A 113,524-nucleotide genomic window follows, 5' to 3' on the forward strand; every position below is an offset into this window, starting at 1 on the left:
GTTTCGGGGGGCCGCCCGCCGGTCCCGCGTCCGCTCAGTTCAGCCCGTTGAGCTTGGCGATCCGGTTCTCGTACATCTTGATCACATCGGGGCGGGCGGCGTGCTTGCGCTCGTACTCGCGCAGCAGCTTCACCTGGTCCGCGGACAGGCCGCGCAGCCGGGCCCGCAGCTGCGGCAGCGTGGCCTCGTCGTAGTTCGGCACCGGCAGGCCCTCCGCGGCCCGCGCGGCCTCCGCCGGAGCGGCGGGCCTGAGCTCGGGCTTCGGCTCGAACGGGCCCTCCTCCGCCGCGGCCTTCCCCGGCTCGCGCCCGGCCTTCGGCGCGGGCGCCGGGTCGGCCTCCGGGACGGGGTTCGGAGCCGGCTTCGCCTGCGCCTCCGGCTCCGGACGCGGCTCGGCGGGCTTCGGCTCCGGCGCGGGCTTCGCCACCGGGGCGTCGTCCCGGACCGGATCCGGAGCGGGCTTCGCGGCCGGCTTGCCGATGGAGATCTCCCCGTCGGCCGCCCGGCGCTGCGCCGTCCGGACCGTCCCGCGCTCCGCCGCCGGCCTGGCCGGCCGGGTGCGCGGCCGGGGCTTCGGCTCCGGCTCGGGCTCCTCGCCGCCGCGGACCGTCTCCACGACCTTCCCGACGACCTTCTCCGCCGTGTGCCGGACGTCGTGGCGCAGCCGCCCGATCACCGGGCCCACGCCGTCGCCCTCGGTGATCTCCTTGTAGTCGCGGCTGACCCGGTCGCCGAGCAGCAGCGCCCGGCCCACGCCGAACATCGCCAGCCGGACGGCGTGCAGCGGGAGATCGCGGACCTGCTCGCCCACCGCGTCCTGGACCTGCTGCTTGAGGCGGCGCGGCGATCTCGTCATGGTCATTCCTCTTCCTGCCGTCCTGATCAGGGTCATGCGGCAATCGTCTGCTCGTGTCTCACTCTGCCCCATGGGTGCGAGCACGGTCACCCCGGGTTAATGGATTTCTGTCCAAAAGCCGCGTGGAGTGGGTCACACAGCGGGCTCCACCAGAGCTTTCCCCCTTTCCGCAACGGCTTCACGCCGTGCGGCGCGCCGTGGGACGGGCGGCGCGGGACGCGCGGGGCGACTCGTACGATGGAGGCATGACCGCCAACAGCCAGCGTCGTGTCCTGCTCGCCAAGCCGCGCGGTTACTGCGCGGGCGTCGACCGGGCCGTCCAGACGGTCGAGATCGCCCTGGAGAAGTACGGGGCGCCGATCTACGTCCGCAAGCAGATCGTGCACAACGTCCACGTCGTCAGGACGCTGGAGGAGCGCGGCGCGATCTTCGTGGACGAGACCGAGGAGGTCCCCGAGGGCGCCATCGTGGTGTTCTCCGCGCACGGCGTCGCCCCCGCCGTCCACGAGGAGGCCAAGAGCCTGGACCTGCGGACCATCGACGCCACGTGCCCGCTGGTGACCAAGGTCCACAAGGAGGCCGTCCGGTTCGCCGCCCAGGACTACGACATCCTGCTCATCGGGCACGAGGGGCACGAGGAGGTCATCGGCACCACCGGCGAGGCGCCCGACCACATCCACCTCGTCGACGGCCCCGGCGACGTCGCGAACATCACCGTCCGCGACCCCGAGAAGGTCGCCTGGCTGTCGCAGACCACCCTGTCGGTGGACGAGACGATCGCCACCGTCGACAAGCTCCGCGAGCGGTTCCCCAAGCTGATGGACCCGCCGTCCGACGACATCTGCTACGCCACCCAGAACCGGCAGACCGCCGTCAAGGAGATGGCCGCGCAGTCCCAGCTCGTCATCGTGGTCGGCTCCACGAACTCCTCCAACTCCGTCCGGCTGGTCGAGGTCGCCAAGGAGCACGGCGCCGACGACGCCCACCTCGTCGACTACGCCGAGCAGATCGACCCGGCCTGGCTGGAGGGCGTCGACGTCGTCGGCGTCACCAGCGGCGCGTCCGTCCCGGACGAACTGGTCCAGGGCGTCCTGGCGTGGCTGGCCGAGCGCGGCTTCGGCGAGGCGGAGGAGATCGAGTCCGTGCAGGAGCGGATGCGCTTCTCGCTGCCGAAGGAGCTCCGCAAGGACCTGCGCATCACGCCCGTCTAGTCGACGTCGCCGTGGTGCAGGCGGCGCTCGGCGGTCGTGGTGGGCGACTCGTCCCAGCGGACGGGGTTCTCGTTGTCCTCCTTCTCGAACAACCGGACCCCGACCAGCTTGCCGCGCAGCTCCCGGACGTTCGCCGGCAGCCCGCGGACCATCGTGATCACCAGCACCAGCAGCGTGCCGAAGAACAGCCACGGCGCCGTCGACGCCAGCGACGTCAGCAGCCCGACCGTGAGGGCGCGCAGCAGCGAGCCGTGGCCGAGCGCGGCCGCGATCTCGGCGATGACGGTCGCGAAGAAGAACACCAGCGGCGGGCTCACCGCGACCGTCAGCAGGTCGGCCGGGCGGGTGGCGAACGCGGCGAGCGCGCAGCCGATCGCGAAGCCCGCGCCGGCCAGCAGCGGCACGCCGAGCCACCGCGACAGCAGCGCGCACACCAGGCCCGCGCCGAACATCACCACGACGCCGCCGCGGCCGGTGAGGGTGACGGGCCCCGTCCCGGCGGCCGAGTGCGACCGCGGCGAGGAGCCGGCGCGCTGACGTCCCACGGGACCCCCTGAGGCCGGCGAGGCGCCGCCCGGCGCGTCGCGTGCCGTCGATGAGCTCATGGCCACCTCTCTCGACGATCACTCTGGTCGGGGATGGCCCGTCCGCCGAAACCTACCGCTTCCGAGGCTGGGCCATGCGGCGGCCGCTCATCGTCGTCCGGGGCACCGCGGCCCGGGGCGCCCTGTCCGTTGGGACGGTCCTCGTGGGCGGTGAGTTCGGCGGCGGAGGGCGCGCGCGGGCTCTCCTCCACCGGATGGGGGCCGTCGAGTTGCTCGTCCACGACGCCCAGTTCGTTCAGCTTCCGCGCGCTGACCAGCACGCGCGTCTCCAGCGACCCGACCGTCCGGTTGTAGGACTTGATGGCGCCGGTGAGGGCGCGGCCCAGCTCGTCCACGTGCCGGCCCATGGTGCCGAGCCGCTCGTACAGCTCCTTGCCCAGCTCGAACACGGCGCGGGCGTTGCGCGACAGCGCGGCCTGCTGCCAGGCGTACGACGCCGTCCGCAGCATGGTGATGAGGGTGGTGGGAGTGGCGATGTGCACCCGGCGCCGCATCGCGTACTCCAGCAGGGCGGGGTCGCGGTCGAGGGCGGGCGCGAGGAACGCCTCGCCGGGGATGAACAGCACGACGAACTCCGGCGCCGGGCTGAACGCCTGCCAGTACGCCTTGGCGGCGAGCCGGTCGACGTGGTCGCGCAGATGGCGGGCGTGCGCGTCCAGACGCACGGGATCGCCGGTCTCGGCCGCCTGCAGGTACGCGGCCAGCGACACTTTGGAGTCGACCACGATGCTCTTGCCGCCGACCAGCCGCACCACCATGTCCGGACGGACCGTTCCGTTCACGGTCACCGCGCTGGCCTGCTCGTCGAAGTCGCAGTGGTGCGTCATGCCCGCCAGCTCCACGACGCGCCGCAGCTGCAGCTCGCCCCACCGGCCGCGCGCTTCGGGCCGTTGCAGGGCCCGGACGAGGCCCTGCGTCTCCCGGCGCAACTGGTCGGAGCTCTGCCGGACGAAGTCGACCTGCTTGGCGAGCATCGCGTGCGACTCGCGGCGGCCCGTCTCGACCTCGCGGAGCTGCTCCTCCACCTTCGCGAGGGTCTCCTTCAGCGGCGCGACCAGATGCTCGACGGCCTGCTCGCGGCGCTGCAGCTCGCCCGCCGCCTCGACGCCCGCCGCCTTCAGCCGGGCGTCCGCCAGCTCCAGGAACCGCTGGTTGCTGGCGTCCAGCGCCTTGGCCGACAGGTTCTCGAAGTGCTCGGCCATCCGCTCCTCGGCGTAGGCGAGCTTCTCCTCCGCGGCCTTCGCCCGCGCGATGAGCGACCCTTGCCGGCCCGTCGCCAGCGCGTACCCGGCGACGGCGCCGAAGACGGCGCCGACGAGCAGTCCGGCGAACAGCGCGAGGTCCATTACTTCATCGTGACAGCGGACTCGCGAAGCGCGACCGCGACGCGCCGGAATGCCCGCCGGAACGGACAATCGTCCCACTGTTCGCCAACGGCCCCGGGACGCGCGTCCCGCCGGGCAGCCCGGCGGGTCCGCCGGGTCCGTAAACTTGACCGCCGTGAGCCTCTCCATCGGAATCGTCGGGCTGCCCAACGTCGGCAAGTCCACCCTCTTCAACGCGCTGACCAAGAACGACGCGCTGGCCGCCAACTACCCGTTCGCGACCATCGAGCCCAACGTCGGCGTCGTCGGGGTGCCCGACCCGCGGCTCGGCGTGCTGGCCGGGATGTTCGAATCGCAGAAGGTCGTCCCGGCGACGATGGAGTTCCTCGACATCGCGGGCATCGTCAAGGGCGCGTCCGAGGGGCAGGGCCTCGGCAACAAGTTCCTCGCCAACATCCGCGAGACCAACGCGATCTGCCAGGTCATCCGCGCCTTCGAGGACCCCGACGTCACCCATGTGGACGGCGACGTCGCGCCGTCCCGCGACATCGAGACGATCAACACCGAGCTGATCCTGGCCGACCTGCAGACGATCGAGCGGGCGCTGCCGCGGCTCGACAAGGAGGCCCGGACCAAGAAGGACAAGGACAAGCTCGCCGTCCTCGACGCCGTCAACGCCGCGCAGAAGCTGCTGGACGAGGGCGTCACGCTGTTCGCGGGCGCCGAGAAGGCCGGCATCGACCTGGCGCTGCTGCGCGAGCTGCACCTGCTCACCGCCAAGCCGTTCCTCTACGTGTTCAACCTCGACGAGGGCGAGCTGACCGACGAGGCGCTGCGCGCCCGGCTGCGCGACCTGGTCGCGCCCGCCGAGGCGATCTTCCTGGACGCCAAGATCGAGGCGGAGCTGATCGAGCTGCCCGACGACGAGGCGCTCGAACTGCTGCAGGGGATGGGGCAGGAGGAGTCCGGGCTTTCGCAGCTCGTCCGGATCGGGTTCGCGACGCTCGGCCTGCAGACCTACCTGACGGCGGGCCCCAAGGAGTCGCGGGCCTGGACGATCCGCAAGGGCGCCACCGCGCCCGAGGCCGCCGGCGTCATCCACACCGACTTCCAGCGCGGCTTCATCAAGGCCGAGATCGTCTCCTACGACGACCTAACCGAGGCCGGCTCGATGGCCGCGGCCCGCACCGCCGGCAAGGTCCGCATGGAGGGCAAGGACTACGTCATGCAGGACGGCGACGTCGTCGAGTTCCGCTTCAACGTCTGAGACGGCTCGCGCAGGCAGGCCCCACCGGTCCGGTGGGGCCTGCCTTGTCTCGTGAGCCTTGTGTGATTTGCGATACAGGTGTTGCATGTGGTGCCACGCCCCGCCCCTCTCGCGTGTTCTGTGGCGATATGTCCCAAAGTCGACACTTTGCCGGATTCTCTCGGGAACAGATTGCGGTCGGAACGGTCACCCGGTAACCAAGCAACAGCCGAGTCGTGCCGCTTGCCGGAAACCTGGTCAGGCGCGCCGTTCGTAGCCTTGGATAGGGGATCGTCACCGTTTGGCAATCTTCCCCGTTCCTGTTGAGCTGGATTGCATTATCCGCAACCGCGTGCCGGGGGTGTGCTTCGCCGCGATGCGCTGGAACAATTGACGCTCGTGGTTACGCTGGGCCCGGGGTGGGGTTCAGAAAGGGCCACCCGCACAGGACCCAGGCAACAGACCGCGCCGACCGGGGGCGAGGCGCGAGCGGAGGCAGGATGGCTCGCAGGTCGGCCGTAGGACGCGGCCGTGACACGGCCGTGACACGGCCGTGGTCGAGGAGACGGCGGCGCCCGCGGCGCTCGCCGCGTCCGCCGACCCGTGGGACGCGCCCGCGCCCGAACGGCGCCGCGGCCGCTCCGGCGGCTCCGGCGGCGGCGCGCGCGGCGGCGGCCGCTGGGGCGGCTCCGGCGGCCGCTGGTGGGTGTGGGTCGGGCGCGCCGTGCTCTGGGCCCTCATCCTCGTCATCCTCGTCAACGGGATCCGCGCGCCGTTCGAGCGGTTCACCGCCAAGGACGGCGGCTCCGCCGACAACAGCGGCACCGCCAAACCCGGAAAGGGCACCGGTTTCCCGAGCAGCGCCGCCGGCGCGTTCGCGCTGCAGTTCGCCAACGTCTACCTCAACTACGACCAGAAGAACGCCGCCGCGCGCGAAGCCCAATTGCGCACCTTCCTGCCCGACGGCGCCGACGCCCAATTCGGCTGGAACGGCGTCGGCACATTGCAGGTCCAGTCCGTCCAGGTGGCCGGAGTCGACGCCCGCGACGCGAACGACGGCACCGTCACGGTGCTCGCCCGCAGCGCCGACAAATGGCTCCGGCTGTCCGTCCCGGTCTACGCCGCCGACGGCGGCGCCCTCGTCATCTCCGGCCGCCCCGCACTGCTCCCGCCGCCCACCAAGGCCGCGCTCCCGCAGGGCGGCGTCCAGGACCGCGACACCGCCCTGGAGAGCACGCTCCAGGGCGTCCTCGGTACGTTCTTCCAGGCGTACGGCTCCGGCGACCAGGCCACGCTCTCGCGCTTCTCGGACGGGACGCCGATCGCGGGCCTGGCCGGCTCCGTCAGCTTCGTGCAGGTCAAGGAGGTCGTCGCGGCCAGGGGCGCCGCCGACGAGCGCACCGTCACCGCGACGGTCGGCTGGCAGCTGCCCGGCGGCGCCGGTGCCGGCGGGGGCGGCGAGCTCGACCAGGCCTACCGGCTCACCGTGGTGAAGAAGGGGACGAACTGGTACGTCAGAGACATCCGTGGCACCACGGAGCCGAACGCATCATGACCTCCATCCCCATGACAACCGCCGTCCCAGAGAGGTGATCAGTCGATGCTGCACCACATCATGGCGTCGATTCCGCACGAGGTCTGGGCGGAACCGCAGAAGAACGACGAACTCAACACCGGCAATCTCGCCGACTGGCTGCGCAACATCTTCGGCCCGCTCTTCCTCGTCATCGTCTCCATTGTGGCGATCTTCTTTCTGTTCACCCGGGAGATCACGCGCTTCGTCCAGTTCATCGTGCTGGCGATAGGAATCGGAGTGGTCTTCTACGTGCCGAACATCATCGAGACGACGGCCAAGGCGATCGCCAAGGCCCTCGGAGTGGACGTCACCTGACCCACGCGGAGGTCGGCAGGCGGCACTGTGCTCGCGCAGTTAGGGGAGTAGGGGCGTGGATCTACCCACGTACACGAACATATGGCGCATCGAGAAGCGGCTGTACAAGCTGTACGACCTGCGGCTGCCGATGCCGCTGCCGCTGGTCCAGATCGGTGTCTTCCTCGGCGTGTTCGTGCCCTGGATCCTGCTGCTGCGGTTCGCCGGGATCCCGTTCAAGTCCCCCTGGCACGTCCTGTACGTCGTCCCGCCGGGCGTGCTGACCTGGCTGGCGACCCGGCCCGTCATCGAGGGCAAGCGGCTCACCGAACTGCTGCTCTCGCAGAGCCGCTACCTCGCCGAACCGCGCACCTGGTGCCGCCTCACCCCGATCCGCGAACCCCGCGAGGTCGTCGTCGTCGCCCGCGTCTGGCGCCGCGCCGAGGCCCCCGCCCCGGTCGCCGCCCCCGAACGCGCCGCGGTCAAGTCCCGCCGCAAGGCCCGCAAGGCCGCCGCCGCACCCGCCGCGGCCCCCGCCCCCGCCGCGCAGCCCGCCGCCGCGTCCATGCTCCCCGGCCCCGCCATCGCGGAGACGCCCGTCCCGCTGGCCGACTACGCCGCCCAGTACGACGTCCCCGCCCCGGCCGCCGAGGTCCCCGCCCCGAAGCCGTGGCGGCGCACCGTCCGCGACATCTCCCACGAGGACGACGTCCAGCTCGAACCGCACCCCGGCGAGATCGAACGCCCCCCGGCGACCCCCCGGCTGGAGGTCCCCCCGGCCCCGGCCGGCTCGGGCAAGCGCGGCCTCGCCTCCGGCGTCCGCCGCCCCGGCGCGGCCGCCGAGATCTGGCCCGCCGTCCCGCCGGTCACCCGCCCCGACATCCCCCAGCAGACTCCCGCCCCCGCCTCCTTCGGCAAGCCCGCCCCCTTCACCAGGCCCGAGACCGCGCCCACCGCCCCGGACCAGACCCCCGAGCGGGCACCCGCCCCGCGACCCGCGCCGGCGAGCACCGGCCCGGCACAACAGAGCGGCGACCAGCCACCGGAGCAGGCGCCTGGCCTGCGCCTGATGTCGGACGGCGTGCCGGCGGCGCCTGCCGGTTCGACCGAGCGCTCCAGTGAGCCCCCCGTTGCCCCCGCCGAAGTGACGCGCGAGCCGGTTGCGCCCGCCTCGACCGAACGCAACACCGCCCCCGACGAAAACGCGCCCACCGCACCGGAGCAGGTCGCCGAGCAGGCGCCTGGTCTGCGCCTGAGGTCGGACGGCGTGCCAGCGGTGCGTGCCGGTTCTCCCGTTCCCCCTGGGCCGTCCGCCGAAGTGGTGCGCGAGCCGGTTGCGCCCCCTTCGGTGGAACGCGACGCCGTTCCCAGCGAGGACACGCCCGCTCCGGCGCGCCAGGACGGCGAGCAGGCAGCCCCCGAAGGTGCGCCGACGCGTGCCGGTTCTGGTGAGCGTGTTAGTGAGACTGCTGGTCGCGACGCTGGTGAGAGCACGGCTGCCGCAGAGGAGCAGGGCGCTCGGCAGGACGTGCCTGCGGCGCGGGATGGTTCTGGCGAGGACGTGCCTGCCGCGGAGAAGCAGGTCGCCGGTCGGCAGGTGGCGTCGGACGGTGCCGTGGGCGCTCAGGTGCGTGCGGTGTCCGGGACGCCGGGCGCGAGCGCGGCGGATGACGAAGCCCGGCGGTCCCAGACCGGGGAGGGTGCTCCGGCTCCCGGGGTGTCGCGGGCGAAGAGGCGCGAGCAGTTCGGCGGCGAGCCCGGTGACAAGAAGGTCGCCGGGTGGAGGACGGCGGCGCCGCGTAGGGCGTCCGCCGGGCCGCCGCCCCAGCAGCAGGTGCCTCAGCAGCCGCAGCCTCAGCAGCAGGTGCCTCAGCGGCCCGCGGCGCAGGGGCCTGCGCGGCAGGTTCCGCAGCCGCCCGCGGTGCGGCCGCCGGCGCCGACCCGGCCGGACATTCCGGTGCAGGGGCGTCCGGCGCCGGCCGCGCCCGCGGCGTTCGGCGGCCCGCAGGCCGGGCAGCCGGGCGAGGAGAACGAGTGGCGGCCCGCCAAGCAGGAGCGGGACCCCGGGACGCCGCGTCTGGAAGCGCCGCGGCCGTGGTCGAAGGGGCTGTCGAAGCCGCTGCGTCCGGCGTCCACCGACAACATGCTGTGGCCGCCCGTCCCCGAGCCGGGGAAGGCGCCGGAGGCGTACGCGGACGTGCCGCCGCAGGGCGTGCCGATCCCGGAGCAGCCGCAGCAGCCCGTGCCGCAGCAGCCGGTCGAGGAGCAGGCGCCGCCGCGGGAGGTGCGGTCGCAGCCGCAGTCGCCCGTCCGGCCGAGGCCGCTGCCGCCGCCCCCGGCGCCGCCCGCGTCCGGGCCCGCGATCACGCCGCCGGGGCCGGAGCACGAGGTCACGACCGGCGGACTGCGGCGGCTGATCCAGGCCGTCGGCGGCGGGCACGGCGAGGTCGACGCCGAGTACGAGCAGCGGTTGCAGCAGCCGTTCCACGGCACGCGCCACGTGGTGGTGCTCGGGTGCACGGGCGGCGCGGGGCAGACCGTCACCTCGCTGATGCTCGGGCACACGTTCGCGCAGCACAACGGGGAGCCGGTCGTCGCGATCGACGTGAACCCGGGCCCCGGCGCGCTGGCGCGGCGCACGCGCAGCGAGACCAACGAGACGCTGACCTCGCTGATCACGCGCGCCGACCAGGTCGGCAGCCTCACCGCGATGCGCCGCTACACCTCGCAGGCCAAGTCGGGCCTCGACGTCATCGCGGCCGGGAAGAACCCGCTGCAGGCGCTGGACGACCGCGACTACGCGCTCGCGATCCGCACCATCGACAAGTTCTACTCGGTGACGCTGCTGGACACCGCGGCGGCGATCGTCGCGCGGGTCCTGCCGTACGCGGACCAGATCGTGCTCGTCGCGCCGGCCAGCGCGGACGCGCCGCGCGCGGTGGCGATGACGTTCGAGTGGCTGGACGGGCACGGCTACGAGGAGCTGCGGTCCCGCGCCGTCACGGTCATCAACGGGGTGAGCCGCCGCAGCATGGACGACGTCGAGCAGGCGGAGGCCGTCGCCCGGGGGCGTTGCCGTGCCCTCGTGCGGATCCCGTGGGACGATCACCTCAGCATGGACCGCGCGCCGCGCAACGAGCTGAAATCGTTGCGCGCGCCGACGCGCCGTGCCTATCTTGCCCTCGCCGGTGTGGTCGCCGGCGGGTTCACCGTCGTGCCCGAGCGTTACCAGGAGCTTCAGCAGGAGCAGGAGGCCACCCGATGAGCGCCCCTCGCGGGCACCGAGCCGGCCGGACGGGCGCGAGCGTGGCGGGCGCGCCTGTCGATGATGTCCGCCCGGACGGTGAACACTCTCCCCGCCAGTCCTTCGCAGCCGCATGCCGATCGGGAGAATCATTGGTCAGGACCAGGGTCGGGAGGACGGCATGAGCAAGGCCAGCCGGCTGGCCGTGCGGTACTTCGACGACCGCGTGCTGCTCACCGACAACGCGGCCTGGGCGTACTTCCGGCTGCCCACGGTGTCCTACGAGTTCACCACGGGGGAGGAGCGGGAGGCGCTCGCCACCAACGTCACCATCGCCCTCGCCGGCATCCGGATGCAGGACGCCGAGGTGCACCTGCGGATCGCGCACCGGACGTATCCGGCGGCGGAGTGGGCGCTCGCGCTGGACCGGACGTCCGACGGCGGCGCCGGGTGGCGGGAGTACCTCGAGGAGACCTACGCGCACGTGTGGGCGAAGGACTTCTGGACCAAGGAGGTCTACCTCGGGGTGCGGCTCGGCCCGCGCGGGATGGGCGCGCACCTGTCCGGCGGGGTGGTGTCGCAGCTCCTCGGGTTCTACAAGCGCAGCGAGAAGGCCCTCGGCGTCAACGACGACGCGATCGACAAGCGGGAGATCGGCCGCTGGACCGACCAGGCCGAGCGGATCGGCCGGGCGCTCGGCGGGTCCGCCCTGTACGCCCGGCACGCCACCTCGACGGAGGTGGCGTGGCTGTTCCAGCACGCGGTGACGGGGTCGCTGGCCGATCCGCCGCCGTCGGCGGTGCCGCGCCGGGCGTGGGGGAAGGGCGAGATCGAGTCGCTGGTCGAGGGCGCCATCCACAACGGCCGCTCGTACCTGCGGATCGAGCAGCCGAACTTCACCGGTGCGGGCGGCGGCGCGACGGCCGCGTCGTACGTCGCGTACCTGTCGTTCGCCCGGTTCCCGGACATGATGCCGTTCCCGGACGGCGAGCCGTGGTTCCACTACGCGGACGCGCTGCCGTTCCCGGTCGAGATCAGCGCGCGGATGAAGCTGATCCCGCCGGCGAAGGCGTCCAAGGACGTCTCGCGGAAGCTCGCACATGCCCGGGACATGGACCAGCACATCCGGGAGGCGGGCGCGGAGGCGCCGATCGCGCTCGCGGAGCAGATCGACGCGGCGCGGATGCTGGAGCACGGCATCACCAAGGAGCGCCTCCCGTTCGTGTACGGGTGGCACCGGCTGATCGTGTCGGCGCCGACGGAGGACCTGCTCGCGCAGCGGGTCGACGCGGTCGTCGAGCACTACCGCGACATCGGCATCGACGTCGTCAACTCCACCGGCGACCAGTTCTCGCTGTTCCTGGAGTCGCTGCCCGGCGACCAGATCCGGCTGAACGCCTACGCGCAGCGGCAGCCGCTGCGCACCATCGCGGGCGGCATGCCCGTCGCGACCGTCGACCTCGGCGACCGGACGGACGAGAACGACGAGGGCTGGATCGGCCCCTACATCGGCGAGACGCTCGGCCGGGCCCGGTCGATCGTCCACTTCGACCCGCTCGTCGCCGCGGCCCGCAACCGCCCGACCGCCGTCGCGATCACCGGCGAGCCCGGCGGCGGCAAGACCACGCTCGCGCTGCTGCTGATCTACCAGATGGCGCTGCGCGGGGTCACGATCGCGGCGATCGACCCGAAGGGCGACGCCGAGTCGCTGGTGGAACTGCTGAAGTCGCGCGGACGCAAGGCGCGGATCCTGCCGCTCGGGTCCGCGGCGCCCGGCCTGCTCGACCCGTTCTCGTTCGGCGACGACCTCGCCACCAAGAAGACGATGGCGACCGAGACGCTGCGGCTGCTGCTGCCCCGGATGTCGGAGGAGCGCGAGTCCGCGATGATCCAGGCGGTCGGCGCCGTCGCCAACGCCGACCGGCCCTCCCTCGGCCGCGTGGTCGACCACCTGGAGGCCGCCGCCGACCCCGCGTCCAAGAACCTCGGCGCGGTGCTGCGGTCGATGTCGGAGATGCACCTCGCGCGGCTGTGCTTCGACCCGTCCGGCGGCGAGCGCATCGACACCGCCGGCTGGACGACCGTGTTCACCCTCGGCGGCCTCACCCTCCCCGACGTCACGATCTCGCGCGAGGACTACTCCTACGAGCAGCGGCTGTCGGTCGCGCTGATGTACCTGGTGTCGCAGTTCGCGCGGCGGCTGATGCACGGCCTCGACCGGCGGCTGCCCAAGGCGATCTTCCTGGACGAGGCGTGGGCGATCACCTCGACGCCCGAGGGCGCCAAGCTCGTGCCGGAGGTGTCCCGGATGGGGCGGTCCCGCAACACCGCGCTGATCCTGGTCTCGCAGAACGCCGGGGACCTGCTGAACGAGCAGGTCACCAACTGCCTGTCGTCGGTCTTCTCCTTCCGCTCCACCGAACGGGTCGAGGTCGGCAACGTGATGTCGCTGCTGGGGGTCGAGTCGTCCGACGAGCACAAGGCCGTGCTGCGCAACCTCGGCAACGGCGAGTGCGTCTTCCGCGACCTGGACGGCCGCGCCGGCCGGATCGGCGTCGACCTCATCTCCGAGGAGCTCCGGCACTGGCTGGACACCAACCCGACCCGGTCCCATCCCGGGCGATCCGAACTCACCGCAGCGGGGGCCGAGGTCGAGGAGGTCAGCCGATGAAAAGGCCCCGCGTCCGGACCGAGCGCCTGCAGCGCTCGCCCGGCGAACGCCTCGACCTGCGCCGCACCCGCACCCGGCGGCGCCGCCCGCGCAGCAGGCGCTCCGCCGTACTGCTGATCATGATGGCGCTGTTCATGATCAGCCCCGTGTCTCCCGCGTCCGCGTCCATTCCGCTGCCGAGCCCGAACGACTCGTGCCGTCCGGCGGACAATCCGTCGCCGGAGGCGTACGGGTCCGGGACGGACGGGATGATCAAGCCGCCCGGCTACCCGGACGGGAAGCTGCAGAAGACGCCGACCGAGCAGCTGACCTACTACGACCGGTACGGCACGGCCGGGCAGACCTGGTACGCGGTCGACATGGGCTGCTCGGACGCGATGGCGATGATGGGCAACGCCGTCGCCAACACGACGTTCACGCTGGTCCGGGCGATCGACCGGACGACGATCAGCATCTACCAGGCCGCCGCGTCGGAGTCGCTGCTCGGCTGGCTGAAGACCACGGTCGACGGGGTCATCAGCGGGATCGGCAAGACCTTCAACGCACGCTACTGGTCGTGGGTGGTCATCCTCGGCGCGATGTGGCTGGCCTGGTGGGGGCTGGTCCGCCGGCGGGCGAGCAAGGTGACCGAGGGCGTGATCTGGATGGTCGCCGCGATGGTGGCGCTGATCTGGCTGATCGCGCGGCCCGCGGACTTCACCACGCTCGGCACGAAGGTGTCGTCGGCGACGAGCGCGGCGTTCAACGCGGCGCTGCCGCAGAGCGACACCAAGGGCGGCAGATGCATCCCGCCGCCGGACGGCAAGCCGGACCCGATGGCGTCGGCGAACCTGGACGCCACCACCCGCAACGCGAACGGGCTGTGGGTGGCGCTGGTCTGCAAGCCGTGGCTGCAGGGCGAGTTCGGCACCACCGACCCGAACGCGAAGATCGTCAAGCAGAACGCGGACAAACTGCTGTCGTCGCAGGCGGTGGACCTGTCGGAGACGTACGGCGGCCAGAAGGTCGATCTCGGGAAGAAGGCCGACGACTACAAGAGCGTCGCCAAGACCGTGAAGGACGACTATCCCGGGACATATGCGCTGTTCCAGGGCAAGAGCTGGCAGAACCGGCTGGCGGTGGCGTTCGGCGGGCTGTTCGCGGCACTGGTCGCCGGCCTGCTGATCATGGTGATCGCGGTCGCGCTGATCGTGGTGAAGATCGCGTTCCTGCTGCTGCTGGTGGCCGGGCCGATCTTCCTCGGCATCGGCATCCATCCGGGCATAGGCCGGGTGATCGCGGTCCGCTGGCTGGAGCTGCTGCTGTCGATGCTGCTGAAACAGGCGGCGCTGATCGGCGTGCTGGCGCTGCTGCTGTGGGCGTACGGGCTGATCCTCGGCGAGACGCTGCCGTGGGGCCTGCAGATCCTGCTGATCGCGCTGGTGACGTTCGCGGCGTTCATCTACCGCAAGCCGTTCCAGCACCTGTTCTCGGCGGTCGGCTACTCGGCGGTCGGGTCGCGGGAGAAGAGCGAGGCCCATCTGGACAAGTCGGTCGCGGAGGCCCGCAAGAACACGGCGGCCGTCGCGGGCGCCGTGGTGCCGGGCGCGGCCGGGTACCGGCTGGGCCGCTGGGCCGGCAAGCGGGACGTGGCGGCGGAGGCGGCCGGTGCGGGCGGCCTGGCGGACGCGGCGGCCGGTGCCGGTGCGGCGGCCGACCGGCGGACGGGCGTCACCGCGGCCGGGACCGGTGGCGGACCGTCGCCCGAGGAGGCTCCGGTGCTCGCCGCGAAACCGCGGACCGGCGGCGTCACCACCGGGCCCGGACGGTCCCGGCGCGGGGCGCCGCCGCTGAACCTGCCGTCGCGGACCGCCAAGGCCGGTGACGCGCAGGCGGCCAGAGGCGGGGCCGGCGGCGGCGCGGGCGTGGGCGCGGTCGTCGCGCGGCCCGGCGGGGTCTCGGGGGCGCGTGCGGGCGGCGGCTCGGCGTCCGGCGGGGGCTCGGCGTCCGGCGGCGGCAAGCCGTCCGGCGGTGCGGGCTCCGGGACCGGGACGCCGCGTCCGACGTCCTGGTCGGGACGCGGCGGAGGCGGCGGAGGCGGCGGCGTCACCGGCGGAGGCGGCAGCGGCGGTTCGGGCGGGTCCGGCGGATCGTCCGGCGGCGGCTCTGGCGGCTCCGGCGGCGGCTCCGGAAGCTCCGGCGGTGGTTCCGGGAACGGGTCCGGCGGCGGGCGCGGCGGCTGGTTCTCCGGCGGCGGACGCTCGTCCGGCTCCGTCGAGCGGGCTCGCGGCCGTGCGGGCGGCTCCAGCGGCGGCTCCGGCGGCGGTTCGGGTGGTTCCGGCGGGTCGGGTGGTTCCGGCGGCGGCGGCGCGCCCGCGCGCGGGTCCGGCGGCTCGGGCGGTCCCGCGTCGAACGTCCCCCGGCCGCGTGCCGGTGCGGGCGGCGGCGAGGCCGCGCCGTCGAACGGCGGCCCGGGCGGGCGGCAGGCGCCGCCTCCGCTGTGGGGCCAGCGCGGCTCCGAGGAGGGGCCGCCGATCCCGTTCTGGCTGCGTCCCGTCGAGCCCGGCCCGGGCGAGTCCGACCGGGGCGAGTGATGAACCTGAACGACCGCCAGCGCAAGTTCCTGTTCGCGGGGCTCGTGGTGGTGCTGGCCGCCGTCGGCGTCTACCTGACGCTGGCGGCGCCCGACCGCGGCCACCACGAGGCGGACACGCGCCCGAAGGTGACGGTGACGCCCGGCCCGAGCGGCCCGGCGTCGCCGCCGCCGGGGATCCACAGCACCGTCGACCCGAAGCGCTTCGACATCTACCGGCTGCTGCCGTTCTCCCAGCAGGACTTCGCGACCGCCGCCGACCTGGCGCAGCGGTTCGTCGCCGCGTACGGGACGTACCGCTACGACGAGGACCCGACCGCCTACGTCGGCCGCTTCGCGGGGCTGGTCACCGACGACCTGCGCGGCCAGTTGCAGGCGGACGCGTCGGCGCCCGGCATCCAGGACCAGCGCCGCAAGGAGCAGGTCGTCGCGCAGGGCAGCGCGTCGCTGGACCAGGTCCGCACCATTGAGAACAACTCGGTCATCTTCCTGGTGACGGGGCGGCAGCAGATCACCAGGAACGGGACGGCGAGCAGCGACGGCAAGCAGTACGCGGTGACCGTGGCGCGCGACGGCGGCTCGCTGAAGGTGTACGCGTTCGAGCCGGCGGACGCGGGGCAGGCGGGTGACACCGGATGACCCCGAAACGCGTGCTGGCGGCGTGCGCGCTCGCCGCCGCCGCGGCGCTGTTCGTCGCGCTGATCTTCGTGCCGATCCTGTTCGGCGCGAGCCAGTTCATGTTCGGCGGCACCGTGAACGGCGGCTGCGTCGACACGGCGGGCGCCGGCGCGCAGCCGGCGGAGGCGGGCGACGCGAAGGCGATCCCGGCGGACTACCTCGACCTCTACAAGAAGGCCGGCAAGGACTACGGCATCCCGTGGAACGTCCTGGCGGGCATCGGCGAGGTCGAGACCGAGCACGGGACGTCGAACGCGGCGGGCGTGCACAGCGGCGAGAACTACGCGGGCGCGGGCGGGCCGATGCAGTTCCTCGCCCCGACGTTCACGTCGTTCGCGGTGGACGGGAACAAGGACGGCAAGAAGAACCGCTACGACCCGGCCGATGCGATCCCGACCGCCGCCGCCTACCTCAAGCACAACGGCGCCCCGCAGCGGATGAAGACCGCGATCTTCCAGTACAACCACTCGTGGGACTACGTGAACCTGGTCCTGACCTGGGCGAAGCGCTACGCCAACGGCGACTTCGAGGCCGTCCAGTCCAACGGGGTCAACTGCGAGGACAACGACCTGCCGGCGAACGCCAGCGAGCTCGTCCAGAAGATCATCGCGTTCGCGCTGGCGCAGCGCGGCAAGCCGTACGTCTTCGGCGCGACCGGTCCGGACGCGTGGGACTGCTCCAGCCTCGTCCAGGCCGCCTACCGGGCGGCGGGGCTGCCGATCCCGCGGACCACGTTCGACCAGTGGCCGTTCGGGCTGAAGGTGGAAAAGGGCAAGGAGCAGCCCGGCGACCTGGTGTTCTTCAACTCCGGTCCGGGCACGTCGGCGAACAATCCCGGCCACGTCGGGATGGTGATCGGCAAGGGCAAGATGATCGTGGCGAGCTGCTCGTCGTGCGTGCCCGCGATCGGCGTGAAGACCTACAAGCGCCCCGACTGGGTGGGCGTGACGCGCCCGCTGGCCAGCCCGCAGCTCAAGGGCAAGGTCACGCAGCTGGCCGCGCAGCAGCCCGGCGGCTGACCCGGCCGGCGGCGCACGTCGCCGGGGCCGCCGGCCGGGGACGCTCAGCAGCCGAAGTCGACGTCGTAGAACGTGCTGTAGTGGTCGGGCGTCCAGTACATCCCGTCATGGCCGAGATGGTCGGACGTGATGATGCGGCGGGCGCCCCGCGTGGAACTGCCCGGCGTCTTCACCGTGTACTCGTGGTAGTAGCCCTGCGGCTCCTTCGGCAGCAGCCCTTCCCGGTTCTGGAAGACGACGCCGTCCTGCGGATACGGGAACGGTCCACCCCGGTCGATCAGTGCGATCGTGTCGTCGGCCTGCGACGGGAGCGTCGACTCGCAGACGGGGGAGACGGAGGTCGTGGACGGGGCGGTGGCGGTGGCGGCGTGCGCCGCGGGGGCGGTGAGCCCCGCGATGAGCAGAGCGGCCGGCAGGAGCGCCCGGCGGAACCTGTGGCGGGGGGTGTTCATAGGGCGAGTGTCGCCCCGCACCGCCTCCCGCGTCACCGCCGATCCCGGCAGTTCAGTCGAAGTTGCCGAGTGCGTCACCGGTGATTCGGCACGCATCGGGCGGTTGCTCAACGGAACCGCCGCTTGCCGATCACCAGCAGGACGTCGCGCAGCGCGTCCGCCGCGTCGCGGACGGCCTCCTCGGGCACCCCGGCCATGGCCTCCCTATGCGCGCGCGCCGAGGCGTCCAGCGCCAGGGCGGTGACGCGCAGCCCCTCGGGGGTGAGCTGGACGAAGCGGCTGCGGGCGTCGCCGGTGTTGGCCTCCCGCTCGATGTAACCGGCCTTCTGTAGCCGCTGAAGCACGTTGCTGGTGCCGCCGGAGGTGAGGAACGCCGACCGGGTCAGCTCGCTCGGCCGCAGCCGGTACGGCTCGCCGGCCCTGGTCAGCGCGGTCAGCACCTCGAACTCGGCGTAGGTGAGGCCGAGGTCGGCCAGCTCCCCGCGCAGCGCCTGCTGGACGAGCGCCCCGATGCGCGCGGCGCGCTTGCTGACCTCCAGCATCGCGATGACGTCCTCGCCGAGGCCGTCCCGCCGCCAGGCCGCGGCCAGCTCGTCCACCTCGTCGCGGGGCCCGCCGTCGTCATCGCGCACATCCCGAGGATACTCGTCCACTCCATTGCTTTTTAAAAAGCTTTTCTTTAAGCTTCGAGCCATGACAACCTCCCTGCTTCTCCGCAACGGCACGGTCATCGACACCGCTCCCGCACCCAGCGTCCTGGGACGCGCGGACGTGCTCGTCGAGGACGGGCGGATCGCCGCCGTCGGCCCCGGGCTGGCCGCGCCGCCCGGCGCCGAGGTGCTGGACGCGACCGGCCGCATCGTGATGCCGGGCTTCGTCGACACCCACCGGCACACCTGGCAGACCGCGATCCGCGCGATCCTCCCCGACAGCACGCTGCCCGCCTACCTGCGGCGCGTCCTCGGCGAACTGGCACCGCGCTACCGTCCCGACGACGTCTACACCGGGACCCTCGCCGGGGCGCTGGAGTGCCTCGACTCCGGCATCACGACCGTCGTCGACTGGTCGCACATCATGTTCAGCCCCGACCACACCGGCGCCGACATCGCCGCGCTCCGCGCGTCCGGCGTCCGCGCCGTGTTCGGCTACTGCTACGGCGGCAATGGCGACCTCGACGCGCTCGCCGCCGAGACGGCCCGCGTCCGCCGCGAGTACTTCGACGCCCCGGCCGGGACCGTGTCGATGTGGCTGGCCGCGCTCGGCCCGGAGATCGCCGGCGAGGAACGCGCGCTCGCCGAATGGCGGCTGGCCCGTGACCTGGACCTGCCGGTCACCGTCCACATGGGAGGCCACGGGGCCGAGAGCGCCGCGCGGGGGCTGGCGTTCCTGGAGGACAACGGCCTGCTCGGCCACCCCGCCATGTACGTGCACGCCAACTTCTACACCGAGGACGCGTTCAAGAAGATCGCCGCCAATGGCGGCACCGTCTCCGCCACGCCCGGCGTCGAGGCGGCCCTCTGCATCGGCGACCCGGCCACCGGACGCGCGCACGCCGCCGGCGTCCCGACCGGCCTCGGCGCCGACACCGTCGCCAGCGGCCCCGGCGACATGTTCGGCGTCATGCGGGCGGCCTACTTCCTGGAGCGCGCCCGCCCGGGCGGCGCCGGCACCTGGTTCACCACCGCGCAGGCCCTCCGCGCCGCGACCCTCGGCGGCGCCGAGACGGCCGGGCTCGCCGGCGTCACCGGGTCCCTGACGCCCGGCAAGCAGGCGGACCTGATCGTCCTGCGCACCGACAGCCTCGGGATGGCGGCGGCGCACGACCCGATCGCGGCCGTCGTCCTGTCCGCCGAGACGCGCCATGTCGACACGGTCATCGTCGGCGGCCGGGTCGTGAAGCGGGCCGGAGTGCTGCAAGGCCACGACGTTCCGTCCCTGCTGAGCGCGCTGGAGTCGGCGGCGGGCCGCCTCGCCGCCGCCTGACGCCGCCGGAAAATCCGGCGAGGACCGTCGGCGCCGCGTGGCATGCTGGCGGCGTGGAGTCCGAGATACGCGTCCGCATCGCCGACGACCTGCTGATGTTCCTGCCCGCCGCCCGCCGCGAACCGCTGCGCCGGGTGCCGTGGGACGGGACGTCGACGCTCGGGCACGTCGTGGAGTCGCTCGGAGTCCCGCTCCCCGAGGTCGGCCGGCTGACCGTCGGCGGCGAGCCCGCCGAGGCGTCCGCCCGCCCGTCCGCCGGCGACGAGGTCCGCGTGGACGCCGTGCCCCGCCCCCAGCCGGTCCCGCTGGAGCCCGGCCAGGAGGCGCCCCGCTTCCTGCTCGACGTCCACCTGGGCACGCTGGCGCGCCGGATGCGGCTCCTCGGCCTCGACACCGCCTACCACAACGACATGGACGACCCGGCGCTCGTCGTCCAGGCGAACGCGGAGCGCCGCGTCCTGCTCACCCAGGACCGCGGCCTCCTGCGCCGCCGCGCGCTCTGGTTCGGCGCCTACGTCCGCGGCTCCCGCCCCGACGACCAGCTCCGCGACCTCCTGGACCGCTTCGCGCCCGTCCTCAGCCCCTGGACGCGCTGCACCGCCTGCAACGGCGTCCTGCTCCCCGTCGACAAGCAGGAGGTCGAGCGGGACCTCGAAGCGGGCACCCGCCGCAGCTACGACGTCTACGGCCGCTGCGCCGACTGCGGCCAGGTGTACTGGCGCGGCGCCCACGGCGACCGCCTTGAGAAGATCGTCGAAGCGGCGACCCGTCAGGTCGAGGCGGCCCGCACCGGAACCGTCCGGGCGGAACCCGCCGTCTCAGAATGACCGGGCGGAACGGGAGGGGCTGGTCACCATCGGCGATCTGGTAGTCGTGGGCGCGGCGATCATCCGGGACGGGCGGCTGCTCGCCGCCCAGCGGGCCGAACCGCCGCACATGGCCGGCGGCTGGGAGCTGCCGGGCGGCAAGGTGGACCCGGGCGAGTCCGACGAGGACGCCGTGGTCCGCGAGTGCCACGAGGAGCTCGCGATCAAGATCCGCCCGCTCCGCCGCGTCGGCGGCGACTGGCGGCTGAGCGAGCGCGCCCTGCTGCGCGTCTGGACCGCCGAGATCGTCGAGGGCGAGCCGCAGGCCCTGGAGCATCTGGCCCTGCGCTGGCTCGCCCGCGACGATCTGTACGACGTGGCCTGGCTCCCCGGCGACCGCCCCGTCATCGCCGAACTGGAACCCGACCTGCGCTGAGGCGGCGGCTCCCTAGGAGATCCGGTTCGCGCCCGCGTAGTCGGACCGGGTGGACAGTTTGGAGATCTTCACCACATCGCCGGTCTGCGGGGCCTGCAGGAACTTGCCGTCGCCGACGTAGATGCCCATGTGGTGCAGGTTGCTGCCGAAGTACACCAGGTCGCCGGCGCGCAGCGAGCCGCGGGAGACCTTGCTGCCGAGCTGGTACAGGTCGCCGGTGTAGTGCGGCAGGCCCGACTTGCCGACCTGGGCGTAGGCCCAGACGACGAGGCCGGAGCAGTCGAAGGAGCTCGGGCCGGCGGCGCCCCAGACGTAGGGGCTGCCGAGCTTGGTGAGGGCCTTGCGGGCCATCTTCGCGGGCAGGTCCGAGCCCTTGATCGTGGCGGTGAGGCCGGACTTGGGGTCGGTGGTGTGGGTGGTGGTCAGCTTGTCGAGGCGCTTCACGACCTCGTCCACCTTGGCCTTGGCGGCCTTGCGCGCCGTCTGCACCTTGGCCTGGGCCTGCTTGACCTGCTCGGTGCGGTCCTGCGCGGCGCGCTGGGCGGCCTCGGCCTGGTCGACCTGCTTCTGCAGGGCGAGGACGGTGGTGGCCTGGTTCTGCTGGAGGTAGGCGGAGTCGGACAGGCTGTCGGCGCTGCCGCCGGAGCTGAAGATCGCGTCGGGCCCGCCGCTCATGTAGTTGGCGGCGGCCAGCTGGGCGAGCCGCTGCCGGGCGGGCGCGGTCTGCTTGACCAGCTGCTGCGCGTACTTGGCGGCGGCCTGCTCGGCCTTGACGGCGTGGCCGAGGTCGACGCGCGTCTTGTTGTACTGCTCGGTGAGCGTCTCCGCCTCGTCGTTCAGCTCTTTCAGGCTCTGCTTCAGGCCCTTCTCCGTGGTGGGGAGGGGACTGGGCGTGCCGGTGGCCGACGGTGCGGCGGCGGGGCCGAAGGGGGTCGCGGCGTGCGCGGCGACGGGCGCGGTGGCGCCGAGGCCGGCGACCAGCAGCACGCCGGCTGCCGCGGCGGGCGCGATGCGCCGCCGGGAACGGGGGTCCGGTGCCAAGCCGGTGTTCTCCTCTCCTTGCTCGCCTACCGGGTTAGCTGACGGGTTCGGGCCAGGAGTCGCCCTACGACGTGCGTCGATTCACCCCAGGGGGATGGGTCCCCGGTTCGTCCGCGGGTGGGTGCCGCGGTGGATTCGGCGGTCCGGCCGCAGCCCCGGGGGGTGGGGCTCCGGACGACCGGATCTCGGGAAGATTACAAAGGATGGGCAAAGATGGCCAATCGGGGCCGCTGGGAGCGACGGGACGGGCGGCTCGGAGCGGGTTGCGCCGTGCGGCAAGTAGAATGAAGGCAGCCGCGCGTCTGCGGCGACTCCCGAACTCTCACGCAAGGCGAGCCCGCATGCCCATCTCCACGCGCGACGACCTCCGGAACGTCGCGATCGTCGCCCATGTCGACCACGGCAAGACGACGCTGGTCGACGCCATGCTCTGGCAGTCAGGTGCCTTCCGCGAGAACCAGGACGTCGACGACCGCGTCATGGACTCCAACGACCTGGAGCGCGAGAAGGGCATCACCATTCTCGCCAAGAACACCGCCGTCCGGCACAACGGCATGACCATCAACATCATCGACACGCCCGGCCACGCCGACTTCGGCGGCGAGGTCGAGCGCGGCCTGTCCATGGTGGACGGCGTCGTCCTGCTGGTGGACGCCAGCGAGGGCCCGCTGCCGCAGACCCGGTTCGTGCTGCGCAAGGCCCTGGAGGCCAAGCTGCCGGTGATCCTGGTGGTGAACAAGACCGACCGTCCCGACGCCCGCATCGACGAGGTCGTGGACGAGACGTACGAGCTGTTCATGGACCTCGACGCCACCGAGGAGCAGATCGACTTCCCGATCGTGTACGCCTCGGGCCGGGCCGGGCGCGCGTCGCTGGCCAAGCCCGCCGACGGCGGCATGCCCGACAGCGAGGACCTGGAGCCGCTGTTCTCGGTGATCACCGAGACGATCCCGGCGCCGTCCTACGACCCGGACGCGCCGCTGCAGGCGCACGTGACGAACCTGGACGCCTCCAGCTACCTCGGCCGGATCGCGCTGTGCCGGGTGCACGCCGGGACGATCAAGAAGGGCCAGCAGGTCGCCTGGTGCCGGCACGACGGCAGCATCGAGAAGGTGCGGATCACCGAGCTGCTGATGACGGAGGCGCTGGCCCGCAAGCCCGCCGACGAGGCGGGGCCGGGCGACATCATCGCGATCGCCGGCATCCCGGAGATCATGATCGGCGACACCATCGCCGACGCGGAGGACCCGCGCCCGCTGCCGCTGATCACGGTGGACGAGCCGGCGATCTCCATGACGATCGGCACCAACACCGGCCCGCTGGCGGGCCGCGAGAAGGGCACCAAGGTCACCGCCCGGATGGTGAAGGACCGGCTCGACCGGGAGCTGGTCGGCAACGTGTCGATCAAGGTGCTGCCGACCGAGCGCCCGGACACCTGGGAGGTGCAGGGCCGCGGTGAGCTGGCCCTCGCGATCCTGGTGGAGAACATGCGCCGGGAGGGCTACGAGCTGACCGTCGGCAAGCCGCAGGTGGTCGCCAAGGAGATCGGCGGGAAGAAGCACGAGCCGGTCGAGCGGCTCACCGTCGACATCCCCGAGGAGCACCTCGGCGCGGTGACGCAGCTCATGGCGGTCCGCAAGGGCCGCATGGAGCACATGACCAACCACGGCACCGGCTGGATCCGGATGGAGTTCCTGGTCCCGGCGCGCGGCCTGATCGGGTTCCGCACCGAGTTCATGACCGAGACGCGCGGCACCGGCATGGCGCACCACGTGTTCGAGTCCTACGAGCCGTGGTTCGGCGAGCTGCGCACCCGGCCGTCCGGCTCGCTGGTCGCCGACCGGTCCGGCGCCGCGACCGCGTACGCGATCACGAACCTGCAGGAGCGCGGCACGTTCTTCGTCGGGCCGACCACCGAGGTGTACGAGGGCATGATCGTCGGGGAGAACTCGCGCTCCGACGACATGGACGTCAACATCACCAAGGAGAAGGCCAAGACCAACATCCGGTCCTCGACGTCCGACATCGCCGAGACGGTGACGCCGGCGCGCCTGCTGACGCTGGAGCAGTCGCTGGAGTTCTGCCGCGAGGACGAGTGCGTCGAGGTGACCCCCGCGGCCGTCCGGATCCGCAAGGTGGTGCTCGACGCCAAGGAGCGCGAGCGGACGCGCGCCCGCACCAAGCGCGCGGGCTGACGCCAGGAGCGCGAAAAGAGGCGGCCCCCCGGTTCCAGGAACCGGGGGGCCGCCGCTTTCGGTCGTGCTAGGCGAGCTGGACGGTGCCGGTCACGTCGGCGGCCAGGCGGAGCTGGTCGCCGTCGCGCAGCGGGGCCTCCACGCCGCGCGGGAGGCGCTCGCCGTTGACGAACGTCCCGTTGGTGGAGCCCTCGTCGCGGACCCACGCCGTCCCGGACGGGTCGAGCCAGACCGTGGAGTGGCGCCGCGACACGTTGTCGTACTGCGTGAACGTGGCGGCCACCGGCGACTGGCCGGCGTCGCGGCCGAGCACCAGGTGCTGCCCGACGGAGACCTTCAGCTCCCCGGTCGGGAACTGCATCCGCAGGACGGGCGTGCCCTTCTGCGGCAGCGGGCGCAGGCACGAGTCGCACTGCGCGGCGCCCGGGTTGCTGAGCACCGCCTCGCAGTACGGGCACATGAACGCCGTGCTGTCGGGCTGCTGCGGGTGCTGGTGGCCTCGCTGCTGGTCCGGCGGCAGCAGCGTCGCCTCCCGCCCGTGCGGCGGCGGCATCGGCGGCTGCTGTGGCGGCGGGCCGTACTGGTGGTCGCCCGGCCCGGGCTGCGGCATGTACTGGTCCGCCGGCGGGTACGGCTGCTGCTCGGGCTGCCGGTACTGGTCGGGCGGCGGCTGGTGCTGCGGCGGCGCGCCCCACTGGTCCGGCTGCTGCTGCTGCTGCGGTTGCTGCTGCTGCGGCGGCGGCATCGACCAGGGGTCCTGCTGCTGCGGCGGCTGCCCGTGCTGCGGGGCGCCGTGCTGCGGCTGCGGAGGCTGCTGCTGCGGCGTGGGCGGCGGGCTCCACTGGTCCGGTTGCTGCTGCTGCGGCGGGCCCCACGCGTCCGGCTGCTGCGGCGGCGGGCCCCACTGGTCCTGCGGCGGCGCGCCGTGCTGCGGCGGGGGACCGCCGTGCTGGGGAGCGCCGTGCTGAGGGGCACCGTGCTGGGGCGCCCCGTGCTGGGGAGCGCCGTACTGCGGAGCGTCGTGCTGCGGTGGCTGCTGGTAGTCGTGCTGGGGCGGCTGCTGGTACGGCTGGCCGTGCTGCGGCGGGGGGCCACCGTGCTGAGGAGCGCCGTGCTGAGGGGCACCGTGCTGGGGCGGGCCCTGGTCGTAGCCGCCGGGACCGGCCCGGTGGCCGCCCCCCGGGCGCGCCAGATTGGCGCCGCAGCTCAGGCAGAGCAGATCGCCCTGCTGGTACGGCTCGTCACAGACAGGACAGTTCAAGGTCGCCATGACACATCCCCCGAGCGCACCCCGGCGCGTTCGAGCCTCGACGTGAGGTGCTCCATGTCACCCCTTCGCGGGATCCCGATGTAGTACACCCGCCTTCCCTCCGGCCCTTCGTCCACGGACACCTGTACTCGGGGCCCTGCGTGTTCCCTAGTCTTACCGATGCCGGCCGGTGCCCCGTACCGCTCCCGCCCCAGAGGGGAGAGCGGGACGACGCGCTGGTTCGCCGACCCCCTCCAGAGTAGAGAGCCGTCTTCCGGGTGTCGCCCCCTCGGGTTGAGGCGGTCGACGTACGGCCCCGCCATCACGGCATCGCAGAGGCCGAGGATCTCGCGCGACCCCCGGACCCGCGAAAGCCGTGAGTAGACATATCCGCTGTACACCAATATGTCCAATGGCATCGTCTCACGCCGGGAGTCGCGCCATGCGCCGATCCCCCGCAGCAGGGCGGCGAGGGCGGCGGGCTGCTGGAACGGCTCCCCGCCGGAGATCGTCACCCCGTGCAGCGGTCCCGGAAGCGACTCCAGCCAGCCGAGAACGGCCTCGACCGGCACGGCCCTGGCCGGGTCCGCGTCCCAGGTGTCGCGCGAGAGGCAGCCGTTGCAGTGCAGTGTGCAGCCCTGCGTCCAGATGCCCGCGCGGGTGCCGGGGCCGAGTGTGGTCACCGGATAGTGCGCCTTGGCGAGCAGCAGCGCGGGAGCCCCCTCGGGGGGCGGGGCGGGGGCGTCGGCGGTCACTGGATGTCCAGATGGACGATGCCGCCCTCGCGCCGGATCCCCCACACGGTGATCCGTTCGTCGGGGATCAGCTCCCGGTCGAACAGCGCGCGCGCCAGCGGGTTGACGAAGTGCGACTCCAGCGCCATGCCGATGCCGCGGCCGCCCTTGTCCAGCTCGGCGGTGCACCACTCGCGCAGCGTCAGCAGCGCGTCGTCCTTCACCGTCAGCATGAGCCGGTGCTCGTCGGCGACCCGCTTGCAGATGTTCGCGAACTGCAGGTCGAAGATCTTGTGCGCGGCGTCGCCGGAGATGAAGTCGAACACCACGATGTTGTCGCCGAACCGGTTGAGCAGCTCCGGCCGGTTCAGCACCTCGGTGAAGTGCGCGGCGACCGCGTCCTTGATCCGCTGCTCGACCTCGAAGTAGGACATCCCGGGTGTGATGTTGCGCACCCGGTCCCCGGCGAGGACCGGGACGGCCTCCAGCATGCCCGGCTCCCGGCCCGGCACGAACATCCCGAGGTTCGAGGTGAAGATCAGGATCGACTCGGAGAAGTGCACCGTGTTGCCGCGCCCGTCGGTGAGCCGGCCGTCCTCCAGGATCTGCAGGAACTTGTCCAGGATCCGCGGGTGCGCCTTCTCGATCTCGTCGAACAGGATCACCCGGAACGGGTCCTCCCGGACGGCGTTGGTCAGCTCGCCGCCCGCCTCGTGCCCCACGTACCCGGGCGGCGACCCGATCAGCCGGTCGCCGGAGCCCTCGCCGGAGAACTCGCTCATGTCGAAGCGCAGGTAGGCCGACTCGTCCCCGAACACCAGCTCGGTGATCGCCTTGGCCAGCTCGGTCTTGCCGGTGCCGGTCGGGCCGGCGAAGAACAGCACGCCGCGCGGCCGGCTCCCGGACCGGGTCGCCTGCGCGCCGGACAGCCCGAGCACGGCGCGCTTGAGGATGTCGAGCGTCTTGGTGACGGCCTGCGGCTGCCCGATCACCCGCTCCGGGACGCGCTTCTCGCCCTCCAGCACGCGGCGCCGCAGGTGCCCGCGGCTCCACGGGTTGTCCAGCACGCCGAGCTTGTAGGTGCGCACGGCGTCCGGCAGGTCGGCGAGGTCGACGTTGCGCTCCTTCGCCAGCCGGGTCACCTCGATCATCGACTGGAGCGTCAGCCCGTCGGCCTGCTCGGCGAACGAGTCGCACGCCGCCGCGGCCGTCTCGTCCGAGCCGACGTCGCTGACGCCGAACGCGCGGGCCAGCAGCCGCGCGGTCTCCTGCCGGTCGCCGAGGTGCGGGCGCGGGATGGTGATCTCGCGGACCGCCTCGTTGTCGGCGGTCAGCCAGGACGGCAGGTCGCCGGGCCGCTCCACCAGCCACACGACCGGGTTGTAGAGCGGCTTCGGCCGCGCCGCGCCGCCCCGGACGGGCCGCGCGGTGCGCGACAGCTTCGCGCAGAACCGGAAGAAGTCCCGCTCGGCGGGCTCCATCTCGGTCGGGGTGCGGGCGATCCGGGACGCCGAGTCGATCACGAACGCGGCGCGCACGTTCTCCTGCGGCCGGGCCACCGCGGCCAGGTGCCGGGTCAGCGCCTCCAGCGACGGCCGCTCGTCCTTGATCTTGCCGAGCACCCGCTCGGCGGCGCGCTCGGCCTCGTCGCCGGCCTCGTCGCCCGGCGGCGGGACGATCTCGAGGCCGTCCACCGGGTCGTACACCACCATGAAGGACGCGCCGCTGGCGTGCAGCGTCTCCCACAGCAGCGAGCGCAGCGGCAGCAGCCGCGCCGGCGCGCCGCTCGCCGTCGGCGGCGCGAGGAAGCTGTCGTACAGGTTCCCCGACAGGACGTACTGGGAGTGCACCGACAGCGTCGCGTCGAGTTCGCGGATGAACGGCGGCCAGCCCTGCAGCCGGCCGCCGAGGGTCGGCGAATCAATGCTCATCTGGCTCGCTCCACTCCGCTCTGCCCGAAAGGGGACGGCCCCCGACACGCCCGGAGCCGGCATCCGCGCTCACGGGCCCCTGGAAAGGACACGTCAACTGGGACGCTCGCGGCGGCGTTCGCGTTGGCCTGCACGCCCCCCAGTCTGCCGTGACGCGGCGCTCACCGGCAGTTCCCGCACGCCGGGCTCCAGCCGCCAGGACACCTCGGAGCGGATCCCGCCTGCCGCCAGCCGGGCCCGCGCGGCCTCGAACGCCTCGCACCACTCCCGCTCCCGCTCGACGTCGACGCGCCGGTCGTCCTCGCTCGCGGCGGGACGGTCCCGCATCATCGACGCCCGGACGTGCGCGGCGTCGTCGACCCGCATCCGCACGCTGTGGTCGGGCCAGGCGCCCTTGGTCAGCACCACCGAGCCGTCCCCGGCCGTCAGCGTCTCGAAACCCTGCTGGACCTCGTAGCCCAGGTCCTCGAACGCGGCCGTGATCGAGTCGAGGACGTACCGGCGCTCCGCCTCGGCCTGCTCGGCGGCCTCCCGCTCGGCCGCGCGGCGGCGCGCTTCCTCCCGGAGCTCCTCGGTGCGCCGGTTGGCGTCCCGGATCCGCAGCCGGACCTCGTGCAGGACGCCCTCCGCCTCCTCGGCGGTGCCCGCGGCGGCCAGCAGCCGGGCCGCCTCGGCGACCGCGCGGCGCTCGTCCTCGGCGGCGTCCGGCAGCAGCCTCGCCATGATCCTTTCCAGGGTCCGCTGCGCCTCGGCGTCGCCGTCGGCGTCGCGCCGCGGCGGCGGTGCGCCGGTGTCGGCGCGGAGCCCTTCCGCCGGGGCGGCGAAGACCTGCGCCGTGACCTGCGCGGCGAGATGCTCCGACAGGCGCCGCTCCGCCTCGTCCAGCAGCGGGTCGGTCGCGGCGCACCAGGCGGCCAGCTCCTCGGCGGACTCCTCGCCGGGTACCAGCCGCGGCGGCAGCGCCGCGTCCGCGCCGATCTTCGCGCGGGTCTCGGCGAGCGCCGCGATGCGCGCGTTGCGCTCCACGACCTCCCGCAGCGCCCGCTCCTGCGTCCGGACCTCGGCGAGCGCGGCCTCCCGCGCCTCCGCTCGCCCGGCGGCGAGCGCCGCCAGCGCCTGCGCGCCGCGTCCCGCCGCGTCGCCGCCGCGCCCGAGGACCCGGCTCATGCCCAGGGTCAGCACGACCGCCGCGTCCAGCACGATGTCGGCCTCGACGCCGCTGCTCATGTGGGGGTCCCTCCCGGGTGGATCGTGCGGTCCCGCTGCCAGCGCTGCAGCCGGACCCCGGCCGCCACCGCGTGCGCGACCGCTCCGGCGACCATCACCAGCACCCACAGCACGCTCGCGATCGACGTCAGCGCCGCCGCCAGCAGGAGCAGGAGCAGCAACGGCACCGTCGCGGCGAGGAGCAGGAACCCGCAGCCGCGCCGGTCGTTGCGCCGCGCGGCGCCCGACATCGTCCGCGACGCCTTGGACAGCCCCCGGCCGCCCGCGCCAAGCACCTTCGATATCAGCGACCACGGCCCGTAGGAGAGGTAGTCGCCGCCCTGCGCGCGCGCCAGCATCACCTCGGCGCCGCATTGCACGCCCCACGCGATGAACGACAGCACGGCCAGCGCGGCGAAGGGGACGCCGCCTGACGAGGCGTGGAGCCCGACCGACGTCGTCCCGTTCTCCTTGCCCCCGCCGCCGAACAGGCTGCCGACGACCCAGCTGACCGCCAGCCAGATCGCCAGGATCGGCAGCGTCCACACGACCGCCCGCGCCATCGCCGCGTTGCGTCCCGCGAGGCGTTGCCGCTCGCGCTCGGCCCACTGCGTCCGCAGGGCCTCGGAGCGCTGCGCCGCCGCGTGCCGGTCGCGCGCCCGCGCCTCCGCCTCCACGACCGCCTCCGGCAGCGCGCGGGTGACGGCGAGCAGCCGCAGCGGATCGTCGCCGGCCCCGTCCGCCATCCACGTGAACCACGGCACCGGCTCCGGGACGGCCCGCCGGGCCCGCACCGCCCCCTCGGCGAGCGACCGGTGCGTCTCCGCCGGGCGCGCCGCGAGCGCGAGCAGCGCCAGCAGCACGGCCGGCGGGTTCTCGGCCTCCGCGTCCGGCAGCCGCGCCGCCAGCCCGGCCGGCGTCGCGTCCTGCCCGCGCAGCCACCGCGCCAGGTCGTTCCACGCCGCCACGTGCGCGCGCCACTGGGCGTCGGCCCCGGCCAGGCCCTCGCCGCCCGCGAACCCTGCGAGCACGCGCAGCAGCCCGTGCTCCCACAGGTCCCGGCCGATCCGGCAGGCCACCGGATGATCGGGATGCCGGGGATCGGCGGCGAGCGCGGCCAGCGCGGGCAGGTCCTCGGCGGACGTCCTGCGGCCGAGATAGTGCGGAGGCAGCGCCGGATCCAGCCACAGGACGAGATGCAGCAGCTTCACGTCCGGTGCCAGGGCCGTCGCGAGGTGGCCGTCGACGAGGTCGATGCGGCTGTCGTCGGGCACGTCCGCGAGCCAGTCCCGCAGGCTCCGCCACGCCTCACCGGACTCCCCGCGCCCGAAGAAGTACTGCGCGGCGTGATCCCAGTTCTCCACCAGCGCGCGCGCCAGCGCGTCGCGCCTGGTGTAGCGGTCACCGCGGAACGGGAGACCGGCGCCGGTCGGCGGCGCCTCCTCCGCGACCTCCGGGGACCCGCCGTCCAGCCACGCGGAGACCTGCTCGCCGGTCCACCTGCGCCGCGGATCGCGGGTCAGCAGGCCCTGGCACAGCAGGCGCAGCCGCGTGTCCGGCACGTCGTCCGCGCTCACCGGACGCGTCGCCAGGTGATCGACCACCACGGTCTCGCTCAGCCCCTGGAACGGCGCCCGGCCCGTCGCGCACTCCCGGACGATCATTCCGAGCGACCACCAGTCGCGGGCCGGCGACACCTGCCCCGACAGCGACTCCGGCGCCGCGTAGGCCAGCGTTCGCGACGACGAGGCGAACACCACGCTCGCGTCGAGCACCCTGCTCAGCCCGAAGTCCGCGATCGCCAGCCGCAGCGGCTCCCGGTCCAGGACCAGCACGTTCTCCGGCTTCAGGTCCCGGTGCACGATGCCGGCCCGGTGCAGCGCGGCCAGCCCGTCCGCCAGCTGCGCCGCTACCGCCGTCACGGTCTCCTCCGGCAGCGGGCCGTCGATCAGCGCGCGCAGGTTCCCGTCGGGGGCGTACGCCGCGACCTCGTAGTCACGGCCGTCCGCATGGCCCGTCTCCAGGATGCGGAGCACGTGCGGCGAATCCAGCGCGGGCAGCTTCTCCCACACGTCCCGGTCGGCGTGGTAGCCGCGGCGGAACACCTTCACCACGAACCGCTCGCCCTGCTCGTCCCGCACCAGGAGCAGATCCGACTCCGCCCCCTGCACGGGCAGCTCCGCGACCGCCCGGTACCGCTCCGCCAGCGCCGCCGGCAGCCGCATCAGCGGATCGCCGGGCGCCGCCTCCGCGTCGCGCCGCGTCGCCCCGGGGCCGGACCCCGCCGGCGGCCGCGGACCGGGCACCCGCGGATCCCGCCGGGTCGCCCCCGCGTCGCGCCGCGTGTCGCGGGGACCGTCGCCGGCGGATCCGGTCGCGTCGAACTCGCCCACCGCAGCCCCGTCTAGTCCTTGTCCTTGATGGCCCGCAGATACTCGACCTCTTTGAAGCGGACGACCATCGCCTCCATGAAGATGCGGGCCAGCATCGCCTGGAAGAACCAGACCACGGGCGATGCGCAGATGATGATGAGGCCGAGCAGCCAGCCATTGCGCAGCCCCATGACCCATATGCCGATCACCACGACGATCAGGGCGGACAGGCTGACCAGCAGCAGCGACAGGATGTAGAAGACCTTGATGAGCTTCGGTGTGACCAGATTGTTGAAGTTCGTGTCGAACAGGGCGCCGAGCAGGCCTTTCTCGCGCGGGTCGCGCGGCGGCGGCTGCCAGCTCTGCGGCTGCTCGTAGGGGCCGGTGCCGTAACCGGGACGGGGGCCGGGGACGGGCCCGGGCTGCTGCGGCGGCGGGCCGTAGGGTCCGGCGGCCGGGCCGGGCTGGCCGGGCGCCGGTGGGCGCGGTGAGTGGCCGGGGTCCGATGGGTGCGTCATCGCCGTCGTCTCCAGTCTGGGGCCGCCTATGGGAAGACTCTAGAGCCTGATCGGGGCGTCCGGCCGGAACGGGAGGCGCGGCTCACCGGGCGTACCGCGGTTCTCGCGGGAGCGCCCGCCGGGCACGCTGCGGAATAACGGCGGCACGGGTCGTGACGGGAATGCCTCGAAACGGGTCGGCATCGAGCGGGCCAGTGTATTCGAGTCCATTCGGCGAGAGCATGGGTCCGTGGGCCTATGTCGACGTTCGACTTTTGGGGCCAGGGGCTTATGGGGCCCGGTCTACCTGCGGATTTCCCTTGTATTTGATCATTGTGCGAGAAAAGTTCACCTGGCCTGCGACCGTTCTCGGGATCTCTTCGGGTGGGTGTCGGGTAACTTCTCGCGAGTTCGTCTGATTGGCTGTACCAATTCTTGATCGAGATGGATTTCGAGGGTTATCGTGGCCCGCGGGCGCCGCAAATCCGTCCGTGGCGCGGCGCGGCGCGGTGCCGGGCCGTCCGGGCGGTCCGGTGGAGGGTGTGGTGAGGCACGTGACCGACCGGGACCCCGCGTGACGCTGGTCATGCTTGTCGACGACGTTCCCAGCCTGGGCGTCATCCGCGGCGCCGTGGCGGAGCGGTCGCCGGCCGGGTTCGCGCCGCTGACGGACGAGGGGCTGGAGTTCACCGGCCGCATCGAGAGCGCGCTGGCCGCGAGTCCGGCGGTGCTCGCCCTCTACCCGTCGTGGCGGCCGGACGCGGCGGGCCGGCTGCTGCGGTTCGCGCGCGCGTCGCTGGGCACCCGCCGCCTGGCGATCGTCCCGCTCGACCTTCCGCCGCTGGCACTGTCGCTGGTGGCGGACCAGCTGGCGTTCCTGGCCCCGTACGTCGAGCCGGGGACGCTGGCCACCGTCGCGCCGCGGCTCGCCGGCCTGATGGTCGCCGGGGCCCGGGTGAACAGCGTCACCCGGCTGGAGCACGTCCGGACGGGTTTCGGCGACCACCTCGCCTCGTACCTGCCGGGCAGTGAATTCCTGGTCACCGCCGCCCCGCACCAGGCGGTGCACCGGGTGGCGGGGGACGCCGCGCCGCCGGCCGGGTACGCGCCGAGCCCGCCGGTGGTCGTGCTGGCGGCGGAGCACGGCGGGGACGGCGCCTGGGTCCGCGACCGGCTGGGGCCGGCGCTCGGCGCGGTGTCGGTGGCGGCGGTCGGCGACCAGCCGCTCGGCGCCGAGTACTGGCGCGCGAAGCGGTACGTCGAGTTCGTCGCGTTCAGCGGGGACAGCGGCGTCCTGCAGTCGGTGGTGCGGGCGGCGGAGTGCGAGCCGTGCCCCTGGTGCGGGACGCCGGTCGGGTCGCCGGTCTGCCCGTTCTGCGCGATGGTCCAGCCCGTCCGGACGCCGCCGCCCGCCGCCGCGCCGCCTGCCCCCGGCGAGGCGGGGCCGGGGCCGGGGCGGGCGCCGGCGTCTCCACGGGCGGACGCGAGTGCGTCCGCGCCGCCGGCGCGGCTGGTCACCGCGCCGCCGTGACCGGGGGCTCCGCCGTGCCCCTCTGACCGCCGTGCCCCCGAACCCCCGTCCCCGTCGCGATCGAACGGAGTCCCATGAACCCCCGACAGCGCCGCGGCGTGCTGCTCATGATCCTCGCGGCGGTGGGCGCCGTGGCGGTGTTCGTGTCGGTCCTCGGCTATGTCGGCTCGGTGCGGGCCGAGGTCGGCGAGAAGCGGCAGGTGCTGCGGCTGAAGGTCGCCGTCCCGGCGTACGGGCGGCTGGACCCGGGCATGGTCGAGCGCGTCGAGATGCCGGTGAAGTGGTCGCCGGACACGATGCTCACCGACCCGGCGTCCGTGGCGGGCAAGGTCGCGCCGGCCGCGCTGGTCGCGGGCGCGTACCTGCAGCGGGGCATGCTGATCGACGCGCCGCTGCTGCAGCCGGGGCAGCGCGAGATCGCCATCATGATCGACGCGGAGACCGGTGTCGCGGGCAAGGTGAAACCCGGGATGGTCGTCGACATCTACGCGACGTTCCAGCAGCAGTCGCAGCGCGACCAGAAGTCCTGCGCGTCCCGGATCATCCGCCGCGCGCAGGTGATCCAGGTCGGCCGGACGACCCGGCAGCGGTCGGCCGCGAACGCCCAGGACGTGAACACGGTCGTCCCGATCACGTTCGCGCTGGCGGCGGACGACAGCGTGAAGCTGACCTATGCCGAGGCCTTCGCGAGCCACGTGCGGCTCGCGCTGATCGGCGGCGACCAGTCCGACGCGGCGAGCGACCCGGTGCGCAAGCTCGGCGCCATCTGCGACATGCCGGCCGCCCGGTGAACGGCCCCGTGGACGGCCGGCCCGTCAAGGTGCTGCTGGCCACCGCCGACCGGGACCTGGCGGACCTGCTGAACGCGCAGTTCCGGGAGCTCGGCGCGGTGGAGGTCGCCGGGGTGGAGACCGGCGCCGCGGACGTGGTGGGCGCGGCGGCGGGCGTCCCCGGCCTGGACGTGGTGCTGCTGCACCAGGCGCTCGGGCCGCTGCCGGCGCTCGACCTGATCCGCGAGCTGGGCGTCCGGCATCCGCACCTGCCGGTGGTGCTGATCGCGGAGGAGGCGACGGCGGAGACGTTCGGCGCGGCGATGGCGGCGGGCGCGCGCGGCGTGATCTCCACCGAGCCGACGCTGTCGGAGCTGCAGAGCCGGGTGGAGGCGGCGGCGGAGTGGGCGCGGACGATGCGCCGGCACTTCGACTCGTCCGAGCAGGGCCCGCTGCCGGGCCGCGTCGGGACGGTGCTGGCGGTCTGCGGCGCCAAGGGCGGGACGGGTGCGACGACCGTCGCGGTGCATCTGGCCGTGGCGGCGGCGACGGCGGGGCGCGGCGTGTGCCTGGTGGACCTGGACCTGCAGAAGGGCGACGCCGCCGGCTACCTGGACGTCGTGCACCGGCGCAGCATCGCCGACCTGGTCGGGGCGGCCGACGACCTGGACGGCCCGACCCTCGCCGAGGCGCTGTTCGTGCACCGCCTCGGCGTGCACCTGCTGCCCGCGCCGGCGGAGGGGGAGCGGGCCGAGGACGTCCCGGCCCGCGCCGCCCGGCAGATCCTCACCGCGTTGCGGGCCCGCTACCAGGTGGTGATCGTCGACTGCGGCGCCCAGCTGTCGGAGGCGAGCGCGATGGCGGTGGAGCTGGCCGACCGGGTGGTGGTCGCGGCGACCCCGGACCTGCCCGCGCTGCGCGGCGCGAAGCGGCTGGTGCGGATGTGGGGGCGGCTGCGGATCCGCAAGGAGGAGGACGTCGCCGTCCTGCTGAACCGGCACGACCGCCGCAACGAGGTCCAGCCGGACCTGGCCGCGAAGATCGTCGGGGTGGAGCTGCTCCGGACGACGGTCCCGGCGGCGTACCGGGCGCTGGAGGACGCCTCGAACACCGGCGCGCCGGAGGCCGTGCGGAGCTCGGACTTCCGCAAGGCGATCAGCGGGCTGGTGCGGGAGACGGGCCTGCTGGACGAGCCGGCGGAGCCGGCGGGCGGGCGCGACCGGGGCGCGGCGTCGGTGGACTTCGCGGCGACCGTCCCGCTGGTCGGGCTGGTGCTGCTGCTCTGCTGGCAGGCGGTGCTGACCGGGCTGACCTCGATGTACGCGAGCCACGCGGCGGACGAGGCGGCGCGGGCGGTGGCCGTCGTCGGCTACGGCACGCCGGAGGCGAGGCAGGAGGTGCGGCGCCGGGCCGTGGCGCGGGTGTCGGGCCCGTGGGGCGGCGAGGACGTGCTGCACCTCGGTGTCGAAGACGGGTACGCGAAGGTGACGATCGACGTCCCGGCCGTCCTGCCGGGCTGGTCGTCGACGTTCGGCCTGACCACCCGCGCCCGCATCGTGCACGAGGACGCGGAGGGCGGGTGAGGACATGGCCGACGCCGCAGCCCCCGCCGCCCGTCCCGCCGCCGGCCCCGGCGCCGACCGCGGGACCGCCTCCGTCGAGTTCGCCACGCTGCTGCCGATCGTGCTGGCGGTCGTGCTGGTCTGCTTCGAGGCGCTGATGGCGTCCGTGACGGTCGAGCGCGTGGAGAACGCGGCGCGGACCGGCGCCCGGGTGGCGGCCATGAGCCAGGACGCGTCGGCGTGCGTACCGGCGGCGGGCGCGGCGCTGCCGGGCTGGCTGAACGACCGGACGCTGCGCGGCGCGGACGCGGGCGACGACGGGGTCTCGTGCACCGTCCGGGCGAGGGTGCCGCTGCTGTGGCGCGGCGTCCCGCTGGACTACACCGTGACCCGCACCGTGACGATGCCGACCGGATGAGCGAGGGGCCGAACGGGTGAGCCGATGGGACTGAGGGACCGCCTGGAGGACGGGCGGCTGAACGGCACCGCCGCCGGCCGCTTCGGGGTGTCGCACTGGCGCCGCCGGCTGCTGGAGGAGGTGAACCTCGACGAGCTGGCGCTGCTCGGGCTGGCGCAGCGGCGCGCCCGGCTGGAGAAGGTGACCGGGCACATCGTCGGCCGCGAGGGGCCGGTGCTGTCGCCGGGGGAGCGGGCCGCGCTGATCCGCCGGGTGGTGGACGAGGCGCTCGGGCTCGGCGTGCTGGAGCCGCTGCTGGCCGACGAGACCGTCACCGAGATCATGGTGAACGGCCCCGACCACGTGTTCGTGGAGCGGGAGGGCCGGGTGGAGCGCGTCGACACCGCGTTCGCCAGCGAGGACCAGCTCTACCAGACGATCGACCGGATCGTCGCGCAGGTGAACCGCCGGGTGGACGAGTCGAGCCCGATGGTGGACGCGCGGCTGCCCGGCGGCGAGCGGGTCAACGTGATCATCCCGCCGCTGTCGCTGGTGGGGCCGGTGCTGACGATCCGCCGGTTCCCCCGCTCGTACACGATCGAGGAGCTGGCGGGCCGGGGCAGCCTGGACGCCCCGACCGGGCTGCTGCTGGCGGCGTTCGTCCGGGCCCGGCTGAACCTGGTCATCTCGGGCGGCACCGGGACGGGCAAGACGACGATGCTGAACGCGCTGTCGGCGTTCATCCCCGACGGCGAGCGGATCGTCACCATCGAGGACTCGGCGGAGCTGCGGCTGCGGCAGGAGCACGTGGTGCCGCTGGAGTCGCGCCCGCCGAACATCGAGGACAAGGGCCGGATCACGATCCGCGACCTGGTCCGCAACGCGCTGCGGATGCGCCCGGACCGGATCATCGTCGGCGAGGTCCGCGGCGGCGAGACCCTCGACATGCTCCAGGCGATGAACACCGGCCACGAGGGGTCGATGGTGACGGTGCACGCCAACTCCACCGAGGACGCGGTGCACCGGCTGCAGACGCTGGCGAGCATGAGCGACGTCCGGCTGCCGTTCGACACGATCCGCGACCAGATCGACAGTGCCGTCGACGTGATCGTGCACCTCGGCCGGGGCCCGGACGGCTCGCGCCGCATCGTGGCGGTCGCGGCGGTGGCGACGCGGCGCGGGGAGCGGCTCCGGCTGAAGCCGATCATGACGTTCGACGCGCTGCCGATCGGGCCGGACCGGGCGGTGCGCGGCGAGTTCCGGCACCGCCCGCTGCCCGGCGTGCTGGCCACCCGGCTCTTCCACGCCGGCGAGGGCGTCCCGCCGGCGTTCGGCGTGGAGACCGCGGAGGTCGCGGAGGGGGAGGGCCGATGAGCCTGCCGGTCATCCTGCTGCTGATGGCGGTCACGGCGGTCCTGGCCGTGTGGGGCGTCGGGGAGCTGGCGGCGGGCCGCGAGACGCGCCGCGGCATCGCGGCCCGGTCCCGGCTGGACGGGGAGCCGCCGCCCGGCGGGCCGCTCGTCCGGCTGGACCGGCGGCTGCGCGGCACCGAGCTCGGCCGGCTGCTGGCCCGCCGGATCGCCGCGGCCGGCCTGGCGGTGCGCGTCTCCACCTTCCTGCTCTCGATCGTCGCGGCCGGCCTCGCCGCGATCGCGCTGATCGGCCGGCTGCTCGGGCCGGTGTTCGGCGTCGCCGCCGCCGTCGCGGTCGGGTTCGTGTTCTTCGCCTACCTGCGCAGGCGCGAGGAGCGGCGCCGGGAGGAGTTCGTCGCGCAGCTGCCCGAGCTGGCGCGGGTGCTGTCGAACGCGGCGCAGGCCGGGCTGTCGCTGCGCACCGCGATCGCGCTGGCCGCCGACGAGCTGGACGACCCCGCCCGCACCGAGCTGCGCCGCGCCGCCGACGGGCTGCGGCTCGGCGAGTCGCTGGAGGGGGTGCTCGGCGACCTGGCCGCCCGGCTGCCGTCCCGCGAGCTCGGCGTGCTGGTCAGCACGCTGCTGGTGTCGGCGCGGTCGGGCGGGTCGCTGGTCACCGCGCTGCGCAGCATCGCCGCCACGCTGGAGGACCGCAAGGAGATCCGCCGCGAGGTGCGCACGATCCTCGGCCAGGCGGTCGTGTCGAACTGGGCGGTCGGGATCCTCGGGGTGGCCGGCATCGCCATGATCAACCAGATCGAGCCGGGCGCGCTGCACGAGATGAGCACGCATCTCACCGGCCAGCTCATGCTGGCGGCCGGCGCCGGGCTGTTCGCGACCAGCCTGGTGGTCATCCGCCGGATCACCCGGATCGACGTGTGAGGTGACCAGATGATCATCGTGCTGGCGGCCGGCGCCGCGCTCAGCGTGCTGCTCGCGGCCTGGGGCTTCGTGCTGCTCACCGGCGGGGAGCGGATCTCGGGATCGGCGCTGGCCGCGACCGCCCCGGGGCCCGCCGCGCGGTCCGGGCGGGGCGAGGTGTTCGGGCTGAACCGGCTGGCCGGGCGGCTCGGCCGGCCCTTCGGCCGCCCCCTGATGACCGCCCTCGCCCCCTGGCACCGCCGGATCCGCGAGCGGATCGACGCGGCGGGGCGTCCCGGCGGCATGACGGTCGAGTCGTACGCGCGGATCACCGCCGGGTACGCGGTCCTGTTCGGCTCGCTCGGGGTGCTGTTGATCAGCGCGGGGCAGGTCCCGATGGGGCTGATCTGCCTCGCCGGGATCTTCCAGAACGAGCTGCTCCTGCTCGGCCGGGCCCGCGCCCGCCGCGACGAGATGCAGCGCGGCATGCCCGACTTCCTGGACGTCCTCGCCGTGACGGTGTCGGCGGGCATGGGGTTCCGGCACTCGCTGGCCCGGGTCGTGGACAGCATGCCGGGGCCGCTGGCGGAGGAGTTCACGATCGCGCTGCGGCAGATGGAGCTCGGCACGTCCCGCCGGGAGGCGTTCGAGGACCTGCGCCGCCGCAACCGGTCGGAGATGCTGAGCCAGTTCGTCACCGCGGTCCTGCAGGCCGAGGAGCTGGGCGCCCCGCTCGCCACCACCCTGATCGACATCGCCACCGACATGCGCCGGGAGTCGGCGCAGTGGGCGCGGCGCAAGGCGCAGCGGACGACCCCGCAGGTCACCGCCGTCACCACCGCGCTCACCCTGCCCGCGCTGATCCTCGTGGTGCTGGGCGCGCTCTTCTACAGCTCGGGAGCTGATCTCGGTGCCGTCCTCGGCCACTGAATACGGCGAAGCCGGTCCGGGGGGTGCGGGGGGTCGTCCCCCCTCGGGCAATGCCGTACCCGGCGAAGCCGGTGCGGGGGCGCGGTCGCGGATCGACGCGGCGTTCCGGCTGCTCATGCAGGTGCGGATGCTGATGGCGGCGATCACGCTGCTCGTCCTGGCGGTGCGCGGGCTGACGGTCGCGACGTTCGTCATGGTGGCGTGCGTCGGGCTGCTGTCGTGGCTGGTCTCCCGGCAGGTGAACCGGATCGTCCGGCGGCTGCTCGACCATCCGCTGCTCGTCGCGCTCGACCTGTGCCTCGGGTTCGCGGTGCTGGCGGTGTGCGGGCCGTCCGGGCCGTTCTTCCTGTCCACGGTGGCGACCGCGGCGGCGGCGGGGCTGCTGTACCGGTGGCCGGGCATGCTGATCGTGTCCGTGGTGCAGATCGCCGGGTACTTCGTCACGTTCGCCGTCCCGCACGCCGACGTCGGCACGTTCGAGGCGCTGGCCGGCCAGCCCGCCTACTACCCGCTCGTCGGGTTCGCGGGCGTGGCGCTGCGGCGGCTGTTCGAGGAGCAGGCGGCGGTGGAGGACGCGCGGGTCGCCGCGGAGGGCATGGCGGCCGCCGCCGAGGAGCGCGCCCGGCTGGCCAGGGAGATGCACGACTCGCTCGCCAAGACGCTGCGCGGCGTCGCGCTCGCGGCGTCGGCGCTGCCCGCGTGGATCCGGACGGCGCCCGAGCGCGCCGAGCGGGAGGCGGCCCGGCTGGCGGACGCGGCCGAGACCGCGTCCCGCGAGGCGCGCGGCCTGCTGACCGATCTGCGCGACGCCACCGCCGCGGCGCCGCTGCCCGACGCGGTGCGGGCCGCCTGCGCGGCCTGGTCCGCGCGGACGGGCGTGGACGTCCAGGCGGACGTCGCCGGCGACGCCGGGCTCCCGCAGCGCGCCCGGCACGAGGTGCTCGCCATCCTCGGCGAGGCGCTCGCCAACGTGGAGCGGCACGCGGGCGCCGCGCACGTGACCGTCCGGCTCGCGCGGGCGGCGGGAGACGTCGTCCTGACGGTGCGCGACGACGGGCGCGGGTTCCGCACGGCGGCGCTGGACGACTACGCGCGCGCCGGCAGCTACGGCCTGGTCGGCCTGTACGAGCGCGCCGAGCGGGCGGGCGGCACCGCGCTCGTCCGCTCCGAACCCGGCGAGGGCACCACCCTGCTCGTTCGGGTCGCGGCCGAGCCGGCCGGACGCGGCGGCGCGGACATGCCGGCGGAGGTGGGCTGAGTGGGCGCGACGCGTGTCCTCGTCGCCGATGACAACGTGGTCGTCCGGTCCGGTCTGGTGTCGCTGCTGGAGGCGCACGGCATCGAGGTCGTCGGGGAGGCGGGCGACGGGCGGCGGGCCGTGGAGCTCACCGCCCGGCTGCGCCCCGATCTGGTGCTGCTGGACGTGCGGATGCCGCTCATGGACGGCGTCGCCGCCGCGGCGGAGATCAGCCCGCTCGCCCCGGTGCTCATGCTGACCTACACCGACGACCCCGGCACCGTGCGGGCCGCGCTCGGCAAGGGCGCGACGGGCTATCTCGTGCACGGCGCGTTCACCGCGGACGAGTTGATCGCCGCCGTGCACAACGCCGCCGGCGGCGCGCACCCGCTGTCGCCCGCGGCGGTGTCCGCGCTGGTGGGAGCCGTCCGGGAGGCGTCCGAGCCGGCGGCTCCCGGGTCCCGGACGCCGCCGGACGCCCCGCACGGCGGGTTCGGCCTGTCGGCGCGGGAGGCCGAGGTGATGCGGCTCATCGTGCGGGGCGCGTCGAACGGCGAGATCGCGGGACGGCTGTTCCTGGCGGAGAAGACGGTGAAGAACCACGTCAACCGTATCTACGCCAAGCTCGGCGTCACCTCCCGCGGCGCCGCGATCGCCCGCTGGATCGGTACGTCCGGCGACCTGTGACGTCCGGCGGGCACCGGCCCCCTGGGCCCACGGGACCGGGTCCGCAATTGGGACGGCGGGCCCTGGGAATGGCGCGGCCGGCTCAATATTTTTGTGGCCGTATGACGACGAGGGTCCACATCCCGATCCCAGGGAATGCCCGCCGGAAAGGACCGCGATGATTTCGCCCGCGATGCGGAAAGAGCTCTTGGACGACCGGGGAGCCGACATCTTCGAGTGGGCCGGAATGCTCATCCTGGTGGCCGCCGTCATCGCCGGGCTCTACGGCCTCGGCATCGTCGACACCACCACCGGCGGGGTCGACAAGGCGATGAGCGGCGTCTTCAAGGGCGACGCCGGTGGTGGTGGCGGGGGCGACGGAGGCGGCCACGACTCCTGCCAGGTCGCCAAGCACGTCGACCTCTGTCCCTGGTGAGGGCGCGGCCGTGACCGCCCCTTCGGTGCCACAGAATTCAGGAGGTTCATCATGAACGCGCTGCTTCCCGCCTACGTGCGGTCGCGGTCGTCGATCCAGGCCGCCGGTGAGCGGGCCGTGCTCTTCTTCCGGGGCCGCGTCGAACGGCTCAAGAACCCCGACGACCGCGGGGCCGACATTTTCGAGTGGGCCGGGATGCTGATCCTGGTCGCCGCGATCATCGCCGGGCTCTACAGCCTCGGGATCGTCGACACGGTCACCAAGGCGGTCGAGGACGCGCTCAAGCAGATCTTCGAGGGCGACCCGGGCGGCGAGGGCGGCGACTGATGGGCGGGGCCTGATGGGCGGTGCGGTCGCCGCGGGGGCGGCGGTCGCGGGGGCGGCGGCCGGCTGGGTGGCGGCACCGGTCGCGGCCGTCTACCGGGGCCCGCTCGCGCCGCGTGCCCGTGCCGGCATCGCCGTGCTGACCGGCGCGGTGCTCGCGGCGCTGGCGGCCCGGCTCGGCGCCCGCGCGGACCTCGTGGCGTTCGCCTACCTCGGCGTCGCGGGCGTCCTGCTCGCGGTGATCGACGCCGCCGTGAAGCGGCTGCCGAACGCCCTCACGCTGCCGTCCTACCCGATCGGGGTCGCGCTGCTGGCGGCGGCCGTCCCGGTCACCGCGCACGGCGCCGCCAGGCTCGCGCACGCGCTGGCCGGGATGGCGGTGCTGTGGGCGTTCTACTTCGTCCAGCACTTCCTGCTGCCGCACGCGATGGGCGGCGGCGACGTGAAACTGGCCGGTGTCCTCGGCCTTTACCTCGGTTGGCTCGGTGAGGCGGCATGGGTGACGGGCGTGGTCGCCGGTTTCCTCTACGGCGGCGTGTACAGCGTGACGTGGCTGCTCCTCGGCCGCGCCGAACGCAAGGACGAACTGCCCTACGGCCCGTTCATGCTGGCGGGCGCGCTGACGGGCGTGCTGTTCGGCGGCTGGTTCGCACGGTGAGCCGGGCGCGCGCGGGGGGCGACGACGGCGCCGCGACCACCATCCTGGTCGTCGGGATGGCGCTGTGCCTGCTCGCGGCCGTCCTGCTGTTCAGCCGCGTCGCGCAGGCCGGTGACATGCGCACCCGGGCGCAGCGCGGCGCCGACGCCGCGGCCCTCGGCGCGCTCGAACCGCTCCGGCTGCGGCTGGTGGAGATGGCGCTGTCCGGGACCCCGCCCGCGGGCCTCGGCGCCTGGCTGCTCGCCGACGACGCCCCGCAGAACGCGGCCGGACGCTACGCGCGCGACAACGGGACGCGCGTCGACGGCAAGGTGCATCTCACCGGCCTGGACGGGACGTACGCGAAGGTCAAGGCCGTCACCGCCGACTGCCAGCTCAAGAAGGACGGCGAGCTGACCGAGCAGGAGAAGGACGACCTGCGCCACGGCCGCCACCTGTGCACCGACAGCAGCGGCAAGAAGGGCATCGGACGGGTCGGGAACGCGGTCGCGGTTGCCCGGCTCGTCGTGCCCGACTGCACCTACGAGTTCTCCCCGGTCCCGCCGGGGGAGTCGGCGCCCGAGGAGCAGCCGACGGCCCCGGCCCGGCTGGTGTGCGACGGCGCCGTCGCATGGCCGGGCGGCGACGCGGCGGCCCTGAAGAAGAAGTTCAAACTCCGGCTCGTCGACAAGGAGAGCGACGTCGCCTACAACGGCTTCCCGTACCAGAACATCGGATACGGGGGCGGAATGCCACCGCCGGGCCCGCTGCCCGCCGGGACGCCGGAAATGATCCGCCGCGCCATCGCGTTCGCCGAGGCGCAGCTCGGCACCTGGTACCAGTGGGGCGGAACATGCACGTCCCCGAGCCGCGCCACCGCCACGATGGGGAACTGCGACTGCTCGTCCCTCGTGCAGATGGCCTATCGTGCCGCCGGGATCTCCATTCCCCGCGTCACCTATGACCAATGGCGATTCGGGCAGGGCATTCCGCCGGGCCAGGAAAAAGCGGGCGACCTGGTGTTCTTCCGTATGGGGCCGCGCGGCCCCGAACATGTCGGACTGGTGGTCGATCCCGCCGCCCACACGATGATCGAAGCCCCGCACACCGGCGCGACGGTCCGCTACAACACCTATACCAACGCCGTCGGTTTCCGCCGGCCGTACGCGGGATGAATGGGCCCGTGATTGGGCCTGCGGGCTCATTCCAAAATGGCTCGGCGGTGCGAATCTTCGGGACGTGTCCCCCTTCCAGCGCCGCCGCGGCGGTCCCGCCGACCGGGGCGCGTCCGTCCCGGAGTACGCCGGGATCCTGGCGCTCGTCGCGGCGCTCTGCGCGTCGCTCTTCGTCCTCGGCATCCCAGGTCGGACCAGTGACGCGGTCTGCCGGGCGCTGCACCGGATGCACCTCGGCGACGCCTGCGCGGGAGGCGGCGGGCGCGGCGGCCGGACCGACCCCGACGAGCCCACCACCGCGTGCACGACGGGCATCGAGACGAAGTACCTCGAAGAGACCGTGACGATTCCGGCCCGCATCAACGTGCGGACGAACAGCCGCGGTACCGTCCAGCTCACCCGCCGGGTCGGGCCGGACGGGAAATCGACCTGGGAGGTCACCGACTTCACCTGGGGTGAGGGGGCGGCCGCGAGCCCCGACCTCGACTTCGGATTCGGCAAGTTCGGCATCTGGGGCGGCGGGCAGTTCACCAACGGAACGGTGTACTCCTTCGACGGCGAGAAGGAGGCGAAGAAGTTCTTCGACGACCTCGTCGACCACCGCATCGGCAACACCGCGAAATTCGTCGTCCGCACCAACCCGGTCACCGGCGGTCTCTCCTGGCTGGTCGGCAAGGCCCCGTGGGTCGGCAAGTACTACGACCGCTGGATCGGCGGCAGTGAGCCCGAAAAGGAGCCGTCCGCCGATTACCAGGAGGGCGGCCCGACCGGGGGGTTCAAGGGCGAGTTGAACCTGTGGAAGGTGAAACTGCCGTTCAAGGCGCGCGGCTGGCTCATCGACGGCACCCGCACCGACCGCAAGACCGGGGAGCGCACCACCTACTACACGGAGAAGGGCGAGGCCGAGATCGGGCTTCTCGTCGACCTGGGCGACATCTGGAAGGCGCTGCCGAAGGGCACCCGCGAGCGCGCCGCCGCCGGGGCCGCCGACGCCCTGACCCTCGCGGTGAACGAGATCGGCAAGCGCGCCGGCGCCAAGGGCATCGAGCTGACCCCGGCCGAGACCGAGAAGATCAAGGGACAGATCCGGGTCGACCCCAACGTCGGCCTGAACGTCAAGCACCGCGGCCAGACCACCTGGGCCTACACCGAGGACAAGGACGGCAACCCGCTCGGCCTCACCAAGACCTCGAACTCCCAGAACGTCATCTACTTCCGTGCCGACGGGAAGGCGAAGGGGTCCCTCGAAGGCGACAAGGGCGAGCTGACCGCCGGAGGGCAGTGGATCCTCAGCTCCGAGCGCACCGTCACCGACAAGACCCTCGACTACTCCGACCCCCAGGACCGGCAGGCCATGGAGGACTACCAGCGGACCGGCGACGACGGCGCCCTCGACGACTACTTCGACGGCGGCGGCGGACGGATGTCCCGGCTGACCTACGACGTCACCGGCGACACGGGCAAGCTCGACGCCAAGGGCGAGACCGCGGGGAAGAGGAAGCTCGGCGGCCTGTTCGAGACCTCCAGCGAACACCAGGCCAACACCCTCACCGGGGCCCAGTACTACAAGCCGGGGGAGGGATGGGTGCCGTGGAAGCGCTGCCTCGGCTGACCGCCTGCGCGACCCTCGTCCTCGCCCTCGCCGGCTGCTCCGCGCACCACGACGACGCCCCGCCCGTCCCGGCGGGTTTCCGCGAGCACCGCGCCGACGCCTACGCGTTCGCCTACCCGTCCGGCTGGACGCTCCGCCCCGGCACCGAGGACGGCGGCGCGCCCGCCCTCGACGTCGACGGCCCCGAACTGCCGTCCGGCGTCGACGACGGCCAGATCCATCTGGGCCGCCGCGACCGCTACACCGGCACCCTCGACGGGCAGCTCGCCCAGTTCCGCGGGCTCGCCCTGCTGAACGGCTACCACCTCACCGCCGTCCGCCGGACCGGCCTCGACGGCGCCGGCGCCCGCCGCGTCGAGGCCCGCTACGAGATCACCTCGGCCGACGGGACCCGCACCCCCATGCACCTGACCGGCCTCTACGTCCTCACCGGGCGGCGGACGCTGCTCGAATTCATGATCCGTTCGCCCGATCGCGGTACCGCCGCCGCCCGGGTCCCCGCGATCCTCGGATCGTTCCGGCTGGAGGAAGGACGATGAGGCGCCGCATCACCGCCGTCGCCCTCGCGGCCGTCGCCGCATGGGCGGCGCTCCGCCTCCTCGACCTCGCTTCCCCCGGCCGGGCGGTGCCGCTGGTGGCCGGGCCCGCCCTGCTCCTGCTCGCGCCGCTCACCGTCGCCGCCGACCTCTCCGCCCGCCGCCGCACCCCCGCCCGCGCGACCGGGACCGTCCTGGCCTGCGAAGGCGAGGGCGTCGAGCCGTCCGGCTGGGAGTACACGCTGACCGTCCGCTTCACCTCGGCGGACGGCCGCGACCACGTCGTCACCGAGTCCGGCCGTCCCCGCCGCCGGCCGGCCGACCCGATGGCCGTCCGCTACGACCCCCGCGACCCCGCCCGCGCCCGCCTCGACCTCGGCACCGCGCCCGCCTGGACGTCCGCCGCCGCGCTGCTGCTCATCGGGGCCGTCGTCACCTGGTTCGCCGCCCGCTGAAGGAGACCCATGCCCGACCGCCGCCGCGTCGCCACGACGGTGCTGCTCGCCGCGTCCGCCGCCCTGGCCGTCCTCGTCGCGCTCGCCGTCGTCGTGGCCGCGGCCGCCTTCGCCGCACCGGACCTCGCCTCCTCGGACGCCTTCTACTGGACGTCCGCCGCCGCGGCCGTCCTCGTGCAGCTCCTCGTCGGCGCGCTCGCGGCCCGCCTCATCGGCCCCCGCCTGCGCCGCGCCGGCGTGTCCGGGCCCGTCGCCCTGCCGCTTCTGACGGTCCTGGGCCCGTCCGTCCCCGCCGTCCTGGCGAACGTCCGCCCCATCGAGCACGTCCCCGCGCCGCTCGGCGTGCTCGCCGCCCTCTGCGCCCTCGTCGCCGGAGCCCTTCTCGGCCTCCGCCGGCCGGCCCGCGCGAGCACCTCGCTGTACTGAATTAGGCCCCCGATTGGGCCTCGAGGCCCATGTGCCCCCACCGTCCCTCTCGTTTCAATGACGGCACCATGCCTCCTGAAGACGGTGCCGACCTCCCGCCTCTCCCGCTGGACCTCCCGGGCTTCTCCGCACCCGCGCAGAGCAGCCCTCCACCCCCGTCCACCGTCGAGCCACCGCCCGATGAACCGGCGCCCGCCGTCGAGCCGGGCCCGGCAGTGCCTGATGAAACGCCTGCTGCTCCGCCATCGCCGGACGCCCCGGCACCACCGGCCGCCCCCGAGGCTTCCCAACCGGTCGCCACGGCACAGCCCGCGCCCTTCGGCGTTGCGGCGCCGGACGAGATGCCCGCGTCCGTGCTGGTGGCCGGCGGCCCGCCCAGCCAGGCCGGGATGCTCGGCCCCGGAATCCCGCCCGACAAGCCTGTCGCGCCCGTGGTCGGAGGCGCGTCGCCTCCGGTGATCGGGGCGCCGGCCGGCGGTGGCCCAGGGTTCGCGGGGCCACGGGTCGTCCGGCAGGCGGGAGGGCATGGCGCGGGCGGGCGGAGGCGGCGGCCTCCGCTGGTGCTCGTCGTGGGGGTCGCGGCGTTGCTGGTGGTGGCGTTGCTGGCCGGGGTGCGGGCGCTCGCCGGCGGCGGTTGCGGGGGGCGGCTCGCGCTGAACGTGGCGGCCGACCCGGCGGTGGCGCCCGCGGTGACGGCGCTGGCCCGGCGGTTCAACGACGCGGACCACGAGGTGGACGGGCGCTGCGTCGAGGTGACCACGAACACGCTGCCCTCGTCGGCCATGGCGCTGGCGCTGGGCGGTGACCGGTCCGCCGCGCAGGCGCGCGCGGACGCCTACGTCCTGGACTCGTCGCTGTGGCTGGAGATCGCGGGCCGGACCGCCGAGCGGACGGGCACCGTGCCGCCGAGGCCGGTCGGCTCGGTCGCCAGTTCGCCGGTGGTGTTCGCGGTGGCGAGGGACGCGGCGCCGGGCGCGCTGTCGTGGCGCGCGATGGCGCCGGGCGGGAACGCGTCCCTGCGGCTGCCCGCGCCGGAGGAGAACGCGGCCGGCATGGTCGCGCTGCTGATGGCGAAGCAGGCGGCGGGGACGGGGGACAAGGCCATCGCCGGGTTCACCGGGATCCTGCAGTCCGCGCAGAGCGTGGACGGGTCCGCGCAGGGCGAGGCGGCGGCGTTCGACGGGCTGGTCCGGTTCGGCGGCGGGAGCACGCCGGTGCTGGCGGTGCCGGAGCAGGCGGTCTGGCGGCACGCGGCGGCGGGCGGCGCGCCCGTCCGGGCGGTGCTGCCGGCGGACGGGACCATGAGCCTGGACTTCCCGCTGGTCGCCGCGCCGGGGAGGAAGGCGGACGCGGCCCGGCGGTTCCTGGCGGACGTCCGGTCGCGGGCGGGCGCGGACGCGCTGGCGAAGGCGGGCCTGCGTCCGGCGGGCGGCGGTGCGGCGAAGGGCGTGTCGGCGGTGACGGGCGTCGCGGCGCTGCCGCGGACGCCGCCCGCGGCGCCGGGCGCGGTCAGCGAGGCGCTGGAGATGTGGCGGCGGATGCATCTCGGTACCCGCATGCTGACCGTGATCGACGTGTCGGGTTCGATGCTGGAGCAGGTGCAGGGGACGCGGCGGTCGCGGATGGCGGTGACCACGGGCGAGGTCGAGAAGGGGATGTCCCTCCTGCCGGACTCCGCCGACATGGGGCTGTGGGCGTTCTCCACCGGAATGGACGGCCGGCGCCCGTACAAGGAACTCGTCCCCGTCGGACGGCTCGGCGCGGCGGACGGAGGGCTCACGCATCGCGCCGCGATGCAGCAGGCGCTCGGCCGGATGCGGGCGAAGCCCGACGGGGACACCGGCCTGTACGACTCGGTGCTCGCCGCGTACCGCAACGTCAAGGCCGGCTACCGCGGCGACATGATCAATATCGTGCTGGTGCTGACCGACGGGAGGAACGACTTCGCGGGCGGCCTGTCGGAGCAGGCGCTGCTGTCGCAGCTGAAGGCGGAGTACGACGCGAGCCGTCCGGTGCAGGTCGTGGGCCTCGGGTTCGGGCCGGGCGTCGACCTCGGCGCGCTGCAGCGGATCGCGCAGGCCACCGGCGGTGCCGCGTACCAGATCCGCGACCCGCGGCAGATCCACGAGCTGTTCCAGCAGTCGGCCGCGCTGAAGATCTGCGACGACCCGCGCCAGTGCCCGGTCGGCTGACCGGCGGACAGGGCCCCCGTCGGCTGACCGGCGGGCAGGGGCCGCTCGGAGTCCGCGGGCGGGCCGATCGGGGTCCGCGCGCGGCCGGGGCGGGTTATCGTGCCCGGGACTCCCTCAGGGTGCCGGAACGGGCGAGGTGCGATGGTCGCGTTGGTGCTGCTCCCGGTCGGGCTCGCCGCCGGCCTCCTGCTGGCTCCGCTGGCGGCCCCGTTCACCGGCGGCGTCCCGTGGTCGCGGCGGCTGGCCATGGGGCTGGTCACCGCGGCCGTGTTCGGGGCGATCGGATGGCGGGCCGGGACGGGGGCCGCCCTCGCCGCGCTGCTGTACCTCGCCGCCGTCGGCACCCTGCTGGCCTTCGTCGACGTGCGGGTCCAGCGGCTGCCGGACCGGTTCACCCTGCCGTCCTACGGCGTCGTCGCGGCGCTGCTGGCCGTCGCCGTGCCCTTCACCGGCGACGGGCCGAGCCGGTTCGGGCACGCGCTCATCGGCATGGCGGCGGGGTTCGCGCTGTTCGCCGTCCAGGCGATCCTGGTCCCGTCCGGGGTCGGGTTCGGGGACGTCAAGCTGGCGGGCGTGCTCGGGCTGTGCCTCGGCTGGTTCGGGATGCGCGCCTGCGTGACCGGCCTGCTGGTGACGTACCTGGTCGGCGGCACCATCGCCGTCGGGGTGATGATCGTCCGCCGGACCCGCAAGGGCGAGTTCCCGTTCGGCCCCCCGATGCTCGCCGGGACGCTCGTGGCGGTGCTGTGGGCCGCCGGGTGAGCCGGCGGGCGCCGGTCACGCGCAGGGGTTCTGCTGCCCGGCCTTGACGCCCCCCTTGATCTTGTTGATGGCGGCCGGGGCGACGCGGACTCCCTTCGTGCCGACGACGAGCCGGACGCCGCCGCCCGGCGCGGAGCCGTCCGCGGTGAGCAGCGCGTCGGGCACGTCGCCGGCCAGCGCCGACGCCTGGGCCTCGGCGGACGGGTTGTAGACGAGGCGGCTGTCGGCGGCGGGCGCGGCCTTCTCCGTCTTCGCGGCGACCTTGAAGCCGCGCTCGCGGAGCCGCCGGACGACGCGCGCGACGGCCGCCTTCTTGGCGCCCGCCGCGACCACGGTGACCTCGACCTTGCCCGGGGACAGCGGCGCCTGCCCGGCCGGGGCGGGCTTCGCCGGTTCGGCGGGCAGGTCGTTGTCGTGCCGGATCGCGTCGAACATCGGCCGGGCCTGCGCGGCGTTCCACTGGACGCGGTTGGGGTCCGGGGCGTAGCCCTCGACCGGGACCGTGACGAACCGGACCTTCCCGGCGTCCATTCCCTTGAGCCCGTCCGCGAGCTTCTTCATGGTGGCCAGGTCGAGGCCGTCGTCGGTCGTCATCGACTTCGTCGCGGCCTTGAGGAACTTGTAGGTCTTCGCCGGGTCGGTGAGCACCGAGCCGCTGGTGGCCTTGTCGACGACCGCGGCCATGAACTTCTGCTGCCGCTGGATGCGCTCGAGGTCGGAGCCGTTGCCGAGGGAGTAGCGGGCCCGCACGTAGCCGAGGGCCTGCGTCCCCTTGACGGTCTGCTTTCCGGCCTTGAGGTGCAGCTCCGCGCGCGGGTCGTCGACGGGCTTGTCGACGCAGATCTGGACGCCGCCGAGCGCGTCCACCATCCGCTTGAAGCCGGAGAAGTCGATCTGCACGAAGTGGTCGATGTGGATGCCGGTGAGGCCCTCCAGCGTCTTCCACGTGCAGGTGGGCCCGGCCAGGGCGAACGCCGAGTTCAGCATGCCGAACTGGGCGGGGACGGTGCCGCCGCCGTCCTTCTCGCAGGCGGGGATCTTCACCATCGAGTCGCGGGGGAAGCTGATGCCGACCGCCTGGTCGCGGTTGGGCGACAGGTGCAGCAGGATCGCGGTGTCCGAGCGGGCGCCGGTCACGCCGTCGGCGGCGTACTGGGCGTTGTCGCCCGCGCGGGTGTCGGATCCGAGCAGCAGGACGTTGAGCGACTTGTTGAGCTTCTTCGGCCGGTCCGTGCCGAGCTTCCCGCCGACGTGCTTCTGGTCGATGCCGCCGACGATGTCGTGGTAGAGCCAGGCCGCGCCGGCGCCGCCGACCACGACCACCGCCGCCGTGCCGATCGCGGCCCAGCGCAGGAACCGGCGGCGGCGCGCGTGCGCCGCGACGGCGCGGCCGGGCGCGGCGCCGTCCTCGGGGTTCGGGGAGGCGTCGGTTCCGTGGGCGGCGGTGTCCCCCGCGAGGTCGTCGCGGCCGGGGTCGTTGTCGCTCATTCGTCCAGTTTCGGGCTGGCCCGGTGGGGGGCGCGTGGTCTGGGAGGGTCCGTCAGTCTAGAGAGGGGCGGGAGGCTCGTACATTCTCTTGTTTGATGCGCGATACGCCCGATCTGTTGACATCGGCGGCCGGAATGTGGCCCGGATCCCTTGTGCCGGGCTTTTCCGTACGATCGGTCCCGTGGACGACGGGTGGGTGATCGGCGGCCGGTTCGCCGTGCTCGACCGGATCGGGGCGGGCGGGACGAGCCGGGTCTGGCGCGCCTACGACCGCGCGGAGGGGCGGTACTGCGCGGCGAAGCTCGTCCGGCGGCGGGGCCGGACGTCGGTGCTGCGGGCGGTCCGCGAGCAGGCGCTGCGGCTGGCGCATCCGCACGTGGTCACCCCGTACGCGTCGTGCATGGCCGGCGAGGACGTGCTGCTGGCGATGGAGCTGGTGAGCGGCGGGTCGCTGGAGACGCTCCTCGGCGACTACGGGCGGCTGCCGCCGGCGTACGCGGCCGAGGTGCTGGACCAGGTGCTGGCCGCGCTCGGCCGCATCCACGCGGAGGGGATCGTGCACCGGGACGTGAAGCCGGCGAACCTGCTGCTGGAGCCGAGCCCGGTCGGCGCCCCGCACGTCCGGCTCGCCGACTTCGGGATCGCGCTCGGCGACGACGGCGTCCGGTTCACCACGACCGGCTTCACCGTCGGCACGCCGGGCTACCTGGCGCCCGAGGTGCTCGACTGGAACCGGCCGGGCCCCCGTCAGGACCTGTACGCGGCGGGCATGGTCGGCTGGCGGATGCTCACCGGGGCGGGCGACCCGGAGCCGCACCAGCGGATCGGCGCGGCGCCCGCCGGCGTGCCGCCGATGCTGTGGACCGTGCTGCGCCACCTGTGCGACCCCGATCCCGAGCGCCGCTTCGTGGACGCCGCCGCCGCGCGCCGTGCCCTCGCCCCGCACCGCCCGGACCTGCGGTTCCCCGCCCTCACCCTCGACGGGGAACCGCTGCAGATCTTCGACCAGCTCGGCCCGCCCCCGCCCCATGCGCGCTGACCTCCGACCCGGCGCGCACCGGCCTCGACACCCGCCCGCAGTGCCGGGCGCGGGGTCAGGTCGTGCTGTAGGCGATCTCGACGCGGCGGTTCTTGGCGCGGCCTTCCGGGTCGTCCTTGCCGCCCTGCTCGTTGGGTGCGACCGGCTTGGTCTCGCCGTAGCCCTTGGCCTCGATCCGCGGGTCCGCTCCGCTCAGGATGTTCCGCAGTTCGGCCTTGACCGCGTCGGCGCGCCGCTCGGAGAGCGCCAGGTTGTAGCCGGGGTCGCCGACGGAGTCGGAATGGCCGGACACCTGGACGGTGCCGCGGGCCTGCCGGAGGCGCGGGGCCAGGGCGGCGATGCGGCGCCGCGCGGCGTCGGTGAGCGTCGCCTTGCCGAAGTCGAACAGGACGTCCGCCGAGATGCTGACGGTCACCCGCCCGCCGTCGGTCTGCTCCTGCTCCAGGGGGAGGACAGCCTGGCCGAGGTCAATGCCGTGGACGGCGGAGCCGGCGTCGATGGACAGCACGCTCGCCTTCAGGTTCGCGTCCGGCACGCTCGGCTCGGCCGAGGCCGTGGCCGCCGCCGCGGTCAGGACGGCGAGCGCCGCGCCCAGCGCGCCCGCGATGACGGCCGTCCCGCGCGTCCGGCTCATCGCGCGACCGGGATGTCGCGGAACGTGGGCCAGGACCCGATCTGCACGTCGATGGACTTCACGTTCTCGGGCGGGGCGGCGAACGTGTAGTAGAAGGGTGTGGCCTGGTCGTTCGTCATGTTGGTGAAGATGTCGTCCGTCTGGAGCTCCTTGCCGCCGGTGTCCTTCACGACGACGTACCTCTTGAGGTTCACCGGGTCGATGAGGGACGTGCCGAGGCCGTGCTCGCCGTTGAGGCGGTAGGCGTTGATGCGTTGGGCGCCGGGGACGTGCGGGGTGAACTGGGCGGTGAGCGTGGCCAGCCGGCCCTTCACGCGCAGGCCCATGATGGCGATGTCGACCTTGGCGCCCGGGGCCTGCGGGCTGTCGAAGGTGCCTTTGACCACGGGCTTGGCGGCGTTGTCGAAGCTCGCCGCGCCCGCCGCGCCCACCGCGCCCTTGGCGGTCCCGCCGGCCGGGGACGGGTCGGAGTCGTCGCCGAGCAGGGAGCAGCCGGCCAGGCCGCCGGCGAGCAGGAGCGCGGCCGCAGCCGTCGCGGCCGGGCGGTGTGACGGGCGCATGTGCGTTCCCTTTCGTTCGTCGCATGTGCAAAGACCGAAGGTCATGGCATCATGAAGAGCAGGATTCTGGTGTTGCGTCCGTGAATCTATTGTTTGCAAGTGTGAAGAGTCAAGGGGGGCGGGCAGTGGGCGTCGCCGCGGAGACGGTCGTCCGGAACCGGGCGCTGCAGGCCGAGTGGTACGGCGAGCCGCTGGGGGAGCGGATCCGCCGGCTGCTGGACCGGCTCGGCCTCTCGCAGTCGGGGCTCGCCGGCGTGCTCGGGCTGTCGGCGCCGATGCTGTCCCAGCTGATGTCGGCGCAGCGCGCCAAGATCAGCAACCCGGCCGTCCTGCACCGGCTGCTGGCCGTCGAGGAGCTCGCCGCCGACCCCGGCTTCGAGGCGATGGCGGCGGGCGAGGTCGAGGAGCGACTGCGGGAGATCGGCGCGGAGGCGGCCGCGACGACCGCGGGGCTGCGCGCCGCCACGTCCGGCCGGATCGCGGTCGGGGGAGCGTCCGGCGAACGGGCGGCCGGCGGCGCCGCGCGGCGGGCGGCTGATGGCGCGCCGGTGCCCCCGGAGGCGGCGGCGCGGCTCGTCCAGGCGCTGCTGCGCGAGGTCGCCTCCGCCGCCGAGATCGAGGCGGCCGCCGCGCTCATCGGCGACCGGTTCCCCGAACTCGCGGACCTGCTCCGCGTGTACGGCAACGGGCGCACGGGCGAGGCCGCCGCCCACTACGCGCGGACCACCGGGAGCGCCCGCGGCTACTGAGCGCGTTCGCGGTCGCCGCCGCCGTGGGGCGCCGCGGAGGCGGGTCGGTCATGCCGTGGCGCGCTCGTCTCCATTCCGCTGGGCCATAACAACTGGTTATGGGAAGCGGGCGGTGCGGTACCGCCATTCGGGGGCCAAAGTCTGTGGTCAGGGTCACATGCGGGTCTGGCTGTTATGTATGTCACAGCTCCCGGCGGGTGGCGTAGGGTCGCTTCGCTGGAAGCGCACACGAGGCGTCACCGCGCGCATGCGGGACGCGTCTCAGGCCGGGCGCGACGGCCGCATGGTGCGCTCAGAACGTGGTCCGGGGACACGACGACCCGAGCTCAGGAGAGCGATCGATGAGCACTATGGAGGCGCCGGCCAAGTCGCGCGCCCAGATCAAGGAACGCACGCTCCGCAGGGACAACTGGCGCCTGTATCCGATCACGACGTTCGTGATCTTCACCGCGTGGGTGGTGTACGCGACCGTCAGGGCCTTCTGGGGCTCGGCGTTCTACGTCCCCCAGTACCACTACCTGACGCCGTTCTACTCCCCCTGCCTGAACGACATCTGCAACAACGTCACCGTCGACGGCCACACCGGCGACGCCGCGGAGTTCGGCACGTTCCTGCCGTCCGCCACCCGGGGCTGGATCCCGTTCGCCATCATCACGCTGCCGTTCCTGCTGCTGTTCCGGCTGACCTGCTACTACTACCGCAAGGCCTACTACCGCTCGTTCTGGGCGGCGCCGCAGGCCTGCGCGGTGCGCGAGCCGCACGGCAAGTACACCGGCGAGCGCCGCTTCCCCCTCATCGGCCAGAACCTGCACCGCTACTTCTGGATGGCCGCGTTCCTCATCTCCGTCGTCAACACCTGGGACGCGGTCCGCGCCTTCCACGGCAAGGACGGCGGGTTCGGCATCGGGCTCGGCACGATCATCCTGGTCGCCAACGTGGTCCTGCTGTGGCTGTACACGCTGTCGTGCCACTCGTGCCGGCACATCGTGGGCGGGCGGCTGAAGAACTTCTCCAAGCACCCCTTCCGGTACCGCATGTGGGGCTGGGTCTCCAAGATCAACCAGAACCACGGGACCTACGCCCTGATCACGCTCGGCTCGCTGGTGGTGGCCGACGCGTACGTCGCGCTGGTGGCCGGCGGCTCCTTCTCCGACCCCCGCATCTTCAACTGAGGCCAAAGGATCATGACTGAGATCGAGAGGCACTCCTACGACGTCGTGGTGATCGGTGCCGGCGGCGCCGGGCTGCGGGCGGCGATCGAGGCCCGCCTCCAGGGCAAGAAGACCGCGATCATCTCCAAGTCGCTGTTCGGCAAGGCGCACACGGTGATGGCGGAGGGCGGCGCCGCCGCCGCGATGGGGAACGCCAACCCCAACGACAACTGGATGGTGCACTTCCGCGACACCATGCGCGGCGGCAAGTTCATGAACAGCTGGCGGATGGCCGAGCTGCACGCCAAGGAGGCGCCCGAGCGCATCTGGGAGCTGGAGCACTGGGGCGCGCTGTTCGACCGCACCAAGGAAGGCAAGATCAGCCAGCGCAACTTCGGCGGGCACGAGTACCCGCGGCTGGCGCACGTCGGCGACCGGACGGGCCTGGAGCTGATCCGCACCGCGCAGCAGAAGATCGTCGCGCTGCAGCAGGAGGACCACGCCGAGCACGGCGACTACGAGGCCCGGCTCAAGGTGTGGGCCGAGACGACCGTGACGCGGCTGCTCAAGGACGGCGACCGGATCTGCGGCGCGTTCGCCTACGTCCGCGAGACCGGCAAGTTCGTGGTGTTCGAGGCGCCCGCGGTGGTGCTGGCGACCGGCGGCATCGGCAAGGCGTTCAAGGTCACGTCGAACTCCTGGGAGTACACCGGCGACGGGCACTCGCTGGCGCTGCTGGCCGGCGCGACGCTGCTGAACATGGAGTTCGTCCAGTTCCACCCCACCGGGATGGTCTGGCCCCCGTCGGTGAAGGGCATCCTCGTCACCGAGTCGGTGCGCGGCGACCGCGGCGTCCTCAAGAACTCCGAGGGCAAGCGGTTCATGTTCGACTACGTCCCCGAGGTCTTCAAGAACCAGTACGCCACCACCGAGGAGGAGGGCGACCGCTGGTACGACGACCCCGACAACAACAAGCGGCCCCCGGAGCTGCTGCCGCGCGACGAGGTCGCGCGCGCGATCAACTCCGAGGTCAAGGCCGGCCGGGGATCGCCGCACGGCGGGGTGTTCCTCACCGTCGTCGACCGGATGCCGGGCGGCGCGGCGGAGATCGTCCGGCGGCTTCCCTCGATGCATCACCAGTTCAAGGAGCTGGCGGACGTCGACATCACCAAGGAGCCGATGGAGGTCGGGCCGACCTGCCACTACGTGATGGGCGGCGTCGAGGTCGACCCGGACACCGGCGCCGCGAAGGTGCCGGGGCTGTTCGCGGCCGGTGAGGTCTCGGGCGGCATGCACGGCTCGAACCGGCTCGGCGGCAACTCCCTGTCGGACCTGCTGGTCTTCGGCCGGCGGGCCGGGCTCGGCGCGTCGGAGTACGTGGACGGCCTGCCCGCGCGTCCCGGCGTCCCCGAGGCGGAGGTCGAGGCGGCGGTCACCGAGGCGCTCGCGCCGTTCGAGCGCGAGGGCGGCGAGAACCCCTACGCCGTCCACGCCGAGCTGCAGCAGACGATGAACGACCTGGTCGGCATCATCCGCAAGGAAGAGGAGCTGCAGCAGGCGATCGAGGCGCTCGGCAAGCTGCGCGAGCGGGTCGCCAACGTCAGCGTCGAGCCGGTCGCGGTGAACGACGGGCGCGGCTACCACCCGGGCTGGCACCTGTCGCTGGACCTGCGGAACATGTTGCTGGTGTCGGAGGCGGTCGCGAAGGCGGCGCTGGAGCGGCAGGAGAGCCGCGGCGGGCACACCCGCGACGACTACCCGCAGATGTCGGCGGAGTGGCGGAAGGTCAACCTGGTCTGCGGCCTGGCCGGCGATCCGTCGTCCCCGCACGTCGAGCTGAAGCGCCAGCCGATGCCGCCGATGCGCGAGGACCTGCTGGAACTGTTCGAGACCGACGAGCTGAAGAAGTACCTCACCGCCGAGGAGCTGCCGGCGGACGTGGCCGCCGCGGGCGCCGCCGAGGACGACGAGGAGGACGACCAGTGAGCTACGAGGCCAAGTTCCAGGTCTGGCGGGGCGACGACGGCGCGGGCGAGCTGACGGACTACACGGTCGAGGTGAACGAGGGCGAGGTCGTCCTCGACATCATCCACCGGCTGCAGGCGACGCAGGCGCCGGACCTGGCGGTCCGGTGGAACTGCAAGGCCGGCAAGTGCGGGTCGTGCTCGGCGGAGATCAACGGCATGCCGCGGCTGCTGTGCATGACGCGGATGTCCACCTTCACCGAGGACGAGACGATCACCGTCACCCCGATCCGGACGTTCCCGGTGATCCGCGACCTCGTCACGGACGTGTCGTTCAACTACGAGAAGGCGCGGGAGATCCCCTCGTTCGACCCGGGCGACGTGAAGCCGGGCGAGCTGCGGATGCAGCAGGAGGACGTCGAGCGCTCGCAGGAGTTCCGCAAGTGCATCGAGTGCTTCCTGTGCCAGAACGTCTGCCACGTGATCCGCGACCATGAGGAGAACAAGCCCGACTTCGCCGGGCCGCGCTTCCTCATGCGGATCGCCGAGCTGGAGATGCACCCGGCCGACCAGGCGGACCGGCGGGAGATCGCGGCGACGGACCACGGCCTCGGGTTCTGCAACATCACCAAGTGCTGCACCGAGGTGTGCCCCGAGCACATCAAGATCACCGACAACGCGCTGATCCCGATGAAGGAGCGGGTCGTCGGCCGCAAGTACGACCCGGTCGTGTGGCTCGGCACCAAGCTCGGCATCGTCAAGAAGGGGCAGGACACCCCGTCGGCGTAGCGGACGGGCCGCCGGACGGCGACGGCGGTACGGCGGGCGGCGACGGCGGTACGGCGGGCGGCGACGGCGGGCGGCGATGCCCCCGGACCGCCGCCCGCCGTACCGCCGTTCCCCATGAACGCCGTGCTCGCCGCCGGGAGCGCGGCTCCCCTGTCCGCCGTGCCCCCGCCCGAGCCGGGCGCCGGCGACCTCCCGGTCGCACACGCCGCGGTCAACCCTGGTGCCCGCGCGCCGCGGTGAATAGGGAAGAGTGCACATAACGCGTGACAAATTCGTGATTATCCCCCGGGGACCGGTGCCGCCGGGTTCCCCTTAGCGTGGTGGGCATGAGCGCCCTCGAACCGGGTTCGTTCCTCGCCGAACTCACCCCGGCGGAACGCGGCGACCTGGAATCCCGCGGTCGCGTCCGCGACTTCGCCCGGGGGGACGCGCTGTTCGTCGAGGGGGACCAGTCCAGCTGGGTGGCCGTCCTGCTGCGCGGGCGGGTGAAGGCGTTCTCCTACCGCGAGCACGGCGGCGAGGCGCTGCTCGCCGTGCGCGGCCCCGGCGCGCTGCTGGGGGAAGTCGCCGCGATCGACGGCCTGCCCCGCTCGGCCACCGTCTCCGCGCTGGAACCGGCGCAGGCGCTCGCCGTCACCTCCGACGAGTTCATGGCGTTCCTCCAGGCGCACGGGCGCGTCTCGATCATCATCATGCGGATGCTGTGCCAGCGCTGGCGCGACGCGGACCGCAAGCGCGTCGAGTTCGGCATGTTCGACGCGACCGGGCGGGTGGCGCAGCGCCTCGTCGAGCTGGCGGAACGGTTCGGGCAGCCCTACGAGGGCCGCGCGGGCGCGCCGGGCCGCGCTGGCGGGCAGAGTGTCCGGATCACGCTGAACCTGTCGCAGGAGGAGCTCGCCGGCTGGGTCGGCGCGTCGCGCGAGGCCGTCAGCAAGGCGCTGCGGACGCTGCGCCGGCACGGCTGGATCGAGACGGGCCGGCGCCGGCTCATCGTGCACGACCTCCAGGCCCTCCGCCGCCACGCCCGCTAACGGTCAAGGCGGTCGCGGGCGGCCCCAGGGCGGGCCCGTACCCTGTGCAGGATGCAGTTACAGCAGCTCGCCTACTTCGTCGCGGTCGCGGAGGTGCGCCACTTCACGCAGGCCGCGGAGCTCCTGCGCGTGGCGCAGCCGTCGCTGTCCAAGCAGATCCGCGCGCTGGAGACCGAGCTGAACGCGCCGCTGTTCAGCCGCGCCCGGGGGAACATCACCCTGACGCCCGCGGGGGAGGCGCTGCTGCCGCTCGCCAAGCGGATCCTCGCCGACGTCGACACGGCGCGGCTGGAGGTGCAGGAGCTGACCGGGCTGCGCCGGGGACGCGTCCGGCTGGGCGCCACGCCGTCGCTGTGCGCGGGACTCCTCGCGGACGTCCTGCGCCGCTTCCATGACGCCTACCCCGGCATCCAGCTGCTGGTGGAGGAGGGCGGCTCGCGCGACCTGGTCAAGGAGCTGACCCGCGGTTCGCTCGACCTCGCCCTGGTCATCCTGCCGCTGCACGGCGACCCGCCGCTGGACACCGCGCCGATCCTGCGCGAGTACCTGGTGGTGGCCTCCCCGGCGGGCGCGGACGAGGGCGGCTCCCGGACGGCCATGCCGCGCCGCTCCTACCTGCGCATCGAGGACCTGCGGAACCGCCCGCTCGTCATGTTCCGCTCCGGGTACGACCTGCGCGAGGCCACCATCAGCGCGTGCCGCGCCGCCGGCTTCGAGCCGCGGTTCGCCGTCGAGGGCGGCGAGATGGACGCCGTCCTGCGGTTCGTCGAGGCGGGCCTCGGGATCGCGGTCGTCCCCAGCATGGTCCTCGCGGGGCGGCCCGGCCTGCGCGGAACGCCGCTCGTCCTGCCCGACGAGGAGGCCCGGCGCGGCCACCACGGCCCCGGCCTGCTGCGCACGATCGCGCTGGCGCACCGCAAGGACGTCGACCTGACCCACGCGGCCCGCGCCTTCCAGGACCTGCTGATGACGTTCCTCCTGGAGGCGGGCGCCGCGCAGAGCCTCCCCGCCGGCGTCGAGTCCCTCCTCCACGCCTGACTCGGCGCGACTCATTCGAGGGTCGGGGCGGCGGTGGCGTTGTACGGTTGCGGGACGGACGGCGGTGGCGAGGGGAGGCCGGTGTGAGCGACCGCACCTCCCGGCAGCGCCGTTTGGTGATGCTGCTGGCGGGCTTCTTCGGCTTCGCCATGACGGCGACCCTGTCCGTCGTCCCGAACGCGGCGGCCGTCGAGATCGTCCGGATCGGGACGGCGGCGGCGTCGAGCGGGGCGGGCTCGCGGGGGCAGGCGTCCTCGCTCGCCCGGGACCGCCGTTCCGTGCCCGCCTGGCCGCGGTTCTCCGCGGCGGACGTCCAGCTGTGGTGGCGGCTCGGATTCGGCTCCGGGGAAACGCAGAGCCACCATTCCGTTCTGCCGTCGGCCGTTTCGGCCGCGGCACTTCAGTCGAGCCGGCTCAAGGCCGCGGCGGCGCGCGCATGGGTGCCGGCGTCCGTTCACACCTCCGCTATCGCGGTGCGGGGGCCTCCCTTCGGTACGGGTTTCTGACGCTCATCAGTCATCGGCCGCAGTAAGCCCTGCGGGCGCTGCGGCGTACCCGTATGGAGGCTCGTCATTTACCGTTCCGCCATGGGGCGGGCGCGTTATGCGCTCGCCCGGTTCACGCTGCCCGCACATCGACCGGACGCGGCGTGCTGACCGCGTTCGCCCGCGCGTTCCGGACCCCGGAACTGCGCCGGAAACTGCTGTTCACCCTCTTCGTCGTCCTCGTCTTCCGGCTGGGGCAGAACCTGCCGCTGCCGAACGTGGACGTGGCGGCGCTGAGGTCCGCCGCCGACGCCGCGAAGAAGGGCAACCAGCTCTACGGACTGCTCGACCTGTTCAGTGGCGGCGCGCTGCTGAAACTGTCGGTGTTCGCGCTCGGCATCTACCCCTACATCACCGCGAGCATCATCCTGCAGTTGCTGACGGTGGTGGTCCCGAAGCTGGAGGCGCTCAAGAAGGAGGGGCAGTCCGGCACCACGAAGATCACGCAGTACACCCGCTACCTGACGGTCGCGTTGGCGGTCCTGCAGGGCGCGAGCGTCGTCGCGATGACGTCCGCCGGGCAGCTGTTCCAGGGCTCGGACGGCATCCTGCGCGACGAGGGCGTCTTCCCGATCGCGACGATGGTCGTGTGCATGGTCGCCGGGACGGCCGTCACGATGTGGCTGGGCGAGCTCGTCACCGAGCGGGGCGTCGGCAACGGGATGTCGGTGCTTATCCTCACGCAGGTGGTGGCGGTGTTCCCCGGCCAGTTGTGGGCCATCTACCAGGCCAAGGGCGGGTTCGTCTTCGCCCTGGTGATCATCGTCGGGCTGGCCATCATGGCCGGGGTCGTCTTCGTCGAGCAGGCGCAGCGGCGCATTCCCGTGCAGTACGCCAAGCGAATGGTCGGACGCCGCGTCTACGGCGGCACCTCGACCTACATTCCGCTGAAGGTCAACCAGGCGGGGATCATTCCCGTCATCTTTGCCTCGTCCCTGCTCTACCTACCGGTGCTGGCCACTCGGCTGTGGCCGGACGTGAAATGGCTGCAGCGGATCCAGCCCTTTCTCGATCAGGCCGATCCGTGGCACATGGCCGCGTTCTTCGCGCTCATCGTGTTCTTCACCTACTTCTACGTGGCGATCACCTTCAACCCCACGGAGGTGGCGGGCAACATGCAGAAGTACGGCGGTTTCGTGCCCGGCATCCGGCCGGGACGCCCGACCGCCGAATACCTCGACCACGTCCTGACCCGCATCACCGCGCCCGGCTCGGTGTATCTGGGCCTCGTCGCCCTCGTTCCGATGGCGGCGCTGGCGCTCCTGGACGTCGGGAACCAGTTCCCGTTCGGCGGGACGACGATCCTCATCGCCGTCGGGGTCGCGCTCGACACCGTCAAGCAGATCGAGAGCCGTCTCCAGCAGCACAACTACGAAGGGTTCCTCCGCTGAAACGGCCTCGCCGCCGGGACGCGCCGTCCCGGCGGCGGGCCCGGCTCACCGCCGGTTCACAGGTGCGGGGTGAGGGCCGCGAGCAGCTGGCGCTTGGGCTTGGCGCCGACGATCTGGTGGACGGCCTCGCCGTTCTTGTAGAGGGTCAGGGTGGGGAAGCCGAGGACGCCGTACCGGCTCGCGATGTCGGGGTTCTCGTCGCCGTTGAGGGACGCGATGGTGAGGCGGTCGCCGAGTTCGGCGTCGAGCTGCTCAAGGATCGGCGCGATCATCTTGCACGGCGGGCACCAGTCGGCCCAGAAGTCGACCAGTACCGGGCCGGGGGCGTTGAGGACCCGCTCGTCGAAGGTCGCGCTGGTCACCGTGATCATCTGTCGCCTCCTGGGGGACGGTGCAGCCCGGGCAGGCCCGGGCGAGGTGGGCGGCCACGCCGGCGCGGCGCCGGACGAGGGCGGCGATCTCGGCGTCGATCTCGGCGAGCTTGCGGCGGTACACCGCGACCGGCTCGGGGCACGCGTCGCCGGTGGCGTGCCCGGCGCGCAGGCAGTCCACGAACGGGCGGGTGTCCTCCAGCGTGAAGCCCGCCGCCAGCAGCGACCGGATCTCCGTGACGAGCCGCAGGTCGGACTCGTCGTACTGGCGGTAGCCGTTGGCCGCGCGGCGCGCGGTGATCAGTCCCTGCTGCTCGTAGAAGCGCAGCGTGCGGGTGCTGACGCCGGCCCGTTCGGCCAGCTCGCCGATCAGCATCGGGGTCCTCCCTCGGTGGCCGTCAACGACCGTAAGCCTTGACGTGCGCGTCAAGGTCAAGCGGCGCGGGCTCGGGCCGGGCGTCGAAGGACTCCCGGGCGGCGAAGATGTCGGGCACGTGGGCGGCGGCCCAGTCCGCGATGGCGGCGGTGAGGCGGCCGGCCTCGGCGCCGAGTCCGGTCAGCGCGTACTCGACGCGCGGCGGGACGGTCGGGTAGACGGTGCGGCTGACGAGGCCGTCGCGTTCGAGGGCGCGCAGGGTCCGGGTGAGCATCTTCTGGGTGATCCCGTCGAGGGCGCGGCGCAGCTCGTTGAAGCGCATCGGCCCGCCGTTGCGGCGCAGGGCGGCCAGCACGTAGCCCGTCCACTTGTTGGCGAGGACCTCGACGACCGTGCGGGACGGGCAGTCGCGGCGGTAGGTCAGCGGCCAGCGCTCATCCGGGGTGGTATCCACAAGGAACCTGGATATCAACAAGGTGCCTTCTTCACAAGGGATACCTGCCTCGTCCAGCATGGACGCCGTGCGGTCGGGTGATCGCGGGGAGAGGGGCCGGAGATGCGTGCGGTGAGCCAGCGGACGTGGGGCGGGCCGGAGGTGCTGGAGGTCGTCGAGGTGCGGCGGCCGGAGGCCGGGCCGGGCGAGGTCCTGGTCCGGGTCACCGCGGCCGGGGTGAACCCGGCGGACTGGAAGATCCGTTCGGGGGCCGTGCGGAAGGGCGCGGAGCCGCCGCTCACCCTCGGGCTGGACGTGGCGGGCGTGGTCGAGGCGGTCGGCGACGGCGTGGTGGGGTTCCGGGTGGGGGACGGTGTCTTCGGCAGCACGTTCCCGCCGAACGGCGCGTACGCCGAGTTCGTCGCGGTCCCGCACGAGCGGCTCGCGCTCGTCCCGGTCGGGCTGGACTTCGTGCAGGCGGCGGCGCTGCCGACCGCCGCGCTGACGGCGTGGCAGCCGCTGGTCCGGGTCGCCGGCGTGGGCGAGGGGCAGCGGGTGCTCGTGCACGCGGCGGCCGGCGGGGTCGGGCATCTGGCCGTGCAGATCGCCAAGGCGCGCGGCGCGCACGTGATCGGGACGGCGCGGGCCGTCAAGCACGCGTTCCTCCGCGAGTTGGGCGCGGACGAGCTGGTCGATTACACGCGGGACGACTTCGCCGAGGTCGTCCGGGACGTCGACGTCGTCCTGGACCCGATCGCGGGCGACTACGGCCCCCGGTCGCTGCGGACGCTGAAGCCCGGCGGGCTGCTCATCGACGTGCGCGGCACCGGCCCTGACCGGACGGAGGTCCGCGCGCTGGCGGAGGAGCGGGGCCTGCGGTTCGTGCAGTTCGGGTTCATGCCGTCCGGCGCCGACCTGGCGGAGATCGCGGCGAGTGGCGTGCGGGCCGTGGTGGACGAGGTGCTGCCGCTGGAGGACGCGGCGAAGGCGCACGCGCTCAGCGAGACGGGACGGGTGGCAGGGAAGATCGTCCTCGCCCTGCGAGGTGAGATCGCCATGTGAGGCGGAGCCGCCCTGCGAGGTGGAGCCGCCGCACGAGGTGGAACAGCGCGGCGGGCACCGCGGCGGCCGTCAGGATCGCGGCGCCCGCGCGCTGGTCGTGCAGCGGGGCGGCGCCCCAGTGCCGTCCGAGCCCCTGGTACCAGCCGTCGCCGAGGACGGACCCGTCCAGCATCAGGACGATCCCGGCGACGACGAGCAGAACCGGCAGGACGGCCGGCACGCGTGCGCTGCCGAAGAACGCGAGCCCGATCGCGAGGAAGCACGCCATCGCCAGCGAGTGGAGCGCGTGGTTGGCCAGCGAAGCGCCGAACAGCGGGGACGCGTAGAACGCGTAGAGGCTCAGGAGGAAGAGCGCCGAGGAGGCGACCGGATGCGTAAGGATCCGCACGCCCCGGCTGTCCGCGACGGCGGCGAGCAGTGAACCGGTAGGCACGAGGCCCAGCGGACGCCCGTACAGAAGGAGTATGGGAGCGACCACCCCGACCAGTACGTGCTGCAAGGCGTGGGCGCTGAACAAGACCATGCTGTACCGGGCGACCCCACTGCCCATGGCGAAGAGCAGGACGCTCAACCCGGCAGCCCATGCGAGACCACGGCGCAGCGGCCAGCGCCCCACGCGCGCCACCCCGACCCCGTACAGGACGGCCCCGGCGAGCACGAGGACCAGGAACAGGGGGTCGAGCCACCAGCGCGTCATGTACGGGACGAACCCGGCGGGCCCGGGCAACGGGAAGCCGAGCCGCAGAGCCACCGCGTCGATGGTGCCCGGTGAGACCTCCGGCGGCGGGGTGCGCGCCAGGCCGGTCGCCAGCGCCATCGTCGCGGCCATCACCAGGATCTCGGCCGACGCGAGCCGGGTGAACGGCCGGGGAGTGGATGCCAGCGCAGGGATCGTGCTGCGGCGATGCCACCAGCCCATGGCGCCGAGGACGGTGAGCCCGACCGCCTTCGCCACCACCAGCGCCCCGTAGCGGGAGCCGAGGTGCAGGCCACCGAGCCGCACCCACGCGTTGACCGCGCCGCTCACGCCGACGACGGCGAACGAGACGAGCGCGAGCCCGCTGTAGCGCTCCACGACCTGCGGCAGCCGGTCGCGGATGTCGGGGGAGAGGGCGACGAGGACGACCAGCCCGCCGATCCACAGCGCCGCTCCCGCGATGTGCGCGGCGAGACTGTAGACGGCGAGGGCGTGGTGGGAACCGGTCGCGGCGTGGCCGGTGAACAGCGGAGGCAGCAGCCCGGCGAGCGCGCCGAGCAGCAGGTATCCGGCGATGCCGTCGGCGGCGCGCAGACGGGCCGCCCAGCAGAGCGCGGCGGCGGCGGCGAACACCAGCACCAGGGCCCGTCCCTGCGGCAGGTCGAACAGGAACGTCCGCAGCATGGCGCCGGTGATCCCGGCGACCCCGACGCCGAACAGGTCGGACACGGTGAACGCCGTGAGGGCGAGCGTGCACAGGGCCCACGCCATGGCGCTCAGCGAAGCCGCCGCCATGCACCGGCGCGCGACACCGGTCCCCGGGACGAGGACGGCCGCGGCGAGCAGCCACCCGGCCGTCACCGTGGACGCGAGGTTCGCGCCGAGCTTGGCGACCGCGAGGCCGGTCTTGGTCAGCGCGCCCGCCTCGGACAGTCCGGGCGCGGCGGCGGCGCCGAGCGACCCGCCGAGCCGCACCACCAGCGCCAGGACCAGCAGCGCCGTAGCGAGCGCCGCCGTCACGAGGATGGGCCGGTCGATTCCGGGCGCCTGCCGCGATCGCATTGCCACGGCGGGAGATACGCGTACACGGGGGCGGAGGGTTCAGCGATCACTAAAGTGTCCGCCATGCCCCCGCCTGGGGGAGATCGGGGCGGTACCCGCCGACCGGCGACGCCGCGGACGTCCGGAGAGGTGGCCATGAGCGCCAACGACGGTGGCAACACCTACCTGGAGAAGGTCGTCGCCCAGCAGGCCGTCCTGGAGGACGGCCTGCGGTCGCGCCGCTCGGCCCCGCCGCCCGGGGCCGCGCCGCCGCCGGGGCCGCTGGCCAAGCGGGACCGCGCGCTCGGCGGCGGGCCCGCGGAGCCGGCCGAGGCGGGCCCCGTCGAGGTGCGGATCAAGGGCTTCTGGCGGTGGAAGAACGTGCTGGTCCCGCCGAACGCCTTCGTCGTGCACACCCGGCGCGGGCGCGCGGAGCCGCTGCACATCGGGCTCGGGATGTCGTTCCGGTTCAACCCGTCCACCGACTCGTTCCTGGTGGTGCCGGGCGCGACGCAGACCATCCTGATCAACGCGTACTGCATCTGCAGCGAGCTGCAGGGCGTGCTCGTCCAGGGCTACGTCCAGTGGATCATCCAGGACTTCGCGACCGCCTACCGCAAGCTCGACTTCGGCGACGCGCAGGACCCGATGCGGGTGGTGAACCTCCAGCTGCGCGAGCAGGCGGAGGCGGCGATCAAGGACAAGGTCTCCAGCATGGGCGTGCGGGACGTGCTGAGCGACAAGCAGCCGATCATCGAGGAGCTGACCGCGCGGCTGCGCGCCGTGGCCGAGGGCGAGGACCACAGCGACCGGGGGCTCGGGCTGCGGATCGTCACGGTGCAGATCAAGGAGGCCGTGGTCAGCTCGTCGCGGCTGTGGGAGAACCTGCAGAAGCCGTACCGGGCCGAGCAGGGCCGGATCGCGCGGCTCGCCGAGCTGGAGGCGGCGGAGGCCGTCGCGCAGCGGGAGATGGCGGCGGAGCGGGTGAAGGAGACGCAGCGGCTGGAGCACGAGCGGGAGCTGGCGGAGCTGCGGTCGCGCAACGAGGCCGAGCGGTTCGACACCGAGACGTCGGAGAAGCTGCGCCGCACCCGCCGCGAGCACGACGACGCCCGCGAGGTCGCCGAGCTGGAGACCGAGACGACCCGGCACGCGCTGCGGATGGAGCGGGAGCGGCACGCGGAGGAGGCCGAGACGGGACGGCTGCGGATCGAGCGCGACCACGAGCTGAACCGGCTGCGGGTCGAGGGCGAGCTGGCGCTCCAGGAGACGCGGTCGCGGTCGCACCACGAGACGGCGCTGCTGGGCCTGGAGCGCGACCGGGCCCGCGCCGCGATGGACAACGAGCAGGCGCCCGCGGCGATCCAGGCGCGGCTGATCACCCGGCTGCCCGACATCCTGGAGCGGCTGCCGAAGCCGGACGAGGTGCGCACCGTGACCGTCAACGGCGCCGACCAGACGAGCCTCGCCGGGCTGCTGACCCAGCTCACCGCGGTGATCGGCGCGCTGCGCGCGGCCACCGCCGAGGGCCCGCCCGTCACGGGCGGGGCGCCTCCGGAGGGAAACGGACGGGCAGGGCGGTGAGGGCCCGGTGGAACGGGCCGGGACGCCATTCCAGCTCGTCCGCCGGGACGGCCAGCTCCATGTCGGGCAGCCGGTCGAGCAGCGTCTCGATCGCGGCCGAGGCGATGAGCCGCGCGTGCCCCTTGGCCGGGCAGGTGTGCGGCCCGGCGGCGAACGCCAGGTGCGCGCGGTTGCCGGTGCGCTGGTGCGGGGTGCGCGACGGGTCGGTGTTCGCGGCGGCGTAGGAGATGACGACGGGCTGGTCGGCGGGCAGCAGGTGGCCGTGGAAGTCGACGTCCTGGCGCGGGAACGTCGCGCCGAAGTTGGCCATCGGCGGGTCGGTCCACAGGATCTCGTCGAGGGCGTCCTCGACGGGGAGGCTGCCGCCCGACAGGTCGCCGCCGAACCGGTCGTCGGACAGCAGCAGCCGCAGCCCGTTGGCGATGAGGTTCTGCTCCGGCTCGGTGCCCGCGCCGAGCAGCAGCGCCAGCTGCTCGGCCATCTCGTCGTCGTCCAGGTCCGCCGGATGCCCGATCATCCACGACGTCACGTCGGCGCCGGGCTCGGCGCGCTTGTGCGCCACCAGGTCCCGGGTCGCCTGGTTCAGCACCGCGTTGGCCTCCTCGGCGGACGTGCCGTCGAAGATGCCGCTCATCCCCTGGACGAGCCGGTCGCCGATCTCGGGCGGGCAGCCGAACAGCTCGTTGAACACCAGCAGCGGCAGGACGCGCGCGTACTGGCCGATGAGGTCGGCCTCGCCGTCGGCGGCGAAGGCGTCGACGAGCCGGTCCGCGGCCGTCTCGACGTGGCCGCGCAGCGCGCCGGTGTCGACCCGGTCCAGGCTGTCGGTGATCACCGAGCGGAGGCGGGCGTGCACGGCGCCGTTGGCCGACAGCGTGTTCGGCCGGTACATCAGCATCGGCAGGACGGGGCAGTCGGCGGGGACGCCCCGCTGCCAGCGGCTGCCGTCGCGCGGGAACCGGCCCGGGTCGCGCATGACCTCCAGCGCCGCGTCGTAGCCGATGACGAGCGTCGCCGGGACGCCGGGCGCCAGCTCGACGGGCGCGACGCCGCCGTGCGCGCGCAGCGCGGCGTACACGCGGCCGGGGTCGGCGGCGAACTCCGGCCCGTAGAGCCGGCCGGGCTCGCCCGTGCCCTCCTCGCGCGCGGGACGGGTCTGGTCGATGGTCACGGGGTCTCCTGGCCGGATGCGAGCAGATGGTCGACAAGGGCGATCAGCGCGTGCGTCGAGGACGTCCGGTCGCGCGCGTCGCAGCTGACCAGCGGCGTCGACGGCGCGAGGTCGAGGGCCTCGCGGACCTCGGCGTCCGGGAACTCCGGCGACCCGTCGAACCGGTTGACCGCCACCGCGTACGGCAGTCCCTGCCGCTCCACGATGTCCATGACGGCGAACGACTCCGCCAGCCGCGCGGTGTCCACCAGGATCAGCGCGCCGAGCGCGCCGCGCGCCAGATCGTTCCAGAGCCGGGTGAAGCGCTGCTGGCCGGGCGCGCCGAACAGGTACAGGACGAGGTCGTCGCTCAGCGTCAGCCGGCCGAAGTCCATCGCGACGGTGGTGGTCGTCTTGTCGCGGATGCCGGCCAGGTCGTCGACGGCGGCGCCGGCCTGCGTCATCCGCTCCTCGGTGCGCAGCGGCCGGATCTCCGACAGCGTCCCGACGTAGGTCGTCTTGCCGACCGCGAAGTGCCCGACGATGAGGATCTTGACCGCGGTGCGGACCGTCTCGCGCAGGTAGGGCCCGCTTCCCACCACGCCGGCTTCAGTGCCTCCCGAGGGGGGACGACCCCCCACGCCCCCCGGTCCGGCTCCGCCGGCTTCAGTGCCTCCCGAGGGGGGACGACCCCCCACGCCCCCCGGTCCGGCTCCGCCGGCTTCAGAGACTGGCGCGGAGTCCATCGAGCACCTCCTGCAGGAGCCGGGTCCGGGACGGCTGGGCGGCGGGCGACGGCGCCCGCGTGGTGAGGTGCCCGCCGTCGACCAGGTCGGACAGCAGCACCTTGGTCACCCCGACGGGCAGCGACAGGTGCCCGGCGATCTCCACGACCGACAGGGCGCCGCCCCGGCACAGCTCCACGATCCGCACCTTCTCCGGGGACAGCCCCGTGCGCGGCAGGCCGCCGGTGGAGATCACCAGGGTGACCAGGTCGAAGACGTTGCGGGACGGGTGCGCCCGGCCGCCGGTGACGACGTGCGGGCGGACCAGCGCCCGCCGGTCGCGGCGGCTCATGCGGGGCTGCCCGCGCTCGGCCGCGGCGGGCTGCTCAGCTCCTTGCCCAGCCGCTGCACCAGCTCCTGGAGCCGGAACGACACCGTCTCCATGTCCACGTGCTGCGTCGCCGACACCGCCAGGTACGCGCCCGGGCCCGCCGCGACGAGGAACACGTACCCGTCGTCGAACTCGCTGACGGTCTGCCGCCAGGTCGTGCCGGCGTCGCCGCAGAACTCGGCGGTGCTGCGGGCCAGCGACTGCAGCCCCGACATGCCGGCCGCCTGCCGTTCGGCGTCGTCCCGGCCGATCCGCTCCGAATGGGCGATCAGCAGCCCGTCGGCCGACAGCAGGATCGCGTACCGCGTCTCGGGCATCCGCAGGGCGTCGTCGAGCATCCACCCGAGCCGGTTCGTGCCGTCGTCCATCGCGCCGTTCCACCCCTCGTTCATGGCCGCAGGTCCTTTCCTTCAACGCCCGGCGGCGGCGCCGGAGTGCCGCCGGACGGCGTGCCCGTGCGGCCGGACCGGGTGCCGCGCTGCCAGGCGCCGAGCCCGGCCGCGGTCTCGCGCGGCGGCCGCACCGGATTGCGCCACGCGTCCGGCCCGCCCGCGGCGTCCGCGCCGTCCGCGGCGGCGTCCGGCCCGCCCGGCCCGCCCGGTTCGGGAGCGCGGTCGGCGACCGCGACGCGGCTGCGCTTGGGCAGCCCGTTCTCGGTGGACGGCGGGCCCGCCGCCACCGCCGCGGCGCGCTCGCCGGGCCGGCCGGCGCCGGACGCGGCGGGCCGCGCACTCGGGTCGTCCGGGATGTCGGTGAGCAGCGCGTTCGGGACGAACACGATGGCGCGCACGCCGCCGTAGGGGGAGCGGGAGTCGACCGACACCGTGAACCCGTACCGGGCGGCGAGCACGCCGGCGACCGCGAAGCCGACCCGCGGCGGGTCGCCGAGCCGGTGCACGTCCACCGACGCCTCGCCGGACAGCAGTTCGGCGGCGCGCTGGAGCTCCTCGGCGTCCATCGCGACGCCCGCGTCGTCGATGGTGATGGCGACGCCGTTGTGCGTGGTGCGGAAGTTGACCTCGACGGCGGTGTCGGGACGGGAGTGCCGGGCGGCGTTGTCCAGCAGCTCGGCGAGGGTGAGCACGACGGGCTCGACCGCCCGGCTGGTGACCGCGACGTTCACCGGCCCTTCGAGGTTGACCCGCAGGTAGTCGCGGATGCGGGAGGTCGCGCCGCGCACCACGTCGGTCATCGAGGACGCCGAGCGCTGCTGGCCCGGCCAGGACCCGCACAGCACGGCGGTGGCCTGCGCGCGCCGGCCGAGCTGGGCGTTCATATGGTCGATGCGCAGCAGGCCGTCCAGCACGTCGGGGTCGTCGTGGCGCTCCTGCATCGTGGAGATGGCGAGCTGCTGCTCGTTGGCCAGGCTCTGCACGGCGCGCATCATCGCCCGCAGCGTCGACTTGGCGGACTGGTCGGCCCGCGCCCTGACCCGCTCGGCGGACCCGGCGAACAGGTCCATCACCGTCTGCAGGGACTGGCCGAAGGCGGGCGCCTTGCGGGTGAGGTCGTGCAGCGGGCCGGCGACGCGCATGCCCGGGTTGTGGAGCGAGTCCATCAGCTCGGGCAGCCGGACGCCGGCCAGGTGCCGCAGCTCCTTGTCGCGCAGCTCCACGCCGGCGGCGAGGACGGCGTTCTGGTCGCGGAGCTCGGCGGTCAGCCGCCGCTGGCGGCCCAGCAGGACCGCGGCGGCGAGGCCGGCGCCGGCCACGATGACGAGCGCCGTCGCCAAGAGGATTTGCTCCATCGGTTCCTCGTGCACAGGGGAGTCGGGCGAGGCGGGCCCGCGAGGGGGACCGCCTCTTGGCCGGTGGGGGGTGGGTTCGGACGGCGTCGGCCGCAGGTGGTGGGCCGCGGTTTCGTGACCGTAGGACGGGGCGGCGCGGGGGCGCTTGTGCTCGCGCGCAGAGAACTTGCCGCCGGGCGCATGCCACGATCACCGGCAGTCCGATACGCGTTACTTTCCGGCGTGTCCTCCTGATTTGGCGGCGGCGGCCGTACTACTCTCACCTGCGGCGGGACGCGTGATCACCTGCGCGCGCGGTGCCCGGTTCCGGACGCCGGCCCGCCCCGGAACAGGGACGGCACGGCGGAGGGGCCAGCGTGGACGACGGCGCCTACCAGCTCGTGCTGCGCCGGTCGGACCAGCTCGGCTGCGTCCGCACCGCCGGCCAGGTCCGCCGCGAGCGCGCCGACGGCTACCGCTTCCTGCTGCCGCTCGACGGCGAGCTGACCCTGGTCCAGGACGGCCGGGAGGCGCGGCTGCGCCCCGGCACCGGCGGCCTGGTCACGCTGGCCGCGCCGTTCCGGGTCGGCGTCGCCCCCGGACCCGGCGCCGTCCAGGGCGTCCGCGCGAGGGACGGGGCCGGGCGCGGGCGGGCGTTCGTCATGACGATCCCGGCGCGCGAGATGGACCGCCGGCTGCGCCGCCCGTCGCCGGTCGCCACCGGCCTCGACCTGTCCGCCGGCCTCGGCCGGGTCGTCGCCGACATGGTGCGCGCCGTCGGCGAGGAGCGCCGCGCCCTCAGCGCGCCGCAGTTCGACGCCGCCTGCGACCGGATCACCGAGCTGCTGTGCGTGATCGTCGCCGGGCGGCAGGGGCCCGCCGCCGCGCCCGGCCACCTCGCCGAGGTGGAGGCGGTGGTGCGCCGCTACGTGCGCGAGCACGCCACCGAGCCCGGCCTGACCGGCGCCGCGATGGCGCAGGACCTCGGCTGGTCGCTGCGCCAGGTGCAGCTCGCCCTGCAGCACGCCGGGACGACGCCGCGCGAGCTGATCCGCGAGGAGCGGCTCCGGCTCGTCCGGGACCGGCTGCGCAACCCGCAGGACCGCGACGTCACCATCACCGACATCGCGCACGCCACCGGGTTCTCGTCGGCGAGCGCGCTCAGCACCGCCTTCCGGCGCCGGTTCGGGGTGAGCCCCCGCGAGCTGCGGCACACCGCGCACTGATCGGCCGGCTCAGGTCAGGCCAGGTCAGGCCGGCGCCGCGGGCAGGGTCACGGTGACCTCGAGGCCGCCGTCGGCACGGGGGCGGGCGGTGACGTGGCCGTCGTGGGCCCGCACGATCGACTGCACGATGGACAGGCCGAGGCCCGCGCCCTTGGCGGTGACGAGCCGGTCGCCGTCGAGCCGGCGGAACGGCTCGAACAGCCCCGGCACCTCGTAGGACGGGACGGCCGGCCCGGAGTTGGCGACCTCCAGGACGGCCCGCCCGTCCCGCGTGCCGGAGGTGACCCGCACCCAGCCGCCTTCGCCCGAGTTGTGCCGGATGCCGTTCTCGACGAGGTTCTCCACGACCCGTTCGAGGAGCAGCGCGTCGCCGGTCGTCATGGCCTCGCCCGGTTCGGTCTTGACGCCGATCCCGGCCTGCTCGGCCTCCGGCGCGGTGCGCGCGGCGACGTGCCCGACCACGTCGGCCAGGTCGACGGGGGCGCGGCGGGTGATCTCGTTCTCCGAGCGGGCGAGCAGCAGCAGCCCGCCGATCAGCCGCTCGTGCCGCGAGGTGATCTGCAGCAGGTCCTCGCCGAGCCGCAGCACGTCCGGGGACGCCGTCCTGCGGTGCATCGCCACCTCGACCAGCGCGCGGCCGAGCGTCAGCGGGGTGCGCAGCTCGTGCGAGGCGTTCGCCACGAAGCGGCGCTGCCCGTCGAACGACCGGTCGAGCCGCTCCACCATCGTGTCGAAGGTGTCGGCCAGCTCCTTGACCTCGTCGTGCGGCCCGTGCAGCGCGATCCGCTCGTGCAGGACGCGGTCGGCGGCGGGCGCGGCGGCGATCCGCCGCGCCGTCTCGGTCACCCGGTGCAGCGGCGTCAGGACGCGGCCGGCGATCAGCCAGCCGAACGCGATCGCGGCCCCGCCGACGACCAGCAGCGCGATCGAGCCCTCCACGACCAGGGACTTGGTCGCGGCGGCCTGGTACTCGTCGTGCTGCTTGCGCATCATCCGCTCGATGTCCGCGGCCGCCTTGTCGTTGCCGGGGATGCTCCGGGACGCCCCGTCCACGTTCATCAGCGTCCGGTCCCCGCCGTTGGGCGACGACTGCTGCGTCGTGACGCGGGCGAGGACCTTCGTCCCGGACCCGTCGAGCTGCTGGGTGAACAGCGCGTAGGTGACGCCGAGGAGCACCAGGCCCGCGGCGAAGAACAGGCCGCCGTAGGTGAGGGTGAGGCGGGCGCGCAGCGAGATCCGGCGCGGGCCGCCGATCGTGGGGATCTTCACGGGATCCGGTACCCCGCTCCCTTGACGGTCTCGATGACGGGCGGTTCGGCGAGCTTGCGGCGCAGCTTCAGGACGGTCAGCCGGACCGCGCCGGTGAACGGGTCGGCGTGCTCGTCCCACGCCTTCTCCAGCAGCTGCTCGGCGGAGACGACCGCGCCGTCCGCGCGCAGCAGCTCGGTCAGCACGGCGAACTCCTTGCGCGCCAGCGGGACGTACCGGCCGTCGCGGAACACCTCGCGGCGCGCCGGGTCGAGGGTGATGCCCGCGCGGCGCAGCGTCGGCGGCGCGGCTGGCCGCGACCGGCGGCCGAGCGCGAGGACGCGGGCGGCCAGCTCGGGGAACGCGAACGGCTTGGTGAGGTAGTCGTCGGCGCCGAGGCCGAGCCCGGCGACCCGGTCGGTGATCTCGGCGGCGGCGGTCAGCATGAGCACCCGGGCCCCGGCGCCCCCCGCCACCAGTTCGCGGCAGACGTCGTCGCCGTGCACGACCGGCAGGTTCCGGTCCAGCACGACGACGTCGTAGTCGTTGACGCCCGCGCGTTCGAGGGCGGACGCCCCGTCGTGCGCGAGGTCGACGGCGTGCGCCTCGTCCCGCAGCCATTCCGCGATCGCGTCGGCGAGCAGCCGTTCGTCCTCCACCACCAGCACCCGCATGCCGTTCCTTCCGCCAGGTCTGACCGCCGATGCTGCCCGGTGGCGTGTTTCCTCCCCGTAAGGGCGCGCGGCCGGGCGGATCCGGGGCCCGGCGGAAACGGTGAGGAAACGCCGGACCGCGTTGCATCGCTCCTCGTCGGGCCGGAACACGTCCGGCCGCCGAACGAGGAGACGACACATGCGACTGCGGACTCTGCGGACGAGCGGGGCGGTGGCGGCGCTGCCGCTGGTGCTGGCGCTCACGCTGACCGGCTGCGGCTCGGGCGACGACAAGGACGGCGGCGTGGCGTCGGCGAACGGGGACAAGCAGGTCGCCGCGACCAAGTCCGCCGGCGGGAAGGACGCGGGCCTGAAGTACGCCCAGTGCATGCGCGAGCACGGCGTCCCGATGGACGACCCGAAGGACGGCCGCTTCACGATGAAGCTCGACGGCAAGACGCCGAAGGCGACCGTCGACAAGGCGCAGGAGGCCTGCCGGCAGTACAACCCGATGGAGAACGGCGCCGCGAGGCCCGATCCGAAGATGCAGGAGAAGGTCCAGGCGTTCGCCGAGTGCATGCGCAAGAACGGCGTCGAGAAGTTCCCGGACCCGAAGCCGGGGCAGCAGGGCATCATCATGGACCAGAAGCTCAGCGAGGACCCCGACTTCAACGATGCCCAGGCCAAGTGCAAGGACATCATGGGAGGCGGTCCGAAGTGACCGCGCTGGAGGAGCGGGTGCCGGCGGAGGAGGGCAGGCGCCGTTCCCGGCGGCGCCGGCCGGGCCGGCGCGCGGCCCTCGCCGCGCTGGCCGCCGTGGCGGTGGCCGGCGGCGCGGCGGCCGTCGCGCTGAACACCGGCGGCGGCTCCGGCAAGGGCCGGGCGTCGGCGCTCCCGCCGAGCACCACGCAGGTCACGCGGCAGACGCTCAGGGACGAGCAGACCGAGGACGGCCAGCTCGGCTACGGCCCGTCCTACACCGCGACGAGCCGCCTCCAGGGCACGCTGACCAAGGTCCCCGAGAGCGGCGACGTCATCAAGCGGGGCCAGCAGCTGTACGAGGTGGACGGCGACCCGGTCGTCCTCATGTACGGCTCGAAACCGGCGTACCGCCCGCTGACCGTCGGCACCGAGGGGTCGGACGTCGAACGGTTCGAGAAGAACCTCAAAGCGCTCGGCTACGACGGATTCACCGTCGACAAGGAGTACACCTCCGACACCGCCGAGGCCGTCGAGGAATGGCAGGACGACCTCGGCCTGGACGAGACCGGAACGGTGGAGCTGGGCCGGGTGGTGTTCGCGCCGGAGCCCATCCGGGTCGACAGCCTCCAGGCGAACGCCGGCGACCCGACCGGCTCCGGCCGCAAGGTCCTGACCTACACCGGCACCGACAAGGCCGTCACCGTCGAGTTGGAGACGACCGACCAGCGGATGGCCCGCAAGGGCGCCGAGGTCGACGTCACGCTCCCGGACGAGACGACCGTCACCGGCAGGATCGACGAGGTCTCCACGGTGATCCAGCCGGGGGAGGGCCAGGAGGACCCGACGACCAAGGTCGAGGTCACGATCTGGCTGCGGTCGTCGAAGGCGCGCAAGGCCGCCGCGAAGTACGCGCTGGCCGCCGTCGACGTCACCTTCACGGCCGGCTCCCGCAAGGACGTGCTGACGGTGCCGGTCACCGCGCTGGTCGCGCTCGCCGAGGGCGGCTTCGGCGTGGAGGTCGTGAAGGGCGCGGCGTCGGCGTACGTCCCGGTGAAGACGGGGCTGTTCGCGGACGGGCGCGTCGAGGTGTCCGGCCAGGGCATCGCCGAGGGCACCGTCGTGGGGACGCCGAAATGATCGAGCTGCGCGGGGTGACCAAGGAGTATGCGGGCGGCGTGCGGGCGCTCGGCGGGGTGTCGCTGCACGTCGGGGCCGGTGAGCTGGTCGCGATCGTGGGGCCCTCGGGGTCCGGGAAGTCGACCATGCTGAACGTGCTCGGCACCCTGGACCGCCCGACGGCCGGGACCGTCCGCATCGACGGGCACGACGTCGGCCGGCTGTCGGACTCGGCGCTGTCGGCGCTGCGGGCGAGCCGGATCGGGTTCGTGTTCCAGCAGTTCCATCTCGCCTCGGGCACCCGCGCGCTGGACAACGTCGCCGACGGGCTCCTGTACTCGGGGCTGCGGCCGTCGGTGCGGCGGCGCCGCGCGGCGGACGCGCTGGAGCGCGTCGGGCTCGCGCACCGGCTGCACCACGAGCCGCACGAGCTGTCGGGCGGCGAGCGGCAGCGCGTCGCGATCGCCCGGGCCGTCGCGGGGGAGCCCGCGCTGCTGCTGGCCGACGAGCCGACGGGCGCGCTGGACTCGGCGTCCGGCGAGGGGGTGATGGCGCTGCTGCGCGGGCTGCACGCGGCCGGCACCACCGTGGTGATCATCACGCACGACCGGGAGATCGCGGACGGGCTGCCGCGCCGCGTCCGGATGCGCGACGGCCTGGTGGTCGAGGACTCGGCGCTGCCCCCGCTGGAGAAGGCGGAGGCGGCGCGGTGACCGCCGGGACGCTGCGCCCGGCCCGGCTGGGGCCGGGCGACGTGGTGAAGGTCGGCGCGGTGGGGCTGCGGACGCGGCCGATGCGGGCGTTCCTGTCCGCGCTCGGCATCGCGATCGGGATCGCCGCGATGGTCGCGGTCGTCGGCGTGTCGTCCTCGTCGCGCGCCGACCTCGACCGCACGCTCGCCTCGCTCGGCACGAACCTGCTCACGGTCACGCCCGGCAGCACGCTGACCGGCGGGCAGGCCCAGCTGCCGCTGGAGGCCGAGCGGATGGTCGGGGGCATCGCGCCGGTCGACCAGGTGTCGGCGATCGGGCTGCTGGACGGCGCGAAGGTCTACCGGAACGGGAAGATCCCGAAGGAGCAGACCAGCGGGATCGCCGCCTACGCGGCCCGTACCGACCTGCGCGACGCGACGGGCGCGCGGCTGCGCAGCGGGGTCTGGCTGACCGCGGCCACGCAGGACTTCCCCGCGGTGGTGCTCGGCTCGGCCGCCGCGAACCGGCTCGGCATCGGGCACGCGGGGCCGGAGGTGCAGGTGCTGGTCGGCGGCAAGTGGTTCACCGTGGTCGGCATCCTGGAGCCGGCGCCGCTCGCGCCCGAGCTGGACTCGGCCGCGCTCGTCGGCTGGCCGGCGGCGCAGCAGCGGCTCGGCTTCGACGGCCACGCGACGACGATCTACACGCGGTCGCAGGACGCGAGCGTGGAGCAGGTCCGGGACGTGCTGGGCGCGACGGCGAACCCGGAGGCGCCGAACGAGGTGCAGGTGTCGCGGCCGTCGGACGCGCTCGCGGCCAAGAAGGCGGCGGGGGAGGCGTTCACCGGGCTGTTGCTCGGCGTCGGCGCGGTCGCGCTCCTGGTCGGCGGGGTGGGGGTGGCCAACACCATGGTCATCTCGGTGCTGGAGCGGCGGGCGGAGATCGGGTTGCGGCGCTCGCTCGGCGCGACGCGCGGTCAGATCCGCACCCAGTTCCTCGCCGAGTCGCTGCTGCTGTCGGCGCTCGGCGGGCTCGGCGGCGCCGCGATCGGAGCGCTGGTCACCGGCGGCTACGCGGTGTCGCAGGGGTGGCCGGTCGTCATCCCGGCCTGGGCGGTGCTCGGCGGTGTCGCGGCGACCCTGGTCATCGGGGCGGTGGCGGGCCTGTACCCGGCGATCCGGGCGTCCCGCCTGTCGCCGACGGAGGCGCTGGCCGCGCACTGACGCGATTGACATAGTGACAACTATCTGAATATCGTCCGCTATATGGATAGTGACAGCGATGGGAAGCCGCGGCGGCTGACCCGCGCCGAGGCCAAGGCGCGCACCAGGCGCCGGCTGCTGGACGCGGCGGCGCACGTGTTCGCCCGCAAGGGCTACGCCGGGGCGTCGGTCGAGGAGATCGCCGAGGCGGCGGGATTCTCGATCGGCGCCCTGTACTCCAATTTCGGCGGCAAAGAGGAGCTCTTCCTCGAGCTGGTGGCCGGCGGCGCCCGGGCGCGGGTCGAGCGGGGCCGGCAGATCGTCGAGGCCGTGCAGGCTGGCACCGAGGAGCCCGAGTCGGCGCTCGGCCGGTTCTTCACAGAGGCCGCGGACAAGGACGACGACCTGCCCCTCCTGCAGGCGGAACTGTGGCTCTACGCCATGCGGAACCCGCAGCTGAAGGACGCGCTGGCCGCCGCGCAACGCGAGCCGCAGGCGGCCCTCGAAGCGCTCATGGAACCGGTCCTGGCGCGCGTCGGCGCCGCCGGCGCGGTCCCCGCCTCGACCGTCGCCACGGTCGCGAGCGCGATGTTCCAGGGCCTGGTGCGGCAGCGCCGCCTCGACCCGTCCAGCGTCCCGGACGACCTGCTCCGGCAGGCGATGCGCTGGCTCTTCGCCGGCATCGCCGCCACGTCCGGCCCGTCGCCCGAGGACCCGTCGCCCGAGGAGGAGCCGTCGTGACCCGCCAGGACCTTCCCCTGCCCCGCCGCGCCCCCGCCATCGCGGGCACCCGATCCGTCACGCGGGTCTACCTGACGGCGGGCCTGATCATGGGCGCCGTCTGGGCCTGGAACGCCGGCGAGCCGGTGTGGGAGCACGCCCTCAAGTTCGGGCTGCTGCTGTTCGCCGGCGTGCCGCTGCTGCACCTGGTCCGCAAGCGCCGGACGGCCGGACGCCCGCAGGAGGGGCCGCGGCTGTCGCTCGCCCGCGCGGTCGCCGCCAAGGGCGTCCTGCTCGCCGCCGCGCTCCTCGCCTCGTACCTGCTGCGGTCGACGCCGCACGGCGACCTCTACGTCGCCGCCGCCCTGGCCGCCGCCATCGCCGGCATCGGCCCCCTCCTGCACCGCCACCTCGTCGTCGGCTGACGCCCTCCCGGCTACCCCGCGAGCAGGTCCTGGAGTTCGCGGACGGCCTCGCGCAGGCGGGCGGCGAAGTCGTCCATCGCGCCCGCCACCGGCCGCGGAGTGCTCAGGTAGACGTTGAACCGGTCCGGAAGCAGGACGTAGGCGACGCCGATGCACTGCTCGCTCGTCGACCCGAACCCGAAGTACCTGATGTGCACCGACGGCGCCGAGCTGGTGCTCAGGTAGTCGTCGCGCATCGTCACCCAGCCGGGCGCGTCGAACAGCCCGAGGTGCTCGGTGACGCCGAGCTCCGCGCCGCGCCGCTTCTGGATCAGCTGCAGCTCCCACAGGTGCTGCTCGGGCGCGTGCCCGGTCTGGCACTCCCGGGCCCGCCGGACGTGCGCCTCGGCGGCGGCGCGGAAGGCGGCGCGGCGGGTGTCGTCGCCCGCCTCCGGGTCGTCCATCGCTTCGACGAACCGCAGCACCTCCGGGGTGACGACGCGCATCGCCTCGGTGCGGCCGTTCTGGTACTGCCGCGTCGCGATGGACTCGTAGGTGGCGCCGGTGACGCCCTTCGCCCGCCGGTGCGCGAGCTGGTAGGCCATCTGCACGAACGCGTCCGGGGACGTCTTCAGCCGCTTGGCCCGCTCGGAGCCGAAGTCGCCGAACGACACGCAGGTCGTGGCGGTCGCGGCGGCGTAGGCGCCGAACGCGGCGGCGGCGTCCCGGATGTCGGCGCGCAGCGCGTCGTCCAGCGCGAACTCGATCGCCTCGATCGCCGGCAGGCCCTGCGACCGGGCGCCGGCCCGCTGCGCGTGCGCCTCCGCGGACGAGCCGAGCAGCGCGTCCACGAAGCCGAGGATCGTGGTGCCGTCGAGGCCGCAGTGCTCGACGTTGATCCCGGCCGTCCCGTCCGCGAAGACGACCAGCGAGACGGCCTTGTCGAACCAGCGGTTGCCGCTGTCGCCGTGCAGCAGGGCGTCGCACGCCTCCAGGTCGCCCTCCGGCGCGAGGTCCTCCAGGCAGAGGCAGAACAGCGCGGTCTCGACGTCGTCCAGCGCGCGGGCGTTGGCGGGGCCGGCGGCGAGCAGCGCCTCCCGGCTCGCCGCCCACTCGGCGCGCGCCTTGGTGGTCAGGTGCCCGGGGGACGGCTCCGGCGCGGGCTCCGCCTTCATGATCGTGCCGAGGCCGGCGACGAGCTCGTCCAGCGCGTGCGGCACGCCGTCCGGGCCGATCACGTCCATCCGGATGATGTTGCCGCGGTAGAGCACCGCGATGTGCCTGGCCTGCGACGGCCCCGGCCATTCGGGGCTGTGGGGGGCGCGGACGGTGTCCTGCTCGGCGCCGGGGATGCGCGTCGCGGAGAACAGGAACTTGTTCTGCTCCATCGACTGCGGGACGCCGCGCTGCAGGATCGGCGGGATCTCTTCGGCGTCGAGCCGCAGCTTGTAGTCCAGCGCCCCGGCGATCAGCCCGGCGGCGCGTTCGAGCTGCCGTTCCCCGGTGTCCTGGAACAGGAAGAAGAAGTTCGCGTTCAACGCGATCCGGTCGCGCCGCCCGAGGTAGCGGTACGGCCAGAAGGTGTCCAGCCAGCTGCGCACGCCGGGCTGCGCGTCGTAGCGTTCGAGCGCGGCGTGCAGCTTGCGGCCCGGTCCGTCCGGGCGGGCGAACGCCTCCACCTCGGCGCGCGTCGCGGCGAGTTCGGCGTCGGTGAGCAGCGGCGCGCACCACTCCAGGAACCGCTTGCAGGTCTCGTCGAGCGTGGGGAGCGGCACGCGGGGGAGGGCGTCCTCGTTGCCGAAGGTGCGGGTCGAGGGTTCAGGGCTGGCGTTCAATGCGCTCCTCGTTCTCGGTGCCTTTGGTTCACTGGGAGGCCGCCGCTCACCGGGCGGCCCGCGTGGTCACTCCCCGCGCGGCCGCGACAGGTACAGCCCCGCGTAGAGCCAGCCGCCGGTCTCGGCGCCGGTCGGGTCGACGCCGGCGTCCGCCAGCCTGTCCAGGACCAGCGACTGCTCCTCGGCCGTCGCGAACCGCCGCTGTCGGAACAGCCCGTCGTGCCGGACGGTCGCGTACCCCGCCGCCGCGAGGGCGTCGGCGATCGGGTCGAAGGGGAACATGCGCAGGATGAAGTGCGCCATCCAGGGCCTGCGCCCGCCCGCCGCCTCGATGACGCGCCCGACGGTGCGCTCGGTGACGTATCCGAGGCAGCCGGTCGAGATGACCAGGTCGGCGCGGGCGAGCTGCTCGGCCTGCGCGGGCGCCGGGTCGCCGTCCTCCAGGTCGGCGTGCACGGCGCCGTCCAGGAAACCGGCGTCGAGCGCGTAGGAAAGGGCGTTCTCGGACGCGTCGAGGCCGATGAAACGGACGCCGTTCGCACGTTCACCGGAATGGACCAACTCACGGTCGCGGGACAGGAGGGCGGCGCGGGAGAGCCGCTGGGCGTCGGGGCCGCCATAGCGATCGTACAGCTCGGCCATGGTGACGCCGTATTTCAGCAGGGCCGCGTTGATGCCGTAGGAGCAGCCGATGTCCACAACGGTGGGGACCGGCACCTGCCGCGCGTCCCGGTATTCGGCGATGAGCCGGGAGAAGTGCGGCTTGGCCAGCTCCGGGATGTTGTAGTCGAGTTCCCGCAGGGTGCTGAAGTAGGCGCGTGGGTCCGGCTCGGTGTAGATGTGGTCGAGCGAGATCTTTCCTGTGGTGTCGACGCGCACGTGGCGGTCCTTCCTGCAGGGCGCGGGCCTTCCCGGACAGCGGTTCCTTTCAGTCCAGTAGCGCGTCGACGCGGACGGCGCGTCCCTCCGCCGCCAGGTGCTCGGGCAGCACCCGGCCGAAGAGCTGGCGGGTGCGCGCGACGCTGCCCACCACCCCGGGCCGCTCGCTGTAGGCGAGGATCGCGGTGTGCCGCGCGGTGCCGCCGCGCACCTCGCTCACCCGGTGCAGCGAGTAGCGCCCCCGGAACAGCTGCAGGTCGCCGGGGCGCAGGACGAGGCGCCGCACCAGGTGGCCGGCGCGTCCGGTGAGGACGGCGCGGACGTCGCCGAAGTTCTCCTGCTCGGCGGACCTGATGTTCGGGCAGTACTCGAAGACGCCGCCGTCCTCCGCCTGCTGCGTCAGCAGGCTGACGGTGAACTCGTTGGTGTCGAAATGCCAGGGGTGGCCCAGGCCGGGCTTCACGACGTTGAGGCACAGGCCCGACAGCGGGTCGGCCAGTTCGTGCACCCGGGGCAGGCCGAAGCAGGCGGCGACGAAACGCTGGAAGAGCGGGTCCGAATAGAGCCGGTGGATGATGTGGCCGGCCGGGACGAGGTCGCGCGCGACGAACGCGTTGCCGCGCTCGGCCGTGATACGGCCCGGGTGGTCGCCGGGCAGCGGCGTGCCGATGTCGATGTTGTAGGCGTTGACCGTTTCGACGTCGTCATGGGCCCGCGGTGCGATCGCCGCGCATTCCGCGCGCAGCCGCTCCCGCAATGAGCCGCGAATGAAGTCCGGCAGGACGCAGCATCCGGAATTCGCCAGCTCGTCCCGCACCCGGGAAACGACGGCGGCCCACGCCGCGCCGTCCGGTTCGCGGAGCGGATAGAGATCGGTGTCGACCGCTTCCGTGCCCGCCGCCGGGCCGCCGGCCCGGGCCTCCGCAGCGCCCATGAAGATCCCTTCCGCCTGGCGAACCCCACCCGGGTTTTAGCACATTCCGGGTGCACATTCATGGCCGTGCTTTTTCCGGGCGGTTTGTCGGAAATTGATAAGCCCGATCGGTGACCTGTGCCTTCGAACGGTCCACCGCCCGCCCCCGCGCACTGTCCGGTGTGTCCTATATCACCCCCGTCCGGCGCCGATTCCGAACCTTCGCCGTCGTGACGGCGTCAACGGTGGTTGGCACACTGATCCGCACACACACGGCCGGGGAGGACGCATGGCGGACTGGCGGCTCGCGGGCTTCGTCGAGGACCGCGAGCTCGGGCGCGGCGCGCAGGGACGGGTCGTCCTGGCCCGGCACGCCGAGTCGGGCGCGCACGTCGCGATCAAGTACCTGACCGGCGGCGCCCCCGCGGCGTTCGCCGGGCTGCGCACCGAGGCGCAGATGCTCGGGCGGCTGACCAGCCCGTACGTCGCGCGGCTCTACCGCTTCGTGGAGAGCCCGGAGGGCGCCGCCATCGTGATGGAGGCGGTCAACGGCGCGTCGCTGAAGGCGGTGCTGGCCGAGCACCGCCGGCTCGAACCGGAGGCGGCGCTGACCGTGCTGAAGGGCTCGCTGCTCGGGCTGGCCGCAGCGCACGCCGTCGGCGTCGTCCACCGCGACTACAAGCCCGCGAACGTGGTCGTCCGGCCGGACGGGCTGAGCAAGCTCGTCGACTTCGGCGTCGCCGTACTGGCCGGCGAGGGGTCGGCCGCCGGCACGCCCGCCTACATGGCACCGGAGCAGTGGCGCGGCGAGCCCGCCACCCCCGCGACCGACGTGTACGCCGCGACCTGCGTGTTCGTGGAGTGCGTGACCGGGCGGCGGCCGTTCTCGGCGGCGGACCGCGCCGCGCTGATGAACCGGCACCTGGCCGCCGAGGCGGACGTGGCGGACGTCCCCGGGCCGCTGCGCCCGCTCGTGGCGAAGGGGCTGGCGAAGCGGGCGGGAGACCGGCCGCCGGGCGCCGCCGCGTTCGTCGGCGAGCTGGAGTCGGCGGCGGTCGCCGCGTACGGGCCGGACTGGGAGCAGCGGGGCGTCCGGGCGCTCGCCGCCGCCGCGGTGGCGCTGGCGGCCCTGTTCCCGCTCGCCGCGCTCACGGTCGCCCCGGGCGCCGCGGCCGCCGGAACCGGCGCCGCCGGAACGGCCGGGACGGCGGGCGCGGCCGGGACGGGCGGTGGCGCGTCCGCCGGCGCGGGATCCACCGGCGCGGCCGTCAGCAAGGGTTTCCTCGCCACCGCCGCCGGCAAGGGCGCGCTCGCGGCGGCGGGCGTCGCCGTCGTCGCCGCCGCGGCCGGAGGCGCCGTGTACGCGACGAAGGACTCCACCAAGCCGGCCCCCAAGGACCACCCCCGCCTGGCCCTGGTCGCCCAGACCGAGACGATCCCCGGCACGTCCGTCAAGGTGGACGGCGCGAGGTACGCGACCGTCAGCGGGCTGCACGACACGGCCCTGCAGCGGCGCATCAACGCCGCGCTCCGCGCTCCGCTCGACGAGCTGATCGCGCTGGCGAAGGACAGCCGCAGGCAAATCGCGTGCGGGAGCACCCCGACCACCGTGACCGTCCAGACCCGCGTGGGGCTCAACGGGCCGCGCCTGGTGTCGGTCCGGTACTTCCAGATGTCCGACTGGTGCCGGCAGGCCGACGGGTCGCCCGGCGGCGAGGTCGTCACCGTCGACCTGCGCACCGGCCGCCGGATCACCGCGTCCGACGTCTTCCGCCCCGGCACGCTGACCGCCGCCGGGATGGGGACGCTGAAGTCCCGGCTCGTCCAGCGGGACGGGCGCAGGCCGATCACCGACTGCCCCGCCAGCGACGCCTGGAAGCCCGGCGACCTCCAGCCGGCCCCGGCCGAGGGCCTGTACAAGGGCGCCTCGCACACCCCGCCGCACCTGAGCGCCTTCCTCATCCCGTCCGACTTCCAGCTCGCCTGGTTCGGTTCCGGCAGCGACGGCTGCGGCAACCTCGACTTCGGCGCCCCCTACGCCAAGGTCCGCGACCTGCTGAAACCCGAATTCGCCGCGCTGCTGCCCAAGTGAGGCCCGAGGCTGCGGGTAGGGGAGGGGCGTGCAGACGTTCCTGCCCTACCCCGGCTTCGCCGCCACCGCCCGCGTCCTGGACCCGCGGCGGCTCGGCAAGCAGCGGGTCGAGGCGCTTCAGGTGCTGCGAGCCCTCACCGTCCCCGGATACGGCTGGCAGCACCATCCGGCGGTGCTGATGTGGACCGGGTACGAGGAGGCGCTCGTCCGCTACGGCCTGGACATCTGCGCGGGCTGGTGCGCGCTCGGACGCGCGGACACCTGCGCCGCGACGATGACCGCCGACCTCGCCGCCGCCGGAGGCCCCGCGCCGGTGCGCGACCAGGCGGCCCTGGCCCGCGCCGGGGAGGTGCCGCCGTGGCTCGGCGAGCCCGCGTTCCACCTGAGCCACCGCTCCGCGCTCGTCCGCAAGGATCCGGACCATTACGGGCCGCTGTTCCCGGACACTCCGGACGATCTCCCCTATGTCTGGCCGCCCTCCGACCGTGAACGGCCGGCCCGCGCGAAGCGACTTACCAGGGACGATGCCGGGTAGAGCCCCACCCGGAGGTACCGATGAGCACCGATGGACGGCCGGACGGGCGGCCCGGCGGCGAGCGGCTGCTGCGCGACATGCTGGACGCCAGCCACCTGATCTCGCTGGAGCAGCTGCCGGGCATGGTCGCCGGCCATGCCGCGCGGGCCGGTCTCGCGGACGTGCGCATCTACGTGGTGGACCTCCAGCAGCGGGTCCTGCGGCTGCTGACCGGCCGGGGCGGCGACGCCGGCCGCGCCCCCGGGGACGAGCCGGAGGAGCTGCGCGTCGAGGGCACCCTGGCCGGCCGCGCGTACAGGAGCGTGGAGACGGTGACGGGGCACCCCGAGGAGGACGGCGCCCACCACCTCTGGGTGCCGGTCCTGGACGGCACGGAGCGGATCGGCGTCATGCGGGTCACCACCGCGCCCGGCGACGCCGAGGCCGCGGTGACCGCCAAGTCCATCGCGGACCTGGTCGCGCTGATGATCGTCAGCAAGGGGCCGTCCAGCGACTCGCTCGCCCGGCTGGTGCGGACCCGGGACATGACCGTGTCGGCGGAGATGCAGTGGCGGCTGCTGCCGCCGATGACGTTCGCCAACGACGCGATGGTGATCGGCGCGGCGCTGGAGCCGGCGTACAAGCTGGGCGGCGACACCTTCGACTACGGCCTCGCCGGCGACATCGTGCACCTGGCCGTCTTCGACGCGATGGGCCACGACACCTCGGCCGGCATCACGGCGAACCTCGCGGTGGCGGCGCACCGCAACAGCAGGCTGCAGGGCGCGGGCCTGGTGGAGAGCGGGCGCGCCATCGAGGAGGTGCTGATCGAGGAGGACGAGTCGGGACGGTTCGTCACGGCGGTGCTGGCGGAGTTGGACACCCGTACCGGCATGCTGTCGTGGATCTCGCACGGCCATCCGCCGCCGGTCGTCATCCGCGGCGGCCGGTGGGTGGCGACGCTGGAGTGCGAGCCGGGCCACCCGCTGGGCACCGACCTCGGCGTCGAGCCGTCCGTGTGCCGCGAGCAGCTCGAGCCCGGCGACCGGCTGCTGCTCTACACCGACGGGATCGTGGAGGCGCGCGACCCGGACAAGGAGGAGTTCGGCCTCGTCCGGTTCGTCGACTTCATCATCCGCCGCAACGCCGACGGCCTGCCGGTCCCGGAGACGCTGCGCCGGCTGATCCACAGCATCCTGCAGCACCACGAGGGCCGGCTCGACGACGACGCGACCGTCCTGCTGCTGGAATGGCGCGGCTCCGCGGGCATCAGGCGCGCCGAGCCCGGCACCGGCTGACGTGCGGCGGGCCGCCGCCCTGACGCTGTGCAGGGCGGCGGCTTGGGGTGCTGCCGTTCACGCGATGCCGAGGGCGCGCATCAGCATCGGGTAGGCGTCGTGGAGGTCGCGCTGCCAGTACGGCCAGGAGTGCTGGCCGTCGAAGAAGCGGGTGGTGACGGGGATGCCGAGGGCGTCCAGCCGGTCGGCGAAGGCGTGCGAGACGTCGTTCGCGGCGGTCTCGACGGGGTCGGTGATCGGGAGCCCGCCGAGCGATCCGGCCTTGCCGTTCCCGCAGGCCACGTACAGCTTCACGCCGGCGAGGCGGCCGGCGAGGTCGGTCGGGTTGTGCGCGTGCCAGATCGCGGCCTGCGCGTCGGGCTCGCCCCAGACGCGCCGCCAGTCGGTGCCGGGGCAGGAGAACGACGGGCCCCAGCCGATCGAGTCGTCGCCCGGCTTGTAGCCGTACATGGTGTCGACGTACCCGCTGAATGCGGCGGCCGCCTGGAACATTCCGGGGAACCGGGCCGCGTACAGCATGGTGCCGAGACCGCCCATCGAATTCCCGGCGATGACGCGGCGGGAGTTCGCCCGGTAGCCGTTCTCGAGGATCGCGCGGAGCTCCTTCATGTGGAAGGTCTCCCATTCGGGTGATCCGCCGTCCCCGTAGTTCCACCAGTCGGAGTAATTGCCGCAGCTTCCGCCTTCCGGCATGACCACGATGACGGGTGTTCCGGCGGTGAGGGACGCGACGTCGGTCCCGCGCGTCCAGGCGGTGTAGTCGTCCACGCCGCCGTGCAGCAGCCACAGCGCCGGCCATGTCCGCTCGGCGTTCTTCGACCACCCGGACGGCACGAGAAGGCGCACCTTCTCCCGGTCGTCCATGGCGGGGGACTGGACGGTGAGATCGATGGTGCGGGGGGCGACGGTCGTCTCGGCGACGACCTTCGCGCCGGTCGCGGTGGCCGCGGCGGTGCCGGCGAGGGCGGGGACGCCCGGGACGAGCGCGGCGGCCAGGACGAGCGGGAGCAGCAGGGCGAGGAACCCCGGCCCTGCGCCGGGGGTGGGGCGTCGGAGCAATGCGGGCCTTCCGGGGACGCCGGCGGGGTGGGCCGGCCGGGGAAAGGGGAGCGCCGTTGTTCGGCGAATGCGCGCAGCCCGGTGAAGGGCGGGTCTCGCCCTTGCCAGGTGCCTTCGGGCCGTTATCCGGCCCGGTGGTGAAGTGCGGTGGGGGTGGGTGGGTTCTGCTACTTACTCCGAGTAGGTTCCCGTTTCGGAGTCGCGCCAAGCATCCCATCGGAAAAGGGACGGGAATGTTGCCGTACAAGCGTCGCGCCGGGCACCCGTGAGGGCGCCCGGCGCGTGCGGTGAACGTGATTTCCGCGGTGTTGCTGATCTGTGCGGTGCGGCCGGTGCCCGGCGGCCGGGTCAGGCGTTCGGCACCGGCTCGGCGGCCGGCCCGTTGACGTACCGGACGGCCATCCGCACCGCCCCGCGCAGCGTCCGGAACAGGATCAGCGCCAGCCCGAGCAGCGGCAGGACGAGCAGCAGGATCTGCAGCCCGGAGGCGATCAGCTGCAGCGCGCCCGCGCCGTGCGCGGCGTCGGCGGCGAGCCCCTGGATCTTCCGCCAGTCCATCCGGACCAGCGCCGGGACCTGCGTGGAGATCAGCGCGAGCTGGAACAGCATCACCGGCACGATGATCAGCACCCACATCGTGACGAAGACCTGCGGCCAGCGCTTCAGGTCGTTCAGCCGGTCGTCGGCGCGGCGGCGCAGCAGCGCCCGCCGCAGGATCGGCCCGATGTACTTGAACAGGTCGGGGACGCCGACGAGGTCGGACATGATGTAGTAGCCGTCGAACCGCAGCGTCGGCAGCAGCTGCTGGAGGATCTCCAGGTTGACGTACAGCACCGCGACCAGCAGCGGCTCGAACCCCGTCTGCAGGTACGCCAGCGTCAGCGCGATCACGAAGATCCCGTTGAAGTAGACGCCGGCCAGGTCGGCGCGCAGCCGCCCGGCGCGGCCGAGCCGGTAGGACTCGGTGATGTCGGTGTAGAACGCCGGCCAGACCAGGTAGATGCCGCATCCCATCACGCCGGGCCGGACGCCCCCGTACCGGCAGGCGGCGGCGTGCCCGATCTCGTGGAACGCGCACGACGCGACCCCGAGCCCCATGATCAGCAGGATGCTCACCGGGGCGAGGATGGCGTGCTGCAGCGCCACGCTCATCGACCGGGTGCTCACCACCCACGCCTCCGCGGAGACGACCCCGATCAGCGCGGGCACCAGCACGAACGGCCGGAACAGCCAGGCGAACAGCCCGGCGACGAACCAGGTGACGGACTCGGGGAACACCGCGATGCGGAACCGCAGCCCGAGGAACGGGTCGGCCTTCACCACCCGCGGCGCGGTGCCGTCGCTGTAGGTGGTGACGCCGAGCGGGGCGAGCTTGCGGTCGGCGAGGTAGACGACCTGCTCGCCGGTGAGCCGGGCGCCGGCCTCCCGCGAGACCGCCTCGGCGACCCGGTCCAGCGCCGTCTCGATGTCGGCGGTGCGGGCGAGGCCGCGGTGCTCGTGCAGCGCCTTGGCGACCAGGAACAGCAGCGGCGGGAGCCGGACGAGCTGCCGGTTCGGCAGGCAGACGAGCTGGGGCGGTTCCCGGTAGCCGGAGTTCTTGAACTCGCCGACGAGTTCGACGCCGTCGGCGAGGACCGGCAGGGTGAGGGGCGCGACCGGCCGCCCCGCGTCCGCCGGTGGGGCCGTGCCGGCGGCCTGCCCCGCGCCGGCGGCCTGCCCCGCGGCCGCGGGCTGCGCGGCGGCCGAGCCGGCCGCTTGCTGTGCGGCGGCCGGCGGCTGTGCCGCGCCCGCGGGCTGCGGGACGGCCGCGGGCCGTGCCGGGCGCGCCGGTGCGCCCGCGTCCGTGCCGCGCTGGGAGGTGGACTTCCGGTGCGCTCCGCTCATGAGCCGTGGTGGACCACGACCGGGACGCAGGTCGTCGTCGTGTATCCGGGTTCGGCGAACAGGCCGGTGCCGAGCAGGCCGGGCGTGCCGGTCGAGTGGGTGTACTGGCAGGCGTAGGTGATCTCGGTGTCGGACCCGCCGGACCCGCCGTCGTTGATGTTGATGTTCTTGTTGCCGTTGTCGCCGCCGCCGGCGAGCAGGGTCGACAGCACGGCCCGCTGCGGCAGCACCTCGCCCGTCAGCCGGTCGAGTTCGGCGTAGCTGAAGGCATGAGGGTTCGTCTGGCTCATCGGTTGCCTTAACAGATCGTCCGGGAAAAAGGGGGGAAGGGCCGGCGGGAGAACGCCGGCCCTTCCCATGCGGGCCGAGGCCCGCGAGCACGTCGGATCGGATCAGTGACCCGAGACCACCGAGCTGCCGGCGCAGGTGAAGGACGTGCTGGGGTTCTCGGAGCTGAGGCCCAGCGCGCCGATGAGGCCGCCCTGCGAGTGGTTGATGTTGCTCTGGCAGTTCGGCACGACCGCGGTGGTGCCGCCGTCGTGGCCGCCGCCGTGGTTGAAGTTGAGGTTCGAGTTGTCGTTGTCGCTGCCGCCGCCGACGAGAAGGGTGGACAGCACGGCGCGCTCCGGCAGAACCTCGCCGGCCAGCTTGTCCAGCTCGGTGTAGCTGAAGGACTTCATGTGGTTCCTTTTCTTCCTTGTCACGCCCGGATCTCAAGGTGGAGCCCGGATGTCCCTTTCTCGCCTCAGGTCGAGACGAGATAGCTCTACGTATAGCACGTGTCACTGACGGTGGCCAAGCAGGAGGGTCCCGCCATCTGGATGCGCCACCGGGACGGGGCACCGCGGCGCCGCCCGGGCCCCGTCCGCGCAGGCATGGAGATCGCCTGCTGGGTAGGGGAAGCACCGTCAGCGCTGACCAGGAGGAGAGGCATGGCCGACAACAGCTTCAGCATCGACGTGGCGGCGATCCGGGAACGGGCCCGGCAGAAGATGGCCGACGGGCCGGTGACGACCGGCTACCGGCGCGACCCCGAGGAGGTCATCGGCGTCCTCAACGACGTGCTCGCCACCGAGATCGTCTGCTGGATGCGCTACTCGCAGCACGCGATCAGCGCGACCGGCATCGACCGCGCGCAGGTCGCCGCCGAGTTCAGCGAGCACGCCGACGAGGAGCGCGACCACGCGATGCGCGCCGCCGAGCGGATCAGCCAGCTGGGCGGCGACCCCGACTTCAACCCCGAGACGCTGGCGGCGCGCTCGCACACCACCTACGAGACGTTCGACGACAGCGACCTCAAGGGCATGCTCCAGGAGAACCTGGTCGCCGAGCGGATCGTCATCGAGTCCTACCAGGAGATCATCCGGTGGCTCGGGGAGGGGGACGTCACGACCCGCCGCCTCATGGAGGACATCCTCGCCGAGGAGGAGGACCACGCCGACGACATCATGGACCTCCTCGGTAACTGAATCAGGAGTGTCTTGACGATTGGGCGCGTTCCCGGGGGTATCCGAGCCGTCATGGAATTCGGATACACCCTGCTCTGCGAGCAGACACCGCCCAAGCAGCTCGTCACCGACCTCGTCGAGGCGGAGGACGCGGGCTTCGACTACTCCGTCATCTCCGACCACTACTTCCCGTGGCTGGAGGACCAGGGCCACTCGGCCTACGCCTGGTCGGTGCTCGGCGCCCTCGCCCAGGCCACCCACCGCATCCCGCTGATGACGTTCGTGACCTGCCCGATCATGCGGTACCACCCGGCGGTGGTGGCGCAGAAGGCCGCCACCGTGGGGGTGCTGTCGGACGGGCGGTTCACGCTCGGCCTCGGCGCGGGCGAGAACCTGAACGAGCACGTCGTCGGGCGCGGCTGGCCGTCGGTGGACGTCCGGCACGAGATGTTCGCCGAGGCCGTCGAGATCATCCGGGCGCTGTTCGGCGGCGACTACGTCAACTACGAGGGGAAGCACTTCCACGTCGACTCCGCCAAGCTGTGGGACCTGCCGGACCAGCCCGTCCGGATCGGCATGGCGGCCTTCGGGCCGCGCGCCGGGCGGCTGGCCGCGCGGCACGCGGACCTGCTGATCTCCGATCAGCCCGTCGGCGACGTGGTGAGCCTCTTCCACCGCGAGGGCGGCGGCGGCAAGCCGGTCTACGGGCAGATCCCCGTCGCCTACGGGCAGGACTACGAGGAGTGCAAGCAGCGGGCGCACCGCTACTGGAAGTTCTCGGCGCCCGCCTGGAAGGTGATGGCCGAGCTTCCGGGCACGGTGAACTTCGAGGCGGCGACGGAGACCGTCCGCCCGGACGACGTCGTCGAGTCGGTGCCGTGCGGCGACAACGTGGAGGACTACCTCCAGGCCGTCCAGCAGTGGAAGGACGCGGGGTTCACCCACATCGCGTTCTGCCAGAGCGGGCCCGACCACCAGAAGGACTTCCGCACGTGGGCGGAGGCCGACCTTCTCCCGGCGCTGCGGGAGCGCTTCGGCTGAGCCCGGCGCGCGTCCGGGACCGGCGGGCGGTCAGCGACCCGCGTCCGGGCGCGGTCCGCGCGCGGCGCGGAACGCCGGGTCGAGGATCGTGCCGGCGCGCTTGACATTCCGGACGATGGGCGTGGTCTCCAGTTGCCGGACGGCCTTCAACGCCGCGACCCGTTCGGTGAGGTACCGGTACAGGTGGCGGGAGTCGCGGCACACGACCTGCACGGCGAGGTTCGCGGAGCCGGTCGTGGCCGCGGCGAAGACGACCTCGGGATGCCCGGCGAGCGCCCGCCCGGTGGCCGCGAGGTCGGCGGGCGGCACGCTCGCCCACAGCCGCGCCGCCGTGTGCAGGCCCACGTAGGGCAGGTCGAACTCGGCGTAGTAGTGCAGGACGCCGGTGGCGCGGAGGCGGTCGAGGCGGCGCCCGACGGTGGACTGCGACCATCCGGTCGCGGCGGCGAGCTCGGCCTGCCCGGCCCGGCCGTCCCGGGCCAGCACGTCCAGGAGCCGCTGGTCGCCGTCGCTCAGCGGCCCGATGTCCGCGGTCTCGGGCACCGGGTCCGGGGTGAGGTCGCGCACCTGCGGCGGCGCGAGCGCGCTGAGCCCGCGGACCCGGTGCGGGGAGCCGTAGTAGGTGTGCAGCACCGAGTGGGCGGCGATGCCGGCGACGCGGGCGCTGCGGGGGAGCCGGTCGAGCAGGAACTGCTCGCTGTCGTCCTGGCTGCGGGCCCGCGCGATGCACAGCACCTCGGTGCCGCCCGAGACGATCTGCACCCACGCGGTGTCGGGGCGGCGCGCGAGGACGGCGGCGACGTCCCGCGCGGCGCCGGGCGCGCAGCGGAGCCTGAGGAGCCACCGGCCGTGGGCGGCCGAGTCGGCGGACGGGACGCCGACGATCCGCAGCAGGTCCCGGGTGCGCAGCCGCCGGTACCGGCGGGCGATGGTCTGGTCGGAGACGCCGAGCACCTCCGCGATCCGGCTGAACGACGCCCGGCCGTCCAGCTGGAGGGCGTGGATCAGCTGCCGGTCGAGATCGTCCGCCTCAAGGATTTCCACCACCACAGCGTAGAAGATGTCGAAAACTGGTAGATCAATCGGTGCTGAGTGGTTTCTTGGCATCCACCGCGTGATCGTTGCCGGGACGAACAACGGACGACGGACGATCGCGGAGGATCGAGATGGGCAAGTGGTGGCCCCTGACGGCCGTGTGCCTCGGGGCGTTCATGCTGCTGGTGGACGTCAACATCGTCACGGTGGCGCTGCCGGACATGGCGGTGGGGCTGGGGGCGTCGTTCTCCTCCCTGCAATGGGTCATGGACGTCTACGCGCTGGTGCTGGCCGCGCTGCTGATGGGCGCGGGCGCGCTCGCCGACCGGGCCGGGCGCCGCCGGGTGTACGTGATCGGGCTGGTGCTGTTCGCGCTGGCGTCGCTGGCCTGCGGGCTGGCGCCGGACGCGCCGGTGCTCCTCGCCGCGCGGGCGGTGCAGGGCGCTGGCGCGGCGATGATGTTCGCGACGACGGTCGCGCTGGTCACCGCCGCCTACGGCGGCCGCGACCGGGCCGTGGCGTTCGGCGTCTGGGGCGCGGCGAACGGCGCCGCCGCCGGCGTCGGGCCGGTGCTCGGCGGGCTGGTGACGCAGGCGCTCGGCTGGCGGTGGATCTTCCTGCTGAACCTGCCGGTCAGCGTGCTGGCCGTGGCGCTGACGCTGCGGGTGGTGCGCGAGTCGCGCGACCCGGCGGCCCGCCGGATCGACGTGCCCGGGGTCGCGCTGTTCGCCGCGGCCGCCGGCGCGGTGACCTACGCGCTGACCCGCGCCGGAGAAGCCGGCTGGACCTCGCCGGCGACGCTCGGATGGCTCGCCGCCGGCGCGGTCGCGCTGGCCGCGTTCGCCGCCGTCGAGCTCCGTTCGCCGCACCCGCTCCTGGACCTGCGGCTGTTCCGCGCGCCGGCCTTCACCGGGATCATGATCGCCTCGCTGGCGATGTCCGGGACGGCGTTCGGCTACCTCCTCTACACCTCGCTGTGGCTGCAGTCGGCGGCCGGGCTCGGCGCGATCGGCGCCGGGCTGGCGATCCTGCCGATGAGCGGGCTGGCGTTCGCGGCGTCCTGGCTGACCGGGCGGTTCCTGCACGCGGTCCCGGCACGGCTCACCATTGGCATCGGGCTGCTGCTCGTCGGCGCCGGGACGCTGGGCCAGTCGGTGCTGACCGCCGGATCGGGCTGGGCCGCGCTCCTCCCCGGGTTCGCGCTCACCGGGGTGGGCGTCGGCGTCGCGCTGCCGAACGTCACGGCGGCGGCGACGGCCGCGGTGCCGCCCGAGCGGGTCGGGAGCGCGGCCGGCGCGGTCAGCGCGCTCCGGCAGCTCGGGTTCGCGTTCGGGATCGCGGTGCTCGGCAGCGTCTTCCACGGCGCGCTCGAACGCTCCCTCGACGGCGACGTCCGCGATCCGGCCGGAACGGCCCGCGCGGTCGCCGGCGGGCACGCCGCCGAGGTGATCCACCGGACGCCCGGCGGGGCGGTCGAGTCGGCCTTCGCGTCCGCCCTCGACGCCGCCACGGCGACCGCCGGGGTGATCGCGATCGCCGCCGGGATCGCGGTGTTCGCCCTGGTCCGCCGGGACAAGCCGGCGGTCCCCGCGGTCGCGCCCGAGCCCGTCGCGACGGCGGCGAAATGACCGGATCGAACGGAGCGCGATGATCCAATAGAGTTGCGTCACCCCGCCCCCCATGCACCAGGAGTCATCTCCGATGCCGGAAGCCGAGCCGCTGGCACCAGACGACCCGCCGGTCGTAGGCCCCTACCGGCTGGCCGGCCGGCTCGGCATGGGCGGGCAGGGCGTGGTGTACCTCGGGCACGGCGCGGCGGGCACGCCCGTCGCGGTGAAGGTGCTCCGGCCGGAGATCGCCGCCGATCCGCGCGTCCGCGAGCGGTTCACCAAGGAGATCGCGGCGGCGCGCCGCGTCGACCCGTTCTGCATCGCCCAGGTCCTGGACGCCTCGCTGGACGGGCCGCGCCCCTACATCGTCACCGAGTACGTCGAGGGCCCGTCCCTCCAGCAGGCCGGGCGGCGGGACGGCGCGGCCCTGCAGCGGCTCGCCGTCGCGACCGCGACCGCGCTCGCCGCGATCCACGAGGCCGGCGTCGTGCACCGCGACTTCAAGCCGTCCAACGTCCTGCTCGGCCCGGACGGCCCGCGCGTCATCGACTTCGGCATCGCCCGCGACACCGAGTCGCCGCTCACCCTGACCAGCAGCATCATCGGCACCCCCGCCTACATGGCGCCCGAGCAGTTCGCCGGGGAGGCGGCCGGCCCGCCGGTGGACGTCTTCGCCTGGGGCTCGGTGATCGCGTTCGCCGCCACCGGGCGGCCGCCGTTCGGCGCGGACACCTTCCCAGCCATCATGCACCGCGTCCTCCAGGGCGAGCCCGACCTGAGCGAACTCCCGGAGCCGCTGCGCGCGACCGTGGCCGCCTGCCTGGTGAAGGACCCGGCGCGGCGCCCGTCCATGCAGGCCGTCCTGCTGCGCCTCCTCGGCTCCCGCCACCAGGAACCCGCCGCTCCGCCCGCAGCCGCCGCACCGCCACCGCCACCGCCACCGCCACCGCCGCCGGTCGCCGCCCCCGCCCCGCTCCCGATGCCGGGCGCGCCGCAGACGGTGCTCGACGCCGGACGCGGCAAGCAGAAGCCGCCGAACCGGCGGCCCGCCGTGCTGCTGCGGGCGGGCGCGGGCGCCATGGTCCTGGTCGTTGCCGCGGCGGTGGCCGCGTGGCTCGCCTGGCCGGACGGCGCGGGCGCGTCACCGGGGGAGGACGGCGCGGCGGGCTACGCCGGGGCCAGGCCCCAGCAGGGCACCGGAACGTCGGCCGACTCCGGCGCGGGTGCGGCGTCCCCGACTTCGGGAAGCCCGTCGCCGTCGGCTTCCTCCTCCAGCCCGGGCGCCGGTCACCGGGGCCGCTCGTCCGGCAGCCCTTCACCGGGGCACGGCTCCGGCGGTTCCGGTTCCGGTTCCGGCGGCGGGAGCACCGGGGGAGGCGGCGGCACCTCCCCGACCAGCCCCGGCGGGCCGACCGCACGCATCGCCTACTTCAAGGTCGGCGGGTCGGGCGGGTGCTACGCCAAGAACGCGAACTTCCCGTTCAAGTACAGCATCGTCGGCAGCAAGAACCCCACGAGCATCCAATTCAGCATTTACTTCGACGGACGCCTCGGGCGCGGCCACCCGATCCACACCGCCGCCGAATCCGACTTCACCATGTCCTCGTTCCAGAGCGAGGAGACGGCCGGCACGCACACTTACCGGATGGTGCTGCAAAGCCCCGTCCACCAGGAGATATCCCAATCCGTGCGCGTCTGCTGACGGGACGGGACCGGTAACGCGAAAGGCGATCCGGCTCGCCCGGAGAACCGGGATTCTGCCGTCCGAATCCAAACAGAATTCGGTTCTAGTTCCCCGTCCGCTCAGGTGGAGGCCCACCGTGACCTGAGTGTTCACAATCGGGTATTGACGGATTCCCGGTCGCTGTCTACGTTCTCACTAGAACGCGTTCTACCCAGGTGACCGGATACCGATGTCGAGTGGCGCGACGGTTCCGGACACCGTTCCTCGACGCCGCGGTGCTCCCACCGCCCACCCGACATGTGCGGATCGGGGCGTCCCGGGTCGCGGAATCTCCCACCCCGTTCGCCGGGTGCAGGCGCGACGCCCGCCGTCCCGAAATGAGGGCTCCCCTTGTCCCGCATCAAGAAACTCGCCGCCATCGCCTCGACCTCCGCAGCCGCCACCGCCATCGCCGTCGCCGCGACCGCCGCCCCCGCCCTGGCGTGGACGGCCGGCCCCTACACCGCCAACCTGTCCGGGAACATGACGATCGACGCGGGCACCGCCGTGACCTGCAGCGGATCCACCCTCAGCGGCGACCTCGCCGCCGACGGCTCCCTCACGGTCACCTCCGCGAGCATCTCCGGCTGCCCCGCCGGCGTCACGCCGCAGAACCTGCCGTGGAGCGGCAGCCTGAGCGGCGGCAACGCCAGCATCACCGGCTTCTCGGTCCAGGCCCTCGGCTGCACCTACGGCGGCACCATCAACGGCACCTACTCCGGCGGTGACACGCTCCCGGCCACCGTCACCTTCAGTAACCAGAAGGTCTCGGCGACGGGCGGCTTCTGCCTGGTGCAGTCCGTCACCCTCACCGCCACCTACGTCTTCTCCCAGTGACCACCGGGAGTTGACCACCCTTCGACCCGGGCGGCCCCGCGCCGCCCGGGTCCCCCGGCCCGTCAGGCCAGGTCGTACCCGTTGCCCTTGACCTCGCGCGTGAACGCCCGCCACGCCGCCGGGCCGAACATCAGCCTCGGCCCCTCAGGATCCTTGCTGTCCCGCACCCCGATAACAGGAGCAAGACCCGCCACTTCGACGCACTCCCCGCCCTGATGGTCGCTGTAGCTGCTCTTACGCCACAGCTCCGCCACTTCGACGCAGTTGCCGCCCTGGTGGTCGCTGTAGCTGCTCTTACGCCAACGGATGGCCCCAAGGTTGTTCATAGATTCTCCATCGCGGTCCTGATCGCAGCACGCGACCCGGCTACTGGGAGCGCGTGGCTTCGCAACAGGTCCCAGCGTACGGCGAACCCATCAATTCTGTCGGGTTGTTCGATCAAGGTTCCGACGCCGGCCGCCTCTGAATACGCTGCTTCGGAGCCTCCGAAGCTAAGGATCTGGAAACTTCCCCCTAGTCCAGCGTGATAGCCGACATCCTGCGGGATGATGTTGACCGTCACATTGGCGCGTTCATCGAGTTCCAAGAGATGCTGGAGTTGTGCTCGCATGATCTGCGGGCTGCCGATTCTTCTATACAACACCGTTTCGTCGATGGTGAACCATACGAAGGGCGGTGGATCGCGTAGGAGTACGGCCTGCCGCTCCATACGCTGCTCTACGATCTCGTCCACGCCGTAGGTTCGGTCGGCCCCGATGATCGAACGTGCGTACTCCTGTGTTTGAGACAGGCCGCCAAGGAGTAGGGCTGAGAAGACGCGGATCGAGGACGCCTTCTTTTCACGTTCGGCATACTCCGTGAAGCCGGGCGGAAGCGTGGTCTGTACTTCGACGTTATTGGCGTGCTTCCACAGGCGGTAGAAGTGGCCGTCCGTCTTGAAGTACGTGTCGAGATCCTTGGCGCTCTGCTCGGATACCTTGCGGCCGCTCTCCATGGTGCTGATCCACTGCGGGGTGCAGCCGAGCGCGTCGGCCAGCTCTTTGCCGGTGAGCTCGGCCTTCTCGCGCATGCGGCGAAGCTCTTCGCCGAAGAAGACGCGGGCTTGGTTCTCAGCCATTGCGGCCTCCGGAGGGGTTAACCAGGCGACGTGGTTGAGTTGATCTTGTTTTCCGCTTGACCGGGGGTGTCCTGCGGTTACTGGCCGACCATAACTCACGGTGTGAATGTGGTCACAGAAGTTCGTCAACTCCGACACGAGGTTCCTTGGATGAGTTGCAGGACGATAGTGGCCGATTCACCGAAAAGCGGGCACATGGTGCTCGCGTCCGGCTGGTACGGCGAGGCCATGGGCGGCCGTTTCGTGGCGCGTCGTCTCGACGGGCTGACCGACTACCAATTGCTTAACGGCTGCCTGCCGGAGGTGCAGGCCCGTGATGAGGGCGAACTCTGGTTGCTGTGCGACGCGCAGACGCGCCTGGCTGAGAGGGTCGCGCTGGCCGAGTCCGTCCGGAGGCGGCCGTGAGCGTCTCCGACCACGACGAGCACAACGCGGGTGTCGAGTCGTACGTGCGGCTCCAGGCCCTCGCCATGCACCTCAAGGCGCACGGGTTCGCGGTCGAGAACGTGGCCGGCGGTCTGGTCGTCCGCAACAGGTCGAGGGCCGGATGCTGTGCGGGCCAGAAGGCGGCCGGTGACACGGTCACGTGCCGTCCGTACGACGCGGACGGCGGGCGGTACTGGTTCTTCACGTCCTGGCGGCAGCCGATCGCCGAGTCCGAGCGCATCACCGACGCCGTGGTGATGATCAAGGGATACCTGGGCGCCCCCGGCTGAAGATCCGGCGTCCGCCGTCAGGCGATCGAGCGCAGACGCGCGCGCATCAGCAGGCAGCACGTCGCCGAGTGCGTGATCGTCCCGTCCAGGGCCTTCTCCATCGCCGCGTCGAATCGCATGTCCAGCGGCTCGATGTGCTCGGTCGGTTCCGGTGCCGCCTCGCCCTCGGTCAGGTCGCGGGCGATGAACAGGTGGTTGCGGCACCGGACGATGGCCGTGAACGGGTCGACGTGGCCGCAGTCGATCCATTCGCGTGCGGTCAGCCCGAGTTCCTCCGCGAGCTCGCGCCGCGCCGCCGCGATCGGAGACTCACCGTCGTCCAGACCGCCGCTGACCAGCTCGATCGACGGCCTGCCCAGCCCGTACTTGTACTCGCGCACCAGGAACACCCGGCCGTCCGCCGTGATCGGCAGGATCGTGACGCCGTCCGTCATCGTGACGACGCCGAACAGTCCGGGCTCGCCGGATGCGTGGATCACCTCGTCCTCGCGGACGGAGATCCACGGGTTCTCGTAGACGCCGCGGGACGAGACGACCACCGGCGCCGGATGCTCGACCACCGCAAGGTCCCCCTCCCCGACGTGAACATGCTCGCCGCCGCGCGATCGGATCGCAGGCGGCAGGCCACAACCGGCCTGACCGCCTACCTCGCCGATCGGTTCCCGGTGCCGGCCTCGGAGGCGGCGGGGTCGGCGCGATCGCCGAGGGGTTCGTCGTCGCGGGCTCGCCGCAGGTCGCCCCGCTGCCGATCGGACTGGCGGTGAGCCGGAGCCGCGCCATTCGGGCAAGCCGGAATGCGTGACTTTTATTGGAATTCTTGTCAATACTTGCGGATGTGACTGCCGGGACAGTAGTTTCTTCGGGCGAGCGAGCACAAGGCCGGGACAGGCGCGCGGTCCGGCTCGGTCCGATCGGCTGGGGAGTCCATGAAGAAGCGTACCGACAGGAAGATCGCCATCGCCGGGACGGCGGCGGCGGCCGTGATCCTGCCCGCCGTCATGGTGGGGCTCGCGCAGGCCGGGGTGGGCGTGCCGAAGGGCAAGCCGCAGGCCGCGGGCAACGCGCAGCCGATCCCGTCCTTCGGGCCGCCGACCCAGCCGACCCAGGTCTCCGGGGCGCCGTCGCCGACGGCGCCGGCCCCCAAGCAGACGCCGATCAAGGTCCCGAACCTGCCGCTGACGCACGGCGGCAACCCGTTCGGGACCGGCGGCTCGCCCGCCAAGAACGACCCCGACACCAACAACGGCGCGCACGGCGACAAGCCGCACCTGCCGCCCGGAGTCGGCGACGGCAAGTACCGCAAGGCCCCCGACGGCGCCACGATCACCGCGATCAAGAAGGTGCACGCGCAGGAGTTCGACGTCAGCATCGCCTCGCCGGCGCTCGGCTCGGTCGTGCAGGCGCGGGTGCTCGTCCCCAAGGGGTGGAAGGCGAGCGACACCAAGACCTACCCGGTCGTGTACGCCTACCACGGCGGCAACAACAAGTACACGTCGTGGAGCCACGACGGCCACATCGAGAACGTCGCCAAGAACTACAACGTCATGGTCGTCATGCCCGAGGGCGGCTCGAACGGCTCGTACGCCAACTGGTGGAACGGCGGCAAGGGCGGCATCCCCATGTGGGAGAGCTTCCACATCTCCGAGGTCATCCCGCTGATGGAGGCCAACTTCCACGCCGGCTCCACGCGCGCCGCGATGGGCCTGTCGTCCGGCGGGCAGGGAGCGATCACCTACGCCGAGCGCCACGCGGGCTACTTCAAGTACGCCGCGTCCTACAGCGGCGCGCTCAACATCACCGCGCCCGGCATGCCGGCGGTGCTGACCCTGATGAACAAGGACGCGGGCACGAAGATCTGGGGCGACCCGATCTTCAACCGGTCGAACTGGGAGTCGCACGACGCCGCCGTCAACGTGCGTAAGCTCAAGGGCACGGGCCTCTACATCTCCGCCGGCAACGGCAAGCCGGGCCCCTACGACAACCCCAACGCGGCGCCGGGCGACGCGGGCCGCGTCGGCGAGGACCTCGCCGGGCAGATGACCGTCAACTTCGTGAACGCCGCCAAGCGGTCCGGCGTCTCCGTCACCTCGCACCTGTACGGGCCGGGCATGCACAACTGGAAGTACTGGCGGCGCGAGGTGGACCTCAGCTGGCCGGCCATGATGGCCGCCATCGGGGCCAAGAAGTCCTGACCCCGAGCGTGCCGGCGGGCATGTCCCGCGCGGGCGGTAGCGTGGCCGCGTGAAGGGACTGGCGCGGCGCGAGTTCCAGCTCGTGCTGCTGCGCCGGATGGCGGACTACCAGCCCGGCCTCGTCGAGGACGCGATGCGCGCCCTGGACGCCTCGCGCACCGAGATGCGCGAGGTCAACGCCCGCTGGCAGCGGATCCTGCGGTCCCGGACGTTCCCGCGCGGCCGGCGCCGCTACGAGGCCGTCCTCGGCCCCGCCGAAGCCGGGGAGCGCCGCGTCGGCGACGTCGTGTGCGAGGTGGCCTCCTGGCCGCCGTTCCCGCTGTGGCCCGGCCTGCGGTTCGAGATCATGATGGCGCCGGACGGGTCGGTCGCGCAGGAGTGGCTCGTCCGCGCGGACGGCGCGCCGGTGCCGGAGCTGCGCACCGTCGACGACCTCGTCCCGTGGACGTGCGTGGTCGGCGACCTGGCCGCGCGGTGGGACGGCCTCGCGCACCAGGACGGCGACGCGCCGAGCCGCTGGCATGTCGGATTCTCCACCCCCGACGGATCGTCCTATGTGGCCCACTTCGTATGGGGTCTACTGCAGGAAGTGGTGAGCGTTTAGGCTCGCCCGCTTTGGCCAAATTTTGGCTGGTCTTTGGGGTATTCCGGAATCGCCGCGTCCGTCGTGATGGCACATCCGCCCATAACGTGGTGTTCATGCGCGCTCCGAAGGCGGGATCATGCCCGAAGTGACCGGACACGCCGCCGGCCGCCCGTCCTGGGCCGAGCTGGCGAGCCCCGACGTGAAGGCGTCGGGGGCGTTCTACTGCAGCCTGTTCGGATGGTACGTCTACACGGTCACCGTCCCCGAGTACGGCGACTACGACATCTTCACCCTCGGCGACGTCCAGGGGCCGGAGGTGGCGGGGATGCAGGCGCTCGCCGACGACGCCCAGCCGCCGTCCTGGACGTGCTACTTCCGCACCGACGACATCGACGCCACCCTCGCCGCGGTCAAGGCCGCGGGCGGGCAGGAACTGGTGCCCGCGATGGACGTCTCCGACCTCGGGCGGATGGCGCTGTGCAGCGACTCCGAGGGCGCCGACTTCGCGCTGTGGGTGCCCGGGAACCTGAAGGGCGCCGGCGTCGTCGACGAGCCCGCCGCGATGTGCTGGGTCGAGCTGGCGTCCCGGGACACCGAGGAGGCGCGCCGCTTCTACGGCAAGGTCTTCGGCTGGCAGACCGTCGAGCGCGAGTACTACACCCCGTACACCAACTTCAAGGTCGGCGACTGGTCCGTGGGCGGCATGGTCTCCATCGAGCAGCTGAACCGGTACGCCTACGAGGCCGAGCCGCACTGGATCCCGTACTTCTGGGTCGAGGACTGCGACGCGACCGCCGCCAGGGCCGCCGAGCTCGGGGGCCGCGTCCTGCTCCCGCCCACCGACATCGGGCCGGGCCGGTACTCGGTGCTCGCCGACCCGGCCGGCGCCCGGCTGGCCGTGATCACCCCGGCCCGCGGCGACGGCCCCGGGGAGGCCCGATGACGCAGGAGCCGACGGCACACGAGCCGACGCGGCCGGACCCGGGCTGGCCGGGCTGGATCGACCTCGCCAGCCCCCGCCCGGACGAGGCCCGGACGTTCTACAGCGAACTGTTCGGCTGGTACTCCTACACCCTGAACGTCCCCGACTACGGCGACTACACGATGTTCACGCTCGGGGACGTCCAGGGGCCGGAGGTGGCGGGCATGCAGTCGCTCGCCGACGACGCGCAGCCGCCCTCCTGGACCTGCTACTTCAAGGTGGAGTCTCTCCAGGAGACGGTCGACACCGTCAGAGCCCTGGGCGGGCGCGAGCTCATCCCGCCGACCGACTACGCCGGGATCGGCTCCATGGCGCTCTGCATGGACACGGAGGGCGTCGACTTCGGGGTCGCCACGCCCGGCGCCGCGATCGAGTTCGGCATCGTCAACCAGCCGTTCTCGATGTGCTGGGCGGAGCTCGCGTGCCGCGACGTCCAGGAGGCCCGGCGCTTCTACGGCGGGGTGTTCGGCTGGAAGGCGGTCGACCGCGACTACTACGGCTCCGTCTACACCAACTGGAAGATCGGCGACTGGTCCGTCGGCGGCATGGTCTCCATGGACGACCGGTGGCCGCCGCACTATCCGCCGCACTGGATCCCCTACTTCTGGGTCGAGGACTGCGACGCCGTCGCGGCGAGGGCCACCGAGCTCGGCGGCCAGGTCCGCATCCAGCCCGCCGACATCCAGCCCGGCCGGTACGCGATGATGACCGACCCCACCGGCGCCCGGCTCGCGATCATCACCCCGAGGGTCGTCGACGGCCCCGGCCTGTCCCTGGGCTCCCCGTAGACCTTGGTCCGAGGCGTCACGCGCGGTCCGGCACCGCGCACGCCGGCGTGCTCGTCCCGGCGGCGCAGGCGCGGACGGCTCCGCCCGGCCAGACGACGTCGACGGGGATGCCCCGGCGGCGCGCGTGCTCCACGATCTCGGCGGTCCCGCCGCGTCCCCGCGCGGGCGCGCCGTCCCACACCGCGACGAGCCGGTCCGCGCGGTCGAGCATCGCCAGGCCGGCCTCCAGGTAGGGGCCGGGACCGGGGGCGGAGTAGCCGAGTTGCCGGACGCCGGACGCGCGGGCCGCCAGCTCCTCGAAGCCGAGCCGGGCGCGGCCGCCGAGCGCCGCGGCGTGCCCGGCCGCGGGGACGATGACCTCCAGCCGCCCGCCGAGGTCCAGGACGGCCCGGGCGAAGATCTGGTCGGCCCCGGCGGCCAGGCAGGAGACGCCGGCGAGGTCGCCGGCGAACGGCGCGAGCAGCGCGCGGATCTCGCGGCGCACCAGCGCGGCCGTGGGGCCGTCGAGGTCCCGGTGTCCGGTGATGGCGATCCGCATGGGCTTCCTCCGGTGTGCAGTGCGCGGGCGGGCGGCGGGGACGGTTCAGACGTGGGACGCCCACCAGAGGGTGTGTTCCCGGGAGATGGCCTCTTCGACCTCGTCGACGAAGTGGGCCCACTCCGGCTCGGTCTCCGGCCACCGCAGCCGCGTGGAGATGTCGGCGAGCTCCTGCGCGGCGATGCCGTAGGCGGTGGCGAGCTGCTGGTGCTGGCGGGTCTGCACCCAGGCCAGGCCGCCCGCGGCGATCGCCCCCGCGATGCCCGGCAGGTCGAGGCCGAACAGCCCCACCGCGTTCAGCACCGCCGCGACCAGGCCGAGGGCCTCCATCGTCGCCAGGAACAGCGACCACCGCGCGACGCTGCGGCCGTGCTCCTTGGCGCGCCGCGCGTACCAGCGGCGCTGGTCGAGGATCCGGCCCGTCCGGTACACCTGCCGGCGGTCCGGCAAGGGCCGCGCGCGCAGCGCCCGCATCTCGTCCGTCACCTGGGGCCGGCTGCCGTCGTCGCCATCGCCGCCCACCGCGTGCATGTTGCCGAGGATCACCGAGAAGCGGTGCAGCAGCAGCGACTCGGCCGCGCGCTCGTCGACCTCCACTCCGAACGGCTGGCCCGCGACCGCGAACCGCCAGACGAGCGTCTTCGCGGACTCGGCCGCGGCGCGCGACTCGTACCACTGCCGGTCGGGCCGCTCGGTGAGCAGGTAGACCTCGATGACCAGGGCCGTGCCGAGCCCGGCCGCGGCGAGGAGGGCCGCCGCGTCCAGCCGCCCGGCGGGCACGCTGAACGCGCCGAGGACGGCGGCGGCGAGCAGCGCGCACAGCCGCAGCGCGGTCGCGACGAGCAGCCGATGCTGCCCGTCGACCGCGCTGGCGTCCGCCACCCGGAAAAGCGGCGGAAAGTCCGATTCGGCGAGTGCCTCCACTCTTCGAGTGGAAACAGGACGGAGTTGCGCGTCAAGCTATGTGCGTATAAGTCCGCACATGCCCGGATGTCCGATTCTGGCCAATCGCGAGCACGGCGAGCGTCTCCGCGCCACCGTCAAAAGAGATAACGACTTGGCCACCCGGGGTGCGAGGACTGTAACCGGACGGCTAATTTGAACAAACTTTACGCGGTCGTGAGTCGCCTCTGACCGTCTTTTATCGACACACAGTGGCGTACTGAAGTCACGTACCGTCATTCCCTTGGAGGGTGGACCACCGTGGACGTTCTTGACCTAAAAGACGCGCCTGATCTCATCGACCTGCGGAAGCTCGCCCTCGACGACCTCGCCTCCGATGCCGGCGCCGCCCGCATCGCCGCGCGCCTGACCCGTGTCGACGATCAGGACGAGGAGGGGGCCGATCCGGTCCGAGTAGCGGCCTTCAACTCTTATATCTGACAATAGTCACCTCGCACAATGACCTCCTCAACCGCTTTGCGGCAGTTCGTGCTCAAGGTGCACGGGCGCTGCGATCTGGCCTGCGACCACTGCTACGTGTTCGAGCACGCCGACCAGAGCTGGCGCGCGCGCCCGGTGCGGATGCCGGTCGCGACCATGGCGCGCACCGCCCGGCGCATCGCCGACCACGCGGCGGCGCACGGGCTGAAGGAGGTCTCCGTCGTCCTGCACGGCGGCGAGCCGCTGCTCGCCGGCGTGCGCCATCTCGCCGACCTGATCGCCGCACTGCGCGCGCCGCTGCGCGGGGTCTGCGAAGTGGACCTGCGGATGCACACCAACGGCGTGCTGCTCGACGCCCGGTTCTGCGAGCTGTTCCGGGAGCAGGGCGTCAAGGTCGGTATCTCGCTGGACGGCGACCGGGCGGCGAACGACCGGCACCGCCTCTACCGTGACGGGCGGAGCAGTTACGACAAGGCCGTGCGTGCCGTCGAACTGCTCCGCGACGGTTACCCGGACCTGTTCTCCGGCCTGCTGTGCACCATCGACGTGGCGAACGACCCGGTCGCGGTGTACGAGGCGCTCGTCGCGCACCGGCCGCCCGCGATCGACTTCCTCTGGCCGCACCACACCTGGGACGCCCCGCCGCTCCGCCCGTCCGCGACCGCGTACGCCGACTGGCTGATCGAGATCGCCGACCGGTGGTTCGCCGGGGGCCGCCCGGTGCCGGTGCGGATCTTCGACTCGATCGTCAGCGCCGGCCGGGGCGGCGCCAGCTTCACCGAGTCGCTCGGGCTGGAGCCCGCCGACGTGCTCGTCGTCGAGACCGACGGGAGCTACGAGCAGGCCGACTCGCTCAAGACCGCCTACGACGGCGCGCCCGCCACCGGGATGGACGTCTTCGGCCACGCGGTCGACCAGGCCGCCGGGCATCCGGGCATCGAGGCGCGGCGCGGCGGGCTCGCGGCGCTGTCCGCGCAGTGCCGGGAATGCCCCGTCGTCGGCACGTGCGGCGGCGGGCTGTTCGCCCACCGGTACCGCGGCGACGGCTCCGGCTTCGGCAACCCGAGCGTCTACTGCCCCGACCTGCTCGCCGTGATCGAGCACGTGCAGGAGCTGGCGTCCCGGCCCGCGCACGCGCTGCCGCCCGGCGCGCTGCGGTCGCTCGCCACCGGATACGGCGACCCTGCGGCGATCGCCCGGCTCCGCGACGCGCAGGCGGTCGGCCGCCGGGTTCTGGTCGCCAAGGCCGGTGCCGCCGGCTCTGGCGCCGCGTTCGACGTGCTGAGCCGGGTCGCGGAGACCGCGCCGGAGGCGTTCGACTCGGCGGTGGCCCACCCGTACGTGCGGGCGTGGGCGGTACACCGGCTCCGCGCGCCCGGGTCGGACGGGTCGGACGGGTCGGACGGGGGCATGCTCGCCGCCCTCGCCGCCGTGGCCGCCGCGCGCGCGGGGACGAGCGCCGAGCTCACCGTGCCCGTCCGCGACGGCGCCGTCTACTTCCCCGCGATCGGCCGGTACCCGGTCCCCGGGCGGGAGAGCACGACTGTCCGCGTGCACGACGGTGAGTTGCACGTGGACGCGGCCGGGCCGCTCGAACCGGTCCGGCAGTTGAGGGCCGGGACGTTCACCGTCGCCCTCGACGACCTCGACCCCTACCGCGACTGCCACGAGCACCCGGCGGCGGCGCGGCTCGACGCCGGGGGGTTCGCGCGGTGGCAGGCGTTCTTCGAGGAGGCCTGGACGCTGCTGAAGAAGGAGTACGCCGAGTACGCGCCCGGGATCGCCGGGGCGCTCACCACCATCGTCCCGCTGGAGGCGCCCGGGCGCGGCGGCAGCGCCAGCTCGGCGGCGCGGGACGCGTTCGGCTCGGTCGGGATCGCGCTGCCCGACCGCCCGGCGACGCTCTGCCTGCTGCTGCTGCACGAGTTCCAGCACGTCAAGCTCGGCGCCGTCCTCGACTTCGTCGACCTCTACGATCGCGCCGACCGCCGCCTGTACGACGCGCCCTGGCGGACGGATCCGCGCCCGCTGGAGGGGCTGCTGCAGGGCACGTACGCCCACATAGCGGTCGCCGACTTCTGGCGGCGCCGGACGCGCGACCCGGACCCGGACGTGGCGGCCGAGGCGGCGCACCAGTTCGGCGACTGGTACCCCAAGACGGTGGAGGCGGCCGGCACGCTCCAGGAGTCCGGGGCGCTGACCGGCCTCGGCGAGCAGTTCGTCGCGGGGATGCGCCGCACGCTGGAGGGCTGGGCGGCCTCCCCGGCGGCCGGCTGACGACCCGTGTCCGAGGCGACGCGTCCAGGGCCGCCGGGCGCGGCGGCCGCGGCCGACCGGGCGTCGCTGGCGGCGGACCTGCGGACGCTCGGCGTCGAACGGGGGAGCCGCGTCCTGGTGCACGCCTCGCTGCGCCGGATCGGCAGGGTGGAGGGCGGCGCGGGGGCGGTCGCCGCGGCGCTCGCCGACGTGCTGGGGCCCGAGGGGACGATCGTCGTCCCGACCGCCACGTCCGACAACTCCGACACATCCCGCGCGTTCCTCGCCCGGACCCGGGGGATGAGCGAGGACGAACGGCGCCGCCACCTGCGGACGATGCCGCCCTTCGACCCGGAGACGACGCCGTCGACCGGCATGGGCGCGCTGGCCGAGCACGTCCGCACGTCGCCGGGGGCCGTGCGCAGCGCCCACCCGCAGACGTCGTTCGCCGCGCTGCACGCCCGCGCCGGCCACTTCGCCGGCGGCCACGACCCCGGCTGCCACCTCGGCGAGCGCTCGCCGCTCGCCCGGCTCTACGACGCGGGCGCGTCGGTCCTGCTGCTCGGCGTCGGCTACGAGAGCTGCACGGCGCTGCACCTGGCCGAGTACCGCTACCGGCACGATCCGCCGACCCGCTGGTACGGCTGCATGGTGCTGCGCGGCGGGCGGCCGCGATGGTGGCGGTACCGCGACGTCGTCCTCGACGACGGCGACTTTCCGGAGATCGGCGCCGCGCTCGACCGCACGCGCCTTGTCGTGAAAGGCCGGGTCGGGGCCGCGGAGGCCCGGCTGCTGCCGCTGCGGCAGGCCGTGGATTTCGCCTCGGGCTGGATGGCGCACGCGCGCACGCGATGACGGGCCGGCGCCGGGCATGGCCGCTTCGTGTCATCTGACGCACAGAACTGCTCCCGGTAAAAATACACGTCCGGCGAGCTGTATCGTGCCCGGCATTGCCGCTATACAGTGATGGAACCCCGGAAGGAACGGCATGCTCGGAAGACCCCTGGCGGATGAGCGACGCCCGCACTTCTTCCTGAGTTATGCCAGGTCGCGGTACCGTCCGGAGAACTCCGACCGGTGGGTGGTCAAGTTCTTCGACGACCTCTGCCAGGACGTCGGGCACGCCACGGGCATGCAGAATCCCGGTTTTATGGACAGGCAGATTCCGGTGGGCGACGAGTGGCCCGACCATCTCGCGGACGCGCTGGCGAACTGCCGGGTCTTCGTCGCATTGTTCTCGCCCGCCTACTTCCTCAGCGATTACTGCGGAAAGGAGTGGGCGGCGTTTCTGAAGCGCTACCAGGCGCTGTCGGCGGGGCTCGACGTGCCGTCGGCGATCATTCCCGCGCTGTGGATGCCGATGCGGCCCGACGAGGTGCCGCAGCCGCTGCAGTCGATGCAGAACGTCCCGCCCGGGTTCCCGGCCGCCTACGCCGCGGAGGGCCTGTACGGGATCATGAAGCTCGGCCGGCACCGCGAGCACTACAAGGAGACGGTGCTGCGGCTGGCCGCGCTCATCAAGGAGCGGGCCGCCGAGTGCGCGCTCGCGTCGCGGCCCATCCCGAGCCTGGAGACGCTGCAGAGCCCGTTCGCCGAGAACCCGCCCGGCGCGTCCCGCCCGGCGATCCGGCTGACGCTCGCCGCGCAGTCCGCCCAGCGGCTGCCGCCCGGACGCGACTCCTACTACTACGGCCGGACGCCGCGCGAGTGGACGCCGTTCCGCAGCGAGGCCCACACCATGCCGATCGGCGCGTTCGCCGGGCAGGTGCTCACCGAGCTCGGCCACCGCTCCATCATCGACGGCGTCGACGAGGCCGGCGTCCGGCCCGCCGACTCGCCGGGCGTGCTGCTGGTCGACCCGTGGGCGGTCCGGGACCGCGACATCGGCAAGCGGCTGCGGCAGCTGGACCGCGACCCGGTCAACGTCATCGCGCCGTTCAACGCCGACGACCCCGAGACCACCGAGCGGGCCGACGAGCTGAACGGCGACCTGACCGAGGTGCTGCCGAAGAGCACCGCCCTGCACGGCTCCGCCAAGCGCGTCACCTCGGTCGCCGCCTTCCGCGACGCGCTGCCGAAGGCGGTCAACGAGGCCGTCACCCGCTACCTGAAGACGGCGAACGTGCACCCGCCGCGGACGCCGCCGACCATGCCCCGTCCCACCCTGCGGGGACCGGACAGCTGACGCAGGAGAGGACCATGACGGACGACGGCACCATCGTCACCTTCTACTCCTACAAGGGCGGTACCGGACGCACCACCGCGCTCGCCAACGTCGCCTGGATCATGGCCATGGCGGGGCACAAGGTGCTGGTCGTCGACTGGGACCTGGAGTCGCCGGGGCTGCACAAGTTCTTCCATCCGTTCCTGGACCAGAACGTCGTGTCGGCCACGCCCGGCGTCATCGAACTGCTCACCGACTACGCGTGGGCGGCGACGACCAAGCACGAGAACGACGAGCGCGACTGGCATCTGGAGTACGCCCGGATCCTGCGGCACGCCGTCACGCTGGACTGGGAGTTCCCGGGCGAGGGGACGCTCGACTTCGTGTCGGCGGGCCGGCAGAACCGCGACTACTCGTCCCTCATCACCAGCATGGACTGGGACAACTTCTACGACCGGCTCGGCGGCGGGCAGTTCTTCGACGCGCTGCGCGCCGACATGCGCCGCCATTACGACTACATCCTCATCGACAGCCGCACCGGGCTGAGCGACATCGCCGACATCTGCACGGTGCACTTCCCGGACGTCCTCGTCGACTGCTTCACGCTCAGCGACCAGAGCATCGACGGCGCCGCCGCGATCGCCGCGCACATCGACGAGCGGTACCGCGAGCGCGGCATCCGCATCCTGCCGGTGCCGATGCGGATCGACTTCGGGGAGAACGCGAAGGTGGAGGCCGGGCGCGCCTACGCCCGCGCCTGCTTCGACCGGTTCCCGCGGGGCATGAGCCGGCAGGACGCGAACCGGTACTGGCTGTCGGTGGAGATCCCGTACCGGCCGTACTACGCCTTCGAGGAGACCCTCGCGACCTTCGGCGACTCGCCGGGCTCCCCGAACTCGATGCTCGCCGCGTTCGAGCGGCTGACCGGCGAGATCACCGAGGGGCGCGTCAGCGGGTACCGGCCCGTCCCCGAGGAGCTGCGGCTCAGCACCCTCGAGCGGTTCGCGCGGCGCGGGCCGTCCGAGGTCACCGACGTGCTGATCAGCTACATGTCCGAGGACCGGCCGTGGGTCGACTGGATGAGCCTGGTCCTCGGCCGCGCCGGGTTCCGGGTGCTGACCCGCAGCGTGGACGCCGCCGGGCCGGAGGGCGAGCAGCCCGACGGCGCCGGCCACACGATCGTGCTGATCTCGCCCGCCTACGCGGCGTCGCCACGGGCGCAGCGCGCCTGGGACTCGCTGGCCGGCCGCACCGCCGCCCCGCAGCGCCGCCTGACCGCCGTACGGGTGCTGGACGCGCCGCTCAGCATGGCGTTCAACGGCCCGGTGCCGATCGACCTGACCGGCCTCGGCGAGCGCGAGGGCGCCGACCGGCTCGTCCGCGCGCTCGGCCGCCCCGGGCAGGCGATGGAGCAGGTACCCGAGCACTCCCGGGTCGGGCCGCGCTTCCCCGGCGCGGCCCGCACCGCGCCGCCGGTCTGGAACGTCGACCGCCGCAACGCGGTGTTCACCGGCCGCGGCCGGCTGCTGGAGCAGCTGCGCGACCAGCTCCTCGGCCCGACGCAGCGGGTCGTCCTGCCGCAGGCGCTGCACGGCCTCGGCGGCGTCGGCAAGACGCAGGTCGCGCTGGAGTACGCGCACCGCTTCAAGGCCGACTACGACCTGGTGTGGTGGATCAGCGCGCAGCAGCCCGACTCGATCCGGCGGGCGCTGGCGGACCTCGCCAAGCAGATCAACCTGCGCGTCGGCGAGAACATCACCGACGCCGCCAACGCCGCGCTGGAGGCGCTGCGGCGCGGCGAGCCGACCGCGCGCTGGCTGCTCGTCTTCGACAACGCCGACAACCCGCGGGAGCTGGAGCCCTACCTGCCGGGCGGCGACGGGCACGTGCTCATCACCTCCCGCGACCCGGCCTGGAGCCAGCTCGCCGCGCCGCTGGCGGTGGACGTGTTCACCGAGGACGAGGCGGCCGCGCACCTGGTCCGCCGGGTCGGGGAGATCTCCGAGGACAACGCCCGCAAGATCGGCAAGGCGCTCGGCTACCTGCCGCTGGCGATCGAGCAGGCCGCGGCGTGGCTGGCGTCGACGTTCATGCCGGCGGGCGAGTACCTGCAGGCGCTGGAGAACGAGACGGCCTCCACGCTCGCGCTCAGCACCGAGACCTTCCCGCAGCCGGTCGCGCTGACCTGGAACGTCACCTTCCGGCAGCTGCGGGACGCCTCGCCGGCGGCGGCGCGGCTGCTGGAGCTGCTGGCGTTCTTCTCCTCCGAGCCGATCTCGCTCGACCTGATCTACAGCGACGAGACCGCCGGCGTCCTCGCCCCCTACGACGAGACGCTGCGCGACAAGCTCGTCCTCGGCAAGCACGTCCGGGAGATCAGCCGGTTCGCGCTGGCGAAGGTCGACCAGGGCAACAACTCCATCCAGGTGCACCCGCTGGTGCAGGCGGTGATCCGGCACGGCATGGAGCCGCCGGCGACCGAGACGACCTGCCACGACGTGCACAAGATCCTGCTCGGCGCGCGGCCCAAGCACGGCGACACCGACGACCCGGTGAACTGGCCGGCGCTGGAGGAGATCCTGCCGCACGTCCGGCCGTCCGCGGCGGCCCAGTGCG

General features: G+C 73.3%; 109 protein-coding genes and 1 riboswitch (1 of these 110 cut by a window edge). Of the genes, 70 read left to right on the forward strand and 39 right to left on the reverse strand.

Annotation, left to right across the window (positions count from 1 at the left end; genetic code table 11):
• Positions 1-34 precede the first annotated feature (34 nt).
• Positions 35-862: a hypothetical protein gene (locus tag ACA514_RS28895; RefSeq protein WP_375044398.1), complete on the reverse strand. Its 828-nt coding sequence runs from the start codon at positions 860-862 to the stop codon at positions 35-37.
• A 239-nt stretch (positions 863-1,101) separates the two neighbouring features.
• Here ACA514_RS28895 and ACA514_RS28900 point away from each other — a divergent pair, with 239 nt between their 5' ends.
• Positions 1,102-2,067: a 4-hydroxy-3-methylbut-2-enyl diphosphate reductase gene (locus ACA514_RS28900; RefSeq protein WP_375044399.1), complete on the forward strand. Its 966-nt coding sequence runs from the start codon at positions 1,102-1,104 to the stop codon at positions 2,065-2,067.
• Here the strand turns inward: ACA514_RS28900 and ACA514_RS28905 are convergent.
• A complete protein-coding gene (locus ACA514_RS28905; protein WP_375044400.1) occupies positions 2,064-2,612 on the reverse strand; it encodes a DUF6542 domain-containing protein in 549 nt (182 codons plus the stop codon). The genes ACA514_RS28900 and ACA514_RS28905 overlap by 4 nt on opposite strands.
• Positions 2,613-2,668: 56 nt before the next feature.
• A complete protein-coding gene (gene rmuC, locus ACA514_RS28910) occupies positions 2,669-4,018 on the reverse strand; it encodes a DNA recombination protein RmuC (RefSeq protein ID WP_375044401.1) in 1,350 nt (449 codons plus the stop codon).
• 154 nt (positions 4,019-4,172) lie between these two features.
• On the opposite strand from rmuC, the gene ychF reads away from it, so the two are divergent.
• From ychF to ACA514_RS28950, 8 genes are all read left to right on the forward strand, one after another.
• Positions 4,173-5,264 (forward strand): redox-regulated ATPase YchF, encoded by a 1,092-nt coding sequence (gene ychF / locus ACA514_RS28915; RefSeq protein WP_375044402.1) that lies wholly within the window; start codon positions 4,173-4,175, stop codon positions 5,262-5,264.
• 532 nt (positions 5,265-5,796) lie between these two features.
• On the forward strand, positions 5,797-6,798 hold the full coding sequence (locus ACA514_RS28920; RefSeq protein ID WP_375044403.1) for a conjugal transfer protein: 1,002 nt from the start codon (positions 5,797-5,799) through the stop codon (positions 6,796-6,798).
• A 45-nt stretch (positions 6,799-6,843) separates the two neighbouring features.
• A complete protein-coding gene (locus ACA514_RS28925) occupies positions 6,844-7,134 on the forward strand; it encodes a hypothetical protein (protein WP_375044404.1) in 291 nt (96 codons plus the stop codon).
• A gap of 55 nt (positions 7,135-7,189) precedes the next feature.
• Positions 7,190-10,378: a TcpE family conjugal transfer membrane protein gene (locus ACA514_RS28930; protein WP_375044405.1), complete on the forward strand. Its 3,189-nt coding sequence runs from the start codon at positions 7,190-7,192 to the stop codon at positions 10,376-10,378.
• 160 nt (positions 10,379-10,538) lie between these two features.
• On the forward strand, positions 10,539-13,028 hold the full coding sequence (locus ACA514_RS28935) for an ATP-binding protein (protein ID WP_375044406.1): 2,490 nt from the start codon (positions 10,539-10,541) through the stop codon (positions 13,026-13,028).
• Positions 13,025-15,601 carry a type IV secretion system protein gene (locus ACA514_RS28940; RefSeq protein ID WP_375044407.1) on the forward strand — a complete coding sequence of 859 codons (2,577 nt, stop codon included), beginning with the start codon at positions 13,025-13,027 and terminating at the stop codon, positions 15,599-15,601. The genes ACA514_RS28935 and ACA514_RS28940 overlap by 4 nt, the downstream gene beginning before the upstream one ends.
• The gene (locus ACA514_RS28945; RefSeq protein ID WP_375044408.1) at positions 15,601-16,239 is read left to right on the forward strand and encodes a hypothetical protein; all 639 of its coding nucleotides are present in this window, start codon (positions 15,601-15,603) and stop codon (positions 16,237-16,239) included. Before ACA514_RS28940 ends, ACA514_RS28945 begins: the two co-directional genes overlap by 1 nt.
• Entirely contained in the window at positions 16,236-17,297 is a 1,062-nt protein-coding gene (locus ACA514_RS28950; RefSeq protein WP_375044409.1) for an NlpC/P60 family protein, read from the forward strand. Before ACA514_RS28945 ends, ACA514_RS28950 begins: the two co-directional genes overlap by 4 nt.
• Positions 17,298-17,341: 44 nt before the next feature.
• Here the strand turns inward: ACA514_RS28950 and ACA514_RS28955 are convergent, their stop codons facing one another.
• Complete coding sequence (locus ACA514_RS28955) at positions 17,342-17,749, reverse strand: ribonuclease domain-containing protein (RefSeq protein WP_375044410.1); 408 nt, start codon at positions 17,747-17,749, stop codon at positions 17,342-17,344.
• 107 nt (positions 17,750-17,856) lie between these two features.
• Positions 17,857-18,381, reverse strand: a complete 525-nt coding sequence (locus ACA514_RS28960) for a MarR family winged helix-turn-helix transcriptional regulator (protein WP_375044411.1) — start codon at positions 18,379-18,381, stop codon at positions 17,857-17,859.
• Positions 18,382-18,442: 61 nt separating this feature from the next.
• Between ACA514_RS28960 and ACA514_RS28965 the strand changes: the two genes are divergently transcribed.
• The 3 genes from ACA514_RS28965 to ACA514_RS28975 are packed head-to-tail and all read left to right on the forward strand — an operon-like array spanning position 18,443 to position 20,974.
• Positions 18,443-19,732 carry an amidohydrolase family protein gene (locus ACA514_RS28965; protein WP_375044412.1) on the forward strand — a complete coding sequence of 430 codons (1,290 nt, stop codon included), beginning with the start codon at positions 18,443-18,445 and terminating at the stop codon, positions 19,730-19,732.
• A 53-nt stretch (positions 19,733-19,785) separates the two neighbouring features.
• A complete protein-coding gene (locus ACA514_RS28970; protein WP_375044413.1) occupies positions 19,786-20,559 on the forward strand; it encodes a Mut7-C RNAse domain-containing protein in 774 nt (257 codons plus the stop codon).
• A gap of 46 nt (positions 20,560-20,605) precedes the next feature.
• On the forward strand, positions 20,606-20,974 hold the full coding sequence (locus tag ACA514_RS28975) for a (deoxy)nucleoside triphosphate pyrophosphohydrolase (protein ID WP_375044414.1): 369 nt from the start codon (positions 20,606-20,608) through the stop codon (positions 20,972-20,974).
• Positions 20,975-20,986: 12 nt separating this feature from the next.
• On the opposite strand, the gene ACA514_RS28980 is transcribed toward ACA514_RS28975, so the two are convergent.
• Positions 20,987-22,015: an NlpC/P60 family protein gene (locus ACA514_RS28980; RefSeq protein WP_375044415.1), complete on the reverse strand. Its 1,029-nt coding sequence runs from the start codon at positions 22,013-22,015 to the stop codon at positions 20,987-20,989.
• Between the two features lie 7 nt (positions 22,016-22,022).
• A riboswitch (cyclic di-AMP (ydaO/yuaA leader) is annotated at positions 22,023-22,149 on the reverse strand.
• A 207-nt stretch (positions 22,150-22,356) separates the two neighbouring features.
• On the opposite strand from ACA514_RS28980, the gene typA reads away from it, so the two are divergent.
• Positions 22,357-24,210 carry a translational GTPase TypA gene (typA, locus tag ACA514_RS28985; RefSeq protein WP_375044416.1) on the forward strand — a complete coding sequence of 618 codons (1,854 nt, stop codon included), beginning with the start codon at positions 22,357-22,359 and terminating at the stop codon, positions 24,208-24,210.
• 67 nt (positions 24,211-24,277) lie between these two features.
• Here typA and ACA514_RS28990 read toward each other — a convergent pair whose 3' ends face one another.
• Complete coding sequence (locus tag ACA514_RS28990; RefSeq protein WP_375044584.1) at positions 24,278-24,763, reverse strand: FHA domain-containing protein; 486 nt, start codon at positions 24,761-24,763, stop codon at positions 24,278-24,280.
• Between ACA514_RS28990 and ACA514_RS28995 the strand changes: the two genes are divergently transcribed.
• Positions 24,749-25,564 (forward strand): hypothetical protein, encoded by an 816-nt coding sequence (locus tag ACA514_RS28995; protein WP_375044585.1) that lies wholly within the window; start codon positions 24,749-24,751, stop codon positions 25,562-25,564. The two genes, ACA514_RS28990 and ACA514_RS28995, sit on opposite strands and share 15 nt — an antisense overlap.
• Here the strand turns inward: ACA514_RS28995 and ACA514_RS29000 are convergent.
• The 5 genes from ACA514_RS29000 to ACA514_RS29020 all read right to left on the reverse strand — a co-directional run bounded on the left by ACA514_RS29000 (position 25,468) and on the right by ACA514_RS29020 (position 32,220).
• Entirely contained in the window at positions 25,468-26,259 is a 792-nt protein-coding gene (locus ACA514_RS29000; protein ID WP_375044417.1) for a 4Fe-4S single cluster domain-containing protein, read from the reverse strand. The two genes, ACA514_RS28995 and ACA514_RS29000, sit on opposite strands and share 97 nt — an antisense overlap.
• Positions 26,211-28,124 (reverse strand): AAA family ATPase, encoded by a 1,914-nt coding sequence (locus ACA514_RS29005; RefSeq protein WP_375044418.1) that lies wholly within the window; start codon positions 28,122-28,124, stop codon positions 26,211-26,213. The genes ACA514_RS29000 and ACA514_RS29005 overlap by 49 nt, the downstream gene beginning before the upstream one ends.
• Positions 28,125-28,217: 93 nt before the next feature.
• On the reverse strand, positions 28,218-29,351 hold the full coding sequence (locus tag ACA514_RS29010) for a response regulator receiver protein (protein WP_375044419.1): 1,134 nt from the start codon (positions 29,349-29,351) through the stop codon (positions 28,218-28,220).
• Positions 29,348-31,723, reverse strand: coding sequence for a protein kinase (locus ACA514_RS29015; protein WP_375044420.1), 2,376 nt, complete (start codon positions 31,721-31,723; stop codon positions 29,348-29,350). Before ACA514_RS29015 ends, ACA514_RS29010 begins: the two co-directional genes overlap by 4 nt.
• Before the next feature lie 11 nt (positions 31,724-31,734).
• Positions 31,735-32,220, reverse strand: coding sequence for a DUF4282 domain-containing protein (locus tag ACA514_RS29020; protein ID WP_375044421.1), 486 nt, complete (start codon positions 32,218-32,220; stop codon positions 31,735-31,737).
• 553 nt (positions 32,221-32,773) lie between these two features.
• Here ACA514_RS29020 and ACA514_RS29025 point away from each other — a divergent pair.
• The 19 genes from ACA514_RS29025 (at position 32,774) to ACA514_RS29115 (ending at position 50,120) form a co-directional block, all read left to right on the forward strand.
• Positions 32,774-33,730: a hypothetical protein gene (locus ACA514_RS29025; protein WP_375044422.1), complete on the forward strand. Its 957-nt coding sequence runs from the start codon at positions 32,774-32,776 to the stop codon at positions 33,728-33,730.
• Between the two features lie 74 nt (positions 33,731-33,804).
• Positions 33,805-34,521 carry a Flp pilus assembly protein CpaB gene (gene cpaB / locus ACA514_RS29030; RefSeq protein ID WP_375044423.1) on the forward strand — a complete coding sequence of 239 codons (717 nt, stop codon included), beginning with the start codon at positions 33,805-33,807 and terminating at the stop codon, positions 34,519-34,521.
• Positions 34,518-36,083: a CpaE family protein gene (locus tag ACA514_RS29035; RefSeq protein ID WP_375044424.1), complete on the forward strand. Its 1,566-nt coding sequence runs from the start codon at positions 34,518-34,520 to the stop codon at positions 36,081-36,083. The genes cpaB and ACA514_RS29035 overlap by 4 nt, the downstream gene beginning before the upstream one ends.
• 4 nt (positions 36,084-36,087) lie before the next feature.
• Positions 36,088-36,480, forward strand: coding sequence for a TadE/TadG family type IV pilus assembly protein (locus tag ACA514_RS29040; protein ID WP_375044425.1), 393 nt, complete (start codon positions 36,088-36,090; stop codon positions 36,478-36,480).
• Positions 36,481-36,504: 24 nt separating this feature from the next.
• Positions 36,505-37,833 carry a CpaF family protein gene (locus ACA514_RS29045; protein WP_375044426.1) on the forward strand — a complete coding sequence of 443 codons (1,329 nt, stop codon included), beginning with the start codon at positions 36,505-36,507 and terminating at the stop codon, positions 37,831-37,833.
• Positions 37,830-38,753: a type II secretion system F family protein gene (locus ACA514_RS29050; protein ID WP_375044427.1), complete on the forward strand. Its 924-nt coding sequence runs from the start codon at positions 37,830-37,832 to the stop codon at positions 38,751-38,753. Before ACA514_RS29045 ends, ACA514_RS29050 begins: the two co-directional genes overlap by 4 nt.
• 9 nt (positions 38,754-38,762) lie before the next feature.
• Positions 38,763-39,662, forward strand: coding sequence for a type II secretion system F family protein (locus ACA514_RS29055; RefSeq protein ID WP_375044428.1), 900 nt, complete (start codon positions 38,763-38,765; stop codon positions 39,660-39,662).
• Positions 39,663-39,777: 115 nt separating this feature from the next.
• Positions 39,778-40,920, forward strand: a complete 1,143-nt coding sequence (locus tag ACA514_RS29060) for a sensor histidine kinase (RefSeq protein ID WP_375044429.1) — start codon at positions 39,778-39,780, stop codon at positions 40,918-40,920.
• Positions 40,921-41,586 carry a response regulator gene (locus ACA514_RS29065; protein WP_375044430.1) on the forward strand — a complete coding sequence of 222 codons (666 nt, stop codon included), beginning with the start codon at positions 40,921-40,923 and terminating at the stop codon, positions 41,584-41,586.
• 187 nt (positions 41,587-41,773) lie between these two features.
• Positions 41,774-42,001, forward strand: coding sequence for a hypothetical protein (locus tag ACA514_RS29070; RefSeq protein WP_375044431.1), 228 nt, complete (start codon positions 41,774-41,776; stop codon positions 41,999-42,001).
• A 51-nt stretch (positions 42,002-42,052) separates the two neighbouring features.
• Positions 42,053-42,328, forward strand: a complete 276-nt coding sequence (locus tag ACA514_RS29075) for a hypothetical protein (RefSeq protein WP_375044432.1) — start codon at positions 42,053-42,055, stop codon at positions 42,326-42,328.
• Between the two features lie 13 nt (positions 42,329-42,341).
• Positions 42,342-42,983, forward strand: coding sequence for a prepilin peptidase (locus ACA514_RS29080; protein WP_375044433.1), 642 nt, complete (start codon positions 42,342-42,344; stop codon positions 42,981-42,983).
• A complete protein-coding gene (locus tag ACA514_RS29085; protein ID WP_375044434.1) occupies positions 42,980-44,137 on the forward strand; it encodes a C40 family peptidase in 1,158 nt (385 codons plus the stop codon). Before ACA514_RS29080 ends, ACA514_RS29085 begins: the two co-directional genes overlap by 4 nt.
• 64 nt (positions 44,138-44,201) lie before the next feature.
• On the forward strand, positions 44,202-45,749 hold the full coding sequence (locus ACA514_RS29090) for a hypothetical protein (protein ID WP_375044435.1): 1,548 nt from the start codon (positions 44,202-44,204) through the stop codon (positions 45,747-45,749).
• Entirely contained in the window at positions 45,728-46,288 is a 561-nt protein-coding gene (locus ACA514_RS29095; protein ID WP_375044436.1) for a hypothetical protein, read from the forward strand. The genes ACA514_RS29090 and ACA514_RS29095 overlap by 22 nt, the downstream gene beginning before the upstream one ends.
• Positions 46,285-46,740: a DUF3592 domain-containing protein gene (locus ACA514_RS29100; RefSeq protein ID WP_375044437.1), complete on the forward strand. Its 456-nt coding sequence runs from the start codon at positions 46,285-46,287 to the stop codon at positions 46,738-46,740. Before ACA514_RS29095 ends, ACA514_RS29100 begins: the two co-directional genes overlap by 4 nt.
• Before the next feature lie 9 nt (positions 46,741-46,749).
• Positions 46,750-47,166 carry a hypothetical protein gene (locus tag ACA514_RS29105; RefSeq protein WP_375044438.1) on the forward strand — a complete coding sequence of 139 codons (417 nt, stop codon included), beginning with the start codon at positions 46,750-46,752 and terminating at the stop codon, positions 47,164-47,166.
• 560 nt (positions 47,167-47,726) lie between these two features.
• Positions 47,727-49,358, forward strand: a complete 1,632-nt coding sequence (locus tag ACA514_RS29110) for a substrate-binding domain-containing protein (RefSeq protein ID WP_375044439.1) — start codon at positions 47,727-47,729, stop codon at positions 49,356-49,358.
• A 141-nt stretch (positions 49,359-49,499) separates the two neighbouring features.
• A complete protein-coding gene (locus tag ACA514_RS29115) occupies positions 49,500-50,120 on the forward strand; it encodes a prepilin peptidase (protein WP_375044440.1) in 621 nt (206 codons plus the stop codon).
• A gap of 15 nt (positions 50,121-50,135) precedes the next feature.
• Here ACA514_RS29115 and ACA514_RS29120 read toward each other — a convergent pair whose 3' ends face one another.
• Positions 50,136-51,608, reverse strand: a complete 1,473-nt coding sequence (locus ACA514_RS29120; protein ID WP_375044441.1) for an LCP family protein — start codon at positions 51,606-51,608, stop codon at positions 50,136-50,138.
• Between the two features lie 181 nt (positions 51,609-51,789).
• Here ACA514_RS29120 and ACA514_RS29125 point away from each other — a divergent pair, with 181 nt between their 5' ends.
• Positions 51,790-52,647, forward strand: coding sequence for a serine/threonine-protein kinase (locus ACA514_RS29125; RefSeq protein ID WP_375044442.1), 858 nt, complete (start codon positions 51,790-51,792; stop codon positions 52,645-52,647).
• A 55-nt stretch (positions 52,648-52,702) separates the two neighbouring features.
• Here the strand turns inward: ACA514_RS29125 and ACA514_RS29130 are convergent, their stop codons facing one another.
• Together ACA514_RS29130 and ACA514_RS29135 are read right to left on the reverse strand one after the other, a co-directional pair.
• On the reverse strand, positions 52,703-53,281 hold the full coding sequence (locus tag ACA514_RS29130) for an OmpA family protein (protein ID WP_375044443.1): 579 nt from the start codon (positions 53,279-53,281) through the stop codon (positions 52,703-52,705).
• Positions 53,278-53,841: a hypothetical protein gene (locus ACA514_RS29135; protein ID WP_375044444.1), complete on the reverse strand. Its 564-nt coding sequence runs from the start codon at positions 53,839-53,841 to the stop codon at positions 53,278-53,280. The genes ACA514_RS29130 and ACA514_RS29135 overlap by 4 nt, the downstream gene beginning before the upstream one ends.
• 125 nt (positions 53,842-53,966) lie before the next feature.
• On the opposite strand from ACA514_RS29135, the gene ACA514_RS29140 reads away from it, so the two are divergent.
• From ACA514_RS29140 to secY, 8 genes are all read left to right on the forward strand, one after another.
• Positions 53,967-54,590, forward strand: coding sequence for a DNA-binding protein (locus ACA514_RS29140; RefSeq protein WP_375044445.1), 624 nt, complete (start codon positions 53,967-53,969; stop codon positions 54,588-54,590).
• Between the two features lie 341 nt (positions 54,591-54,931).
• Entirely contained in the window at positions 54,932-55,762 is an 831-nt protein-coding gene (locus ACA514_RS29145) for a hypothetical protein (protein WP_375044446.1), read from the forward strand.
• A gap of 12 nt (positions 55,763-55,774) precedes the next feature.
• Positions 55,775-57,727 carry a fumarate reductase/succinate dehydrogenase flavoprotein subunit gene (locus tag ACA514_RS29150; RefSeq protein WP_375044447.1) on the forward strand — a complete coding sequence of 651 codons (1,953 nt, stop codon included), beginning with the start codon at positions 55,775-55,777 and terminating at the stop codon, positions 57,725-57,727.
• Positions 57,724-58,494 carry a succinate dehydrogenase/fumarate reductase iron-sulfur subunit gene (locus ACA514_RS29155; protein ID WP_375044448.1) on the forward strand — a complete coding sequence of 257 codons (771 nt, stop codon included), beginning with the start codon at positions 57,724-57,726 and terminating at the stop codon, positions 58,492-58,494. Before ACA514_RS29150 ends, ACA514_RS29155 begins: the two co-directional genes overlap by 4 nt.
• Positions 58,495-58,820: 326 nt before the next feature.
• On the forward strand, positions 58,821-59,525 hold the full coding sequence (locus ACA514_RS29160) for a Crp/Fnr family transcriptional regulator (protein ID WP_375044449.1): 705 nt from the start codon (positions 58,821-58,823) through the stop codon (positions 59,523-59,525).
• Positions 59,526-59,576: 51 nt separating this feature from the next.
• The gene (locus ACA514_RS29165; RefSeq protein WP_375044450.1) at positions 59,577-60,563 is read left to right on the forward strand and encodes a LysR family transcriptional regulator; all 987 of its coding nucleotides are present in this window, start codon (positions 59,577-59,579) and stop codon (positions 60,561-60,563) included.
• 83 nt (positions 60,564-60,646) lie between these two features.
• Positions 60,647-61,069, forward strand: coding sequence for a hypothetical protein (locus ACA514_RS29170; protein ID WP_375044451.1), 423 nt, complete (start codon positions 60,647-60,649; stop codon positions 61,067-61,069).
• Between the two features lie 143 nt (positions 61,070-61,212).
• A complete protein-coding gene (gene secY / locus ACA514_RS29175) occupies positions 61,213-62,499 on the forward strand; it encodes a preprotein translocase subunit SecY (protein WP_375044452.1) in 1,287 nt (428 codons plus the stop codon).
• 56 nt (positions 62,500-62,555) lie between these two features.
• Here secY and trxA read toward each other — a convergent pair whose 3' ends face one another.
• The 3 genes from trxA to ACA514_RS29190 are packed head-to-tail and all read right to left on the reverse strand — an operon-like array spanning position 62,556 to position 63,700.
• A complete protein-coding gene (trxA, locus tag ACA514_RS29180) occupies positions 62,556-62,870 on the reverse strand; it encodes a thioredoxin (protein WP_375044453.1) in 315 nt (104 codons plus the stop codon).
• On the reverse strand, positions 62,752-63,246 hold the full coding sequence (locus ACA514_RS29185; protein WP_375044454.1) for a MerR family transcriptional regulator: 495 nt from the start codon (positions 63,244-63,246) through the stop codon (positions 62,752-62,754). The genes trxA and ACA514_RS29185 overlap by 119 nt, the downstream gene beginning before the upstream one ends.
• Positions 63,247-63,268: 22 nt before the next feature.
• Positions 63,269-63,700: a winged helix-turn-helix transcriptional regulator gene (locus ACA514_RS29190; RefSeq protein ID WP_375044455.1), complete on the reverse strand. Its 432-nt coding sequence runs from the start codon at positions 63,698-63,700 to the stop codon at positions 63,269-63,271.
• 102 nt (positions 63,701-63,802) lie between these two features.
• Here ACA514_RS29190 and ACA514_RS29195 point away from each other — a divergent pair, with 102 nt between their 5' ends.
• Positions 63,803-64,741 (forward strand): NADP-dependent oxidoreductase, encoded by a 939-nt coding sequence (locus tag ACA514_RS29195; RefSeq protein ID WP_375044456.1) that lies wholly within the window; start codon positions 63,803-63,805, stop codon positions 64,739-64,741.
• Here ACA514_RS29195 and ACA514_RS29200 read toward each other — a convergent pair.
• On the reverse strand, positions 64,677-66,500 hold the full coding sequence (locus ACA514_RS29200; protein WP_375044457.1) for a cytochrome c oxidase assembly protein: 1,824 nt from the start codon (positions 66,498-66,500) through the stop codon (positions 64,677-64,679). The genes ACA514_RS29195 and ACA514_RS29200 overlap by 65 nt on opposite strands.
• Positions 66,501-66,635: 135 nt before the next feature.
• On the opposite strand from ACA514_RS29200, the gene ACA514_RS29205 reads away from it, so the two are divergent.
• Positions 66,636-68,063 (forward strand): SPFH domain-containing protein, encoded by a 1,428-nt coding sequence (locus tag ACA514_RS29205; RefSeq protein WP_375044458.1) that lies wholly within the window; start codon positions 66,636-66,638, stop codon positions 68,061-68,063.
• Here ACA514_RS29205 and ACA514_RS29210 read toward each other — a convergent pair.
• The 5 genes from ACA514_RS29210 to ACA514_RS29230 all read right to left on the reverse strand — a co-directional run bounded on the left by ACA514_RS29210 (position 68,017) and on the right by ACA514_RS29230 (position 72,076).
• Positions 68,017-69,234 (reverse strand): cytochrome P450, encoded by a 1,218-nt coding sequence (locus ACA514_RS29210; RefSeq protein ID WP_375044459.1) that lies wholly within the window; start codon positions 69,232-69,234, stop codon positions 68,017-68,019. The genes ACA514_RS29205 and ACA514_RS29210 overlap by 47 nt on opposite strands.
• Positions 69,231-69,815 carry an ATP/GTP-binding protein gene (locus ACA514_RS29215; RefSeq protein ID WP_375044460.1) on the reverse strand — a complete coding sequence of 195 codons (585 nt, stop codon included), beginning with the start codon at positions 69,813-69,815 and terminating at the stop codon, positions 69,231-69,233. Before ACA514_RS29215 ends, ACA514_RS29210 begins: the two co-directional genes overlap by 4 nt.
• A 121-nt stretch (positions 69,816-69,936) precedes the next feature.
• Positions 69,937-70,290 (reverse strand): DUF742 domain-containing protein, encoded by a 354-nt coding sequence (locus tag ACA514_RS29220; RefSeq protein WP_375044461.1) that lies wholly within the window; start codon positions 70,288-70,290, stop codon positions 69,937-69,939.
• Positions 70,287-70,721, reverse strand: coding sequence for a roadblock/LC7 domain-containing protein (locus ACA514_RS29225; RefSeq protein ID WP_375044462.1), 435 nt, complete (start codon positions 70,719-70,721; stop codon positions 70,287-70,289). The genes ACA514_RS29220 and ACA514_RS29225 overlap by 4 nt, the downstream gene beginning before the upstream one ends.
• Positions 70,718-72,076 (reverse strand): ATP-binding protein, encoded by a 1,359-nt coding sequence (locus ACA514_RS29230; RefSeq protein ID WP_375044463.1) that lies wholly within the window; start codon positions 72,074-72,076, stop codon positions 70,718-70,720. Before ACA514_RS29230 ends, ACA514_RS29225 begins: the two co-directional genes overlap by 4 nt.
• Positions 72,077-72,432: 356 nt before the next feature.
• On the opposite strand from ACA514_RS29230, the gene ACA514_RS29235 reads away from it, so the two are divergent.
• Positions 72,433-73,281 (forward strand): AraC family transcriptional regulator, encoded by an 849-nt coding sequence (locus tag ACA514_RS29235; RefSeq protein ID WP_375044464.1) that lies wholly within the window; start codon positions 72,433-72,435, stop codon positions 73,279-73,281.
• A 24-nt stretch (positions 73,282-73,305) separates the two neighbouring features.
• Here ACA514_RS29235 and ACA514_RS29240 read toward each other — a convergent pair whose 3' ends face one another.
• Positions 73,306-74,550 (reverse strand): sensor histidine kinase, encoded by a 1,245-nt coding sequence (locus tag ACA514_RS29240; protein ID WP_375044465.1) that lies wholly within the window; start codon positions 74,548-74,550, stop codon positions 73,306-73,308.
• Positions 74,547-75,203, reverse strand: coding sequence for a response regulator transcription factor (locus ACA514_RS29245; protein ID WP_344284910.1), 657 nt, complete (start codon positions 75,201-75,203; stop codon positions 74,547-74,549). The genes ACA514_RS29240 and ACA514_RS29245 overlap by 4 nt, the downstream gene beginning before the upstream one ends.
• Before the next feature lie 178 nt (positions 75,204-75,381).
• Here ACA514_RS29245 and ACA514_RS29250 point away from each other — a divergent pair, with 178 nt between their 5' ends.
• The 6 genes from ACA514_RS29250 to ACA514_RS29275 are packed head-to-tail and all read left to right on the forward strand — an operon-like array spanning position 75,382 to position 80,039.
• On the forward strand, positions 75,382-75,903 hold the full coding sequence (locus tag ACA514_RS29250) for a hypothetical protein (RefSeq protein WP_375044466.1): 522 nt from the start codon (positions 75,382-75,384) through the stop codon (positions 75,901-75,903).
• A complete protein-coding gene (locus ACA514_RS29255; protein WP_375044467.1) occupies positions 75,900-77,021 on the forward strand; it encodes a peptidoglycan-binding protein in 1,122 nt (373 codons plus the stop codon). Before ACA514_RS29250 ends, ACA514_RS29255 begins: the two co-directional genes overlap by 4 nt.
• The gene (locus ACA514_RS29260) at positions 77,018-77,713 is read left to right on the forward strand and encodes an ABC transporter ATP-binding protein (protein WP_375044468.1); all 696 of its coding nucleotides are present in this window, start codon (positions 77,018-77,020) and stop codon (positions 77,711-77,713) included. Before ACA514_RS29255 ends, ACA514_RS29260 begins: the two co-directional genes overlap by 4 nt.
• The gene (locus ACA514_RS29265) at positions 77,710-78,915 is read left to right on the forward strand and encodes an ABC transporter permease (protein ID WP_375044469.1); all 1,206 of its coding nucleotides are present in this window, start codon (positions 77,710-77,712) and stop codon (positions 78,913-78,915) included. Before ACA514_RS29260 ends, ACA514_RS29265 begins: the two co-directional genes overlap by 4 nt.
• A gap of 42 nt (positions 78,916-78,957) precedes the next feature.
• Positions 78,958-79,635 carry a TetR/AcrR family transcriptional regulator gene (locus ACA514_RS29270; protein WP_375044470.1) on the forward strand — a complete coding sequence of 226 codons (678 nt, stop codon included), beginning with the start codon at positions 78,958-78,960 and terminating at the stop codon, positions 79,633-79,635.
• On the forward strand, positions 79,632-80,039 hold the full coding sequence (locus ACA514_RS29275; RefSeq protein WP_375044471.1) for a hypothetical protein: 408 nt from the start codon (positions 79,632-79,634) through the stop codon (positions 80,037-80,039). Before ACA514_RS29270 ends, ACA514_RS29275 begins: the two co-directional genes overlap by 4 nt.
• 11 nt (positions 80,040-80,050) lie before the next feature.
• On the opposite strand, the gene ACA514_RS29280 is transcribed toward ACA514_RS29275, so the two are convergent.
• The 3 genes from ACA514_RS29280 to ACA514_RS29290 all read right to left on the reverse strand — a co-directional run bounded on the left by ACA514_RS29280 (position 80,051) and on the right by ACA514_RS29290 (position 83,666).
• The gene (locus tag ACA514_RS29280) at positions 80,051-81,853 is read right to left on the reverse strand and encodes a choline/carnitine O-acyltransferase (RefSeq protein WP_375044472.1); all 1,803 of its coding nucleotides are present in this window, start codon (positions 81,851-81,853) and stop codon (positions 80,051-80,053) included.
• Between the two features lie 66 nt (positions 81,854-81,919).
• Positions 81,920-82,732 (reverse strand): class I SAM-dependent methyltransferase, encoded by an 813-nt coding sequence (locus ACA514_RS29285; RefSeq protein ID WP_375044473.1) that lies wholly within the window; start codon positions 82,730-82,732, stop codon positions 81,920-81,922.
• 49 nt (positions 82,733-82,781) lie between these two features.
• Positions 82,782-83,666, reverse strand: a complete 885-nt coding sequence (locus ACA514_RS29290) for an arpA protein (protein ID WP_375044474.1) — start codon at positions 83,664-83,666, stop codon at positions 82,782-82,784.
• Between the two features lie 268 nt (positions 83,667-83,934).
• Here ACA514_RS29290 and ACA514_RS29295 point away from each other — a divergent pair, with 268 nt between their 5' ends.
• Genes ACA514_RS29295 through ACA514_RS29305 form a run of 3 tightly spaced genes read left to right on the forward strand, consistent with a single transcriptional unit; the run spans position 83,935 to position 87,549 of the window.
• The gene (locus ACA514_RS29295) at positions 83,935-85,737 is read left to right on the forward strand and encodes a serine/threonine-protein kinase (RefSeq protein WP_375044475.1); all 1,803 of its coding nucleotides are present in this window, start codon (positions 83,935-83,937) and stop codon (positions 85,735-85,737) included.
• A gap of 28 nt (positions 85,738-85,765) precedes the next feature.
• Positions 85,766-86,272 carry an MSMEG_6728 family protein gene (locus ACA514_RS29300; RefSeq protein ID WP_375044476.1) on the forward strand — a complete coding sequence of 169 codons (507 nt, stop codon included), beginning with the start codon at positions 85,766-85,768 and terminating at the stop codon, positions 86,270-86,272.
• A gap of 20 nt (positions 86,273-86,292) precedes the next feature.
• The gene (locus ACA514_RS29305) at positions 86,293-87,549 is read left to right on the forward strand and encodes a PP2C family protein-serine/threonine phosphatase (RefSeq protein WP_375044477.1); all 1,257 of its coding nucleotides are present in this window, start codon (positions 86,293-86,295) and stop codon (positions 87,547-87,549) included.
• 57 nt (positions 87,550-87,606) lie between these two features.
• Here ACA514_RS29305 and ACA514_RS29310 read toward each other — a convergent pair whose 3' ends face one another.
• The 4 genes from ACA514_RS29310 to ACA514_RS29325 form a co-directional block, all read right to left on the reverse strand.
• A complete protein-coding gene (locus tag ACA514_RS29310) occupies positions 87,607-88,608 on the reverse strand; it encodes an alpha/beta hydrolase (RefSeq protein WP_375044478.1) in 1,002 nt (333 codons plus the stop codon).
• 348 nt (positions 88,609-88,956) lie between these two features.
• Positions 88,957-90,492: a hypothetical protein gene (locus ACA514_RS29315; RefSeq protein ID WP_375044479.1), complete on the reverse strand. Its 1,536-nt coding sequence runs from the start codon at positions 90,490-90,492 to the stop codon at positions 88,957-88,959.
• A complete protein-coding gene (locus ACA514_RS29320; RefSeq protein WP_375044480.1) occupies positions 90,489-90,782 on the reverse strand; it encodes a hypothetical protein in 294 nt (97 codons plus the stop codon). Before ACA514_RS29320 ends, ACA514_RS29315 begins: the two co-directional genes overlap by 4 nt.
• Positions 90,783-90,884: 102 nt before the next feature.
• Positions 90,885-91,172, reverse strand: a complete 288-nt coding sequence (locus tag ACA514_RS29325) for a hypothetical protein (RefSeq protein WP_344274602.1) — start codon at positions 91,170-91,172, stop codon at positions 90,885-90,887.
• A gap of 252 nt (positions 91,173-91,424) precedes the next feature.
• On the opposite strand from ACA514_RS29325, the gene ACA514_RS29330 reads away from it, so the two are divergent.
• Both ACA514_RS29330 and ACA514_RS29335 read left to right on the forward strand, forming a co-directional pair.
• Positions 91,425-91,961, forward strand: a complete 537-nt coding sequence (locus ACA514_RS29330; RefSeq protein WP_375044481.1) for a bacterioferritin — start codon at positions 91,425-91,427, stop codon at positions 91,959-91,961.
• Between the two features lie 51 nt (positions 91,962-92,012).
• The gene (locus ACA514_RS29335; protein ID WP_375044482.1) at positions 92,013-92,981 is read left to right on the forward strand and encodes a TIGR03557 family F420-dependent LLM class oxidoreductase; all 969 of its coding nucleotides are present in this window, start codon (positions 92,013-92,015) and stop codon (positions 92,979-92,981) included.
• Between the two features lie 30 nt (positions 92,982-93,011).
• Here ACA514_RS29335 and ACA514_RS29340 read toward each other — a convergent pair whose 3' ends face one another.
• The gene (locus ACA514_RS29340) at positions 93,012-94,025 is read right to left on the reverse strand and encodes an Lrp/AsnC family transcriptional regulator (RefSeq protein WP_375044483.1); all 1,014 of its coding nucleotides are present in this window, start codon (positions 94,023-94,025) and stop codon (positions 93,012-93,014) included.
• A 122-nt stretch (positions 94,026-94,147) separates the two neighbouring features.
• On the opposite strand from ACA514_RS29340, the gene ACA514_RS29345 reads away from it, so the two are divergent.
• From ACA514_RS29345 to ACA514_RS29355, 3 genes are all read left to right on the forward strand, one after another.
• Positions 94,148-95,644 carry an MFS transporter gene (locus tag ACA514_RS29345; RefSeq protein ID WP_375044484.1) on the forward strand — a complete coding sequence of 499 codons (1,497 nt, stop codon included), beginning with the start codon at positions 94,148-94,150 and terminating at the stop codon, positions 95,642-95,644.
• 73 nt (positions 95,645-95,717) lie between these two features.
• A complete protein-coding gene (locus tag ACA514_RS29350; RefSeq protein WP_375044485.1) occupies positions 95,718-97,328 on the forward strand; it encodes a serine/threonine-protein kinase in 1,611 nt (536 codons plus the stop codon).
• A 372-nt stretch (positions 97,329-97,700) separates the two neighbouring features.
• Entirely contained in the window at positions 97,701-98,186 is a 486-nt protein-coding gene (locus ACA514_RS29355) for a hypothetical protein (RefSeq protein WP_375044486.1), read from the forward strand.
• A 62-nt stretch (positions 98,187-98,248) separates the two neighbouring features.
• On the opposite strand, the gene ACA514_RS29360 is transcribed toward ACA514_RS29355, so the two are convergent.
• Both ACA514_RS29360 and ACA514_RS29365 read right to left on the reverse strand, forming a co-directional pair.
• Positions 98,249-98,512 (reverse strand): DUF397 domain-containing protein, encoded by a 264-nt coding sequence (locus ACA514_RS29360; protein ID WP_375044487.1) that lies wholly within the window; start codon positions 98,510-98,512, stop codon positions 98,249-98,251.
• A complete protein-coding gene (locus tag ACA514_RS29365; RefSeq protein ID WP_375044488.1) occupies positions 98,509-99,303 on the reverse strand; it encodes a helix-turn-helix domain-containing protein in 795 nt (264 codons plus the stop codon). Before ACA514_RS29365 ends, ACA514_RS29360 begins: the two co-directional genes overlap by 4 nt.
• A 195-nt stretch (positions 99,304-99,498) precedes the next feature.
• Between ACA514_RS29365 and ACA514_RS29370 the strand changes: the two genes are divergently transcribed.
• Both ACA514_RS29370 and ACA514_RS29375 read left to right on the forward strand, forming a co-directional pair.
• The gene (locus ACA514_RS29370) at positions 99,499-99,708 is read left to right on the forward strand and encodes a hypothetical protein (RefSeq protein ID WP_375044489.1); all 210 of its coding nucleotides are present in this window, start codon (positions 99,499-99,501) and stop codon (positions 99,706-99,708) included.
• On the forward strand, positions 99,705-100,019 hold the full coding sequence (locus tag ACA514_RS29375) for a hypothetical protein (protein WP_375044490.1): 315 nt from the start codon (positions 99,705-99,707) through the stop codon (positions 100,017-100,019). The genes ACA514_RS29370 and ACA514_RS29375 overlap by 4 nt, the downstream gene beginning before the upstream one ends.
• Before the next feature lie 17 nt (positions 100,020-100,036).
• On the opposite strand, the gene ACA514_RS29380 is transcribed toward ACA514_RS29375, so the two are convergent.
• A complete protein-coding gene (locus tag ACA514_RS29380) occupies positions 100,037-100,579 on the reverse strand; it encodes an NUDIX domain-containing protein (protein ID WP_375044491.1) in 543 nt (180 codons plus the stop codon).
• A gap of 366 nt (positions 100,580-100,945) precedes the next feature.
• Here ACA514_RS29380 and ACA514_RS29385 point away from each other — a divergent pair, with 366 nt between their 5' ends.
• From ACA514_RS29385 to ACA514_RS29400, 4 genes are all read left to right on the forward strand, one after another.
• Positions 100,946-102,211: an alpha/beta hydrolase-fold protein gene (locus ACA514_RS29385; protein ID WP_375044492.1), complete on the forward strand. Its 1,266-nt coding sequence runs from the start codon at positions 100,946-100,948 to the stop codon at positions 102,209-102,211.
• 49 nt (positions 102,212-102,260) lie between these two features.
• Entirely contained in the window at positions 102,261-102,815 is a 555-nt protein-coding gene (locus ACA514_RS29390) for a hypothetical protein (protein ID WP_375044493.1), read from the forward strand.
• A 118-nt stretch (positions 102,816-102,933) separates the two neighbouring features.
• A complete protein-coding gene (locus ACA514_RS29395) occupies positions 102,934-103,740 on the forward strand; it encodes a VOC family protein (protein ID WP_375044494.1) in 807 nt (268 codons plus the stop codon).
• Positions 103,737-104,567, forward strand: a complete 831-nt coding sequence (locus tag ACA514_RS29400) for a VOC family protein (protein WP_375044495.1) — start codon at positions 103,737-103,739, stop codon at positions 104,565-104,567. Before ACA514_RS29395 ends, ACA514_RS29400 begins: the two co-directional genes overlap by 4 nt.
• A 16-nt stretch (positions 104,568-104,583) precedes the next feature.
• Here ACA514_RS29400 and ACA514_RS29405 read toward each other — a convergent pair whose 3' ends face one another.
• Complete coding sequence (locus ACA514_RS29405; protein WP_375044496.1) at positions 104,584-105,105, reverse strand: hypothetical protein; 522 nt, start codon at positions 105,103-105,105, stop codon at positions 104,584-104,586.
• A 45-nt stretch (positions 105,106-105,150) separates the two neighbouring features.
• A complete protein-coding gene (locus ACA514_RS29410) occupies positions 105,151-106,029 on the reverse strand; it encodes a DUF4231 domain-containing protein (protein ID WP_375044497.1) in 879 nt (292 codons plus the stop codon).
• A 279-nt stretch (positions 106,030-106,308) separates the two neighbouring features.
• On the opposite strand from ACA514_RS29410, the gene ACA514_RS29415 reads away from it, so the two are divergent.
• The 5 genes from ACA514_RS29415 to fxsT all read left to right on the forward strand — a co-directional run.
• A complete protein-coding gene (locus ACA514_RS29415; RefSeq protein ID WP_375044498.1) occupies positions 106,309-106,488 on the forward strand; it encodes a hypothetical protein in 180 nt (59 codons plus the stop codon).
• A gap of 18 nt (positions 106,489-106,506) precedes the next feature.
• Positions 106,507-108,765: an FxsB family cyclophane-forming radical SAM/SPASM peptide maturase gene (locus ACA514_RS29420; protein WP_375044499.1), complete on the forward strand. Its 2,259-nt coding sequence runs from the start codon at positions 106,507-106,509 to the stop codon at positions 108,763-108,765.
• 6 nt (positions 108,766-108,771) lie between these two features.
• Complete coding sequence (locus ACA514_RS29425) at positions 108,772-109,599, forward strand: aminoglycoside N(3)-acetyltransferase (protein WP_375044500.1); 828 nt, start codon at positions 108,772-108,774, stop codon at positions 109,597-109,599.
• Between the two features lie 133 nt (positions 109,600-109,732).
• Positions 109,733-110,929 (forward strand): TIR-like protein FxsC, encoded by a 1,197-nt coding sequence (locus ACA514_RS29430; protein ID WP_375044501.1) that lies wholly within the window; start codon positions 109,733-109,735, stop codon positions 110,927-110,929.
• 14 nt (positions 110,930-110,943) lie between these two features.
• Positions 110,944-113,524, forward strand: the 5' portion of a protein-coding gene (fxsT, locus tag ACA514_RS29435) for an FxSxx-COOH system tetratricopeptide repeat protein (RefSeq protein WP_375044502.1). It continues 1,343 nt past the right edge of the window; the window shows 2,581 of its 3,924 coding nt (coding positions 1-2,581); the start codon lies at positions 110,944-110,946; its stop codon lies beyond the right edge, outside the window.

The organism is Actinomadura sp. NTSP31 (genome assembly GCF_041951385.1).
GTDB classification, from domain to species: domain Bacteria; phylum Actinomycetota; class Actinomycetes; order Streptosporangiales; family Streptosporangiaceae; genus Spirillospora; species Spirillospora napierensis.

Bases quoted from the DNA above. Each gene is read 5' to 3' on its own strand.
- ACA514_RS29305 (WP_375044477.1), top strand. From the start codon at position 86,293: ATGAGCACCGATGGACGGCCGGACGGGCGGCCCGGCGGCGAGCGGCTG.
- ACA514_RS29080 (WP_375044433.1), top strand. From the start codon at position 42,342: ATGGGCGGTGCGGTCGCCGCGGGGGCGGCGGTCGCGGGGGCGGCGGCC.
- ACA514_RS28900 (WP_375044399.1), top strand. From the start codon at position 1,102: ATGACCGCCAACAGCCAGCGTCGTGTCCTGCTCGCCAAGCCGCGCGGT.
- ACA514_RS29100 (WP_375044437.1), top strand. From the start codon at position 46,285: ATGAGGCGCCGCATCACCGCCGTCGCCCTCGCGGCCGTCGCCGCATGG.
- ACA514_RS28965 (WP_375044412.1), top strand. From the start codon at position 18,443: ATGACAACCTCCCTGCTTCTCCGCAACGGCACGGTCATCGACACCGCT.
- ACA514_RS28935 (WP_375044406.1), top strand. From the start codon at position 10,539: ATGAGCAAGGCCAGCCGGCTGGCCGTGCGGTACTTCGACGACCGCGTG.
- ACA514_RS28990 (WP_375044584.1), bottom strand. From the start codon at position 24,763: ATGCCGCCGCCGCACGGGCGGGAGGCGACGCTGCTGCCGCCGGACCAG.
- ACA514_RS29005 (WP_375044418.1), bottom strand. From the start codon at position 28,124: ATGAGCATTGATTCGCCGACCCTCGGCGGCCGGCTGCAGGGCTGGCCG.
- ACA514_RS29165 (WP_375044450.1), top strand. From the start codon at position 59,577: ATGCAGTTACAGCAGCTCGCCTACTTCGTCGCGGTCGCGGAGGTGCGC.
- trxA (WP_375044453.1), bottom strand. From the start codon at position 62,870: ATGATCACGGTGACCAGCGCGACCTTCGACGAGCGGGTCCTCAACGCC.
- ACA514_RS29290 (WP_375044474.1), bottom strand. From the start codon at position 83,666: ATGGGCGCTGCGGAGGCCCGGGCCGGCGGCCCGGCGGCGGGCACGGAA.
- ACA514_RS29360 (WP_375044487.1), bottom strand. From the start codon at position 98,512: ATGAACAACCTTGGGGCCATCCGTTGGCGTAAGAGCAGCTACAGCGAC.
- ACA514_RS29320 (WP_375044480.1), bottom strand. From the start codon at position 90,782: ATGAGCCAGACGAACCCTCATGCCTTCAGCTACGCCGAACTCGACCGG.
- ACA514_RS29220 (WP_375044461.1), bottom strand. From the start codon at position 70,290: ATGAGCCGCCGCGACCGGCGGGCGCTGGTCCGCCCGCACGTCGTCACC.
- ACA514_RS29105 (WP_375044438.1), top strand. From the start codon at position 46,750: ATGCCCGACCGCCGCCGCGTCGCCACGACGGTGCTGCTCGCCGCGTCC.
- ACA514_RS29135 (WP_375044444.1), bottom strand. From the start codon at position 53,841: ATGCGCCCGTCACACCGCCCGGCCGCGACGGCTGCGGCCGCGCTCCTG.
- ACA514_RS29420 (WP_375044499.1), top strand. From the start codon at position 106,507: ATGACCTCCTCAACCGCTTTGCGGCAGTTCGTGCTCAAGGTGCACGGG.
- ACA514_RS29050 (WP_375044427.1), top strand. From the start codon at position 37,830: ATGAGCCTGCCGGTCATCCTGCTGCTGATGGCGGTCACGGCGGTCCTG.
- ACA514_RS29055 (WP_375044428.1), top strand. From the start codon at position 38,763: ATGATCATCGTGCTGGCGGCCGGCGCCGCGCTCAGCGTGCTGCTCGCG.
- ACA514_RS29400 (WP_375044495.1), top strand. From the start codon at position 103,737: ATGACGCAGGAGCCGACGGCACACGAGCCGACGCGGCCGGACCCGGGC.
- ACA514_RS29205 (WP_375044458.1), top strand. From the start codon at position 66,636: ATGAGCGCCAACGACGGTGGCAACACCTACCTGGAGAAGGTCGTCGCC.
- cpaB (WP_375044423.1), top strand. From the start codon at position 33,805: ATGAACCCCCGACAGCGCCGCGGCGTGCTGCTCATGATCCTCGCGGCG.
- ACA514_RS29185 (WP_375044454.1), bottom strand. From the start codon at position 63,246: ATGCTGATCGGCGAGCTGGCCGAACGGGCCGGCGTCAGCACCCGCACG.
- typA (WP_375044416.1), top strand. From the start codon at position 22,357: ATGCCCATCTCCACGCGCGACGACCTCCGGAACGTCGCGATCGTCGCC.
- ACA514_RS29075 (WP_375044432.1), top strand. From the start codon at position 42,053: ATGAACGCGCTGCTTCCCGCCTACGTGCGGTCGCGGTCGTCGATCCAG.
- ACA514_RS29395 (WP_375044494.1), top strand. From the start codon at position 102,934: ATGCCCGAAGTGACCGGACACGCCGCCGGCCGCCCGTCCTGGGCCGAG.
- ACA514_RS28955 (WP_375044410.1), bottom strand. From the start codon at position 17,749: ATGAACACCCCCCGCCACAGGTTCCGCCGGGCGCTCCTGCCGGCCGCT.
- ACA514_RS29250 (WP_375044466.1), top strand. From the start codon at position 75,382: ATGCGACTGCGGACTCTGCGGACGAGCGGGGCGGTGGCGGCGCTGCCG.
- ACA514_RS29350 (WP_375044485.1), top strand. From the start codon at position 95,718: ATGCCGGAAGCCGAGCCGCTGGCACCAGACGACCCGCCGGTCGTAGGC.
- ACA514_RS29020 (WP_375044421.1), bottom strand. From the start codon at position 32,220: ATGACGCACCCATCGGACCCCGGCCACTCACCGCGCCCACCGGCGCCC.
- rmuC (WP_375044401.1), bottom strand. From the start codon at position 4,018: ATGGACCTCGCGCTGTTCGCCGGACTGCTCGTCGGCGCCGTCTTCGGC.
- ACA514_RS29295 (WP_375044475.1), top strand. From the start codon at position 83,935: ATGGCGGACTGGCGGCTCGCGGGCTTCGTCGAGGACCGCGAGCTCGGG.
- ACA514_RS29345 (WP_375044484.1), top strand. From the start codon at position 94,148: ATGGGCAAGTGGTGGCCCCTGACGGCCGTGTGCCTCGGGGCGTTCATG.
- ACA514_RS28950 (WP_375044409.1), top strand. From the start codon at position 16,236: ATGACCCCGAAACGCGTGCTGGCGGCGTGCGCGCTCGCCGCCGCCGCG.
- ACA514_RS29040 (WP_375044425.1), top strand. From the start codon at position 36,088: ATGGCCGACGCCGCAGCCCCCGCCGCCCGTCCCGCCGCCGGCCCCGGC.
- ACA514_RS29225 (WP_375044462.1), bottom strand. From the start codon at position 70,721: ATGAACGAGGGGTGGAACGGCGCGATGGACGACGGCACGAACCGGCTC.
- ACA514_RS29145 (WP_375044446.1), top strand. From the start codon at position 54,932: ATGAGCACTATGGAGGCGCCGGCCAAGTCGCGCGCCCAGATCAAGGAA.
- ACA514_RS29430 (WP_375044501.1), top strand. From the start codon at position 109,733: ATGCTCGGAAGACCCCTGGCGGATGAGCGACGCCCGCACTTCTTCCTG.
- ACA514_RS29325 (WP_344274602.1), bottom strand. From the start codon at position 91,172: ATGAAGTCCTTCAGCTACACCGAGCTGGACAAGCTGGCCGGCGAGGTT.
- ACA514_RS28945 (WP_375044408.1), top strand. From the start codon at position 15,601: ATGAACCTGAACGACCGCCAGCGCAAGTTCCTGTTCGCGGGGCTCGTG.
- ACA514_RS29010 (WP_375044419.1), bottom strand. From the start codon at position 29,351: ATGAGCAGCGGCGTCGAGGCCGACATCGTGCTGGACGCGGCGGTCGTG.
- ACA514_RS29385 (WP_375044492.1), top strand. From the start codon at position 100,946: ATGAAGAAGCGTACCGACAGGAAGATCGCCATCGCCGGGACGGCGGCG.
- ACA514_RS29115 (WP_375044440.1), top strand. From the start codon at position 49,500: ATGGTCGCGTTGGTGCTGCTCCCGGTCGGGCTCGCCGCCGGCCTCCTG.
- ACA514_RS29120 (WP_375044441.1), bottom strand. From the start codon at position 51,608: ATGAGCGACAACGACCCCGGCCGCGACGACCTCGCGGGGGACACCGCC.
- ACA514_RS29045 (WP_375044426.1), top strand. From the start codon at position 36,505: ATGGGACTGAGGGACCGCCTGGAGGACGGGCGGCTGAACGGCACCGCC.
- ACA514_RS29370 (WP_375044489.1), top strand. From the start codon at position 99,499: ATGGTGCTCGCGTCCGGCTGGTACGGCGAGGCCATGGGCGGCCGTTTC.
- ACA514_RS29200 (WP_375044457.1), bottom strand. From the start codon at position 66,500: ATGCGATCGCGGCAGGCGCCCGGAATCGACCGGCCCATCCTCGTGACG.
- ACA514_RS29130 (WP_375044443.1), bottom strand. From the start codon at position 53,281: ATGAGCCGGACGCGCGGGACGGCCGTCATCGCGGGCGCGCTGGGCGCG.
- ACA514_RS29195 (WP_375044456.1), top strand. From the start codon at position 63,803: ATGCGTGCGGTGAGCCAGCGGACGTGGGGCGGGCCGGAGGTGCTGGAG.
- ACA514_RS28925 (WP_375044404.1), top strand. From the start codon at position 6,844: ATGCTGCACCACATCATGGCGTCGATTCCGCACGAGGTCTGGGCGGAA.
- ACA514_RS28895 (WP_375044398.1), bottom strand. From the start codon at position 862: ATGACCATGACGAGATCGCCGCGCCGCCTCAAGCAGCAGGTCCAGGAC.
- ACA514_RS29405 (WP_375044496.1), bottom strand. From the start codon at position 105,105: ATGCGGATCGCCATCACCGGACACCGGGACCTCGACGGCCCCACGGCC.
- ACA514_RS29330 (WP_375044481.1), top strand. From the start codon at position 91,425: ATGGCCGACAACAGCTTCAGCATCGACGTGGCGGCGATCCGGGAACGG.
- ACA514_RS29060 (WP_375044429.1), top strand. From the start codon at position 39,778: ATGCAGGTGCGGATGCTGATGGCGGCGATCACGCTGCTCGTCCTGGCG.
- ACA514_RS29230 (WP_375044463.1), bottom strand. From the start codon at position 72,076: ATGGAGCAAATCCTCTTGGCGACGGCGCTCGTCATCGTGGCCGGCGCC.
- ACA514_RS29335 (WP_375044482.1), top strand. From the start codon at position 92,013: ATGGAATTCGGATACACCCTGCTCTGCGAGCAGACACCGCCCAAGCAG.
- ACA514_RS29245 (WP_344284910.1), bottom strand. From the start codon at position 75,203: ATGCGGGTGCTGGTGGTGGAGGACGAACGGCTGCTCGCCGACGCGATC.
- ACA514_RS29160 (WP_375044449.1), top strand. From the start codon at position 58,821: ATGAGCGCCCTCGAACCGGGTTCGTTCCTCGCCGAACTCACCCCGGCG.
- ACA514_RS28940 (WP_375044407.1), top strand. From the start codon at position 13,025: ATGAAAAGGCCCCGCGTCCGGACCGAGCGCCTGCAGCGCTCGCCCGGC.
- ACA514_RS29270 (WP_375044470.1), top strand. From the start codon at position 78,958: ATGGATAGTGACAGCGATGGGAAGCCGCGGCGGCTGACCCGCGCCGAG.
- ACA514_RS29315 (WP_375044479.1), bottom strand. From the start codon at position 90,492: ATGAGCGGAGCGCACCGGAAGTCCACCTCCCAGCGCGGCACGGACGCG.
- ACA514_RS29150 (WP_375044447.1), top strand. From the start codon at position 55,775: ATGACTGAGATCGAGAGGCACTCCTACGACGTCGTGGTGATCGGTGCC.
- ACA514_RS29260 (WP_375044468.1), top strand. From the start codon at position 77,018: ATGATCGAGCTGCGCGGGGTGACCAAGGAGTATGCGGGCGGCGTGCGG.
- ACA514_RS29365 (WP_375044488.1), bottom strand. From the start codon at position 99,303: ATGGCTGAGAACCAAGCCCGCGTCTTCTTCGGCGAAGAGCTTCGCCGC.